Raw genomic sequence first — 108,416 nt, 5'->3', positions numbered from 1 at the left:
CCGGCGTCCGCGAGCACCTCGACGCGAACGTCTACCCCCAGGACGGCTCGTTCTCGAACTGACAACCCGGCGGCGTCCCACCCTCACGCGACTCGAACATCCCACAGCACGGCCGCTACCGGTCCAAGGACGCCACAGCGCGGTCGCTATCGGGCTCGAAGAAACGGAGGGTGAGTCGGTCGGTGGTGTCTACGCTTCGGCGCGAACGAACCCGGAGCCGGCGACGAGCGCGTCCTCGTCGTCCTCGACGGAGTCGCTCTGGGTCTCGTCCTCGTCGGTGTGCTCGATGACGACCCCGGTCGTGTCACCGCTCACGGTCGTCTGGCTCGTGAAGTCCTCGTGGCCGGCGAGCACGACGACCGTCTCCTCGGAGACCTCGACCATCCGGAACGTCTCGTCGGGCGAGTCGCCGTAGACGCCGTTGTTCTGCGAGCCCTGCGCTTCGAGCCAGTCCCCGAAGACGGACTCGAACTCGGCGGCCTCGGTGGCGTTGTCGAACCGGATCGCCCACCCGTAGCCGGTCTTGTAGTTCCCGGCAGCGGAGTACGACGTGTTCTGGAACGTGATGGCGCCGTCCTGACCCCAGCCGGCCGCGCCGCGAGCGGCCTCGTCACCGCTGACGCCCGAGCGGAGCGCCGACCGGAGGAACAGTTCGCCCTTCGTCTTCGCCGACGACGGCGTCGCCCAGTCCGAGGACACCTCGCCGTCGACGCTGAGGTTCTTCGGGAGTTCCTCGTCGGGCGCGTACTTGTGGATGATCTGCTCCATGGAGACCGGCGGGTTGTTGTAGATCTTCTCGAAGTTCTCCGTGGAGCCGTTGAGGTACCAGCGCGTGTAGTGCGAGCCGGCCACGTACGGACCGAGCTGGTTCATCGAGTACGCGTTCGCGTTCGACCACGCGGTGAAGTTCCGCATCGCGTCCGGGTTGTCCATGTACTCTCGCTGGTACTGACTCTCGAAGAACGACGCGGAGCCCTCGATCATCGCGGATTCCACGTTGTTGGCGTTCACGCCCTCGCTGGAGAGGTTCTTCGCGAGCCGCTCCTGGCTCCCCTGGTGGAACTGGATGGCGTGCAGGAACTCGTGCGCTGCGGTGACCTCCGCGTCCTCGGCGGTGTACTGGATGCCGAGTTCCTCCTGAAGCGCGGTGTCGTTCCAGAGGCCGATGTAGTTCATCGTCACCGCCGGACTGACGGTGCCGTCCGGGTTCTTGTTCGGCGACGCGTACCCGGGAACGTACACGTTCGGCGTGCCCTCGGGCGCGATGCCCATCGTCGCGCCGAACGTGTTGTTCGAGAAGCTGAAGTCGTACCGGGAGGTCCCACGTGCCGGAATCGAGTTCACGGTCGGGCCCTTGTCGATGTCGACGCCCGCCATGTCGGCGACGTTCCGGTAGACCTCGTCCGCGTCGAACGGCAGGCACGCGCCGGACTCGCGGACGATGTCGTCGTCGTCCTCGCCGCTGTACTTGCAGTTCTCGGTCTTGACCTTCGGGTAGTCCTCGCCCTCGGTCGTCGTCGGTTCGGTCGTGGTCGTGTCGTCGGTGCTCTCGGTCGTGGTCGCGACCGTCGTCTCCTCGACGGTCGTGTCGTCTGTCGGTGCCGTGGTCTGCGTGCTGGTTCCGCCGCTACAGCCGGCGAGGACCATCGTGGCCGCGAGGACCAGGGCGATGAACGTTCGGTTCGTCATCAAAAACTATCTCGAACACGGGAGTTTCTGGCATTAACTGTTGCGGTATGAATTCACACGAAACCAGCTGCAAGTTTCTCGGAGTGGCCACCGGCGGCCATCACGAGTGGTGACAAGCCGTCGTTCCGACGGGTCCCGTCAGCGCGCGCTGAACAGTTCCGGATTCCTAGAGGAAATCGGTGAGGCCCGCCTGGCCGTCGTCGTCATCGGCGGCGTCGGCGCGGTCGTCCACGTCCTGGGGCTCGTCGTCGCCGGCATCGCCCTCGCTCTCGGCGTCCGCGTCGCCCGCTGCCGCTCCCCCGTCACCCTCGGAATCGTCGCCGCCGACCGCACCGAGCGTCGCCTGCCCGCCGCCGTCGTCGCTCTCCCCCTCGCCCGCGTTCTCGTCCGGTTCGGGGTCGCTCGCACGTCCGCCCGCGAACGCGCCGCCGGAGTGCTCGACCGCGGCCTGCTCGCGTCGCTCCGCTGCGTCCTCGACTATCGACTGGACCTTGTTCGTGCTCTCACCGCTCCCGGTGACGTAGGAGAGGTCGCTCGCGTCCAGCTCGTACGCCGCCGCCACCGCCACCGTCAGCTCGCGGGGCTTGCAGTGGTGGGTCATCTCCGAGAGGTACGGGAGGATGCGGCGACGCGCCGTCCCGATGCTCGTCCCGCTCCGCTCGGCGATCTTCCGCGCGATGGCGTCGCGCTGCTTGCGCTTGCCCTTCGTCCGGCCGAGCTTCGACCAGTAGCTCGGCGGCCCGTACCGCGTCCACCCACCGTGGTCGTGCTGGCGAGCCGCCGGAATCCCCGCGGCGACGTTGTCCCCGGCGTACCGCCAGTACGAGTAGTTCTGCGTCGCCCGCACCCGGCCCAGCCAGCGGTCCGCGTTCGACAGGAACTCGTACGCGTCCGCGAGCTCGTCGCCGTAGTAGTCCTTCGGGACGTTGTCCTCGACCCAGTTCAGGAGTTCGTCCGGCGTCTCGTCCACGTCGTAGGACTGCTTGAGCGCGGTCTCGGCGTCCGCGTGCTTGATGACGTCGTCGAGGAAGTCGAAGATACCCTCCGTGCGGTCGCGCTCGCTCGTCACCACGTCCTCGGCCGTCAGCACCTCGGCCTCCTCGGCGAGCGCCTGCAGGTCGTTCACCGCCGACCGCAGGTCGCCGCTGGTCTCCTCGGCGATAGCGTCCAGTGCCGCGTCCTCGAACTCCACGCCCTCCTGCCGGCAGATGTCCCGGAGCACCGGGACGATGGAGCGCTTCGAGACGTCCCGGAACTCGACGTCCTGACAGGCGTTCCGGAGGCCGTTGCTCATGTCGTAGAACTCGTTCGCGATGAGGACGATCGGCTGGTTCGCCGCCTTCACCACCCTGGTGACCTCGCGGCTCCCGCCGTAGTCGGCGTTCCCGTGGAAGTTGTCCGCCTCGTCCAGCACGACGAGCCGTCGACCCGCGCCGCCCTCGGTGAGCGTCCCGGACTTCGCGGCCTCGCCCGCGACCTTCTCCACGACGTCCGCCGTCCGGGAGTCGCTCGCGTTCAGCTCCATCACCGCCCACCCCATGTCGTTCGCGAGCGCGTGCGCCGCCGACGTCTTCCCCACGCCCGGACTCCCGTGGAGGATGACGGCCTCCCGGTGCTCGTCCCACGTCCGCGCCCACTTCTCGAACGCGTCCCGGGCCTTGTCGTTCCCGCGGACCGCCGAGAGCGTGCTCGGGCGGTACTTCTCCGTCCAGTCGGTCATTACTCGAAGTCAGGCGCGTGCCGCGTTTAGTGGTTGCGGAGCCGTGGCCTACAGGAGAGTGCCTTCGGCGACCGGCACGACGCGTCCGCCGACGCGGACGTCGACCGTCGAGTCCTCGCCGGGGTCGCCGTCGCGGACGCTCGCGCGGAGGTGGAGCCTGCTGGGACGCCCCATCTCGAGGCCCTGTTCGACGACGCACTCGACGGCGTCGCGGCCGTCAGCGCGCTCGCGGCCGCCCTCGGGGACATCGAGCCCCATCTCGCGGGCGTCGGCGTCGTACCGCGCGAGGTAGGCGGCGAGGCAGCCGGCTGCGGAGCCGGTGGCGGGGTCCTCGGGGACGCCCGCCCAGTCGGCGAAGACGCGAGCGTGGAGGTCGGCATCGCCGTCGACGGTCTCGGGGGCGACGGCGAGGACGTTCGCACCGCCGAGGCCGTCGACGACCTCGCGCTCGTACGCCCCCGGTTGGGTGGCGGCGCGTTCGACGGCGTCGAGGTCGCGGAGCGGGACAACGAGCGTCGGGAGACCCGTGGAGACGACGTCGATGGGGGCGTCCCGGACGTCGTCCGCGTCGAGCCCGAGGACGGCCGCGGCGGCGTCCCGGTCGAGGCCGACGTCGAACTCGGGCGGGACCTGCTGCATCCAGTAGCGCTCGACCCCGTCGTCGCCGTGCTCCACCCAGACGCGGACGTCGCCGACGGCGAGGTCGAGGACGAGTCCGTCCGGACGGTCGTCGCGGACGAACTCGCGTATCACGGCTGCGGTCCCGAGCGTCGGGTGCCCCGCGAACGGGAGCTCCTCCGCGGGGTCGAAGATGCGGACGGGATACCGGCCGTCGTCGGGGTCGTCGCCCTCGACGAACGTCGCCTCGGAGTAGTTCGTCTCGCGTGTGAGCGCGAGCATCTCGTCGACGTCGAGGTCGGCGGCGTCGTGGAACACCGCGAGCTGGTTCCCGGCGTAGCGCTCGCGAGCGAACACGTCGACGGTATGAAAGCGTCGTCCTGGCATCGCGTCGACGTGCGTTCCCCGGCCACAAGACCCTAGCCTCGGCGTGCTAGCACGCGGCAGTCGTCGTGCAGTCCCGACACCGGGAAATCAACTCAGATTGTCGAAGTGGCGGAGTTCCGACGGAGCAGGACAACTCTGCCGGTGCTATCGCAAAGGTACTTGTCTTCGGAGGTCGAACCGTCGACGATGGCCGACCATTCGCAGTCGGACGCGGACGTCCTCCGGAGCAAGCGTTCGGCGACACGCTACCAGATACTCGTGGGAATCGCGGAGCGCCAGCCGGCGGTGAGCCAGCAGGAGATCGCGGACGAGATCGGCGTCACCGCGCAGGCGGTCAGCGACTACCTCCAGGGACTCGTCGAGGAGGGGTTCGTCGTGAAGGAGGGCCGCGGCCGGTACGAGGTGACGAAGGAGGGCGTCGACTGGCTCATCGGGCAGACCGACGGCCTCCAGGAGTACGTGAGTCACGTCGCGACCGACGTCATCGGGCAGGTGGAGGTCGAGACGGCGGTCGCGCGCACGGACGTCGCGGAGGGGGAGACGGTGTCGGTGACGATGCGCGACGGCGTCCTCTGTGCGATTGCGGGCGACGCGGGGAGTGCAACTGCGGTTGCGGTGACCGACGCGTCGGCGGGCGAGGACGTCGGCGTGACGAACTTCGAGGGCGTGGTCGACTACGAGCTCGGGTCGGTGACGGTCGTGTCGGTTCCGCGCGTGCAGGACGGCGGGAGTCGCGCGGTCGACCCAGAGCGCGTCGCCGGGCTCGCGAGCGAGCACGACCTCGTCGCGACCGCGGGCACCGAGGCGTTCGTCGCCGCGGACCGCTGCGAGGTCACGCCCGACGTCCGGTTCGGGACGGCTGCCGCGGTCCAGGAGGCGGCGACGAAGGGCTTGAGCGTGCTCGTGCTCGCGTCGACGAACGAACTGAGCGCGCACACCGACCGCCTCCGGGACGCGAACATCAGCTACGAGGTCGTCGACGCCGCCGACTGACGTGACGCGCCGATGGTCGCCGAGGCCACCGGTGGCGACGAGCATGGCGGGTGCGAGGACCGGTCGGTCGACGTATCGTGAGCTCGGTCAGCCGCTCGTCGTGTCAGTGCTTCCGCACTCGGGGCACTGCATGAGGTCGCCGAGCGTCGGATGCGTGGCTGTGTCCCAGGCGTCGGCGCCGACGGATGCGTTGAAGCCGCAGTGCTTGCAGGTCGTGCGTGCGGATTCGACGGTCTCCTGAACCATACCCAGACGTATGTGGTGTGGTGGCATAGGACTTCTGTCGGTGCGGCAGTACCACGCTTCAGGCAGCGTCGGTCGGAACAGAGGAGAGGGACCGAGGCGCGCACTCGGACCGAGGGAGTGCGTCGAGGCACTCACTCCGGGCCGGGGAGTTCCTCGACGACCCACTGGACGTACTCGTCGCGGCCCGTCGAGCTGAACAGCTCGTGACCGCCGTCGTACGTCGTCCGCTGGGATTCGGGCGCATGGCGCTCGATGGCGCGCGGGTCGACGACCGCGTCGTCGGGCGTGTAGAAGACGTGGTCGTCCCGGCCGAGCGCGGGGAGCGACCGCTGGGCCGCCCTGACGGTCTGAATCCACTTCGGCGCGATGCGGGAGGGCGCGGTCGCGTCCTCGGGCGTCGCGAGCTCGCCGAGGTCCTCGTGCTCGACCGCGAACGGCAGGAGCGGGCGCGCGATGGGGAGCGCGAGCAGCGGTTCGAGGACGATTGGGACGTCGTGCATCCCCCACCAGGGACTCAGATAGACCGCCTTCGGCGCGGGGTCGGCGTGAGCGAGCGCGAGGCCGCCCATCGAATGCGCGAGCACCGCGTACTCCCCGTCGCTGGTGTCGGTATCGTCGGCACCGCCGGTAGCGTCGCCGGCGTCGGCGGCGACGTCGTCGAGGTAGTCGCGGACGGGCACGACGCAGTCGCGCCGGAAGTCCGGCGTCGTCGTCGGCAGTTCCACTGCGTGCACGCGGTAGCCGGCGTCGACCAGTCGGTCGACGAACCAGCGTTCGTGTCGGCTCTCCACGACGTTCCCCCAGCCCATCACCCAGACGAGGTCGTACCCGTCGCCGAACGTATCCACCTGCATGCGTCGGTCTGCGAGCGCCCGCCGGGTAGCTCTTTGGGCGACCCGGCGCACGGAACCTCAACGCGGCATCGTGGCGGCTCATCGAGCCGGAGTCCCTCAGTCTCCGGGAACCGACGGCACGCTTTTCGTGGTCCGTAGTGACTAGTCACGCATGGAAGACTCTGACCCTCACCAACTCGACGCCGACGGACGTGACGCCGTCCTCGGGACCGGGGGCGTCGGCGTCCTCGCGTTCAGTACCGCCGGCAGCGACCCGCCGCACTCGCTCCCGGTCTCCTACGGGTACGACGCCGACACCGCGTCGCTGTACTTCCGGCTCGCCATCGGCGGCGACTCCGGCAAGAGCGACCTCCTCGACAACCCGGTGTCGTTCACCGTCCACCACGAGGGCGAGGACGGGTACGAGAGCGTCGTCGCCCAGGGCACCCTCGACTCCATCGAAGCGGCCGACGTCGCCGGGCACATCCTCGACGGGCTGTCCCGCGTCCAGATACCGCTCTTCGACGTGTTCGAGCGACGGCCGCGCGAGACGACGTTCGCGTTCTACCGGCTCGACGCCAGCGACGCGAGCGGGAAGCGCGAGATACAGCGCCGCGACTGACCCCTGACCCCCCTCCCTCGCCGACCACCACCCTCCCCGCTCCTCGCTCGCCGACCAGGAACCCCCCACTCAGCTCGTCGCTCACCGACCACCAACCTCCCCACGCGACACGCGTTCGTCGACGGAAAGCCCCATACTCGCGTGGGGCGTACGCGACGAGCATGGAGGTGGCCATCGTCACCGTGGGCGACGAGGTGCTCGCGGGCGACACCGTGAACACGAACGCGAACTGGCTCGCCGGCGAGCTCGCGGCCCGCGGGGCGCTCGTCGCGCGCATCCTCACCGTCCCGGACGACCGGGCGGTCATCGCGGACGCGGTCCGCGAGTACGCCGACGCGTTCGACGCCGTCGTCTGCACGGGCGGCATCGGTGGGACGCCCGACGACGTCACCGTCGAGGCGGTCGCCGACGCCCTGGACCGCGACCTCGAGGTCGACCCCGTTCAGCGCGAGCGCCTCGAGGCGCGCGCCGAGGCGTTCCGCGACGCGAACCCCGACCTCGTCGAGGAGTACGACTTCCAGCTGAACCTCGACGCGGCCGCGACCCTCCCCGAGGGCGCCGAGTCTATCACGACCGACGAGTCGTGGTCGCCGGGGTGCGTCGTCGAGAACGTCTACGTCCTCCCCGGCATCCCCGGCGAGATGCGCGCGATGTTCGACGTGATAGCGGACGCGTTCGCTGGCGACGCGACGAGCGAGGTCGTCCGCACGTGGACGCCCGAAGGCGCACTCCTCGACGTCATCGACGGCGTCCGCGAGCGCTTCGACGTCCGCGTCGGGAGCTACCCGCGCGGCGACGACACTCCCGGTCGCGTGAAGGTCACGGGAACCGACCCCGACGCCGTCGCGGCGGCCGCCGCGTTCGTCCGCGACCGCATCGACGTCGCGGACTGACCCCGCGGACTCCCTAGCATACGGCGACCACCAGATCGCCGTTTCTTCCTTCCCGGCCCACCCGCCGACGCCCGATCACCTGCCGTCGACTCAGCCGGGTCGTGCCGTCGCCGACGAGCAACCCGTCGTCGCCGTGGTGCGGGTTTATTACGTCGTACATCATGTGGAGTCGACATGGACCAGCCCATCCGGTGGACGCTCCCGGCGTCGGCGTTCGTCGCGTTCGACGCGCCGCTGTCGGTCGCGACCGTCGACGGCGACCTGGACCCGGCGTACCGGACGTTCCTCCGGTCGGAGGTCGGGTTCGACGCCGCCGACGACGCGGACGCGAGCGCGCTCGCCGCGGCCGCCGGCCGCCTCGCCGCCAAGGAGTGGCATCCGACGTGGGGGCATCGCTACGACCGGCCGCGAGACCCCGTCGAGTTCCGGGACCTGACGCGACTGCTGCGGGCGCTCGCCGCAGCGGACGCGCGACTTGGCGGTCCGGGCGCGACCGTCGAGAGCTATCAGGACGACGACTCGCTCCGCGAACGCGCGGTCGCGGTCGCCACCGAGTGCGACGCGTGTTCGGTGCGCGAGTTCGCGACCGATAGCGACGGCGCGACCGCGACCGCGTACGAGTGCTGCGAGCCCCATCACCGCGAACTCCACCGCGAGTACGTCGACGCCGTCAGCGAGCCCGACCACCCGGAACCAGCGGACGCGTTCGACCTCGCGAACCGACTGGACGCGGAAGCGCTCGCCATCGACGCCGCCGCGGAACTCGCGGACGTCGCGGCGTACGACCCGCACGCGGTCCGCCCGGTCGTCGACCAGGTGCTCGCCGAGTTCGAGTCCCAGCGCGGCGCGGACCTCGTGAACGTCGACTACCTCCGCGAGCTGGCGCGAGCGCTCACGCACCTCGGGCTCGTCGACGGGTCGGTACGGGCGCGGCTCGTGCGGTCGCTCGCGGACGACGACGCGCGCATCCGGCAGGCGAGCGCGGCGGCGGTCGCGAGCCTCGCGTGGGAGCGCCCGGAGAGCCTGCTCGCGGTCGGCGACGACGCCGTCCCGACCGGGTACCTCAAGCAGGTGTTCGGCGACGACACCGAGCCCGTGGACGAGGCGCCGCTCGTCGTCCGCGAGCTCGCGGCGATGGTCGCGGAGGGCGACGCTGACTCCCGCGAGCACGCGCTCGGCGCGCTCCGGGAGTTCGCGCGAACGCACCCGAACGCCGTCTATCCGCTCGCCGGCGAACTCGCCTCGCATCTCGACGCCACGCACTCGCGGGTCCGGTTGTACGCCGCGGTCGCGGTGGCCGGGTTGAGCGCGCGGTATCCGGAGGTCGGCGTGGACGCGACCGACGACTTGGAGTTCCTCGCGGTGCGCGTCGAGGACCCGGCGAGCGTCCCGGCGACGTGCGCGCTCGCCATCCTCCCCGGTGGGAGCGTCCCGCGGGACGTCGCGGTGGCCCGTGCCGTCGAGTACGCGGACCCGTCGCGGTACCCTCAGCACGTCGTCCGCGAGGCCGTGTCCGCGCTCGACGCGCTCGACGCGACCGACCGCGTCGACCTCGACTGGGTTCGGGCGTGCGCGACCGAGAGCGCGCTCGAACACGCCGTGGACGTCGCACGCGGCGACGTCGAGGACGAGTAGCGGGCCGCGTCACGGCCTGCCACGGCGACCGAATCCTTACGTCGACCGGCGAAGATGACGGCGTATGGACCTGTTCCCCGCCGCGTTCGAGACCGAGCGACTGCGGTACGAACGACTCGACGAGGCGATGGACCCCTTCGAGCTGTACGAGCACATGGGGACCGACGCGTTCGAGCGCCTCAGCGAGCACATCTCGAAGGACCGCCACCATCACCCGAAGGACACCCTGGACTACCTCGAGAAGAGCGCCGAGGAGTGGCGCGAGGGCGACCGGGCGAACTGGGCGATGTTCCCGCGTGACGGCGAAGCGGGCGCCGGCGCGTTCGCGGGCGTCGCCTCCCTCATCCCGCTGTGGGACCGCCGCACCGCCAGGCTCGGGGTCTGGTTGCTGGAAGACTACCACGGCCGCGGGTACGCCGGCGAGCGCGCCGACGCCCTCGTCTCGCTCGCGTTCGACCGCCTCGACCTCGAGATGGTCGCCGCCGGGCACACCGACGCGAACGACGCCTCGAAGCGAGCCATCGAGAAGTACGTCGACCGGTACGGCGGCCGCTACGAGGGCGTCCTCCGGAACTGGGTGGTGCTCGACGACGAGCCACGGGACCTCCACCGGTATACCATCAGCGCGGACGAGTACGCCGACGCCAGCGTCGACGTCGACCTCCACGTCGAGGAGCGCCTGGAGGACTGACGATGCCGCGACAGGAGCGACCATGACGGTGTTCCCCGAGACGATGCGCACGCCGCGACTGCGATACGAGCGCGTCGACGACGCAGTGGACGCGTTCGAGCGCTACGAGTGGACGCGCGGGAGTCGCGACGCTCGCGACCGCGAGACGCGGTACGTGACGACGAGTCCCGACGCGCATCCGAAGGTGACCGCGGACGTGCTCGACGACCACGGCGACGCCTGGGAGGACCACGAACACGCGACCTGGGCGATTCTCCTCCGCCCCGGCGAGCCCGACGCCGACGGCGACCCCGTGGAGGCCGGCGACCGCGTGCACGTCGGGATGGCCATGCTCGACGCGCTCTGGGAGAAGCGACGCGTCCACACCGGAGTCGAACTCCACAAGCCGTACTGGGGTCGCGGGTACGCCGGCGAGCGCGCCCCCGCACTCCTGCAGGTCGCGTTCGACGTCCTCGACCTCGAGGTCGCGTCCGTCGCGCACTTCGCGGGTAACGAGAACTCGCGCAGCCAGATGGAGGGCTGGGTCGACCGCTTCGGCGGCCGCGAGGACGGCTACTTCCGGAACTGGGTGCCTCGCGACGGCGGCGATAGCGACCCGTGGGACCTCCGCTCGTACAGCATCACCGCCGACGACTACCGCGACGCCGGCGGCGCGTCCGAGGTCGACCTCGACCCCGCGGACGTCCCGAAGCGCACGACGGAGCCGACCGACCTCGGTCCCGTCGACGACGGAGGCGGGTCCGCGTGAGCGACCTGTTCCCGGACGAGGTAGTCACGGAGCGCCTGCGCCTCGTGAAGGAGTCGGTCGCCGACGGCGACCTCGGCGAGCGCTACGCGTCGATGTCGACCGACGGGATGGACGAGGGCGAGGTCGCGTACGTCCCCGTCGAGCCCTTCGAGCACCTGCGGGAGGCCTACGAGTTCGTCGCGGACCGCGAGGACCGGATGCAGTCCGGGGACGCGGGGACGTACGTCGTTCGCCCGAGGGAGGGCGAGGACGGCGCCGGCGAACCGGCTGGCGAGGCGGAGTTGTTCGCCGTCTGGCCGCGTCGCGCGGCGTTCATGACGTTCGGGCTCCGGAAGCGGTTCTGGGGACGTGGGTACAGCGGCGAGCGTGCGGCGGCCCTCATCCGGCTGGCGTTCGAGCGACTGGACCTCGAGGTCGTGTTCGTCTCGCACCTCGTCGCGAACGAGAACTCCCAGCGCGCAATTGAGAGGTACGTCGACCGGTTCGACGGCCGACGCGAAGGCACGTTGCGCAACCAGTACCCGATGAACGGGGAACCGCGGGACGTCGTCCAGTACAGCATCGGTCGCGACGAGTACGAGGCGAGCGGCGAACCGCCCGACTGCGAGTTCGTCGACGAGCGCGACGACGAGAGGGAGTCGCGGTGACGGCCCGGATGCCGCGGGGTGACCTCGCGTGACCGAGCTGTTCCCGCGCGTCTTCGAGACCGAGCGGTTGCGGTTCGAGCGCATCGACCCCGGGACGGTCGACGCCCTCGACGTGTACCCGTACGTCTCCAGCGAGGACGGCATCGAGGACGCCACCCGGTACATGACCTGGGAGCCCCACGGGCACCCGAAGGAGACGTTCGAGTTCCTCCGGGCCGTGGCCGCGGCGAACGACGCGGCGACGGACGGGACGTACGCGCTCTACCCGAAGGCGGGCGAACCACGCGCCGGCGCGTACGCGGGTCACGCGGGGCTGCATCCCGACTGGGAGAACGGGACCGTCACGTTCGGGGTCTGGCTCCGGAAGCCGTTCTGGGGGCGGGGGTACTCGGGCGAGCGAGCGGACGCGTTCGTCGAACTCGCGTTCGACCGCCTCGACGTCGAACTGGCCGCCATCACGGTCGACGACGACAACGACCGGTCGAAGCGCGCCATCGAGAAGTACGTCAATCGCTGGGGCGGCCAGCACGACGGCTACTTCCGGAACATCACGGTCGCGGGCGGCACACCGCGAGACAGCCACCGCTACACCATCGCTCGCGCCGACTACGACGCCGCCGACGTCGACGTCGCCCTCACCGTCGTCGAGGAGTGAGCGCGGCAGCCGGGTGTGGCATGGAATCGCGTGACTGTGCGGGGGCGAGTATCAATTTTCAAGCCCGCCGACGGCGTGAGACTGTGCAATGACTTACAAGATCGGTCTCGTCGGCAAGCCCAGCGTGGGGAAGTCGACGCTTTTCAACGCCGCGACGATGAACGACGTCCCCGAGGGCGCGTACCCGTTCACGACCATCGACCCGAGCGTCGGCGAGGCCTACGTCCGCGTGGAGTGCGCCGCGCCCGACTTCGACGAGACGTGCACGCCCGATACCGGGTTCTGCGAGGGCGGGGAGCGGTTCGTGCCGACGAAGCTCGTCGACGTCGCCGGCCTCGTCCCCGGCGCACACGAGGGGAAGGGCCTCGGGAACCAGTTCCTCAGCGACCTGAACGAGGCGGACGTCCTCGTGCACGTCGTCGACTTCTCCGGCGAGACCGACCTCGAGGGCGAACCGACCGAGGGTCACGACCCGCGCGAGGACATCGCGTTCCTCGAGGAAGAGCTCGACCAGTGGTACGTCGACGTCCTCGAGAAGGGCATCGAGCGCTACCGGTCGGGCTATCACGGGAACGAGGGCGACATCGAGGTCGACCTCGCCGAGCAGATGAACGCGTTCGGGACGAACAAGGACGAGATAAAGCAGGTCATCCTCGCGCTCGACATGGAGCTCGACCCGGACGCGTGGGACGAGGACGACCGCGAGGCGCTCGCGCGCGAACTCCGCAAGCGCACGAAGCCCATGGTGGTCGCGGCGAACAAGATGGACACGCGCGAGGCGCAGGCGAACTACGACGACATCACGAGCGACCCCGAGTACGACCACCTCACGGTCGTCCCCGTGAGCGCGCACGCCGAGAAGGCGCTGAAGTCCGCGAACGACGCTGGTGTCGTCGACTACACGCCGGGCGAGGGCGCGTTCGACATCGTCGGCGACGTCAGCGACGAACAGGAGGCCGGGCTCGAGCAGATCCGCGAGTTCGTCACCGGGTTCGACGGGACGGGCGTCCAGGACGCCATCGAGACCGCGCTGTTCGACGAACTCGGCACGAAGGCCGTCTTCCCGGGTGGTGCGGACGCGATGGGCGACGACCAGGGGCGCGTGATGCGGGACTGCTGGATCCTCCCCGAGCGCGCGACCACCGAGGACCTCGCGTACCACCTGCACAGCGACATCGGCGACGGCCTGCTGCACGCGATGGACTGCCGGAGCGGCCGCCAGATATCGACGAGTCACGAGCTCGACCACCGGGACGTCGTCGAACTGGTCACGACGAGCTGAACGGCTCGCGACCGAACCGCTTTTCAGCCCGAGCTGTCACTTCTTGTATATGAGCGAGCGCGTTCGGTGCCCCGTCTGCGAGACCGAGACCAGACGCGGACGGTTCCCGCGACACTTCGCCGACACCCATCCCGATGGCCAGTTGCGGGACACGTTCGAGTACTCGGCGTTCTGGGCGGGCGTCCTCCCCGGACTGGCGGTCGGACTCGCCGTCGCCCAGTCCGCACTCGTCGGACTCGGACTCCCGCGACCCGGCGGACTCCGCGAGGCAGTCGCGACGGCAGCCGGCGTCTATCCGGAGAGCGTTCCCGCGTTCCTCGCGTTCGTCGCCGCACCCGTCGTCGCCGTCGGCCTCGGAACCCTGGTCGTCGCACTCGCTCGCGGCCCCGGACAGACGTTCAGGCGCGGCTGGCGGCCGAGGTGGTACGAGCTCCTGCTCGTCGCCACCTGGCTGGTACCCGTCGTCGGCGTCGGGCTCTACGTCGTCGGTGCGGGCCGACGGGTCGTCGCCGTCCGCTACCTCCGCGAGAAGCTCGCCGGCGGCGGGGTCGTCGCGGCCGACGACCTCGAGACCGCACGCAGCGCTCTCGCAGCGAACCGATACGCGGACGCCGCCAACGCGTTCGAGACCGCCGGAACGCTCGTCCAGGGACTCCGAGACGACGCGCACCTCCGCAACCCGACGGTCGCCGCGCACCTGGACGGACTCGGTCGCGGCTGCGGGATGGCGGCAGCCATCTGCGAACGCCAGGACGCGACCACACGACGACCCCCAGCGTAGCCGAGGGTTCTTCAGTCGGCGCGCGGCCACGGTCGACGATTCCCCCGTCCTCACGGGGCGTCGGTCCAGGCCGGAGCGGAGCGCGCCGACGTCCTCCAACGCCACGCGCTCCCTGCTCGCCAGCCAACCCGCACGGTCGACCACCATTCGCCCGCGTCACCCGCAACGTCGACCGCCGCTCACCCGCGTCACCTGCACGAGCGACGGCATCGAACGCGGTGCCGCGACCTAGCCGTACTTACCCCTCCCGCGGGTACCGTCGCGCATGACCGAACGAGTCGCTATCGTCGGGACCGGAGCGGCGGCGTGCGGTGTCGCGGACGTCCTCGACGACGCGGACCACGAGGTGACCCTGTTCGACAAGGCTCGCGGCGTCAGCGGCCGCGCCGCGACGCGCCGGAAGCACGGCTGTCGGTACGACCACGGCGCGAACTACGTCAAGCCCGGCGACGACGACCGGTTCACCGACGTCATCGAGACCTTCGGGACCGAGGGGCTCGCCGACGTCGAGGAACCGATCTACGTCCACGACGCGGACGGCACCGTCGAGGCGGGTCGCGACGACGACGCGCACAAGTGGACGTACGAGGCCGGCATCACGCAGTTCGCCAAGCGCGTCCTCGACGCGACGGACGCCACCGTCCACCTGGAGACGCGCATCGAGGCGCTCGACCGCGACGACACCGGCACCACCAGCCCCGAAGCCAACGGTGCGTGGTCGCTCGTCGACGTCGACGGAACGAACCACGAGGGGTTCGACGCCGTGGTCCTCACGCCGCCGGCACCCCAGACAACGGAACTGCTCGCGGCGACGGACTGGGACGACGACCGGCTGGCTCGCGTCGAGGGCGCGGCAGCCGCGGTCGACTACCGAACGATACGCACCGTCGTCCTCCACTACGACTTCCGCGAGGACTACCCGTGGTACGCGCTCCTCGACCCCGACCGGGAGCATCCCGTCGGGTGGCTCTCGCGCGAGGAGTGCAAGCCCGGGCACGTCCCTGACGGCGAGAGCCTGCTCGTCGCACAGATGAGTCCGGACTGGTCCGTCGAACACTACGACGACGCCACGGCGTCGGCGGCGAGCGACGCCGCGGCGCTCGTCGCCGACCTCCTCGACGACGACCGCTACCGCGACCCGGACTGGGTCGACGGCCAGGGGTGGCGGTACGCGCTCCCCGAGAACGAGGCCGACGCGGACGACGTGCGAGCCGGCGAAGCCGCGGGACTGTACTGCGCTGGCGACTGGGTCGTCGGCGAAGGCCGCGTCCACCGGGCGTTCGAGAACGGCCGCGACGTCGGGTCGCGACTCGCGGAGTAGCGACTGGGCCTCGGGAACCATCGCGGTCGAGGAAGAGGGGGCCGCTTGGTCGACCCGTTACTTCGATACCGGGGTGACGTAGAGCTTCGTCGGGCCGTCGCTGAACCCCAGCGAGAGAATGAAGAAGTAGTCGCTGGACCCCCTGAGCGTGTACTCGCTGCCGTAAGCTTGGAACGGCTCACCCTCGAGCACGAACGGGTCTCCGGGCGTGATGGTGTACGTGTCGGTGCCGAGGTCCTCTCTGACGCCACCGACCTCGAGGGTCTTGGTGTCGCCCCACGCTCGGTCCTGACGTCGAGTGAGTCCGCGATGACGACGTCGACGTCCGTGGCGTCGTCGAGGACGTCTCCAGAGTCGCCGCCGGGGCCGTCGGTGAAGATTTCGTCAGCGTCGTCCGTGGCGGTGATGTCAGGGTCAGTTGGTCGGACTTATCCCCCATTAATAGAACCATATAGAATCCCCAGATACACCTAATCTTTGCGCGCTAATCGGCTTCAGAGGGCCTGAAGTGCCAAAGTACGATACAGAACAGAGACACCAAGACGGTGTTCGTTATCGTATCATTCGCGTCGACGTGCGAGCGCGAGAATCGAGAGCGCGACCGCCAGCAGTCCCGCCACTCCACCGAACCCCGGCGTCGGGAGGCCGTCGAGTTCGTTCTTCGACGTCGGCGCCGCCGCCGTCGTCGGCGGCGGCGTCGTCAGGCCCGTCGTCGCCGGCGCCGTCGTCGCCGTCGTCGTCGCAGGGTCCGTCGACGGCGCCACGCCCTCGACGGACGTCGACGACGTCAGATCGCCCTTCGTCGCCACGACCTCCACGGTCCCCGCGGTCTCGACCGGGACGACAGCCTCACCGTTCGCGTCCGTCTCCGCGACCGACTCCCCGTCGACGCTCACCGACGCGTTCGACACCGCTTCGTCGTACTCGTCAGTCACCGACACCCGGACCGTCTGGCCGGTGACGACCTGCGAGTTCGCCGCCGTCACCGACAGCGACGGCGTCCGGTTGATGGCGTACGTCGCCGACACGTCCGACTCGCCGACGGACAGCACGTTGCTCTCGCGCTCGTACCCGGGTTTCTTCACGACGACGCGGTAGTCGGTGTTCACCTCGAGGCTCACCGTCCGCATCCCGGACTCGCCCGTCGAGATGTTCGACACGAACTGGTCGCCGTCGTAGAGCTCGACGGTCGCCGTCACCGGCCGGTCGTCCGCGAAGTGCCCGTCTCTCGTCGCGAACTCCACCGTCGCCGTCCCCGGCTCCAGCGTCACAGTCTTTCCGGCGCGGTTCGAGACGACGAACGACGACGACGTCGAGTAGTAGCCGTCCGCCGTCACCGTCGCCGTGTAGTTCCCGCGCTCGACGTCGCTCGCGACGAACGTCCCGTTCGACGCCGTCACACCGGACACCGACGTCAGGACCGCCCCGGCCTTCCGCAAGCGAACCTGCGCGCCCTCGACCGCCTGCCCGTTCGGCGTCCGCACCGTCACCAGCGCGGTCGACGACGGGTACATCGTGACGTTCACCGTCGTCTCCGCGTCGACGCTCGAGATCGACTTCGGCCGGTTCAACGCCAGGTCCGGCGCGGAGACGTCCACGGAGACGTCCGCGCCCTCGGGGACGTCGAAGAACGCCTTCCCGTTCGCGAACGTCTCGCCGCGCTTCGTCTCGCCGTCGTACGTGACGGTGACGTTCGCCCCGCCGACGGCCTGTCCGTCCGCGTCGACCACGCTCACCGTGATCGTCACCGCCTCCGTCGTCGAACCGGACGCCGCCGCGCTGGCGTCACTCGGTCCGGGTCCCGCTCCCGACGCGGTCGTGGCCGCACCAGCGACCGGCGCCAGGCAGACCGCGACGACGAGCACGCCTAGGAGTGTCCTCATGTACGTTGTATCGCCTGGTTCGTACTTAAACGTACGCGAGATGGAACGGCCGTTTCCGGCCACGAAACCCCCCAAACACACCCGAACACATCAATCAGTTCATACGACATCCGGGTGGCGTTCACGCACCCAACGCTCCGGGCGCTCGCGCGGCCATCGTCGCCGCACGACCGCGAACGCGGTCGCTGTCGACGACGGTTGACGAGAGGAGATCGCGTGGTTACTCGACGAGGACCGCGTTCACCTGTCCGGTCTGGCCCGGACGGGAGGTGACGCGAGCCGTACCCTCGCTCGTCTCGACGAGCGCGCCCTTCGTGATGATGTTCCGACGGACGTAGTTCGGGTTCGCGGGGTTCTCCACGACGTCCTCGATCTCGGCTTCGACGGTGTCTCCGCCGTCAGCGACGCTCGCGACGTTCGTCGCGAGAGCGCGCGTCTTCTCCGTGTTCCCGCGCGTCTCGATGACGCGGAACCGCGGCTCGCCGAGCTGGGTCTCGGTCGGGAGGCGACCGAGCTGGTGCTTCTTTCGCTTGTTCTGGCGACGGCGTCGACCGCCGGTGCGCTTGCGCGGCGACGGACCCTGGTCTTGCATACCTCGAAGAAACCCCAGCAACTACTTGAAAGGCTCGGAACGCCCCGACGGCCGTCTGGCGGTCGCTCGCGGCCCTTCCCGCCCGCGGACGCCGCTGCTGGAACGGTCACCCCAACCCCGGCGAGTCGCGCCGAGCGGGCGTGAATCGTAGTCTTTAGGCGCCGTCGCCGGTGACGGTTCGGCGTGAGTCTACGCGTCGCCGTCGCCGCGCCGTTCCGCCAGCGCGGCACCGATACGCTCGCCGAGAGCGAGTTCGTCGTGGCGTTGTCACTGGACCGCGACTGGTTCTCGCCCGACCAAGCCAAGCGTCTCGTGGACGTCGCGACCGGCGAGGGGCTGCTGGAGCGCGTCGACGGCGACCTGTCGCCGTCGTTCGACCCGAGCGGCGTCGAGGTCCCCGAGGGGTTCGTTCCCGACGACGACGTCCTCCGGGAGCGGTCGACGTTCGAACGCGTGCTGGACGCGCTCGTGGACGCCGGCGCCGAGAAACACGAGGCGGTGGCGTCCATCAACGAACTCCAGCAGCGACTGGGCGTGACGGTCGCGGCGGCGGCGGTCGTCTACGGTCGCCGCGAGGGCGTCGACGTCGCGGACGCGGCGGCGAGCGCGATGGCGGAACTGGAGGGCGGTGACGGATGACGGACCGTCGCGTCACCGACGGCGTCCGCATCGCCGAGCTGCTGTCCTCCGAATTGCACGGGCGGACCGACGGCGTGCTCGCGCACGTCGCGGTGACGGACGCGGTCGCGGACGCGACGCCGACCGAGGCGGGCGTCCGCGCGTACGACGTGGTGTGGTCTCGCGACGCGCTCGTCGCCGAACCCGAGCAGGACGTCGCCGTCCTGGAGGTCGACGTCGGCGAGGCGGACGGCGAGCGGTTCGCGTCGGTGTTCGTCCACCCGGACCGTGCTCGCGTCGAGTTCCACGCGGGCGTCGACGTCGCCGCGGCGGCGGCCGACGGGACGCGGCTTCGCGTCCGCCCGAAGGCGACGACGCCGCCGCGGACGCTCGCGTTCGTCGAATCCGGCGCCGCGGTCAAGGACGCCGTGGACGTCGCGAGCGGGGTCGTCGACGCGCTCCTCGACGACTCGTAGGCGTCGACGCCGTCGCCCCACCGCGGGTCCGGTGAGGGTCCGCTCAGTCGAGTCCGCGGATGACGTCGCCGAGGTCGCGAGCGATGTGCTCGCGGTCGACGACGGCGGCCGCCGCCGGGTGCGGGTCGGGGCCGTCGGGCCACACGACCTGGACGGCGCGCGCGCCGGCGTTCGTCGCCCCTTCGACGTCCGCGACCGGTTCGTCGCCGACGTACACGACGTCCTCGACGGCGACACCGAGCGCGCCCGCGAGCGCGTCGAACGCCCGCGGGTCGGGTTTGCCCGCGGGGAGCTGGCCGGTGACGAGCGTCGCGTCGAACGCCGTCCACCAGCCGAGCTCGTCGAGCTTGTCGCCCTGGGCCTTCACCGGACCGTTTGTCAGGAGGCCGACCGAGTAGTCCGCGCGGAGCGCGTCGAGGAGGTCGCGAGCACCGTCCACGGGCGAGAGCGCGTCCGCGATGCGACGCCGGTACGCGCCGGCGAGCGCCTCCGGCTCGACGTCGGCGTCAGCGGGAAGCACGGTCTCGAAGATGGGCGAGCGCGTGACCGCGGCGTGGTCGTCGCGGTGCGCGCTCAGGTACTCCTCGCGCGTGATGCGGGGCGCGTCGACGTCGTCGACGGCCGCGGCGAGGATGCGGTGGCGGTCCCGGTCGGGGACCGCGAGCGTGTGGTCGAGGTCGAAGCCGACGGCGCGCGTTGTCACGGCCGACTAGAGGGACCGGGTGTACTTGAGCGTGCCACTCCCGCCCGGCGGGTGCACTTGAGCGTGCCACTCTCAGTCGGCGGCGTCGGCGTCGAACCGTGCCGGCCGCCGTCACGGTCCCGCGGTCGAAGCGAGCGCGTGCGGAACCCGGGTCACAGGAACCGGAGTTGCATCATCACGAAGATGATGCCGAGCTGGAGGACGCCTTGGACGCCGCCGAGCTTCGCGTTCCGCATCCCGATGGTACTGATGCGGTCGGTGTCGGGGTCGTCGGAGACGAGTTCGCGGTAGATGGCGACCTCGCCGGGGAGGACGACGCCGAACCCGATGACAGAGAGGAGGACGGCAACGCCGAGCGCGACCTGTATCCAGAACGCCCCCAGACCGCCTTTGAGCGTGGTCGCCAGTTCGACGCCGGCGGTGATGGTGACGGCCGCGAGGACGGGCATGAGGAACGTCATCTTCGGCGTGAACCGCTCGAAGACGCTCGCGCGCTCCTCGACGTCGAGTCCGCCGAGGACCGGCCCGAGGACCGCGCCGATGAAGACGTCGACGCCCGTCCAGAGCGCGCCCGCCATGACGTGCACGTAGAACAGGTAGCGGGTGTTCCCGGTCGCGAGCGCGACCGCCAGTGCGAGTATCGGGACGACGACGGCGCCGGCGGCGAACGCCGGGTTCGCGCGCTCGGCCATCCCTCGAACGCCAGTCGACCCCGTATCATCAACCGTTGCCATGGATGGAACCCACACGGCACTCCCGTTAAACCTTACTCTACTATCACGTCGAGTCCTCCACGCCGATCAGGTCGGGCGCTCCACGGTGACGCCGTGGAACGCGAACGCCGCACCGCCGTCCGCGCTCTCGGTCACCGCGACCGTCCACCCGTGCGCGTCGGCGATGGCGGCGACGATCGCGAGCCCGAACCCCGTCCCGTCCGGGTCGGTCGTGTGCCCGCGAGCGAACACCTCGTCGCGTTCGGCCTCGGGGATACCAGGGCCGTCGTCCGCGACGACGAACCCGTCGTCGCCGGCGGACACCGTCACCGTCGACGCGCCGCTCGCGTGCGCCACGGTGTTCTCGGACTCCGTCTGAGAGCAGGGAGAACCGTGTTCGACCGCGTTCCGGAACAGGTTCTCGAGCACCGAGACGAGCCGGTCGCGGTCCGCGTGCACGACGACCGCCTCGGGGACGTCCAGCGCGAGGTCGCCCGTCTCAACCATCGACCACGCGTACGTCGCGAGCTCGCCGAGGGCGACTGGTTCGGTCTCCTCGACGACATCGCCTTCGCGAGCGAGCGCGAGCACGTCCGCGATGAGCGAGTCCATGCGTTCGAGCGCCGCCGAGGCGGCGACCAGGTCGGCCTCGTCCGGCTCGTCGCCGTCGCCGGTCACGTCGAGTCGACCCTGTGCGACCGCGAGCGGATTCCGGAGGTCGTGACTCACGACGTTCGCGAAGTCCGCAAGGCGCTCGTTCTGTGCCTCGAGTTCGGCCTGCAGGCGCTTGCGTTCCGTGACGTCACGCTGGAACCCGAGGTAGTGCGTGAGGGTGCCCTCGGCGTCGAATATCGGCGAGATGTTGAGGTGGTTCCAGAACGGCGTCCCGTCCTGTCGGTAGTTCCTGATGTCGACCGACGCCGCGTCCTCGTTCTCGATAGCGGCGCGCAGCGTCGCGACCGTCTCCGGGTCCGTCCCGTCGCCCTGGAGGAACCGACAGTTCCGGCCGACGGTCTCCGTCACGGAGTAACCGGTGAGGCGAGCGAACCCCTCGTTCACGTAGATGAGCGGTTCGTCGCCCGTTCGACCGTCCGCGATCGTGATACCGACCTCGGCCTGGTCGACCGCGCGCTCGAGGAGGCTGTGGGACTCGACGAGCGTCGCGTGCTCGGCGGCCGCACGCAATCGCTTGGCGAGCACGAGCTCGCTCCCGTCGGGATGCCTGCGGACGTAGTCCGTCGCGTCCGCGTCGAGGAACGACTCCAGGACGGCGGCCTCGACGTCGTCGCCGTACAGGACGACCGGGAGCGTCGTGCGTTCCCGGAGCGCGTCTAGGAGCGCGAGCGCGCTCGGCCCGTCCGCGTCCGGAACGAGAGCGATGGCGCTCGCGGCGGTCGCGCCGACGCGCGCCACCCCCGAGTAGCCCGGGGCGCCCGCGTGGACGACATCGAACCCGTGCTCCCTGGCGAACCGCTGCCCGTCGAACGCGTCGTCGCCGGGGACGAGCGCACCGAGTGCGACGGATCGGGGCGCGGTCGCGTCGGCGTCGTTCCGTGGGTCGGCATCGGTCGTCATCGCCGATACCACGTCCGGATAGTCATACCTGTCATACGAAGGGAGCTTGTATGAGCGTACCGGGCGCCGCCCTCGTCGTTCCAGCGCTCCTCCCGGTCGAAGATCGCCGACGAGGCGCGCAGCTTGTCGACGGAACTGCGGGTCGCCGACGACCCGAACCGTTAGGTGCGAACGCGCTCGAAGGAGTCGACATGTACCACGTCGTCGGGTGCAGCGAGTGCAGCGCGCTCCGCATCGTCGAGGGACGCCCGGAGCGCAGTTCCTGCACGCGCTGCGGGGCGAGCAAGCAGTTCTCGAAGCTCAAGCGGTTCGTGTCGACCGAGGACGTCGACCACGCGCGAGAGGTGCGGGCGTCGATGCTCGCGAACCGACAGGGCGAGGGCGAGGCGTTCGCGAACGTCGACTCGTTCGCGGCGATGGAGGACGAGGTCGGCGAGGGCGTCGTCGACGACGACGAGTTCCTCGAACGCAGCGGCGTCGACGCGGCGGCGGCGCAGGCGGCCGCGGACCGAGCGGAGACGGGCCGAGCGAGTTCCAGCGGCCCGAACAAACGCGAGGCCGTCCTGGAGGCGCTCCGAGCGCTCGACGACCCGACGCTCGACGAGATCGCGGCGTACGCTGCCGATCACGGCGTCGAACGCGAGTACGTCGAGCGAGCCCTGGAGAAACTGGAGCGCGCCGGCGAGGTGTCGCGGTCGGGGACGACGTACCGACGACTCTGACCTGCCGCGTCGCGGACCGGGCACCGGCGTCGCGGACCGGTCGCTCCGTTCACGGGGCCTCGCGCCGGTTCCTTTTTGCGGGCACCGCCGTCATCGTTCGACATGGACGACTGGGAGTCGGTCGCGATGGCGTTACAGGGCGTGTGCGTGGCGCTCGGTGGGGTCGCGGTGCTCGCGGACGCCGTGGGCGTCCCCGGGGTCGTGGACCCGTTCGTGCTCGGCGGCGGGTTGTTCGCGGTCGGGTTCGCGCTCGGCGCGGCGGCGGCGTCCTCGCGGGACGACCGAGCTGGCGTCGCCCTGCACGTCGTCGCGGTCGCCGGCTGGGTCGGCGTGCTCGCCGGGTCCGCGATGGCGGCGACGGCCGCGACCTGGAGCGGGGTCGCGTTGCTCGCGGCCGCCGGCGTCGGCCTCTGTTATCGCGCGCTTCGAGCGTGGCGGACCGACGACGCCCCTGCCGAGGCCGTCTAGGTGGTCGCGTGGGCGGTGACTCAGGCGACGGTGAGGGCGGTGAAGGCGAGTAGCGAGTACGTCAGGACGCCAGCGAGCGCGAAGAAGGCCTTCAGTCGAAGTGAACTCCGGGTACCGGCACGGTACCTGCTGGGGTTGGTGACGTCGAACCCGCCGGCGACGCCGGTTCCGGCGGACTCCAGTCCGGCGTCGCTCACGGCGAAGGGGACGAGTACCAGGCCGCCGGCGAGAACCGCCAGGAAGAACAGGAGGTTCCTGGGTCGAGTCCGAGCAGTTCCGCGCCGCCGGCCGCGACGGCGAGCGTCAGGAGGGCGCCGCCGACAAGCGAGTACCGGAGCGCGTGCGCCTGCAACAGGTCACGGGTCTCGGAGTCTACGGACCCAGTTATAAAACCAAGTCGGATAAAGATTTGGTTGCCGATAGTTTAGCCGCAAATAGAAACGGGCGTCGACACCGGACGCGTCCGCACCCTCCTCGAGCGATACCCCTGGCCCCTCAGCGCCCGAGGTCCTCGTGCGCCGACGCCAGATGGTTCGACGCCAGCGCCGCCAGCAACGACAGCTCACCCGCCAGCGAACCGACCGCGATGACCTCCGCGAGCGCCCGCGCGTTCGACCCCGGCGGATCACCGCCGCCTGCGAACCCGAGGACCTCCAGGGCCTCCGACTGCGTCGACAGCTTCGTCCCCCCGCCGACCGTCCCGACCTCCAGGCTCGCGAGCGACACCGACGCGTACAGGTCACCGTCGCGCTCCTCGACCGTCGTGATGGCGTTCGCACCCTCGACGACCTGCGCCTCGTCCTGCCCCGTCGCCAGGAACGCCGCCGCAACCACGTTCGCCGCCTGCGCGTTGAACCCGAGGCTCCCCGCCTTCGCACTCCCGACGAGGTTCTTCCGCATGTTCGCCTCCGCGATCGCACTCGCCGTCGTATGCAAGCGCTCCTCGACCACGTCACCCGGAACCAGCACGTCCGCCGTCACCGACCGACCACGACCCTCCACCGCGTTGATCGCCGCCGGCTTCTTGTCCGTACAGAGGTTCCCAGACACCGCGACGAGACTCGCCGGCGTCTCCGCCTCCACGACGTCGACCGCCGCCTCCGTCGCGATCGTCGCCATGTTCATCCCCATCGCGTCCTTCGTATCGTACCGGAAGCGCAGGAACACCGAGTCACCGACGACGTACGGCGTCACGTCCAGTAACTCGCCGTGACTCGTCGTCGACTCCGCCGCCTCCCGGAGCTCGTCGACGTGCTCGCGCACCCACTCCACCGTCTCCGCCGCCTCGACGACCCCATCCACGCGGAACACCGGCGCTCGCGTCATCCCCTCCTTCGTCACGCGCGCACTCGCCCCACCGGCCGACCGGATCACGGACAGTCCGCGGTTCACGCTCGCCAACAACGCGCCCTCCGTCGTCGCCAACGGCAGAAGGTACTCGCCGTCGGCATCGCCACCGTCGACCACGACCGGCCCAGCCACACCCACCGGAATCTGGGTCGCCCCGATCATGTTCTCGATCGCCGACGCCGACGCCTGCTCGGCGTCCAGCGCGTACTCGCCGGTCACCGAGAGGTCCGCGTCCGCCTCCGACTCCACGTAGCACCGACGAGCGGCCGCCGCCGTCTCGGCGTCCGCGTGCTCCTCCAGTTCGTGCAACCGCAGGTCGCCCTCGCGTACTCGCGCCGCCAAAGACTCGGCGTCAGTCATACACGGTCGGACAGACCCACGCGAAAAAAGCCCTTCTAGTCGCGCCGGTCAATCGTCGTCGTCGTCCGCATCACCGCTCTGTGCTGACACCGCCGTCACCTCGACGTTCACGAGGTGCTTCCCGGTCATCTCGTCGGACTCGCCGAGTTCCACGAGCAGGACGACGTTGTTGTTGTCTCGGCCAGCCGCGTCGTTGGACTTCACGATCACGATCGCCTGGTTCGACGAGAGGTTCGACGCGACGAGGTCACCGCCCTGGCGCTCGTAGTACTGGCGGCCGTCGACCGTCAGCATCGACGACAGGTCCGGCTGCCAGTCCGGCGCGCTCGAAGACGGTAGCGTCTCGCCGTTCGCGTAGATCTGGACCTCGTGATCCAGGTTCGTCTCGCTCCCGGTGGCCGTACACGTCGTCAGGTTGTGGTCGTCGCCACGGACCTCCACCTGTTCGTCGCGCGTCGTGTTCGCGTCGCACTCGTGGAACGTCGGCAGGAACTCCATCGTCGACCCCTGCTCGACGACCACGTTCGAGTAGTCACCGGGCTCGACACCGCCCGTGAACGCGTTCACGTTCTCGCCCGACCAGAGGTCGTGCTTCGACCCGTTGTACGTCAACTCCAGCGTCGTCGGTCGACGAAGCACGAGGTCGTGCGTCGTCGTGATGTTCGTCGAATCGTTCTCCCAGCGCGTGTGCTCCTCGTCGAGTTCGACCGACTCGTTCACGGTCACCTCGCGCGAGGACGTCAACTCGACCGACCTGGACAGGGCAACCGGCTCGGTCACGACGGTCCCGTTCGCGTACTCGATGGTCCGGTTCACCGACGTCTCGATCGACACCGTCTCGCCGGCAGCCACCGTCCGCGTCCCGTTCACCCACACGGTATCGTTGACCTCGAAGTCCTCCGGGTTCGAGAGGTACCGCGAGACGTTCACCTCGCGCCGTACGCTCCCTTCGTCCAGCGGAATCGTGACGTTACGCGTCTCCGTCCGGTGCTTCTTCACGGGAATCGTTTTGTTCTTCGACTCGTTCACGTGGACGATCTCGGTCGTCTCGTTGCGCGCGATCGCCGAGAACACCGAATCGAGTTCGTCCGCGTCCGCGACCGGGATGTACTCGCCGTTCCCGTTCCCGGTCGTCGCGACGTTCTCGAGCACGTCCTCGTTCACCTCGTCACCGACGCCGATCGTGTACACCGTCACGTCGTCCGGAATCTCCTCCTGCGCCGTCTCGTAGGGATACGGTGCGCCCTCCTCGTCCTTCCCGTCCGTCAGGAGGATGAGCACCTGGTTGTTCGACGCGTTCCCGTCCGCGCGGAACTCGCCGGAAGCGTGCTCGATGGCCTGCGGGATGGGCGTCCCACCGCCGACCTGGAGTTCCGAGAGCGCGTCGTCCACGGCGCCCTGGTCGGTCGTGAACTCCTGGTACGTGTCCACGTCGAGTTCTACGTCGCCCCCGTAACACGTCCACTGGTCGTACCACTCGGAGTACACCTCGTCGCTACAGTAGTCGTACCCGACGAGGTTCACGCGATGTCCCTGATCGTCCTTCATCACGGTCAGGAACTCGCGGGTCGCGTCGCGGGCCTTCGTCATCTTCCCGTCGGACTGCATCGATCCGGACTCGTCGAGCACGAACGACACCTCGAGCGGCGGCGTGCCGTTCACGCGCTTCCGGACGGTCGTGTTGTTCCAGACCGTCTTCGTGCGGTTGTCCCAGTAGAACTCCGTGTCGTTGATCTGGAACTCGGCGTTCCCGTCCAGGGACAACTGCACGGTCTCGTTCGCCCAGAGCGTCACGTCGTCGACGACGGTCTCGTTGTCCCACGTCTCCTCCTCGGACGTGTACGAGTGAAGGTTCGCGTTCATGCTCCCGAGGAACGTCACCGCCCCCGAGTACTCCGTCGCGTCTCCCGCGGGGGTCGCGCCGGCGTACAGCGGCGACGCGGGACCGACCTGGATCGCGTCGCCCGACGACGAGGGGACGACGGTCCCGGGGCCGGAACCGGGGATGTCGATGACGTCGTACTCGACGTCGAGGTCGGCCCGAGCGGTGACCTTCTGGTCATCTCCCTCGACGTTCACGTTCGACTCGCCGAACTGCGATTCGAGGTGGTCCGTCCAGCCCCGATAGTAGTCGCTGGTGACGGTGATGCTGAAGTTCTCCGGGCGACGGCAGTTCGACGTCCCGAACAGGTCCTCGCGGATCCCTTCGGTCTTCGAGATGGATTCCGCGCGGTCGTAGTCGACGCTCATCTCGTCGTCCTCGACGCTTCCGTCGATGCGGACGACCTGGAGCTGGAGCGCGCCGTCCTGGTAGCCGAGCTCGGGTGCTTTGTGCGTGACGAGTCCGGCGTCGGTGCGCTTCCAGATGGCGCCGCCTTCGTACGCGATGGTGGTCCCACCGTCGTTTTCGTACTCGAGCGCGGACAGGTCCATGGTCGCGGTACACGCGCTGTTCTCGTTGATCTGTATCTCGAGTTCGCCGCTGTCGCGGATATCGGCGTCGTTCGGGTCGACGGCGCCCATGGAGACCGCTTCCTGGTCGTTCCCGCGGCGTTGTGCGAGCGACTGGACGCTGCTGTCCATCTCGGAGAACGCTGACGATGCGGCGTCGACGCGGCCTTCGGCGCGGACGTCGTCGGTGACTGCGGTACCGGACACGAAGATCATCGCCGAGCCGGCGATGACGATACCGAACAGCAGGACGACGCCGACGAGTTCGGAGACGCCACGGTCGTCGCGTTGGTTGTGATTGGATGTGTTGCTCATGGAGCCCTCTGGTTTCATGGACGTAGTGAACGAATAGATGTTAAATCTACCGCTGTTGATTGGAGAAATATGCCCGCTGAGGGCGTGTATTTACAAGCAGCAGTAAATTAGGTAATTGACAGTACGTCCGGAAGGATTGGAAACCGCGGCCCGGCACGCCGACGGGTTCGCAGCCGTCGGACGTCCTTCCGACAGCGCCTGGCGATGGGCCAGTGCGACCGGTGGACGGCGTCACTATCGGCCGACCAGCGCGACCGGTGGACGGCGTCACTACCGACCGACCGGTTCGGTCCGAGCACCGGCCGCTCGCCGCGAGCAGTAGGCTCTTGCCGACGCGGGGCGTCGCTCTCGGGTATGACGACGCCTGCGGACCGCGTGTTCACGAACGCGGATGTCCACACGCTCGCCGAGCCAGACGAGACGTACGAGGCCGTCGCCGTCCGCGACGGCCGCATCGTGCGCGTCGACAGCGCGTACGAGGTCGACTTCCTCGTCGGCGCAGAGACCGACGTCGTCGACTGCGGGGGCCGCACGCTCCTCCCCGGGTTCGTCGACGCGCACACGCACATGCTCCAGCTCGGCCAGTACCAGGTGTACGCCGACCTCTCGGACGCCGAGAGCCTCGACGACGCGGTCGCGACGCTCGACGCGGACGCGCCGCGGGGCCGCGAGTGGTTGCTCGGGTTCGGGTGGGACGAGTCCGCGTGGGCCGACGGCCGCTACCTCACGCGCGAGGACCTCGACGAGGTCAGCAGCGACCAGCCGGTCGCCGCGCTCCGCGTGGACATGCACACCGCGGCCGTGAACTCGGTCGCGCTCGACGCGCTCGACGTCGACCCCAGTGACCCGGACGTCAGGGTCGAGGACGGCGAACCCACTGGCGTGCTCGTCGAGGGCGCGGTCGATCCGCTCTGGGACGCGACCGAGGTCGACCGCGAGGAGGCCCGGGAGCTCCTCGGTGCGGCCCGCGACTACGCGCACGAGCACGGGGTCACCGCCGTCCACGACATGGTCCGCGAGTCGCCAGCCCCGAAGGTGTACCGCGAGCTCGACCTCGCGAACGCGCTCGACCTCCGCGTCCGCATCAACTACTGGACTGACCATCTGGAGGCGCTCGAAGACGCCGGGCTCGCGTCGAACCACGGGAGCGAGTTCGTGCAGGTCGGTGCCGTGAAGTCGTTCACGGACGGGTCGTTCGGCGGCCGCACCGCGAAGGTCAGCGAGCCGTACGCGGACGCTCCCGACCGCCACCTCGAGAGCGGGGCTGACAGTGACGCCGACGCCGACCGAGAGGGCGACGGCCGCGGCGAGTGGGTGGTGGACCCCGACGACCTCCAGTCGTTCGTCGACCGCGCCGACGACCACGGGCTCCAGTTCACCGCGCACGCCATCGGTGACGAGGCGATCACCGCGACCCTGGACGCGTACGAGCGCACCGAGGAACCCGGCGAGTCCCGGCATCGCGTCGAGCACGTCGAACTCGTCACCGACGACCACATCGAGCGGTTCGCGGACCTCGGCGTCGTCGCGTCCTGCCAGCCGAACTTCCTCCAGTGGGCCCAGCCCGGTGGGCTCTACGACCAGCGTCTCGGCGAGGCACGCCGGAAGCAGTCGAACCGCTACCGCGACCTCCTCGACGCGGGCGTGGACCTCGCGTTCTCCTCGGACGTGATGCCGATGGACCCGCTCCTCGGCGTGTCCCTGGCCGCGAGCGCGCCAGCCGAAGGGCAGCGCCTGAGCGTCACGGAGGCGCTTCGCGCGTACACGCTCGGCGGCGCGTACGCCGGGTTCGACGAGGACCGCATGGGGACCGTCGAGGCCGGGAAGCACGCGGACCTCGTCGTCCTCGACGACGACCCCTGGAGCGTCGACCCCGAGGCCCTCCGGGACGTCGACGTCGCGATGACCGTCGTCGACGGCGACGTCGTGTACGACGCACGCTGACGGTGTGCGACGCGCGCTGACGGACTCACAGCGACCTCGATTCCATCCCCGTCACGTCACAAGGAATATACGTCGAGGAGCGGAACTGTCAGATATGGTCCCTTCCCCCCGCAAGTGGCTTCGCGGCCCGGTCAGCGCGCTCCGCTCCAGTCGCGCGCTCGCCCTCGCCGTCGCCCTCGCAGTCGGTGCAGCGGCGCTGTTCGCGGCGGAGTACTACGCCGACCCGTCGCTCTTCGAGTACCTCTTCCTCCCGCTCGGCGTCGGCGGGTGCACGTACTACTTCGCGCACTACGACCTGTCGGAATGGAGCCAGGACGGGATGCTCCGCGGGTTCCTCCGGAACTTCGCGATGATATCGATCCCGATGCTGCTCGTCCCCGAAGACGTCCCGCTCGCGGACGGGGTCGTCTCGGTCCTGGCCGTGTACAGCGTCGTCTTCTTCGCCGTCGTGACCGCGGTCGTCGACGTCCTCGACACGGACGGCGAGGGCGACGGCGGCGACGAGGACTGCGAGGTCGAGGACGCGAACCGCGGGACGCCGACCGGCGTCGTCGATGCCGACTGAGCGACGGGCACCAGCCGGACGCGCGACGGCGTTCCTCGCGTCGAGTTCCGCGGCGGCGTGGTGGCTCGGTGCGGCCGTCGGCGTCGCGACCTGGTTCGGCCTGGGCGAGGTCGTGGGCATCCCCGACTTCGTCCCGTGGTTGCTCGGCGGTGCCGTGGGTGCGTGCGTCTACTATCACGTTCGCTACCCGTGGGGGCTGCTGTGGCCGGACGCGCCAAGCGCCCGCGTCGGGTACTCGCTGTTCGTCGCGGCGTGGGCGTGGCTGACGTCGGTGCCCGACGACGCGAGCGCGAGGACGATGCTCGCGGTCGGCGTCGCATGGGGTGGGGTCTGGGTGGCGTTGGTGGCGTCGGCGCGGGTTGCGGTCCTCCACGACGGCGACGCGGACGTCGCCAGTCGCTCCCGGGAAGCGGAGTCGGGCGACGGCGACATCGTCGCGGTGGTGGCGTCCGTCCGCGAGTCTCGCGCCGGTCGGACGGTCGGTCGCTGGCTGGCGGCTTGCCGGTCGTTCCTGCAGTCGAGCTCGGCGACGGCGTGGTGGCTCGGCGCGGCAGCGAGCGTCGTCGCGTGGTGGACCGTCGAGGACGTCGTCGCCGTCGACGGCGTCGTCCCGTGGGTCCTGCTGCTCGGACTCGGCCCGTCGGTCTACTACCACTCGCACTACGACATGGGGGACGCGGCTCCGGGGACCGAGTCGTGGTCCCTCGAGAGATTGTTCGTCACCAGCGCGACGTTCCCGTTGACGCCGGGCGACTCGCCGTTCGGCGTCTACGCCGTCACGCTTCTGGCACTGTTCGCCCTGGTCGAGGCCGGGCAGGTAGCGATCCGACTGGACGCGCTCGGTCTCCGACCGACCCATGGTGGGGACGCCGGCAAGCGCGTCGACGCGTCAGCTTCCCGCGACGAGGAGACGACCGCGTGACCCACCGACGAAGCCCTCTTTCCGACGTTTCGTCGACGGTCGCGCGTCGTCGGTATCCTTCATCTGCGAACGGTTGACACACAACTTCCAGCCACCACGAGGAGAGATTCGGTGGTGGTACCTCACCGGTATCGAGCTTTGTAGAGAAAAGTTCTTCAATATGGGCCTCTGAGCGGCTAGTAACAACAGGTGAGTCGATAGTGCCACAGATGGAGTCCGCGACGTTCGAGACCGAGTTGAGCCTCTTCAAGTACGACAACCTCGAGCAGCTCCCCGAGGCCTACCGGGACCTCGACGAGGCCGAGCGCCGGGAGCGCATCGAGGCGGCGAAGGCCGAGCTGGGCGACGACGTCGTCGTCCTCGGCCACAACTACCAGCGCCGGGAGATCGTCGAGCACAGCGACTTCGTCGGCGACTCCTACCAGCTCAGCAAGGAGGCCGCGAACGCGGACGCGGAGTACGTCGTCTTCGGCGGCGTGACGTTCATGGCCGAGAGCGCGGACATCATCACGGACGACGACCAGTCCGTCGTCCTCCCGAGCATGGAGGCGTCGTGTCCGATGGCGGGGATGGCGGAGGCGCTCCAGGTGGACGCCGCGTGGGAGGAGATCACGGCGGCCGCGCCCGAGTCGGAGATCATCCCGATAACGTACATGAACTCGTACGCGGACTTGAAGGCGTTCTGCGCGGAGCAGGGCGGCCTCGTCTGCACGAGTTCGAACGCCGCGGACGCGTTCGAGTGGGCGTTCGAGCGCGGCGACAAGGTCCTGTTCCTCCCGGACAAGCACCTCGGTGAGAACACGGCGTACGAGCTCGGCTTGGAGGACTCGATCGCGGAGTGGGACCCGTGGGACCCCGAGGGTGCGGACGCGAGCGAGGCCGCCGAGGCCGACATCGTCCTCTGGGACGGCTACTGTCAGGTCCACGAGCGCTTCAGCGCCGAGCATATCGCTGACCTGCGCGCGGAGCGGCCGGACGCGAACGTCGTCGTGCACCCCGAGTGCCGGCGCGAGGTCGTCGAGGCCGCGGACGTGGTCGGGTCGACCGCGACCATCTGCGAGACCGTCGCCGACGCCGACCCGGGCGACACGTGGGCGATCGGGACGGAGATCCACCTCGCGAAGCACCTGGACCGCTGGCATCCCGAGGTCGAGGTCCTGCCGCTGTGCGGTGACGCGTGCATGGACTGCAACGCGATGCGCCAGATCGACCCGAACTACCTGACGTGGGTGCTCGAGGAGCTGGTCGCGGGCCGCGAGCGGAACGTCGTCGAGGTCGCGCCCGAGGAGAAGGAGCTCGCGCAGGTCGCGCTCGACCGCATGCTGGAGGTGTGACTCATGACGGACGCAACCAGTCCGCGCGTGGCGGACGTGCTCGTCGTCGGGTCCGGTATCGCGGGGTGTGCGACGGCGCTCGCGGCGGCCCGGGCGGGCGCGGACGTGCTCGTCGTGACGAAAGCGCAGAAGCCCGCTGACGCGTCCTCGGACTGGGCGCAGGGCGGTATCGCGACGACGCGCGGGCGTCCCGAGTCGCTGAAGCGGGACGTCCTGGACGCGAGCGCGGGGACGGCGGACCCCGAGGCGGTCGACGTGCTCGTCGAGGAGGCGTCCGCGGCGGTGACGGACGTCCTCGTCGACACCCTGAACGTGCCGTTCGACGAGTCCGGCGAGGGCCTGGACTTCGCTCGGGAGGCCGCCCACAGCGAGGAGCGCATCCTGCACGTGGACGCGGCGACCGGCCAGCACGTCCTCCGGCCGTTCCTCTCGCACCTCGCCGACGTCGAGAACGTCGAGGTGCTGGAGGACACCGCGGCGCTCGACCTCGTCACGGACGAGGGACGCGTGCACGGCGCCGTCCTCGACCGCGCCGCGAGCGCGCACGGAGACGCGGACGCGGACGCGAACGCGGACGCCGACGGTCTGGCGCCGCGAGCGCCCGCCGGCGAGGCGGTGTACGCGGACGCGACGGTGCTCGCGACCGGTGGTATCGGTGACCTGTTCGAGACGTCGACGAACCCGTCGGGGTCGACGGGCGACGGTATCGCGATGGCGGCGCTCGCCGGCGCGGACGTCGCGGACATGGAGTTCGTGCAGTTCCACCCGACGGCGTACGACGGCGCGGACTCGTTCCTGCTCTCCGAGGCGGTCCGCGGCGAGGGCGCGCACCTCCGGAACGGCGACGGCGAGCGGTTCATGCCGGACTATCACGCGGACGCGGAGCTCGCGCCGCGGGACGTCGTCGCGCGCGCCGTCGACGCCGAGCGCGACGCGACCGGCGAGGTACGCCTCGACGTCTCGCCGCTCGCGGAGCCGTTCGAGTCGGCGTTCCCCGGGCTGGCCGCGAAGTGCGAGGCGCGCGACGTCGACTGGACCGAGGGCATCCCGGTGACGCCGTGCGAGCACTTCCTGTGCGGTGGCGTGGACGTCGACCGCGACGGCCGGACGTCCCTCGACCGGCTGTACGCGGTCGGCGAGTGCGCGCGGACCGGCGTGCACGGCGCGAACCGGCTCGCGTCCACGAGCCTCCTAGAGGGCCTCGTCTGGGGGCTGCGCGCCGGGCGGGACGCGGTCGCTCGCGACTCGCTCGGCGAGGACGCCCTCGTCGTCGAGGCGCCGGACTACCGGAACAGCGACCCCGAGCTCCCCGAGCGGTTCGCCGCGGAGAAGTTCCGGCGGCTCCGGCGCGTGATGAGCGAGCGCGTCGGCCTCCGCCGCGACCCCGTCGACCTCGGGCGCGCGCAGGCGGCGCTCCGACGGTTGAAGGGCGAGGTGGACGCGTACGTCCGGACGCGCACGACGCGGTCGCTGTTCGAGCTCCGGAACGCGAGCGTCGTCGCGCTCCTCGTCGCGAAGGCCGCGGCCGAGAACGACGAGAGCGTCGGCTGTCACCACCTCGTCGACGCCGAGGACGGGGGACACGACGGCGAGACGCCGACGGCCGACGCGCCGGAACCGGGGGCGGAGTAGATGCGGGGGCGAGCGCGATGATCACGGACGCGGACGTCGAGCGGTGGCTGCGCGAGGACGTCGGCCACCACGACGTGACGAACGACGTGCCCGGCGACGCGCGCGGGCGGCTCGTCGCGAAGGAATCCGGCGTCGCCGCCGGCATGGACGCCGCCGAGGCGGTGTTCGCGTACCTGGACGTCGACGTCACGGCGCGCGTCGACGACGGCGACCGCGTCGAACCGGGCGACGTCGTCCTGCGGACCGCGGGGTCGGCCCGGGAGACCCTCCGCGGCGAGCGGGTCGCGGTGAACGTCGCGGGGCACGCGTCCGGCGTGGCGACGCGGACGCGGCGCGCGGTCGACGCCGCGGCCGAGTTCAGCGACGACGTCGCCATCGCGGCGACCCGGAAGACGACGCCGGGATTGCGTGGCGTCGAGAAGCGCGCGGTGGTCGCCGGCGGCGGCGACACGCACCGCCTCGACCTCTCGCACATGGTGATGGTGAAGGACAACCACGTCGCGGAGATGGGGCTCGAGGACGCGGTTGCGCACTTCCGGGAGCGCGCGTCGTTCGCGACGAAGGTGGAGGTCGAGGCGGAGACGCGCGAGGAGGCGGTTCGTGCCGTCGACGCCGGCGCGGACGTCGTCCTGCTCGACAACATGCCGCCCGAGGAGACCGCCGTGACCGCGGACGCGGTCCACGACGCCGCCGTCGCGGCCGGTCGGAACGTCCTCGTCGAGGCCTCCGGCGGCATCACCACCGGTGACGTCCCCGCGTACGCCGACGCGGGCGTCGACGTCATCTCCATGGGGAGTCTGACGCACTCCGCGCCCACCCTGGACTACTCGTTCCGGACCGGCGACTGACGGGGAGCCGAAGGCGCCTCGTTCAGAGTTCGCGCCGGAGCGCGACGACGACGCCGACGACCGCGCCGACGACGACCGCGCCGACGAGGAGTGCGAGCACGGAGAGCGGGTCCGTCGGGACGCCGGGGAGCGCCGGCACGCTCGGAACTCCGCCACCACCGCCGCCGGCGTCGGTGCCGGCGAGGAGGTCCAGAACCGCGTCGAGACCGCCGCGGGAGAGCACGCGGCCGACGACGTCGAGGGCGACGAGCGCGACCGACCCCAGTATCGCCCAGTTGACGTACCCGCGTATCTCGGCGACGCGCGCGCCGTCGATGCCGTCGGCGGCGGCGTCGTACCCGTAGTCGACGCCGGTCGGCGAGTCCTCGGCGAACAGGAGCTGCCAGGCGACGCGGGCGGCCGGACCGCTCGTCGCGGCCTTCGCGAGTATCGCGACGACGATGAGTCCGAGCGTGACGAGCGCACCGTCGTCCCACCAGATCTCGCGGACCCGGTTCGGGTTCCGGAGCGTGACGTAGACCGTCCCCGTGAGGCCGGCGAGCGGGAGGCTCGCGAGCCACCACGTCTGGAAGACGAACCCGGAGAGTCCGCGCGGCTCGAACAGCCACGTCGCCGTGGCGAGGAGCGCGAACGCGACGAAGAGGTTCCGGACGCGACCACGGACCGCGTCGAGGTGGTCGTCGCGCTCCCAGCGTTCGAGGACGGCGGACGCGATCGCGACGACGCGCTCGCGGTCGAAGCTCCCGTCCGGTCCCGTCAGCGAGTCGTCGCCGTCCTCGCCATCAGTCCAGTCCTGAGACACGAGCGGACGGTTCGCCCGCCGACGTATTCGGCTTTCCGGTGTCAGAAACGAAACGCGAAGCCCGGCAGTGCACCACGCTCCCTCAGCTCGGTCGTGGCGGGAGGAGATGCTCCTCGAGCTCCGGGAGGTCCTTGACGTTGAACACGACCTGCATGTCGCTCGTCGCGGGCGTCCCGATACAGGAGAGCTGGATGCCGCGCTCGGTGAGTTCCTCGGGGAGGACGTGGTCGTGGAAGATGTCCATCTCGCCGGAGAGGACCGCGACCGCACAGTTCGCGCACGCCCCGCCGCGGCACGAGAACGGCCAGTCGAACCCGGCGTCCTCCGCCGCTTCGAGCACGCTATCGTCGCCCTCGACGACGAACGTCCCGTGCGTGTCGCCGTCGAACCGGACGCGGTTGGCCTTCTCGAACAGGTCGTCGTCGTCCAGACTCCAGCCCTGCTCGACGATGGCGTCGTAGTCGAGGTACTCGACGACGGACTCGGTGCGCGCGAGCGTCTCTCCCTCCTCGTCGGCCGCGACCTCGTCCCAGTCGCGGCCGCCGCCCGCGGACAGCTCCTCGTACGCGGCCTTCACGAGCCGGAACTGGCGGCGCGTCCCGCCCTGGTCGGGGTGGGTCTCCTTGGCGCGCTGTCGGTACGCGCGACGAATCTCGTCCTCCCCCGCGTTCCGGTCGACCCCCAGCACGTCGAACGGACTCTGCACAGGTGGTCTAGCAACAGGAATCAGATAAACTCCCGCACTGCGGCGTGATTCGCGGTAGCACGCCGCACGCTCCGGTGGCGGTCAGTCGTCGTCGACGAGCAGCGACTCGCCGGTCATCGCGGGCGGCTTCGGGACGTCCGCGAGGTGGAGGAGCGTCGGCGCGACGTCACAGAGCGACCCGCCCTCGCGGACGCGAACGCCACCGTCGGTTCCGTCCCCAGCGACGTACGCGAACGGGACGTCGTTGTACGTGTGCGCGGTGTGGGGGTCGTCCGCCGTGCCCATGTCGTCGGCGTTCCCGTGGTCCGCCGTCACCACGAGGTCGCCGCCGGCGGCGTGCACGGCCTCCGCGAGGCGGCCGAGTTGCGTGTCGACCGCCTCGACCGCCTCGACGGCGGCGCGGTAGTCGCCAGTGTGCCCGACCATGTCCGGGTTCGCGTAGTTCAGGACGAGGACGTCGGGGTCGTCGCGCTCGATGCGAGCGGTTGCGCTGTCGGTGAGTTCCCGGGCGCTCATCGCCGGCGTCTCGTCGTACGTCGGCACGTCCGGGCTCTCGACTATCTCCCGGGTCTCGCCGTCGAACGCGCCCTCGCGGCCGCCGTTCAGGAAGTACGTCACGTGCGCGTACTTCTCGGACTCCGCCATCCGTAACTGGGTCTTCCCGTGGTCCGCGAGCACCTCGCCGAGGACGTCCTCGGGGTACGTCGGCGGGTACGCGACCGGGACGTCGAACCCCTCGTCGTACGCCGTCATCGTCACCAGACGGAGCTTCGGGGCGTCGGGCCAGTCGACGTCCGAGGCCGCGACTGAGTCGTCCTCCGGCGGGTCGTCGGCGAGCATGCGCGTGAGCTGGCGGGCGCGGTCCGCGCGGAAGTTGAAGAACACGACCGCGTCGCCGCTCTCGACGCCCGCGTGCTCGCCGACCGTCGTCGGTTCGACGAACTCGTCGGTGTCGCCGCGGTCGTAGCTCGCCTCGACCGCCTCGACCGCCGAGTCCGCGTGATGCTCGGCGTCGCGCTCGACGACCGCGTCGTACGCCGCCCTCGTGCGCTCCCAGTTCCGGTCGCGGTCCATCCCGTAGTACCGACCCGTCACGCTCGCCACGTCGCCCGTGCCGTGCGCGTCCACGACGGCCTCGAGGTCCGCGAGGAACCCGGCGCCCGACTCCGGCGCGGTATCGCGGCCGTCCGTGAACGCGTGCGTCACCGCGTCGACGCCGCGGTCGGCGGCCATCTCCACGAGCGCGTGCAGGTGCTCCTGGCTCGAATGCACGCCACCGTCGCTCACCAGCCCGACGAAGTGCACGCGACCACCCGTGTCGGCCGCGTACTCGAACGCCGACGCCAACCCGTCGTTCTCGAAGAACGACCCGTCCTCGATGGCGTCGCTGATACGCGTGTACTCCTGGCGGACCACCCGGCCCGCACCGATGTTCAGGTGCCCGACCTCGGAGTTCCCCATCTGGCCGTCCGGCAACCCGACGCGTCGCCCCGACACCGCGAGCCGGCCACGCGCACCTTGGCGGCACAACCGGTCAAAGACCGGTGTATGCGCCGCCGCGACCGCGTCCCGGTGGTCGCCCGGGTCGTCGTTCAATCCCCAGCCGTCGAGCACGACGAGCGAAACGTCCATACACCACGCGTCGGCCCCCGACCTCAAGTAGCGTTCGTTCACCGCGAAACCCGACCGGTCGGTCCGCCGACCGCGCTCGTCGATGCGTGCACTCGCGGTAACATCGAGCGCGTTTCTACAACGATTTAAACCCGGGCCGAGACGGGTCGTGTATGAGCAACCCGCACGTACTCATCCTCGGCGCACCGGGCGCAGGCAAGGGCACGCAGTCCGCACGCATCGCCGACGCGTTCGACGTCGAGCACGTCACCACCGGCGACGCGCTCCGCGCGAACAAGGACATGGACATCAGCGACATGGACACCGAGTACGACACCCCCCGCGAGTACATGGAGGCCGGCGACCTCGTCCCCGACGCCGTCGTCAACGCCATCGTCGAAGAGGCCCTCTCGTCGGCGGACGGTTACGTCCTCGACGGCTACCCGCGGAACCTCGAACAGGCCACGGAGCTCGAAGGGATGACCGACCTCGACGTCGTCCTCCACCTCGACGTCTCCCGCGACGAGCTCGTCGACCGCCTCACCGGCCGTCGCGTCTGCGACGACTGCGGCACGAACTACCACGTCGAGTTCGACCAGCCCGAGACCGAGGGCGTCTGCGACGACTGCGGCGGCGACCTCGTCCAGCGCGAGGACGACACCGAGGAAGCCGTCCAGAACCGCCTCGACGTCTTCGACGACAACACCCAGCCGGTCATCGACCACTACAGCGACCGCGAGGACTTCGTCGCCGTCGACGGGGAACGCGCGCCCGACGCCGTCTGGGAGGACGTCGAAGCCGCCATCGAGAGCAACGCCTGACCGCTCGCACGCGCCGGTTCCCACGATATCAGGTTCGCAGCGAGAAGACCCTCGAGACCGGGTTCCCCGCGAGAGGCATCACCCGCTGCGACCGCGCACCGGCGTGACGCGACGGAGAGTAAAAGCTTCTTTACCGGGCATCGCTTAGGGCCTGCAAATGGCGCGTACCGCTGAGAAGGCGGCGACACTCGCGAACGAGAGCGCGGAGATGCGCGAAGCGCTCGAGACAGTTCGCGAGGTCGCCGACGACAACGACGGCGTGGTCCGCTGGACGGACGTGAAAGACGACATCTCGTCCGGCCAGTGGGGTCGCCTCCTCGAGAAGGACATCCTCGTCGACGGCGACGACGGCTTCGAGTTCGCCGACGCCGACGCGGTCGTGGACGTCCTCGACGGGAACGGCGACGAAGACTACGAGATCGAGGACATCCCCGAGGTCGAGGACTCCGGGTCGAGCTGGAAGACCCGCGACAAGCTCGCCGGCGTCGGCACGCTCGTCCTCATGGCCGGCTACTACTTCGACCCGATCCGGCAAGTCGTCGGCGGCGTCGTCGACCTCGTCCTCGGCCCGCTCGACGCCGCACTCCCGTTCTACGCGGTCATCCTCGCGATATCGCTCGTCACGGGCCTGTACTCGTCGCTCCTCCAGGCGAACATGGTCGACCAGGACAAGGTCGCGGCGTACCAGGAGAAGTTCCAGGCGCTCCAGGAACGCGAGCAGGAAGCGAAGGAACGCGGCGACGACGCCGCCGTCGACCGCATTCAGGAGGAACGCATGGACGCGATGGGCGACCAGATGAACATGATGAAGGAGAACTTCCGCCCGATGGCGTGGATCACGCTCCTCACCATCCCCGCGTTCCTCTGGATGTACTGGATGATCGGGACGCGCGGCGGCGCCGGCCACCTCCAGGGTCTCGAACAGACCGTCGTGATGCCGTTCGCCGGCGAAGTGACGTGGAAGAACGGCAGCATCGGCCCGCTCCCCGCGTGGATCGCGTTCTACTTCCTGTGCTCGATGGGGTTCACGCAGGTGATGCGGAAGGCGCTCGACCTCGACACGCCCTCGCCGTCCTGACGGCGTCTCACGCTCCGGGCCGCCGCGCGTTCTCTCGGCTCGTCTCACCACGTTCGAGTCGCACTTCGGCGACGAGTTCTCTCGATCCGGTCGTGACAGTAGCTGGTCCGAACGTCGTCTCCGACTTCGCGGCCGCCGGCTGCGCCGTCACCGCGTTGTCCCGCGGACACCGCGACGTCACCTTCGAGACCGCACGCGTCGAGCACGCTCGAGGACGTCATCGACCTCGCGGCGGACGCGCTCGGAACGGCCGTCGACGAGTCGATGGCGCGTCCCGTCGACGAATCCATAGCGAGCGACCGCACCGGGCGCGCACACGACCCAAGACGAGACGCCGTCGAGCACCTCCTCGGGAACCTCGACGACGACCGAGTGCAGTCCCGCGAGTCGCGCGAAGCGCCGGGAACTCCCACTCTCGACCCGCCGGACGTCCGGCCACCAGTGAGGCCGCAACCCGAACCGCGATTCACAATTCCTTTTACCGGGACGCTCGGAGAAGGCATATGTTGTTGACCGTCTCTGGCCCGCCCGGGAGCGGGAAGAGCACCGCGGCGCCCGCGCTCGCTGACGCGTTCGAACTGGAACACATCTCCGGTGGCGACATCTTCAGAGAGCTCGCGGACGAACGCGGCTACACGCCCCTCGAGTTCAACAAGCTCGCCGAAGAGGACGACCAGATCGACCGGGACCTCGACGCGCGCCTACAGGAGATCGCTCGCGAACGCGAGGACGTCGTCCTCGAATCCCGCCTCGCCGGCTGGCTCGCCGGCGACCACGCCGACTTCCGGTTCTGGCTGGACGCCCCCGTCTCCGTACGCGGCACGCGTATCGCCGACCGCGAAGGGAAGAACCCCGAGTCGGCCGCCGAGGAGACCGCGGCACGCGAATCCAGCGAAGCGAAGCGCTACATGGAGTACTACGGGATCGACATCGACGACCGCTCGATTTACGACCTGTCGATGAACACCGCACGCTGGGGCGAGGACGAGATGGTGGACGTCCTCGTCGGCGCCGTCGAAGCGTACGACGGCGACCGCGACGAGGGCAAGGAACCCGTCGACCTCGCCGTCGAGTTCTGATGGCTCGACGCGCCCCCGAGGACCGGTCGCCCGCGGAACTGCTCGCGTTCGGCGTCGTGAACCTCGACAAGCCGCCGGGGCCGAGCGCGCACCAGGTCGCAGCGTGGGTGCGCGACGCCGCCAGCGACGCGCTCGCGGACGCGCAAGCAGCGGGCCGCGCCCGCGACGACCTCTCGGTCGACGGCGCGGCCCACGCCGGGACGCTCGACCCGAAGGTCACCGGCTGCCTCCCGATGCTCACCGGCGACGCCACCCGCGTCGCCCAAGCGTTCGGCGAAGGCCACAAGGAGTACGTGAGCGTCCTCGAACTCCACGCGGACGCACCGAGCGACCTGGAAGCCGTCGTCGCGGAGTTCGAAGGCGACATCTACCAGAAACCACCGCGGAAGTCCGCGGTCTCTCGGCGACTCCGCACCCGCGAGATACTCGAACTGGACGTCCTCGAGGTCGAGCAGCGTCGCGCACTCCTCCGCATCCGCTGCGAGCCCGGAACCTACATCCGAAAGCTCTGTCACGACATCGGGCTCGCCGCCGGCACCGGCGCGCACATGGGGCACCTCAGGCGGACCGCAACCACGCCGTTCGACGACGCGACGCTCGTCACCCTCCACGACCTCGTCGACGCCATCCACGACTGGCTCGACCACGAGGACGACGACCCGCTCCGCGAAGTCCTCCACCCCGCCGAACGCGCACTCGAACACCTCCCGCGCGTCACCATCGCACCGAGCGCCGCCGAAGCCGTCGCCGACGGCGCCCCCATCTACGCCCCCGGCGTCATCGACGCCCCCGACCCCGACACCGTCGACAGCATCGTCGCCGCCTACACGCCGAACGACGCCGTCGTCGCCCTCGGCCGCCTCACCGGCGACGCCGACGCCGACAGCGGCGAGGTCGTCGCCCTCGAACGCGTGCTCGTCTAGCAAACCACGAGCGGGCGCACCCGAAACGACACCCTTAAACACGAACCGACCAATCGTCTGAGTACAGGGACCGTGGGGTAGTGGTATCCTCTGCGGATGGGGTCCGTAGGACCCGAGTTCGACTCTCGGCGGTCCCACTTCTTATCCCCTAACTCTCCATCAACGAGAGTTTTAGGCACCTCAAAGGCTAGAAAAGCCAATTCTCTTTCGTTACCTGTTCGCTGAGCTGTTAGCATGAGGTGAGCATCGCGTGCAGGGGTGGTCCGTGTGGGAGTGGGGCGTGTGTCTCGAAGCGACGTGCTGGCGAGTACGGGGGGTCGCGGTCGTGCGAGCGCTTCGTGGGTGTTCTCGGGGTTCCGTTCGGAATCCGGCGTGGTTCCACCGGGAGTCGCGGTCGTCTTCCGGTCGTTCCACGGCATGTGAGGGTGCGGGTGCGGGGTGCCGTCAGTGTTAAGCCGTTCACTGACCTGTTTCTGACGAATGCAGATGGGTGGGTTCACGTGTCCGAGGGCAACGAGGTAGCGAGCGCAATCCCCGAGGGAGGTCTCGATGGGACGGGGAGCGTGCTCGTTGCGGGTGCGTCGAAGGACGTACTCCGAGGGGTGCCGATGGGGCTGCTCGATCGGGCTGCGAGCGACGGTGACGGTGTCGTCGTGGTGACGACGGGTGTCGACCCGCGGACGCTCGTCGATCGCGTCGAGCGCCGCGTCTCGGGCGTCGCTCGCGAGGACGTCGCGGTCGTGGACGCGCGACCGCAGGGGGAAGCAGTCCGTGCGAATCCCCGTCCGCTCCACTGGCGGGTGCGGTCGCCGATGGATCTGACGGGGACGAGTCGAGCGGTACACGAGTGCCTGTCGACGCTGTTCGACCGCGGGGTGTCGACGCGGCACGTCCTGTTCGACTCGCTTTCACGCCTCGTCCTCGGCGGGGACGTCGAGACCGTTGCGCGGTTCACGCACCAGTTGCTCGTACTCGGGGACGCACCCGACGCACTCGGTATCTATCCGGTGTACACGAACACGACGGACGACCCCGTGCTCGCCCAGCTCGCCCATCTGTTCGGCGGCCGGGTCGACGTCCGGCGTCGAGGCGACGTACGAGAGCTACGGTGTCGAGGGATCGCTGGGACCCCACACGAGTGGACCGTGGTCGCGTCGACCACACCGGACCGTATCGGTGACGTCCGCGTTCGATAGTCGGCTACCGGCGGCGTCCGAGAGTCGCACGTCAAGTACCGCAGTCGTGTTCGGCGTGGACGTCGAGACGCACACCATCATCTCGCATCGTGCGTTCGAGGAGATGTTCGACGCTGCTCGCACGTACGACGCCGACGTCTGCGTGAGGAGGTGGGGCCGCACTCGAACGGCCGCGCCGAATCCCGAATCGACGAACTGACGGGCGCCCTCACCTGTGACTTCCTCGTCCTCAAAGACCGCGAGTTTGACCCCGGGCACCTGCTCGTCCCGACCGTAGGCGGCCCCGACAGCGACCTCTCCGCCGCCGTCGCACGCGACCTGAACGACGCCGAATTCGCAATCGAGGACGGCAGCGTCGAGGACGCTCGACGACCCACAGCCACGTCGACCACGGAACCAACGGGGGCACGAACCGTCACAGAGACCTCTCAGACTCGTACTCGACCGGCCCCGCACACCACAGCAGACCGAGAGACACGCCAGGGCCGAGCGCGGAACAGCGCGGAGACGTCACTGAGAGAGACGAACACGCGAAGAGAGACGGGACCGCAGCGAGCGGTCGAACGACGGACGGACCGCAGTCAGTCGCCGAACATCTGGCGCATCATCGGATGCATCTCCATGAGCTGCTCCTCGGCGATCTCCTCGTACAGCTTGTACGTGATGGAGACCGCGAGCAGCAACCCAGTCCCGGAGACACCACCGATGGTGCCGAGCATGTTCGCCATGACCGCGAGCAGTCCGACGAGCGCACCACCGATGACGGTGACGTGCGGGATGTACCGCTCCATCACCTTCTCGATGACGCCGACGTTCTGCCGGAACCCGGGAATCTGCATCCCCGAGTTCTGGATCTGTTTCGCGGTCGACCGTGGGCCCATGTCGGCGGTCTCCACCCAGAAGATGGCGAAGATCGCACCGCCGATGATCATGAACGTCAGGTCGACCGTGACGCGAGTGACAATCTGCCAGACCTCCTGGCTCGGGCCGCTCGCCAGCCACCACATCCAGTCCGTCGGCTGCCGGATCGGCGCCAGGTAGTAGAACAGTCCACCGACCGGACTGTTCGGCCCCTGCTGGGTCGTCGAGTACAGTCCGAGCCACGGCATCTTCATGCCGAGGAGCTCGATGACGACCCGGCCGTCCGCCGTCGCCGACCCAGCCTGCGAGACGATGATACGCCCGAGGAACTGGAGGTTCGCCTGCAGCGCGCGAACGAGGATCATCGGCAGGACGCTCGCGTAGATGAGCTTCACGGGGAACCGACCACGTGCACCCTTCACGCGAGCGTGACTCAGCGGAATCTCGATACGAACGGACTCCGCGTACACGACGATCACGAAGATCGCGAGCGTCGTGATGAGCGCGATGACCTGCCCCTGGGACCCGAGGACGTTGTCCACCGACAGCGCCGTATCACCGAGGACCATCCCCGCCCAGTTGAACACCAGGCCGTTCCGCGGCCCGATGATACCCGTGACGAGACTCTCGGAGACGCCAGCGACGATGAACAGTCCGATACCGGACCCGACACCCCACTTCGAGATGACCTCGTCCATGAACAGGATGAGGAGGCCACCGATGAAGATCTGAGCGAACAACAGCCCCTGAACACCGGCAATGCCGATGTTGAGTTGCTGGGCGAGCTGGGGGTCCGCGGGCAGGAACCCGCTGAGGACCATCGGCAGCCCCGTCAGGACGATCATGAACACGACGAGGAGTTTCTGGAGGCCCTGATAGAGCACCTGATCACGCGGATCGTCCGTGTCCAACCCGAGGAGGTTCGCGCCCCCGAGCAACTGCAGGACGATGCTCGCCGTGACGATCGGTCCGATACCGAGATGCAGGATCGTGAACTGGCCGCCCGCGAGGATCGCGCGGAACTGCCCGAACAGGTCCTGGCCACCGCCAGCCGGCAGCCCCCAGAGGGGGACGCTCGTGAGGAAGAAGTACAACACGAGCACGCCACCGGTCCACATCAGTTTGCGCTTGAACGGCACGTGACCCTCCGGTCGTGTGACCGAGGGCATCCGCGTGAGTACCGGTTCCGCAGCCTCCTTCCATCCCATGAATTACTCCTCGTCGTCGTCCGTTCCCTGAGTGTCTTCCGATTCGGCGAGCGCTTCGCCGCGCTCGGAGAGCTCCGCACTGCCACCGGCTTCCTCGATGAGGCCACGAGCGCTCGCCGTGAACGCGTCCGCGACAACGTGCAGTTCGTTCCGAACCTGCCCGTTCCCGAGGACCTTCACCGCGTCAGCCTCCCAGGCATCCTCGACGACGTCGCGCGCGTCGATGACGTACGCGTCGCCGTCCTTCTCAGCGTCACCCTCGGCAGCGAACAGGACCGCGTCCTCGTCGAGCTTCTGCACCGAGATCTCGACGACGTCGTCCTGCGCGTCCTGCGGGCGCTTGAAGCCGTGTTTACCGATCGGCTCGTAGTTGTGGAACTCGTGCTTCGTCCGTCCTGCGCGACCACGCCCACCGCGGTGCCCGGCACCACGCCGGTTCTTGTGACTACCACCGCTGTGCGTGCGCGACCCGCGCTGTCTACGTTTCTTGCTCGTCATGGTTATCGCATCGCCTTGAGGAGCCCGTCGATCTCACCCGTGGAGTGCTTCCCGATGTCGCCGCTCTCCTGGGTGGGGTGCTTGATACCATCGTGACCCTTCCGGGGCGGGTGCAGGCGCAGGCACGGTGCCAGACCCTGCTCGCGGAGCGTCGTCTCCTCCGCGATCAACGCCGCCGCAAGACCCTCGAAGTCCTCGAAGTCCGTGTGCTCGCCGAGGTACTCGGCGTCCACGTCCGCACTCCCCTCGAGCGGCTCCGCGCGCGTCTCGAGGATAGTCGCGAGGACGTCCTCGCTGGGTTCACCCATCGCCACGTAGTCGTTGACCTTCGTCAACATCCCCGTGTAGCTGTCCGTCTCCGGAACCAGCGCACAGTGATTGACCTCGTGGACGTTCAGCATCTCCAGCGTGTCCTTGATGTCGCCAGCCATGTCGACCTCACCGCGCAACTGAACGACAGCCTTCATTGTTCTACCTCCCCTGCACCCTCGGACTGCCCGCGCGTGCGAGCACCACGAGACTGCGACGCGTTCTGGAGCGCGTTGAACGTCGCCTTCGCCAGGTTCACGGTCGTCCGCGTGTTCCCGTAGGACTTCGTCCACGCGTCCTCCACGCCAGCGAGCTCCAGGACGTTCCGGACCGTCTCGCTCGCCGCGAGCCCGAGCCCGAGCGGCGCCGGAATGAGTTCGACCTCGACCGAACCCGCCTTCCCGCTCGTCTTGTGCGTGAGCGAGTGCGGCTTCGTCGAACGGTCCTCCCACGACCCCGACCCGCGGGGCACGTCGATGATGTTCAGTTTCGCGATATCGATGGCCTTCTGGATGGCAGCACCGACCTGGTCGTCGCGACCCTCGGCGTACCCGACGTAGCCGTCGCGGTTACCGATCGCGACCACACAGCGGAACTTCACCCGTCGCCCGGAGTCGGTCATGCGCTGGACCATGTTGATGTCCAGCACCTCGTCGTCCAGCCCCGGCAGGAGCTGATCGACGACCTCGGCCTCCTTCAGCGGAAGCCCCGAGTTGAGGGCCTGCTCCATCGTCTCGATGTCGCCCTCCTGCACCTTCTTACCGAGCCGAGTGACGGGTTCCCAGCCGTCGTTGTAGTTGTTGTTACTCATTGTTCCATGAGGGTTTCCCGCACTTCGTCGAAGTGCTCGGGAAGATCTGTTGCGTCGAACTCGCCCGTGTAGAGCGGTTCGTCGAGCTGTTCTGCATACTCGGCGATGTGTTCACCGCGGTTGCGCGGCCACTCCGCGAGCACCGCGTCGTTGTGAGGGATCTCCAGGCCCGCGTCGATCGCGCCCTCCTGGATGGCGAACACCTTACTGCCGGGCGTCGCCGTGTTCAGACCGATGTCGAGGACCGCCTCCTCGAGACCAGCCTCGACCGCGCGCTGACCCGCCAGAAGGCCGGTCAGGTACGCAGCCGGAAGGTTCCCCGTCGGAGCCTCCCATCCAAATTCGTCGAGATCGCTCGAGTGTGCAGCCGCGAGCGTGTCGTCACCGTCCGGACCAGGGAGCACCAGCTGCGCCGTGACGTGCCGGTTGCTCTTTCGAGCGACCAGGCGCGGCTTCCCGGATTTCAGGAGGCGCAACCTCTGATGGTAGTCCGTACGGACCTCGCGGCGACGTCGCATCGGAACCTTGTATCGTGGTCCTGTCGCCATTATTCGTCACCGTAGTTGTTGTCGATGTAGTTCAACAGGTACTGGACGCTCCGGAACTCCCCACCACGAGCCTTGTTGTAGAGCTCGCGGTACTGCGAACGGTCGATGTCGCCGTTCCCGCGGAGTTCGTTGAGCTTCTTTCGCTGCGCGCGAATGCGCTTCTCCCACGCATCCTTCGAGTCCTCGCGAGCACCGGCCTTCCCTTTCCGGGAGCCCGGGCCCTTCTGGTGGCCGTACGCGCGCTTCGCTTTGCGCTCGCGCGACCGCCCTTTCGAGATACCTTTCTTCTCCTCTGCTCGAATCGTCCCGTCGTCGACGAGCTCGCGGATGTCCTCGCGCGTGATCGCTTCCGCGATCTCGCCCTGCTGGTCGGGGTCGAACCAGACGCGGCTCTTCCCGACGTCGAGGACGTCCGCAGCCAGTCGCTTTTGTGCGGACAGGTCACTCATCGGAATCGACCTCCACTTCCACGTAGGTCGGGTTCAGGACGCGGATCTCGGCGTCCTCGGCGTGCTCCTCGATGCGCTCGCGTTTGCGAGCACCGACGCCGGACGCGATACGGACCGCTTCCGTGTCACCGTCGACGCCTTCGAGGTCGTCCACGTTGTGCACGTGAACCTCCTCGAAGCCCGACGGGTGCTTGCCGCGCACCGCCTTCGGCGTCCGGAAGCCAGCCTGAACCGTATCGCCCTTCCCCTTGATACCACGTCGCTGCTTGGACAGCTGACCGCGCGGCTTCCGCCACGAGGTCGGCGTGCGCTTCTTCTTGTGGTAGTCCTGACGGTTGAACTGGGGTTTGCCGACACGACGGCGCTGCTCGAGGAGCCGCTCCTCCTCCTCGCCCAGCTCCGGCGTCTTCTCGGTCAAGCCACGCGGCTGGAGCTCGGTCTCGACGTCCTCGTCGGCCGCCTCGGCCTCGGGCTCGTCGTCCTCGATCTCCGCCTCGGTGTCCTCACTGACCTCGAGGTCACCGACGTCGGCCTTGATACGCGCAGCGAGCGCGTTCCCGACACCGTCGACCTCCGCAAGCTCGGACTGGGACGCGGCCTTGATGTCCTCGACGGACTCGTAGCCGGCGTCCGCGAGCGCGTCGGCCTTCGACGGCCCGACACCGCTTATATCTTCGAGATTCTCGGGTTGATCAGCCATCTATCAGGCACCTCCTTTCCCGGGCTTTTGCGTGATGTACACGCCGTCCTGAAAGACGCGCGTGTCCTTCCCGGAGACCTTCGTGAGCTGTTCGATGTCCGCGGCAGTCTGCCCGACCGCCTCCTTGTCCGCACCGCTGATGGTGAGCTCCTCACCGTCGACGGAGACGTCGGTGTCGCCGTGGATAGTCGTACGCCGCGGTGCCTTCTCGCCGAGGAAGTTCTCGATCACGACCTCGTCGTTCTCGACGTCCACCTGCATCGGGAAGTGAGAGTAGAAGACCTCCATCTCGTACTCCCAGCCCTCGGTGACGCCGTGGAACATGTTCTGGACGTGACTCTCGAACGTTCCGACCGTCGCCGTCGTCTTCGCGTCGTCCGCATCGGACGAGATAACGATCTGCTCGTCCGCCACGTCGACGGAGACGTCCGGGTACCAGAGCCGTCGTGTGACGGATCCGTTCGGACCCTCGACCGTCAGGTCGAGATGGTCCACGTCGGCGGTTACGTCGTCCGGAATCTGTAGTTCTACTCGCATGATTCAGTACACGTACGCGATGACCTGACCGCCGATGCCCTTGTCACGAGCCTCGTAGTGACTCATGACGCCGTGACTCGTCGTCACGATGAGCGCGCCGTAGTCCCGCGCCGGAAGGAACCGCTTCTCCCAGCGCTCGAACTCGTCCGCGCCAACCGAATACCGGGGCTTGACGGGGCCACACTCGTTGATCTGGCCTTTCAATTCGATTTCGAACTCGCCGGATTTGCCGTCGTCGACGTACTCGAAGCCGTCGATGTACCCGCGGTCGTAGAAGACCTCGAGTACGCTACCGATCTCGTTCGAAGCGGGCGATACCTTGTGCGTGAGATGCCCAACGCTCTCGGCGTTATCGAGGCCTGAGAGCGCGTTGCTGAACGGGTCGCTTGCTGTCATTGTTATCGGTACTTCTTGAAGCCCATGTCGCGAGCGATCTCTCGGAAGCACTGTCGGCAGAGCCAGATGTCGTACTTCCCGACGAGGCCCTGCTCTCGGCCGCAACGCTGGCATTCCTCCAGCTGGCCGGTCCGCTTCGCGGCGTGCTCTCCGGTCTGCTCGCGCTCTTGTTCACTTTCACTCATCGTTGACCTCCACGTCGAACGTCGAATCGATGAACCGAACCGCGTCCTCCGGGTTCAGGCGATGCTTCGACGGCAGGCTCTGCGTGCGCTTGTCGCGCTTCGCGACGCGGTAGCCCGGCCGCACGAGGTTCACCGTCACGTCCAAGCCGTAGATCCCGACGTTCGGGTCGTACTCCTGGCTCGGGAAGTCCGTGTGCTCGTCGACACCGAAACTGAAGTTCCCGGTGTCGTCGAACTGCGTCGTCGAGAGTTCCGCGAGCGGCAGCGCCGTCTCGAGGAACTCCACGGCGTCGTCACCGCGGAGCGTGACCTTCGCACCGATCGGGTCACCCTGACGGATGCCGAAGTCCGGCATCGTCGACTTGGCCTTCGTCCGAACGGACTGCTGGCCGGTGACGCTCTCGATGATGTCTTCCGCGTCCGCGAGCGCACGCCCACCTTCGCCGACGCCCATGTGGACGACGACCTTCTCGATCGTGGGTTCGCGCATCTCGTGGAACTCGACGGACTCGCTCTCGCTCATCAGTCCTCACCCCCCGTCGAGGCGGTGAAGTTCTCGTCGATCACGACGACGTACTCCTCGACCGTCTCGTAGGAGCCATCCTCCTGCTCGACAGTCACCGTGTTCGAACCGCTGCCGTGCGTGACAGCGATGTCCGCGACCTCGCCGATCTCGCCGGCGTGACCGCCGCGGACGGCCGTGACGAGCGCACCCTCCTCGTAGGGGAAGTGCGCGACGATCTCGTCGTTCTCGAAGTCGACGACTATCGAGTCCTTCGCGGCGTACTCGCTCGCATCCTCGAGCTGGAGCGTCTGCCCGTCGTGGAGCGAGAGCTGCGTGTCACCACCAGTGACCTGCTGCTTGTCCGCGATCTTCCCGAGCTTCGCGTCCGCCGCATCCGCGTCGATGGACGTGAGCGCGAGTCGACCGCCCTCGTCGGGGAACACACGGTAATGCTCGCCGCGTTCCGTGAACGCGATGATGTCGAACATCCCAATCGGGCGCTGCTCGTCGCTGACGGCGTCGCCGTTCACGAGCACGGACCCCTGATTGAGAGCGTAGCGCGCTTCCTTCTTCGAGTCGACGTACCCGAGAACGTCACGGAGCAGGATGACCAGCGGGACACCCTCCTCGCCGTGCGGGCCGGCGTCGGCCTTCACGGTGAACGTCTCGGTCTTGCGCTCGACGGGCCAAGACTTCGGAACCGAGAGTCGCTTCTGGTGTTTCGTCATTCGTCATCACCTCTGAGGCGTGCCTCGCGCACGTCGTCCTCGAGATCGAGGTCCGTGATGCGGAGGTTCGACGCGTCGAGAGCGCGCGGGACGTCCTCGCCGTCGGCCTTCTCGAGCGTGACGTCCTCGACGTGCACGACCGCCTCGCGGAGGTCGACGTCGAGCACTTCGCCCTCGGTGCCGGCGAAGTCGCCGCGGAGCACCTCGACCGTGTCGCCCGCGTTCACGCGAGCGCGACGACGGTCGAACTCCTCGCGGAGCTCGTCGGAGAGCGTCGAACGAACCTGCTTCTGCTTCTCGTGAAGCGAAGCACGCTCGGTCTGATTTCGCTGTTTGGTTGGTTGTCGTGTCATACTATCATCGTCGCAGTGGACGCAATCGAACCGAATCGTTCGGCCACCTCGCGCGCAATCGGACCCTTGATCTCCGTCCCCTGCGGCTCCTCGTTCTCGTTCACGAGGACGGCTGCGTTGTCCTCGAACTTGACGCGAGTGCCGTCGGGACGACGGATGGGCTTGCGCTGGCGGACGATGACGGCCTCCTTGACCTGACGACGCTCTTCGGGCGTCCCCTTGGTCACCGAGACCGTCACCTTGTCACCGACGCCCGCCTTCGGGTGTCGGTTCTTGGTGCCGTGATAGCCGGCGACGCTGATGATCTTCACTTCACGAGCGCCCGTGTTGTCCGAACACGTCACGAGCGAGCCCTTCTCCAGGCCCTGCGTGACGTCGGCCTTCAGGGCTTCCATCAGTCGTCACCTCCCTCGTCGTCGAGCACTTCGACGACGACGTGAGATTTCGTTTTCGAGAGCGGTCGTGTCTCTGCGATGCGGACCGTGTCGCCTTCCGAGAGTTCCATGCACGTCGGTGCATGGGCGGGTACCCGCGAACGCCGCTTCATGTAGCGGTCGTACTTGGGGACTCGCACGTCGTACTCTCGCTCGACGACGACGGTCTTGTCCATGTCGGTGGAGGCTACCGTGCCTTCGAGGGTCTGGCCGCGCACGGCAAGCGAGCCGTGGAACGGACAGTCCTCGTCAGCACAGGAGTCCTCCGGTTCTGGTACGTTCAGTCCTATCGCCATTTCGAATCACCTGCAGTTTCCGATCGGAGTGCGGGTCGTGAGAGCAACCGGTCGCCATCCACCGTAACGTAGGCCACGCCGTCGCCCGACCCGGACTGACCGGCGCGGACGCCAGCAGTATCCCGGCCGAGTTTCGACGTGGTCCCCGACCGCTTCTCGCGGTCGGCGGCTTCATCTGTGACCTGGAACTCGAACACCGCGGACTCCTTCGGCACCTGCCGCACCCGAGACCCCTCCTCGCGCACGTCCTCGACGTGCAGCGTGTTCCTCGACTCGAGGACGACACGACCCGCTATCCCGACGAGGTCGGGGTTCGCGGCGTCGACCACCTCGACGAGGAGGCCGTTGAGTTCGTGTCGTGGGAGTGTCTCGGGTGTCAGTGCCATGGTCGCTTATTCGTGGTCGCCTTCTTCCGTCTGAATCGTCTTGATGCGAGCGATCGTCTTCTTCAGCTCGCTCACGCGCCCGGGGTTGTCGGGCGCTCCACCAGCAGCCTGCACGGCCTTGGTGTTCAGGAGCTCGGTCTCGAGCTCCTCGAGTTCCTCTTCGCGTTCGGTGGTCGTCATGTCGCGGATCTCTTCGGTGTGGAGAATCGCCATGACTTACTCCTCCGTATCCTCTGCTTCGTCGTCCATCTCGTCCATGAGCTCTTCGGCTTCGGCTTCGACGGCCTCGTCGAGATCCTCGAAGTCCTCCTCGATGTCGTCGTCGGTCGGGACGTCGACGTCCTCGTCGACGACCTCCTCGTCGAGGTCCTCTTCGATGACCTCCTCGACGACGTCCTCGTCGACCGCGTCGACGTCTTCGTCGTCGGCGTCCGCGGACACGTCGTCCTCGGCCTCTTGGACGTCCTCCTGGATCTCAGCGAGCTCTTCGTCGTCGGGCTCCTCGATGAGGTCCGCCGCTTCGTTGACCTCGACGGCCTCCGGCGCGACCTCGTTCACGTCCATGTCCTCGTGGACACCGAAGTCGTCCGGGAGTTCCGCGCCCGGCGGGATGATCTTCACGTCGACACCGATGGTGCCGAGCTTCATCACCGCGACGCCCTGGCCGTGGTCGACGACCTCCTCTGCGGGCTCGCCGTTGTGCTTGATATACCCGTCGTTGAACTTCTCGACGCGCGAACGCGCGCCAGTGACCTTCCCGCTCAGGACGATCTCGGCGCCGAGCGCGCCGGCGTCCATGATGCGTTCGAGCGTCGTGTGACCGGCCTTCCGGAAGTACCAGCCACGCTCGAGCGCGTTCGCGAGACGGTCCGCGACGATGCGCGCGTTCAGGTCGGGTTCGTCGACCTCCTGCACGTCGATCTGGGGGTCCTCGAGGTTGAATCGCTCCTCGAGCTGGGTGGTGACCTTCCGGATGTTCTTCCCACCCTTCCCGATGACCATCCCGGGCTTCTCCGCCTTGAGGACGATTTGCATCCCCATCGGCGTCGGCGCCATCTCCATGCCGCCGTAGCCGGCGCGACCGAGCTCTTCAGCGAAGAACTCGTCGATCTGGGAGCGCTGCATCCCGTCCTGGATGAATTGGTGTTCGTCAGCCATTATGCTTCGACCTCCTCGACGACGATCTCGACGTCGACCTCCGGCGTGTTCCACGGCGACGCACGCCCCATCGCACGGGGCTTGCGGCCCTGGGACTCACCGACCTTGTGTGCCGCACAGTGCGCGATCTCCATCGCCTCGCCGTCGAACCCCTGATGGTCCGCGTTCGCGGCGACGTTCGTGAGCAGTTCCTTGAACGCCTTGCTGGCCTTCTCGGGGAAGCGACCGGCGTCCCAGCCGTCGATGTCGCTCCGATGACCGACACCGCTGTTGTGCTGCTTGAACGGCACCGAGCGGTCGCCGGCGATGACGTCGTCGAGGTACGCTTGCGCGTCCGCGACGGTCATCCCCTTGATCTCTCGCGCGATGGCCTTGCTGTGCTTGTTGCTCATGTGACGCTCCCGGAGCATGGCTTTCGCCGTCGAATCCGGATCCGCGTCGACGCTGTAACTGATTCCCATGGTTTACTTGAGTGGCACGAACTTCGAGGACCGCGTCGCCCCGATACCGGCCTGTCCGTGCTCGACGGACGTCCGCGTGAGCTGGAACTCGCCGAGGTAGTGCCCGATCATCTCGGGCTCCACTCGAACGCGCTCGAACTCCTGGCCGTTGTACACGGCGAACGTGAGGCCGACGAACTCCGGCAGCACGACCATGTCGCGCAGGTGCGTGCGGAGCGGGTCGTTCGCGGTTTCCTCTTCGGTCGCGTCGCGAGCCGCTTCGAGGAGCTTCTGCTTCTCCACGGAGAGGCCGCGTTCGATACTTCGCCGCTGTCGAGCGGGCAGCAGTTCCGCGACGTCATCCAGGTCGAGTGCCTGGAGTTCGTCGAGCGTGTGGCCGCGGTACGTGAACTCCTCGTCCTCGTCCCGGCCGGTTCGGTATTCCTGATTCGTCATTTGTTACCACCCCGTCCCGTCCGTCGGGAGGAGATGTCGCCGACCTTCCGGCCCGGCGGCGCGTTCCGCGACACGGACTTGGGCTGACCCGGGTGCTGGCGGCCACCGCCACCGAACGGGTGGTCGACGGCGTTCATCGCGACACCACGCACGGTCGGCCACTTGCCACCGCGAGCACGCATCTTGTGGTACTTGTTCCCGGCCTTCACGAACGGCTTCTCCGTCCGACCGCCACCGGCGACCACGCCGACCGTGGCGCGGCAGTCCGGCGACAGGCGCTTCATCTCGCCACTGGGCAACTGCACGACCGCGGCGTCGCGGTCGTGCGTGATGAGGTCCGCGCTCGTACCCGACGCACGCGCGAACTTCCCACCGTCACCCGGCTGGCGCTCCACGTTACACACGGGAACGCCCTCGGGGATCTCCGCCAGCGGCATCGTGTTACCGGGCTTGATCTCCGAGGAGATACCGACCTGCAGTTCGTCGCCGACCGCGATCCCTTCGGGCGCGAGCACGAGGCGGCGGTCGCCGTCCTCGAACTCGACGGCCGCGACGGGCGCGGAGCGAGCGGGGTCGTGCTCGATGTCGACGACCTCGCCCGCGACGACGTCCGATTCCTCGAGCTTCTTGTGCGAGAGGTCAGCCTTGTAGCGGTGACTGGGGGCTCGGAACGTCGAGCCACCACGACCGCGTCGCTGACCCTGGATTCTGCGTCCCATTCTTAGAACACCCCGATGCGGGAGGCCACTTCCTGCGCGTCGTCGTCCTCGCTCAGACGAACGATCGCCTTCTTCTGGCCCTTCATCGTGATCATCGTGTTCACGTCGTTCACGTCGACCTCGAACTGCGACTCGACGGCGTCGCGGACGTCGATCTTCGAGGCTTCGTCGTGCACGACGAACTGGAGCTTGTTCTCGAAGTCCATCGCGTTCATCGCCTTCTCGGTGACGAGCGGGAACCGAATGATGTCGGCGCTCATCGCTCGTTCACCTCCTCGACCGCGGACTCGGTCCAGACGGTGAGACGACCGGCGTGCGTGCCGGGCGCGAGGTCGGAGACGTCGACGTTCGCCGCGGTGGCGACGTCGGCGCCCGCGAGGTTCCGTGCGGCCTTCGACGGGCCAGCGTCACTGGACGTGACGAACAGCACGGACTTCGGCTCCGTGTACTTCCGGCCACGGGCCTTCCCCTGGCCTGCACGAACCGACCGACCCTCGTCGGCCCGCTCGACGTCCGCGTCGAGACCGAGCGCTTCGAGGAGCGCGACGACCTCCTTGGTCTTCGCGAGATCCTCGAACTCGTCGGACACGACGACGGGCAGGTCGAGGTCGTCGTCGAACGCGTGACCGCGCTCGGCCACGCGCGCTTCGTCCACGGTCGCCGCGACCGCCGACCGGAACGCGAGCTTGCGTTCCTTGTCGTTGATCGACTTCCCCTGGTCTTTCTCGGCCTTCGGCGGATGCGCCTTGCGACCCCCGACAGTCTGGGGGACGCGCGCAGCCTGACCGTTCGTGCGCGGCACGTGCGCCATGCCACGCCCGGAGCCGGGCGATTCCGCGGACGTCCGGAGACCCGCGTTCGGGTCAGCTCCGTAGTCCTGCTTCGCGTTTGCCTGTGCGACGCCGACCGCTCGCTTGATGAGGTCCGGGCGGTACTGCGTCCCGAAGACCTCCGGCAGCTCGAGCGAGTCGGACTCGTCGCCGTCCAGGTCGTAGATTGTCGCGTTCATGATTTAGCCCTGGTTCGATGCTGTGGAGACGTACCGGACCTCGGGGTCGAGGCGCGGTTGCTCGTTCGGTCGGATGGCCGGACGAAGTCGGAGCAGGCGCTGGTCGGGACCAGGCACGCTCCCCTTGACGAGCGTGTACGGACCGTCGACCTCGCCGTAGTTGACGAAGCCGCCGTCCACGTTCGCGTCGTCACCGTCACCGAGCCCGAGGATACGCTTGTTGAGCTCGGTGCGCTGGTGGTAACCCGTCTGCCCCTGCTGGGGGACCGTCGAGCGGACGCGGCTCGGGTTCCACGGACCGAGGTTCCCGATGCGGCGCCGCCATCCCTGGCGGGCGTGCTTGCCCTTCCGCTTCTGGACGCCCCAGCGCTTGACGGGACCCTGGGTGCCCTTGCCTTTCGTGACACCGGCGACGTCGGCGAGTTCGCCCTCGCGGAAGACGTCCGTGGTGTCGTGCGCGCCGCCGTCCTCGAGGAGTTCGAGGCCGTAGTCGACGCGGTCGTCGATGGAGCCACCGCCGATGCGGGTCTCCATGACGTCCGGCTTCTTCTTCGGGACCGACGGGACGCTCCGCGGCGTCGTGTGCGTGATGGCACGGACGTCCGCGATGTCCGCCTCGTCGACGGTCGCGCGGAACGCGTCGGCCTTCGTCTCGAAGTCGACGTCCTCCGGGACGTCGAGGACGCGGTCGAGGTCGTCGTCGACCTCGGGCGCCCAGACTTCGGTGAGCGGCTGCTTGCCGTAAGGTGTGTTCTCGTACGCTCGCAGGGCGACCGCCTTCATCGGCGGGGTCTCGATGATGGTCACGGGGACGGTCTCCTCCATCCCTTCGCGGGGGGAGTCGGACTCGTCGTTGATCATCACCACGTGCGTCATGCCGGCCTTGTAGCCGGCGAAAGCCTGCAGCGTCGGCTGTCCATCGTCCTCGGGCCACGAGTTGAATCGCGGCGTCTCGCTAGACGCGCGCACTCGTGGGCCGAATCCGAGCGAGCCTTTGCGTGGTCTGCTTGGTTGTGGCATGCTGTTACCTCGTTAGGGTGAGGCAGCCGAGTGTCGCGAACAACGCTTCTTCGGTTCGCACGACCTCGCTGCCCTGGTTCGGAATCGAATTCACCCAGAGGTCGAACCCGGGTAGGTCACCGGATTCGACGGTGTTCGAGTCCACGGCGTCGGCGTCGACGCCGAGGATCGGCGGCAGCCCTCTGTCGGGCGCCCCGAAGACGACGGTCGTTCCGTCCTCCTGGATGCGCCCGGCGAGCGTGTCCAGCCTGGACACGGAGAGCTCCTCCCCGTGTCGCGAAGCGGCGATGGTCACGCCTGCGTCCTCACGGCCGAGTGCTGCCGATATGGTCGATTGCGACACCTCGAACCCCGGAAGCGGGGCGTCGACGAGTCGCGCACGAACCGGTCGTCTCGAAGAGACCCTGACGGTCACGCGCTCTCCCTCAGCCACCTCCATCTCCGGAGGGACGTTGAGGGAGATCGGGTGTTGCAGTCCGCAATTGACCCGGACGCGCCCTTCAGGTCCGACCTCGGTCACGATTCCCTGTCTTAACGACTCCGAATCGTTCGATTCGGAGCCGGTCTGTGACGCCGGGAGAAGCGGCGGCAGGACACCGACGTACTCGAGTTCGGGCCGTTTTCCCCAGGCCTCGCGTTTGAGGTAGGGGGGCGTTGCGGCGTATTCGAGTACGGTGCGTACGAAGTCGCCGCCTCGTTTCCGTTCGCCGTCTTCGTCGGGGAAGACGACGAGTCGGTCCGCCCGGAAGATCGTCGCCGCGCGGGCGACGTAACCGAGTTTGCGAGTTGCCTCGCGTTTGTCCTCGGCTTCCCGGGTGAGTGAGGACGGCACGAGTACGCTGGTGGTCATGCCGTGACGCTTTCTCGCCTCGTCACTAGACTGTGCCGATTGTATTCGAACGCGGCATAAAAGGGTGCCGGATTGTTTTCGGTGTTGTGAGCCGCTCTCAGCCCACTAGCCGCGTGTTTCGCGTTCACAAGGAGACGGCTTGCCGTGGGTTGGTGTTCCACGGCCACGGGGCGAAGTGTCAGAACGACCGATATACGTGCGGGGCGTCGAGTGCCGTTGCGGCGTCGCGCTTCCGGCTCGAGCGAGACGCCGTCGCGATCACAGTTCGAGTGGCCGTGCGTCGCGCGAGCGCTCGCGTACGAAGTGAAATATTACTCCCTCTTCTCGACCCCGGCGCCGTGTGCTGGTTTCCCGTCACGATGTCGCGTCGATTCGGAACCCTTATCTGTAACCCGGCCACTACGATTAGGTACGCGAAAGCGATACCGCGCGCAGGTAGTGTAGTGGTATCACGTGACCTTGCCATGGTCACAACCGGGGTTCAAATCCCCGTCTGCGCATTCTCGTACTTTCGAAACGACGAGCGGTGCGAGAGTCTGAAAGCGCGAAGGTCGGGATTCTGAATTTGAACCGTTGTGAGACGGTCGACCTCGCTTCGCTCGGTCGCTGCGACTCTCAGGGTTCAAATCCCGTCTGCGCAGTTCTCTCCATGCCGACGCCGACAAGCGTCGCTTAGCGGTTCGGTCGGGTTGGTCGGTGGGCGAGTCGGCCGTGGGGTTCGTGCGGAGAACGAGTGGTTGAGCGACGCGGACGTTCCGCGGTCGCGGTCACTCCTCGTCGTGTGTGGTAAGGCGTTCGATGGCGGCGAGGGTGTCCGTCTCGTCGATGGTGTCCGAGCGGACGGTGGCGTGGATGACCTTGGCCGCGAGTTCGGTGTCCTGGAGTGGTGAGTCCGTTGTGGGTCCTTCCCTCGCCGTGTCCTCGACGCATTGTTCGAGTCCGCCGACGGTGGCAGCGAGGTCGTCGACGGCGTCGGCGAGGGCGCCGACGTCCGTGCGGTCGTCGTCCGGTGACCGCGTGGGCTGCGTCTCCGCGAGTGCGGTCGCGACCGCTCGGTCGACGTCGGTCGACTCGCTGGTCGATGGTTCCTCGGCCGGTTCGACATCAGGTTCGGCTGACGTCTCCGCGGCCCCGTCGTTGACCCCCTCGGTCACCGTCTCGCTCGCGGCGAGCGCGCCGGGGCGCTCCACGTCGGCGTCGGCTCTGTCGGGGTCGCTCGCAACGACGTCGCTCGTCGCCGGCGATGATGGTGTGCTTTCGGCCGATTCGCTCACCGTCGCGTCCTCGTCTGGCGCACTCTCCCGAGTCTCGGGCGTGCTCTCGGCGTTGTCGGTGGTGACCTGGTCCTCGCTCGGGGCGGGTTCGTCGAGCGCGAGTTCCGCGACGTACGACTCGCGGTTCGCCCAGTCGAAGTCGTCGATGGCATTGAGTTGCGTGCTGACCGTCGCCTGACTCACGTCGAACGATGCCGCGATCTCGCTCTGGGTCGCGTCGGGTCGGGCTCGGATCGCCGCGAGGTACTCGCGCTGGCGGTCGGTCAGTGCCTCGACCCGGTCGGGCGCCGTGTCGTCCGCGTTCGTCTCACCGACTTTACCATCGTCAGCGGTCGCGTCCACGTCCGTTTCGGCCTCAGGGACGTCCGCGTCGGCTCCACCGTTGGCCGCGTTCGCGTCCGGTCCGTCATCGTCGTCGTCCACGTCGAGTCCGTCGTCGTTCCAGCCGGCGGGCGTCGCCGTGGTCGCGTCCTCGTCCGCGTCGCTCGCCGGAGGCATGGTCAGTCCGCTTCCGTCGGAGGCGGCCGCGGACGCGTCACCGCTGCTCCCCACCGTCTCATCGGGACTCGCCGACGGGTCGCCGTAGTCCTCGAGGACGCGTTCGACGAGCGACGGTGACGCCCCCGTCACGTTCTCGGCGAGTTCCTCGATGGAGTCGTCCGGGCGGTCTTCGGCGACGTCGAGTATCTGCTTGTGAACGATCGCTTTCGGCACTGTCCGTCCCCCGCCTGAGTCGTCTTGTTCGGATTGCATCCCCCGTCTGTACGGGAGTTACGTAGTATCCGCCAAAGGGCTGTTGCCCAGAACGTGACCTCGTTGCTAGGGGCGACGCGATGGAAGGGCTCGCGCCGGCCGCGCCATCGACGCCTCGGTCCGTACCGGGCGACGCGCGGCCAGTGGCCCGTTCAATACGTGGTTCCGCCGGCCTCCGTTCCGGTGGTTCCGGTCCCCGCCTCGGTGCCATCGCCTTCGTCGTCACCGTCGTCGTCTCCCTCGTCCTCGCCGCCGACCGATTCGAGGTCGGACCAGGAGACGGTACCCCGTTCGACGACGGTCTCCGGCTGGAGTGCGGGGTCGGTGAGGGTGACGCGGGAGAGTCCGACGGGACCGGCTCGCGGCTCGGGGAGGGCTTCGGGGTCGCTCGTCTCGAACGGCGCGGTGGTCTCGTCGCCGACGACGATCCGCATCGCCATCCCGAACCCTTCGTGCGGCGAGCAGATGATGTCGTAGACGCCGGGGGTTTGCAAGGAGAGCAGCCACGTGTCCGGAACGGGCCCGGCTGGCATCGCACCACCGTCGCCGCCGTCGGTGGTTCCCGTCATCGTCGTCCCGGTCTCGGTCCCAGTCGTCCCGGTCCCAGTCGTCTCGGTCATCGTCCCGGTCACGGTCCCGGTCGTCTCGTTCCCGTCGCTGCCACCTTCCTCGGCGGGTGGCGCTGGCGGTTCGACCATGTCGCCGGGGATCGTGTCCGGTCGGAAGCCCATGAGTGGCGAGGAGAACGCGTCGACGCCGAGCGGGACGCGTCGCCGCATCCCGAACGCGGGATGTATGCCGACGACGTTGTGGTCGGGCGTCGTGAACGTCCACCTGACGACGTCTCCGGGGGCGACGTGGAGGCCGGTGGGTTCGTAGAAGAAGTCCGCGGGACGGTCCGGGTTCGACGGTGGGCCGCTGATGAGCGTCTGGACGTCGTGGACGGTCCCGGTGTGTTCGTCGAGGTCGGTCACCGTCGACGTCCCCCCGGTGTCTCCCCCGCCGGCGCCGAGCGTCGACCAGCCGAGTGCGCCGAGAGCCGCGCCGGCACCGAGCGCCTTCATGACGTTCCGTCGTGCGGTACCGATCGGTCGTGTGAGTCGGTCTCGTGACATCCCAGTGGCGTCCTACGACGCGAGAACTGCTTGTTATATGCCGGTTCTCGCACGTCCGTGTCGAGTTACGCCGGATTACCTGGAGCTACGCCGGGTTACTTCGAGCGCGCGCTCGAACCGGGGAGGCCACCGCGGTTCGCGATACAGCGACCTTTCTCGAGGAATCTCGCACCTACTCGCGTACAGGGCCGGATGCGTCGGTCGCGTAGCGGTCGGCGTCCCGTCGCGTCCCGTCGGGTTCGCCCCTGGGAGCGGTCGCGTTCGACCGTCGAGACCGTGGTCCGTGGTGGCTCGTGGGACGTTGACGTGTACTGGAAACGCTTTTCCGGAAACCCCGTGACAAGTCGGGATATGGAGAAAGCGCTGGCAGTAGTTCGAGTGGATACAGGTGCGACGGAGGAACTCGTCGAGGAGGCGGTCGAGCTGTGCGAGGGCGTCGATGCGGAGCTCGTGCTCCTGCACGTGATGCCCGAGGACGAGTACGAGGAGCGGATGGCGACGCGGATGGAGACCGGGAGCGGCGGCGGGGCGTTCTCCATCAACGAGGCCGAGCGCGAGGCGACCCACATCGCGAAGGAGGCGGGCCGTCGAGTCGTCGAGGAGCACGACGTCGACGTCGAGTACCGCGGCATCGTCGGCCACCTCGAACAGGACGCCATCGAGGTCGCGGAGGACGAGGACTGCGATCACGTCTTCGTCGCCGGTCGCCGCCGGTCACCGAGCGGGAAGGCGTTCTTCGGCGACGCCACGCAGCGCATCCTCCTGAACTTCGACGGGATGGTGACGGTGTCGCTCTACGACGAGTGACGCCCCGCCGACCACGGGGGCCGCGGCAGTCGACGGGCTTTCGGTCGCGCTCGACGTACCCTCGGGTATGACCTGCGTCGCGTTCCTGTCGGTCGCACCGGTCACGGAGGACAGCATGGCTGGCGAGGTCGCGAAGGCCGTCGCCGCGCTCGAGGACTTCGACGTGGCGTACGAGACGACGCCGATGGGAACGACCATCGAGGCCGACGACGCGGAGACGGTGTTCGCGGCCGCGAACGCCGCGCACGCCGCCGTCGACGGCGACCGCGTGTCCACGTTCCTGAAGCTGGACGACAAGCGGACGGTCGAGACGACCGCTCGGGCGAAGGTCGACCGCGTCGAGACGGAGCTCGGTCGCGACGCGCGCTCGACCCAGGACTGACTTGCGAGCGATTCCGCCTGCCCGCGAGCACCGCGGCTCCCTCCGGTCGCCGCGGCGCTCGTTCGGCGACTCCCTGCGGTCGTCGCCTGCGCCAGACTGACGTCTTTTATTCGTGAGCGCGCGCTAGCGGGGGTATGCAGAGCCTGAATCGGATGGCCATCGAGCTCGTCGACGAGGCCATCGACTTCGCGGAGCAGTTGCACGTTGGGGCGTTCGAACTGGACAACGAGGCGACGGTCCTCGACTTCGGCGTCGACTTCGACGGCGGGCTGGAGGCGGGACTTCTCCTCTCGGAGATACAGACCGCGGGGCTGGCGACCGTCCAGTCGGAGCTCGGTGACGTGGCTGGAGCGCCGTTGAGTCACGTCGAGTTGACGACGGATCATCCGGCGTACGCCCTCCTGTGCTCGCAGAAGGCGGGCTGGGAGGTCAGCATCGACGACTTCGAGGGGCTCGGGAGCGGGCCGGCGCGCGCGCTCGTCGGCGAGGAGGACGTCTTCCGGACGATCGGGTACCACGACGCGTTCGACCTGACGGCGCTCGCGGTGGAGACGGAGACGCTGCCCGAGGAGGCGGTGGCGGAGCACGTCGCGGAGCTGACGGAGACGAACGTCGAGAGCGTGTTCCTGCTGGCGTTCCCGACGGCGAGCATGGCGGGGAGCGTGAGCATGGCGGCGCGCGCGGGCGAGCTCGCGACCTTCCGCCTCGCGGAGCTCGGGTACGACCCGCTCTCTGTCCTGTCGGTGAACGCTCGCGCACCGGTCGCGCCGGTCGCGCCGACGGAGGACGAGGCGATGGCGCGCACGAACGACGCGCTCGCGTACGGCGGCGAGGTGCATCTCGTGGTCGACCAGGGATTCGACCGGTTCGACGAGGTGGCGAGCACGGCGAGCGAGACGTACGGGAAGCCGTTCATGGAGGTGTTCGACGAGCAGGGCTGGAACTTCCAGCAGATTCCGAAGGACGTGTTCGCGCCGGCGAAGGTCACGGTCGACGTCCGCGGCGGCCCGACGCACGTGTTCGGCGAGACGGACGAGGAACTGCTCGCGGAGAGCTTCGACCTCCAGGGGTAGGTCGGGATGCGTTTCAAGCACGTGCCGCGTGCGCCGACGTCGGTCGAGCGCGTGTTCGAGTGTCGGCGGGCGGTCCCGCTGGTGCCGGATACGCAGGACGACTGCTGTGCGCGGCTGATGGAGCGCGTCGGGTTCCCGGACCGGGACGAGGCCGCGAAGTGGTTGACGTTCCTGCGCGCGCTCGGGCTCGTCGCGGAGCACGAGCGCGGGTACGCCCGCACTCGCGAGGACGTGACCGCGGACGCGCTCGCGGACCGGTTCCTCGACGGCGTCTACCTCGCGCCCGCGGTCCGCGAGGCGGTCGCGAGTGCGGACGAGCCGCTGTCGGCGGACGCGGTGTTCGAGTCGGTCGCCGAGGGCGTCCCGCAGTACGAGCGCAACAAGTACCCGACGAACTGGCGCGAGGTCTGGGGCGACACGGTCGGGCGCGAGCTCGACTGGCTCGCGCTCCTGGGCGAACTCGAAGCGACCGACGGCGGCCGGTATCGGGTCGCGTAGCGCGACCGGCATCGGACGGCGTGGCGCGGTCGGCGCGTCGGGCGTGACCCGGCGGCCGCGAGCGGTCGCTCACGCTCGGCGTCGTGCGGCGAGCGCGAGGAAGAGGACGCCGAAGAAGGTGGGGAAGCTCGCGACGAAGTAGAGGATTTCGGCGCCGTCGACGCTGCTGGTCGCACCGAGTGCGACGAGCGCGACGGCGAGCACGAGCGAACCGACGCCGGCGGCGCCGGTTGCGACGCGGTCGCTGCGCGAGCGCGTGGCGTCGACGGTGCTGTCGGCGGCGACGCCGGCGTCGAGGTCGTCGCGAACCCGGTCGTAGGCGTCGCTCGGTATCGTGAACAGGGCGGGTGCGTCGCGGCCGCCGGGGCGGGCGACGAACCGCGGGTGGACGAGGACGAGGCCGCCGACGTCGAGCGCGCGGACCGACGAGAGGTCGGCGAGCGGATGCGTGTTCCCGTGGACGGTGAGCGTGTCGGCGTCGCGGTCGACGCGCCCCGACGGGCCGCCGATGGCGAGTCCCATCGACGCGAGGAAGAGGACGGCGACGAGCGGATATGCCGCGAGCGCGAGGACCGTCTCGACGGTGAACGTCGCGACGAGTCCCGTGGCGGCGAGCGCGACGCTGACGGCGACGCCGAGCGGATGGAGTGCGCCGAGGTCGAACGCCTCGGTGGGCCACCAGTCGTCCGGGCGCTGGTCGGCGTCGAGGAACGCGACGAGTCCGAGGACGGAGAACGGGCCGCCGACCAGCACGAGGACGACGACGACGAACAGCGTCCCGCCGTCGCCGCTTGCAACGGCGGCACCGACGGCGATCGCGACGAGCGCGAGCGCGAGGAACGCGAACGCGCCGAGGACGCCGACGAGCGCGTACCCACAGAGACGCCCGAATCGCGTGTCCGTGGGCGCCACCTCCCAGGACACGGCGTCCCCCTCATTCGTTTTCATGCCGTAGCTGTTCGGAAGATTACTGCAAAAGTGCTGGGTTCGGTCGGTTCTGGTGACTCCACGAGTGGAATCACGGCTCACGCGGCCGGAATCACGGCTCACGCGGCCGAGCTCACGGACACGCGGTCGAGTTCACGCCGAGCCTTCCTCCGAGACCTCGTTCGTGGAGTCCTCGGACGCGCCGGATGCCGACCCGTTCTCGGCGACGTCCTCGCCGTGCGTGTGGTGGTCGCGGGCGACGGTGACGGGGACGGACGACCGGCGGATGACGGTCTCGGCGACGCTCCCGAGGAGGATGCGCGTGACGCCCGACCGGCCGTGGCTGCCCATGACGACGTGGTCGACGTCGTGCTCCTCGGCGTACCCGACGATGGTGTTCGCGGGCCGGCCGACCTCGATCGTGGTGTCGACGTCGACGTCGGCGTCGCGGACGCGGGCGGCGGTGTCGTCGAGGGTGTCGCTGGCGTCCTCGCGGGCGCGGTCGAGCCACTGGTCGCCGAGGGGCGGGAGCGAGAGGCGGCGGCGCGAGCCGGCGTCGGCGGGGTCGATGACTGTGAGCAGCGTGACGGTGGCGTCCGGGAACGCTTCCAGCGCGAACTCCAGCGCGCGGTCGGCCTGCGTGGAGTCGTCGTACGCCACGAGCACGTGCACAGACATGGTAACAGATAGCACAGTGAATGGGATAAGTAATTCGACCGTTCAGGACGGTTCACCGCGACCGAACCCACCGACTACCACGGGCTTCGAGGCGCGCGAGGTCCTCAGCGCCCGTGCTTCGTGACGCATTTCGGAAGCCCGACGATCTCGACGGGCTCGGAGTTGTCCGGCGAGTACACCACCATCTGGCCCTTCTCCATGTACGGCACCTTGTCCTCGAGGTTGCTCGGGATGTTCACCGCGGAGATGGCGTCCTCGTCGCCGAGGTTCAAGACGACCGTCGTGTTCACCTGCTTGAACACGGGGTCGGCGACGTCCTGCGGGTCCTGCGTGATGAGGAACAGCCCGAGGCGCTCCTTGCGCCCCTGCTTGGCGGCGTCCGTGAACTTCGAGATGACCTTCCGCGCCTGCACGTCCTCCGCGTCCGTCAGGAAGTTGTGCGCCTCGTCCATCCCGAGGACGAGCGGCGTCTCCTTGATGCGCTCGTAGTGCGGGTCGTTCGAGAGCTTCTGGTCGACGAGCAGGCTCGCCAGCGCGAGCACGACCGTCGTCGTCTGCCGCGAATCCGTGACGTGGTACGTCGGCACGACGCTCAACCCACCGGGGCGCACGAACTCGTTCACCATGTCCGTGATGGCGCGCGCGCTCTGATCGAAGACGTCCCCGAACCCGTACGTCCGGCGCTTGATGGCGTCGAACGTCGCCTCGTGCACGCGCCCGCTCTCGTCGAGCTCCTCCTTGAGCGCCGGGTCGTCGAGGAACGACCGGAACTGCTGGTAGGTCCCCGACGACCCGTAATCGTCGAAGAACCGACCGAGGAGCAACTTCAAGGCCGGGTACTGGTTGTCGTTCAGGCCGGCGCTCGCGACGAGCCACGGCCGCGACCGCACCATACTGAAGGGGATGGTGAACTCGACCTGCTCCGCGCGATGATGGTCGGCGCTGTACGTCGCCGACCCGACCTTCGGCACGAACGCGGTCGTGTCGTCGACGCCGCCGTACGCGACGCCCTCGCGCTCCAGTCGCCGACGGAAGTCGTCGTCCGCGGCGACCGCGGGGTTGTCGTCGTGCATCTGCGCGTACTCGTCCTGCGGGTCGAACATCACGACCGCCGGCCGGCTCTCACGCCCGCCCTCCATCGGGTACGTCCGGTCGGCCGCGAGGAACTGCCGGAGGACGTTCTTCGCGCCGTGGGTCTTCCCGCTCCCGGTCCCGCCCGCGACGAGCGTGTGCCGGAACAGGAGCGGGTCGCCCTCGCTGTAGTCGTCCTTCAACCGATAGTCGATCGTCGGCGGCTCCGCCGCCGTCCGAACCTTCTCCCCGCCGACGGAGAGATGCCCGAGGAACACGCCGTCGTCCGGCATCTTCAACCCGGTCTTTATCTCCGCGGTGTCGCTCGCCACCCGCACCACCGTCTCCGGTTTCGGGACGCGGTCGACCATCCGGCGCTTCAGCTCGTCGTCGCTGTCGTCGCGAAAGATGACGCTCATCGGTTCGAGCGTCGCCATGAACTTGTAGTCCGCCTCGTCGATACCGTCGCGACGCATCGCGCGACGCGCGTGAATCTCGTTCGCGTCGTCGCTCACGAACGCCTGCTCGTACTCCAGGCCCGTGATGCGACAGAACAGCTTCTCGCCGTCCGGATACGGCACGAGCAGGTACTTCCCGATGCGGACCTGCGGTCGGTTCCCGGTCGTCACGTACGCCCGCAGCTGCGTGTCCTCCTCGCGCTCCGCGATCTGGAGGCCGGCCGACACCGCCACCGTCCCGATACCGTCGTCGCTCCCCGCCGGCGACACGTCGACGCGCTCGAAGTCGTCACCGACCGCCGCCTCCCCACCACCGTCGGACGAAGCGCTCGCGGCGGGCTCCGGCTCATCACCCGCTCCATCGTCCTCGTCGTCACCAGCGAAGTCCCCGAAGTCACCGAGGTCAGTCATAGCACACCCTCACACCGCGAGCACCATACCCCTTTTCACGCACCCACGACCGCGCGCCCACCCGCAACGCGAACACCATCGTCGCACGCCCAGGAACGCGTCGAACGGCCAGAAACGACGCCCTTGCGGGTGCCGTACACTCGTCCGGTCGCTGCCTCCAACGGCCAGAAACGACGCCCTGGCGGGCGTCGTATGCTCGTTCGGTCGGTGGGACCCACTCCCCTTATTCGGCTGCAGGCCGTCAGTGAAATCATGTTACTAGTCCGCGGCGCTGCCGGCGGGACCGAGCTGACCGGCACCGTCTACGAGCGCGGGGAGCGCGCTCCGCAGTTCCAGGGTGCGCCCGACGAGGACGCGCCGTACGTGTGGGTCTGCGACGAGTTCTACGAGGTCGAGAGCGGCGGGAGCATTCAGGAGGTCGACGGGCGCGAGGTCCACGTGGCGTTCGACTCGCCGATGCCGCGCGGGTTCGACACGCGCGACCAGGCCGTCGAGGCGGCGCACGAACACGTCCGCACGCAGTTCGCGCGCATCGGCGTCGACGCCGACGAGGTCGAGGTCAGCGTCGAGAAGGTCGAGCACGCGTGAGTGACGGCGGGGCCGGCGACCGCGCTCGCTACTCGTCGCCCCACCTGACGTCGTCGTACTGGCGGGCGCGCCGGGACTGGAACGTCTCCTCGAGGGTCTCGCGGAGCGAGCGCTTCTCGCGGCCGCCTATCTTCGCGAGTTCGTCGGCCTTCCCGACCGCCAGCGGCGGGCCGCGTTCGGCGGCGACGGACGCGAGCGCCCACTGCCGGAGGGCCTCGCGTCGGCTCTCGCGGCGCGTCACCGCGTACGGCGCTTCGAGCCGGTAGAGGACGTCCGTCCGCGGGTCGTATATCGCGCAGAACGTGACCTCGTAGGCCTCGTCGTCGAGACGGCGGTCGACGCCGAGGGCGTCGCCGTGCCGGGAGAGCACGCGGTCGGTGCCGCCCCTGGAGACGAACCACGACGTCGCGGTGAGCGCGCTCGTGTCGCGCTCGAACCGCCGCGGCGCCGGGCCGTCGTCGTCGGCGTCGCGACGCTCCTCGTCGGCGACCATCTCGCCGCGTTCCAGGAGGCGTTTGAACATCGCGGCGTCGTCGACCCACGGCGCCTGTCCGAGCGAGTCGCGGACGACGCGCGTGATGGCGTTCCCCGCGGGGTTCTTCACGAACCCGACGAGCGGCACGTCCTTCTCGACGAAGCGCTCGACGAGCCGGACGTAGTTCTCGACGACCTCCTCCGGCTGGTCCTCCTCCTCGAGGACGGTCTTGAGTTCGGGGTGCTGGTCGGCCCACCGCAGGAGACCGGTCGGGTAGATGGGGCCGTCGAGGACGAGGAGGTCGTCGACGACGTCCGCGTTCGTGCGGGCGTGCTCGGATTCGGCGCGGTACAGCGAGAGGGCGTGCACGACCCCTTCCTCGAAGCGGTTCACTCTCGGGGCTTGCCGGATCTGCGTGCGGACGTAGCCGCTGTCGTTCATCGTCCAGTCGTCCTCGTCGAACGCGACGGTGGCGTCCGCGGAGTGCACGGTCATCACCATCGTCCGGCCGCGGTGGAGGTCGAGGTCGCTCGGCGTCGCGCTCATCGCGGCCTGCGCGATGTCGAGGACGAGGCCGTTCGAGAACGTCGTCGGGTTGATTGTACCGGCGTCGAGCCCGTGCACGGACTCGAACGCGGTGTCGGCGAGCGCGACGACCTCGACGTCGGCGACGAGCCGGCGCTGGTCCTCGATGGGTTCGAGGACGCGGTCGCCGTCGGACACGAGCGGGTCGAGGTACTCGTTCCAGACGGTCTCGGCGACGTCGCGATGGTCGGACTCGTCGACGTCGTACTGGATGCGGCGTGCGAGGCGCGCGATGCCCTCGTAGTGCACGGGGTCGAGCGTCACGTCTGCGACACCGTGGGGGATTCGCTTAAGCACGGTGGTCGGGTCGGAGACCCCCTCGCGAGCGGTTGTCGACGACGCGGTGCGACAGGACTTATATCGTTCCGGCGTCAGTTCCGGACACGATGAACGAGGGGCTCGGACTACTCGCGACCGGCGTCTTCGTGGGCTTGCTCGGCGTGCTCATCCGCTTCGGTGGGATGGTCGAACTCGTCGCGGGGTACGACCCCGAGCGCGTCGAGGACGACGAGGGATTGGCGCGGTTCGTGGGGTCGAACGTACTGTACGTGGCGGCGTTGACCGTGGTCGTCGGCGTCGTCGAGTACGTGGATGTCGTCGACGGGGTCGGCTGGCACTGGGGCGCGTACCTCGTGGGCGTGTTCGCGCTCGCGGCGCGGACGATTCGTGGTGCTCGTCGGTTCGAGCGACCCGTCGACGCCTGATTTACTCGACTCCGAACTAATTTCTATCACCGAGTTTATGTTTCTCCGGGCGTCATCGTCGGGTAGATGAGCGACCCCGCGACCCCCGAGCGCGGCAGCGAGGACCCGGTCGACTGGCGGCGCACCGACGACGGCGTCCGCCTCTTCGACCCCGAGAACGACGACGCCTGGATCGAGGTCACGTTCGAGGCCGGCGTCGACCCCGAGAAACGCCTGTTCATGGTGTGCGACGACTGCGGCGCCGTCGCCGCCCAACGCACGCGCCCCGGTCGCGCCAGCGTCTGCGCGGACTGCGGCACCGAACACGAACACGAACCCCGGCGTCCGCCCGAGCAGACGCGAGAGTAGCTCACCTTCTTCCCTCTCGCGTCCCACCGTCCACGTATGCCCGCCGACGAGTCCACCGACCGCGAGCCACGCACCATCGCGGTCAGCGAACGCGTCCACGAGCACGTCCAGTCGATGGGGATGCCCGACGAATCCGCGAGCGAGACGCTCGAACGACTCCTCGGCCTCAGCCCCGACCCCGCGACGCTCGGGGCGGACGACCTCTCCACGCCCCTCCCCGACGACCCGGTGGTGCCGGACGCGCTCGCCCCCGACCCGACGACGGACGCGACCGCCGTCGACCCCGACGAGATACCGGACCCCGAGCCCGCGCCCAGCGACGTCGACGGCGCACTCGGCGAACTCGCCGGCATCCTCGACGTCGAGGACCGCGAGCGAACCGAGGCGCTCCTCGAACAGATCGCCGACGCCGACCCCGCGGAGCTCGACGGTATCGTCGCCGCGCTCGAAGACGAACGCCAAGCCGAGGACCGCGCTGGCCGCAACGACGATGACGACGACGATGAGGCGTCGGCCAGCGACGGCGTCTAGAAGATGTTCGCCTGCCGGTACACCGAGATGCCCTCGTTCGTGATCTCGTAGGGCTTGGTCTCCCGGGAGTGGTTCGCGTCCCGTATCTTCTGTATCTCGATGGCCAGCCGGGTCTCGCGGAAGTCGTCCGGGCGGACGTACTGGAGGACGAACACCGCGTCCGTGAGGTACTCGACGATGCCGTGCCGGCTCGTGTAGGAGTGCTCGTCGCTCGCCTCGCTCGTCAGCATCGTCGTCACGCCCGCGTTCTTCAGTGACTGCGTGAAGTCGTAGATCTCGTTCCGGCGTCTCGCGCGGTCGTCGTACATCATCTCGAGGAGCGACACGGAGTCGAGGACGAGCCGCGTCGCGTCGAAGGACTCGATGAGTCGCGGGAGCTCCGAGCGGATGGACCGCAGCGAGTTCGCCATCTCCACCGGGTCGAGGTCGACGACGGCGAGCTGCCCGTTGTCGGCGTACTCGTCGAAGTCGAGTCCCTTCTCGGTCGCTGAGTTGATGACGCGTTCGCGGGACTCCTCGAGCGTGATGTAGATGCCGCGTTCGCCGTTCCGGAGCGCCTCGTGGAGGAACTGGAGCGCGAACGTCGTCTTCCCGGTCCCGGCGGACCCGATGGTGACCATCAGCGAGCGTTCGGGGACGCCGCCCTGGATCATCTCGTCGAGGCCGTCGATGCCGAGGTCGATGCGGGGCAGGTCCGTCTCGTACTCATCTTCGGCCTCGAACCCGCCGCCACCGCCCATGCCGAAGTCCCCGCCACCACCCATGCCGAAGTCGTCGCCGCCGCCCATCCCGAAGTCGTCGCCGCCGCCCATCCCGAAGTCGTCGCCGCCGCTCGTCCCGAAGTCGGCGTCGACGTCCAGATCGCTGTCCATATCGAACTCGCCGCCGCCCGGGAAGTCGCTCTCCGCGCCCGGTCCACCAGGCCCTCCCGACGCACCGCCGGAGCCGCCCGACGGACCGCCAGCGGGACCGGCGACGTCCGGTGCGTCACCCATCGCGGCCGCGAAGTCGTCGTCGAACAGGCCGCCGCCGTCGTCCTCGCGGTCGCCACCGCCGTCGTCGTCCTCCTGGCCGGCGCCGCCGTGGGTGCCGTCGTGGTCGTCGCCGTCGCTCCGGTCAACGAGGTCCGCGTCGACGGTCGTCTCGCCCGACATCCCGTCGCCGGCCGCGTCCCCATCGCCGGGAGCACCGGCGTCGTCGCTATCGCCTTCGGCGTCGTCGCTATCGCCGCCTTCCCCGGCCCACTCGTCCCAGTCACCGGGGTCGTCCTCGGGCGGCGTCTCGTCGAGTGCGCGCTCGAACCAGTCCTCGTCGTCGTCCTCGCTCATCGTCGAAAGGGCTCGCGCGACCCAACCATCGGCGACCGCGCGAGCGTGTGTGTGCCGAGCGACGGGACCGAAACGTATCAACCTTGTTGCTGTCGACGTCCACCGCGATATCGCAACCAGTGACCGTCACGACGGGTCGCGTCACGACGCGGGGTTTTTCACCGGGCGGGTGGTAGGCGGGAACATGCACGTAGGTGTCGTCGCCCAGAAAGGGAACGTGCGCGCCGCGGGTCTCGCCGGAGAGCTCTGCGACGAGCTCCGGTCGCGCGACGTCGCCGTCGCCGTCGACGAGGCGACCGCGGCCGAACTCGACGTCGACGGCGTCCCAGCCGGCGAGATGCGGGCCTGCGACCTCGTCTGCAGTATCGGCGGCGACGGCACCTTCCTCTACGCGGCCCGTGGCGCGAACTCCGTCCCCATCCTCGGCGTGAACCTCGGCGAGGTCGGGTTCCTGAACGCCGTGTCGCCCGAGGACGCGCACGACGCGCTCGTCGCGGAGGTCGAACGGTTCCGCGAGACCGGGACGGTGCGCTCGCGCGCACTTCCGCGACTCACCGCGACCGGCACCGGCCAGCACGGCGACGACTGGTCGCTCGCCCCCGCGGTGAACGAGATCGTCGTCCAGGGCCCCCAGCGCGGGCACGGCGCCGGCGCGGGGTTCGAGGTGCGCGTCGACGGCGAACTGTACTCAGGCGGGCACGCCGACGGCGTCCTCGTCGCCACCGCGACCGGGTCCACGGCGTACAACCTCAGCGAGGGCGGTCCGCTCGTCGCGCCCGCCGCCGGCGACTACGTCGTCACCGAGATGTGCGCGAGCGAGGCGATGCCGTCGCTCGTCCTCTCCCGCGACCAGACCGTCACCGTCCGCGTCGACGACGCCGACCGTGCGCACGTCATCAGCGACGGACGGGAGACCCGCGAACTCGACCTGCCCGCCGCCGTGGAGGTCGGGACCGCGCCCGACCCGGTGCGGGTCGCGGGCCCGCCCGTGAACTTCTTCGAAGCCCTCAACAAGCTCGACTAGACGAGTCGAGAACGCCACCGTGACGCGTTCTCGACGCCGATATCGGGCGTCTAGCTGTCGGTTCCCCCTTCGTTAGGTACAAACGGCCGTCTACCCTTCTTTGGAGCAATGAGTCAGGAACTGCCGGACGTCCAGGCGTCGAGCCCGGACGTCACCGTCGGCCTCAACCAGGTCGGGGTGACGGGCGTCGAGAAGCTCGTGAAGCTCGCCCGCCCCGAGAAGCGACCGATCGTGCTGATGGCGGAGTTCGAGGTGTTCGTCGACCTGCCGTCGTGGCGGAAGGGCGCGGACATGAGTCGGAACATGGAGGTCATCGACGAGACGCTCGAAGCGGCGACCCGGGACGAGGCGTACCGCGTCGAGGACGTCTGCGGTGACGCCGCCGAGCGCCTGCTGGACAAGCACGACTACACGAGCAAGGCGGAGGTCCGGATGGAGGCGGAGCTGATTACGCGCGAGCAGACGCCGGCGAGCGACCGCGAGACCCAGAGCACCGTGGACGTCATCGCGGGCGCGACCGCGACCGAGGACGGCACGCGCGAGGAGATCGGTGCGCGCGTCGTCGGGATGACGGTGTGTCCGTGCTCGCAGGGCATGAGCGCGGCCCGCGCCCGGTCGGTACTGGACGACCTCGGCGTGGACGACGACACCGCGGAAGCGTTCCTCGACGAGGTCCCCCAGCCGGGCCACAGCCAGCGCGGGCACGCGACGCTCACCGTCGAGACCGACGGCGCGCCCGAGGTCGACCTCATGGAGCTCGTCGAGGTCGCTCGCGACTCGATGAGCGCGCGCATCTACAACCTCGCGAAGCGCCCGGACGAGGACCACATGACCTACCAGAGTCACGCGGACGCGAAGTTCGTCGAGGACTGCGTGCGGTCGATGGCCGAGGGCGTCGCGAAGGAGTTCCCGGACCTCGCGGACGACGCGGTCGTGACGATGAAGCAGAGCAACGACGAGAGCATCCACCAGCACAACGCGCACGCCGAGCGCGTCGTGGACGTCGGGACGCTCCGCGACGAACTTGAGGACTGAGTACGGCCGGCGAGGCCCGACGGTCTCAGTGCCGCCCGACGTGGTACACGACGCCCCAGAGGAACGACAGCCCGACCATCACCACGAGCGTTCCCGCGAACTGTCTGCTCGCCGGGACCCCAACCCCGAACTGTCGGACCGTCTCGACGACGAGCAGCGAGAGCTCTCCGAGCGGTGGCAGTATCTCCCAGACGAACTTCGAGAACATCGTGCCGATGAGGAGCGTCGCGAACGCCGCGAACCCGTGCGAGGCACCCGTTGTCGCTGGCATACGGCTACCTGAGAGGAGCCACGGACAAAACTGTATCCCTCACTGACCAGTTCGACGCGATGGACGACCGCTCCGCGCTCGACGCGGGGGCGGACGGCGTCCCGCTCCCGGCCGCATACGGCGTTCCGTTCCCGACCCAGGACGAGGTCGGTCCGGCGTCGGCGAGTCCGTTCAGAACGAGAGCGGTTCCGCGCCGTCCCACGTCGGGTCGAACTCCTCGAAGACGTCCGCGGCGAACTCGGGGTCCTTGAGGTCGATCATCGCGAACGCCTCGGTCCCGCCGAGGGGGTTGGGGACCTGAATGACGACCTCGATGTCGTCGATGAGGTTGAACGTCCCGGTGACGTTCTCGCTCGTGCGGACGTTGAAGTTCGGGTCGTCCGTGAGTCGGTCGCGGTAGCGGCGACCGACCTCCTCGCTGAGCGAGGCGACCATCTCGCGGGTCATGAGGACGTCCACGTCGACGCCGCGTTCGAGGGCGTTCTCCATCTCCTCGACGATCGATTCGCCGATCTCCGCGACGTTGAACTGCGGGCTCGGGTCGCTGGCGACCATCACGATGCGGTCGTCGGCGGCGGTGAGCCGTTCCAGGAGGAGGTCGGTGGTCTCGTCCTGGCCGACGGCGGCCGTCCAGAACTGTTCCTCGACGGGTTCGGCGGCGTCGAGTTCGTCGCTGAGTTCGTCGACGATGTTCTGGTACTGCTCGGCCTTCTCCTCGAGCTCGCGCTTCTTGTCCTCCAGCAGGCGGTCGAGCGCGGTCGCGGGTTCGACCGCGACGTACTTCTTCGGGCGCGAGGCGGTCTGACTGCGGACGAGGTTGTACTGCTCGATGCTGTTCAGGACGTCGTAGATGCGGCCCATCGGGACGTCGCTCGCCCGGGACAACTCCTTTGCGGTTGTCGGTCCGGTGTTGAGGAGTGCACGGTACGCTCGTGCCTCGTACTCCGACAACCCGAGGTCTCGCAGGCTGGCCATAGTAAACCCAAACAGAGTGGAGAACCATAAACACATCGGTAGTTGTAGGGCGCGAGGTCGGTCCGGGCGCCGGAACGGGACGGGGTCGAGAGGCGTCAGCGACCCCGGAGCCGGCGTTTAAACGGTCTCCGCGACCAGGTCCGCGAGGTCGGCGGGCGTGCTCGCCGTGCCCGCGACGTCGTCGCCGCGCGCGACCGACGCCTCGCCGGAAGCGACGTCGTCGGCCGCGGGGACGACGACCTTCTCGTGGTCCGCCATCCGGAGGGCGGCGCGATGCAGGTCGCTGCCGGCGTCGTCGCCGACGCGAACGACGAGCGGCGACTCCAGGTACCGAGAGGCGGTCGCGGCGTACGCGGCGACGCGCACCCCGAACCGGTCGGCGGCACCGCCGTACGCCTCGAGCGCGCGCCGGCCGACCGCGCGGTACTCGTCGTCGCCCGTGACGGCCGCGAGGTCGAGGAGCGCGTCCGCGAACTCGACGTTCCCGTCGAGCGGGTACAGCGACTCGTCGAGCAACCCGGCGCCGGACGCGGGCCCGTCGCGGAACGCATCGTCGTCCCCGAGTTCCTCGATGGTCCAGTCCGCGACCCGACGCGCCTCGTCGACGACGTCGGCGCCCGTCACCTGGCGCGCGCGGAGGAGCGCCGAGAGCACCCGCGCCTGGTCCGCGAGCACGCCGACCTCCCCGCGCTCGGCCGCCCCAGCGTCCTCGCCGTCCACGGCATCCGTCTCCTCGGGGGACGCGACGTAGTGCGTGACCGCGCCGTCGTCGACGAGTTCCTCGCGGACGAACTCGAGCGCTCGCGTCCCGTACGAGCGCGCCCGCTCGTCGTCCGTGTACGCCGCGAACGCGAGGAGCGCGTCGGCCGCGAGCGCGTTCCGGTCCGCGAACGCGGTCGGGTCCACGGCCGGCGCGTCGGCGTCCTCGCGGTCGCTCGGCGCGAGCCCGTAGTACGATTCGTCGGCCGCCTGACTCCCCGCGAACGCCGACCCCGTCCAGAGCGTCGACGAGAGGTAATTCACGCCCGCGCTCGCAGCCTCCCGGTACGTCTCGGTGCCCGTGTAGAGGTACGCGTTCGCGAACGCCCGCACCAGCGCCGCGTTCGAGTCGAGCAGCTTCTCGTGGTGGACCGTCGACCAGTTCGCGTTCTCCGCGAACCGATAGAACCCGCCGTCGTAGTCGTCCCGGAGGTTCGCGTCGACCGCGTCGAGCGTCCGCACCGCCTGGTCGCGCTGGCGCTTCAGCGCGAACTCGATGGTGCGCGGCAGCGGGAACTTCGCGTTCTCGGCCCACCCGCCGTGCTCGTCGTCGAACGAGTCCACGAGCTGGCCGAGCATCTGCTGCTCGACCTCCGGTGTCAACTCGCCCGCGGGCGGCAGGCCCTCGCGGAGCGCGCGCGGCACCGTCCCGGCGTCGACGCCCTTCGCGTTCCAGGCCTTCCGGACGCTCGTCAGTACCTGCCGGAACCCGTCCGGGCCGAGGTAGCCCGCGCCCGAGAGCACGCTCCCGTCCGGCGCGAGGAACACCGTCGAGGGGAACCCACCCATGTTGTAGCGCTCCCGGACGCGCGGGTGGCGGTCGGCGTCCACGCGAACGGGCACGAACCCGTCGTTGACGTTCGCGGCGATACGCGGTTCGTCGTACGTCTCCCGGTCCATCTCGTGGCAGTGCGCGCACCACGTCGCCGAGAGCGACAGGAGCACGGGTTTCCCGGCGCGGTCGGCGACCGCGAACGCCTCCTCGCCCCACTCGCGCCACTCGACCTTCGTCTGCTCGGCGGACTCGTCCATACGAGCGGTTCGGCCGGACGTGGATAAAGGGCTTTGAAGCCGGACGCGCTAGACGGAGGTATGCTCCGGTACATCGCCGCACTGCTCGTCATCCCACTCCTGGACTCCATCGTCCTCGTCGGACTGGTGGCGTCGGGGACGCTCGGTGGCCTGCAGGCGGTGGCGCTCGTCGTCCTGACTGCCCTGATCGGGATGCTCCTCGTGCGGATGGAGGGTCGGCGGACGCTCGCGAAGATACAGCGGTCGCTCGCCAAGGGGAACCCGCCGACGAACGAGCTCATGGACGCCGGGCTCCTGATCGCGGCGGGCGCGTTCCTCCTGACGCCCGGGCTCGTCACGGACGCCATCGGCATCGCGCTGACGCTCCCGCTGACGCGCGTCCCGATCCGGATGGCGCTGAAGAAGTTCGTGGTGGTCCCGCAGCTCGACAAGCGAACTGGCGGGATGGCCTCGGGGAAGGCGTGGACGTTCGGGTTCCCGAACCCGGAGGACGCGAGCGGTGGCGGTGCCGCGGGCGGGTTCTCCGTTGGCGGTAGCTTCGGCGGGAGCTTCGGCGGTGACGGCGACGGCCGCGGCGGCCCGTTCGGCGGTGGCGCGCGCGACGATGACGACCGCGACGACGACACCATCGACCTCGACGAGGAGTCGTTCGAGGTGGACGTCGAGGACGTCCGCGACGACGACGAGGACCGGGACTGACTCACACTCGAACTGCAAGAAGGAAACCCTTTTATTCATCACCCATCTATCTCGGAGTGCGTTCGGGCGGATAGCTCAATTAGGTTGAGCGCCACTCTGATAAGGTGGAGGTTCTCGGTTCAAATCCGAGTCTGCCCACTCCTTCCGCGGACACAAAACGACGAGCGTAGCGAGTCGTTTGTTCGTTCGCGCGGGTGGTGAGAACGGGAGTGATGGCGGTGGGTAGCTGGTGGTGTCCTGGGTGGTGTTGTTTTGGGATGTTCCGTGTGTGGTGAGCCGGCGGCGTTCGTGTCAAACTTTTAAGTAAGTCGTTCCGTTCTGTACTGGCATGGTTGATGGGTGGTCACGTCGTCCGCTGTTGGCGGGTGGGGGATTGGCGCTCACGGGCGCGCTCTCTGGCTGTCTCAGGTTCGTGACGCAGAGCGGGGGGAATCCGTCGGACGCGACGTTCGAGTTCTCGTACGACGAGGCGAGGCGGTCGTTGACCATCTCGTACGCCGGTGGCGGGAGTCTGACGGCGGGGAAGGTCCACATCGAGTCGAGCGACGGCGATACGGCGGTGTGGAACGCGCTCGGGACGACGAGTGCCGGGTCGGACGAGTCGCTCTCGGAGGGTGCGAGCGCGCGCATCGGCGCGTCGATCCTCAATTGGCCGAGCGAGGTGTCGCCGACGGACGTCGTTCGCGTGGTGTATCGGGACGAAGCGGGGTCGCCGGTGACGCTCGCGCGCCACCGGCAGGTCCGCGACGGGACTGCGACGAGTACGGACACCTCGCCGGACGGGAGCGAACCGACCGACGGCGAGGGTGAGGAGACCACCGAGGAGGACGACGACGCAGACCCGAGTCCGGCGGGAGCGTTCCCGCGGTTCCAGTTCGACGCCGGGAACTCCGGGGCGGCCGCGGGGAACGTCGGGCCCACGGGGTCGGTCGAACCGCGGTGGGTGTTCGGAACGGGGAACAACACGCACTCGACGCCGGCGGTCGTCGACGGGACGGTGTACGTCGACGCCGACCGGTACGTGTACGCGATAGTCGCCAGCGACGGCACCGAACGCTGGCGGTTCCAGACCGAGACCCGGTTACAGGACGCGCTCGTTGTCGACGACGGGACGGTGTTCGTCGGGAGCAAGGGCGGGCGCGTGTTCGCGTTGGACGCGGCGACGGGCGAGGAACGATGGCGTGCTCGAACCGGCGGCGCCGTCACCGGTCGGCCGCCCGTGGTCGTCGACGGGACGGTGTTCGTCGGGGACGCCGAGGGCGTGCTGTCGGCGATCTCGGTGAGCGACGGGTCGGTCCGCTGGCGGTTCGAGGCCGGTGGGGCGGTCACGGCACCGGCGTACGCCGACGGGACGGTGTTCGTGGGGAGTGCGGACGGCAACGTGTACGCCGTGGACGCGGACGCTGGGAGTGAGGCGTGGCGGTACGAGACGAGGGGCGAGGTCGGCGCGGTTCCGGCGGTCGTGGACGGCCGCGTGTACGTCGGGGTGAAGTCAGGGCAGGTCGTTGCGCTGTCCGCTTCCGACGGGGCCGTCGCGTGGTCGTTCGAGACGGACCATCCGGTGCGGGCGTCGCCGGTCGTGGCCGACGAGACGGTGTACGTCGGCGACGGTGCGCTGTTCGAGACGCCGGGCGCGCTGTACGCACTGGGTCGGTCGGACGGGGCCCCCCGGTGGCGGTTCGAGACGGACGGGTCGTACGGTGGGCGGCAGGGAGCCATCGTCGCCCCGCCCGTTCTCGCGGACGGAACGGTGTACTTCGGCGTGGACGCGAACCGGGTGTACGCGGTCGACGCGGCGACGGGGAGTCAAGACTGGTCGTTCGGTGACGTTGGCGTCGTGCTGTCATCGCCGGCGGTCGCTGACGGAACGGTCTACGTCGGGGCGGACAACGATAGCGTGTACGCGCTGGAGTGACCACCGCCGTCGCTCGTCATCCGGGGGTTGCCGTGCCGGGTCGGCGCGCGGTCGGCCGTCGGGTCGCGGCCGCATCGGTGGCGTCTACCAGTCGATGCGTTCGACGCTGTACCCGCCGCAGTCGGGGCAGACGTGGTGTTGGACCTCGTAGCCGCTTTCGCACGCGAGGCACGCGTACTCGGGGCGTGTCTCGTCCTCGCCGAAGGCCTCCAGCACGCGGTCGAGTGTTCCCATCTGGGAACGTCTGACGTCTCGTGGTGGCATAATGCTTCTGTCTACCTTGCTGGTCGGTTCGGAGTGGTCTCCTGGTGGTGAGACGACGGTTCGAGCGGGCGCAGTCGGGCGGTTTTCACTTTCACCGTGCATGGCGTGGGTTTAGGGTCGTTCTGTGCGTATCGGTCGGGTATGAGTGCGCAGGACGACGTTCGTGAGGCGTTGGAGGCGGCGCAGCTCGCGGTGGCGGCCGACGACTACGACTCGCTGGAGAAGGCGGGCCTGGAGCTCGTCGGCCTGGCGCGTCGACGTCGACACGAGGACGACTGAGGGGAGCCCGCCGTCGAGTCGACCGCGCGCCGGTGCGGCGTGGCGGTTAAGGCGTCGTGAGTCGACGCGTCTGTCATGGCGACGGAGCCGAACGCCGCTGGGCGAGCGCGCGACGAGGCGTCGGACTACGATTACGCGAGCGACCGCGTCGAGCGCCCCGAGCTGGCGGCGGCGTTACGCGAGCGCGTCGACGGCGAGGTGCGGTTCGACGACTACTCGCGCGAGCTGTACGCGACGGACGCGAGCCTGTACTCGGTGACGCCCGTCGGTGTCGTGTTCCCGACGGGGACGGCGGACGTGGCCGCGGTGCTGTCGTTCTGTGCCGAGGAGGGTATCGCGGTGCTGCCGCGCGGTGGCGGGACGAGTCTCGCCGGGCAGACGGTGAACGAGGCGGTGGTACTCGACTTCACGATGCACATGGACGCGGTCCGCGAGGTCGACCCGGAGGGGCGGCGTGCGGTCGCCCAGCCCGGCGTCCTGCTCGGGGACCTCGACCGGCGGCTCGCCGAGCACGACCTGAAGTTCGCGCCGGACCCGGCGTGGGGCGACAAGTCCGCGCTCGGCGGCGCGGTCGGGAACAACTCGACGGGCGCGCACTCGCTGCGCTACGGGAAGACGGACGCGTACGTCGAGCGCTGCGAGGTCGTGCTCGCGGACGGCACCGTCACGGAGTTCGGGGAGGTGTCGGTCGAAGCGGCACGCGAGAAGGCGGCGGGCGACGACCTCGAAGCCGAGGTCTACGCGACGGTACTGGAGATGCTCGAGTCGGACGGCGACCTCCTCCGGGAGCGCTACCCGGACCTGAAGCGGTCGGTGTCGGGGTACAACCTCGACTGGCTCGTCGAGGACTACGCGGGCGGCGAGCGCGGCGTCGGCGAGCCGGACGGCGCGGGCGACGCCGTGAACCTCGCGAAGCTGCTGTGCGGGAGCGAGGGGACGCTCGCGGTCGTCACCGAGGTCGAGGTGCGCCTGGAGCCGGTCCCGGAGACGAAGGCGGTCGCGCTCCTCTGTTACGACGACCTCGTCGAGGCGATGCGGGACGTCGCGCCCATCCTCGAGCACGACCCGGCTGCGGTCGAGCTCGTCGACGACGTCCTCCTGGGGTTGGCGCGGGACACGCCGGAGTTCGCGGACGTCGTCGAGCTGCTCCCCGCGGGCGCGAGCGACGTGCTCCTCGTGGAGTTCTACGCCGAGAGCGACGCGGCGGGCGAGCGCGCGGTCGCGGAACTGCTCGCTGACCGCGTGCCGGCGGCGTCGACCGCTGGCGACCCGGGCGCGGACGCGGTGACGACGGCGGCCGAGACGCGTGCGGTCGCGGGCCTGGAGGCGCACGAGGCCGGGGAGCGCGAGCGGTTCTGGAAGCTCCGCAAGAGCGGGCTCCCGATACTGCTGTCGCGGACGTCGGACGCGAAGCACGCGTCGTTCATCGAGGACGTCGCCATCCCGCCCGAGCACCTCGCGGAGTACGTCGAGGCGTTCCAGGCGGTGCTCGACGAGCACGACACGTTCGCGTCGTTCTACGCGCACGCCGGCCCGGGCGTCCTTCACGTCCGGCCGCTCGTGGACACGAAGACGGTCGACGGCGTCGAGACGATGCGGTCCATCGCGGACGACGTGACGGACCTCGTCGTCGAGTACGGCGGCTCCGTCAGCGGCGAGCACGGCGACGGGCGGGCGCGCACGGAGTGGAACCACAAGCTGTTCGGGGACGACGTCTGGGAGCGCTTCCGGGAGCTGAAGTCGGCGTTCGACCCCGAGTGGCGCTTGAATCCCGGGCAGGTCTGCGGGGACGTGGACATGACCGAGCACCTCCGCAGCGGCCCCGCCGACGCGTTCGACGTCGGGTTCGAGCCGTCGCTCGCGTGGGAGAACGAGAACGGCCTGCAGGGGATGGTCGAACTCTGTCACGGCTGCGGCGGGTGTCGCGGCCCGCAGGAGACGACCGGTGGCGCGATGTGTCCGACGTACCGCGCGGCCGACGAGGAGGTCGCGAGCACGCGTGGTCGTGCGAACCTCCTCCGGGAGGCGATGCAGGGCGACCTGCCCGACGACGCGCACCTCTCGGCGGAGTTCCGCGAGGAGGTCCTGGACCTCTGTATCGGGTGCAAGGGCTGCAAGCGCGACTGTCCGAGCGGCGTGGACATGGCGAAACTGAAGGCGGAGGTGACGCACGCCCACCACGAGCGCGAGGGGGCGTCGCTCCGCGAGCGGGCGTTCGCGAACGTCGACGCGCTCGCGAGGGTCGGGAGCGCGCTCGCGCCGGTGTCGAACTGGCTCGCGGCGGCGCCGGGCGCGCGAGCGCTCCTGGAGCGAACCGTCGGCATCGGGACCGGCCGGCCGCTCCCGTCGTTCGCGCGGACGACGTTCCGCGACTGGTTCGAGGCCAGAGGTGGGAGCGCGGTGCGGTCGAGCGACGCGACCCGGTCGGTGGTGCTGTTCCCGGACACGTACACGAACTACACGAACCCGGACGCGGGGAAGGCGGCGGTCCGCGTCCTGGAGGCCGCGGGCGTCCACGTCGTCGTCCCGGGGGACGTGACGGACACGGGACGGCCCGCGCACTCGATGGGGTTCCTCGACCGGGCTCGCGAGACCGCGAGCGAGGTCGTCGACGCCCTCGCGCCGTACGTCCGAAGCGGCCGCGAGGTCGTAGTCGTCGAACCGTCGGACGCGGTGATGCTCCAGTCGGACTACCACGACCTCCTGAGCGCGGACGCTGCCGCGGGCGACGGCGGGAGCGGCGGGCGGGGCGTGGACGCGGCGACGCTGGAGGCGGTCAGTACGGCGACGTACGGCGTCTGCGAGTACCTGGACGCGTTCTCGCTCGACGACCGCGTCGAGTGGCGGGAACGCGGCGAGCACGTCGCGTACCACGGGCACTGCCACCAGCAGGCGACGAAGAAGGACCACCACGCCGTCGGCGTGCTCCGGCGCGCGGGCTACCGCGTGGACGCGCTCGACTCCGGGTGCTGTGGGATGGCGGGGAGCTTCGGGTACGAGCGCGAGCACGAGGCGATGAGCTCCGCCATCGCGGACATCCTCTACGAGCAGGTGGACGCGAGCGACGCCGACACCGTCGTCGCACCGGGTGCGTCCTGCCGGACGCAGCTCGCGGCGCGCGAGGACGCCGACGCGTACCCGCCGACGCCCATCGAGGCGCTCGCCGTCGCCCTCCCGGACGCGTCTCCCACCGACGAGTGAGGGACGATCGACCGCCGGAACTCGACCCCCCGAATCTCGACCGCCGTCCCCCGGTTCGCCCATCAGGTCGGCGAGCTGATTCGGCCGCGTTCGCGCCTGTGCACCCGCCATACAGCCCTCCGAGCGAATTAAGGGTATGGAAGCAGTACGTTACCGTGGACGCACGTGCACGCTCCATGGTTCGTACGTCCCGTGCGTCCACCCCTTTGTGCGACGACCGTCGAGGGCGTCGAGTGACTCGCCTCGGTGACCGTGAACCCGAGACCGATGGGTTCAGGCACGTCCACTCCAACGGTCGAGTATGGACACAGCGACGCTCGCGGACGAGCGCGTACAGGTCGGCCTCACCGTCCTCGCGGGGATCGTCGTCCCGGGGCTCGCGAAGTACGCGCTCACCGCCGCGGGCTACTCGCTCCTGGGGACGGTCGCGTGGACGTGGGGGTTCTCCGCCATCGTCACCCTGTTCTGGCACCGCTGGATCCGGTCGCTCGACCTGACCGGGCCGACCGCGTGAGTCGCCCGACCGCGACCGACGGACGCGACCGCGGTATCGTTACGATTAAGACCGCTTCGTGGCGAGTTACGACCTAGGAATGATGGACATCGCGCTCCAGATCGTCGACAACTTCCTGCTCCAGTACAACGTTGGGCAGGCGCTACTCTTGCTGTTGATCGTGTCCGTCCTCGGCGCACTGCCGCTGAAGTCGATGAAGCTCGTCGGGTTGACGCTCCTGACGTTCGGCGCGATATTCGTGCTGACGCCGTCGTCGATGGCACCGATCCACTACAAGTTCCTCGGCGTGGGCCTCATCTTCGTCGGCCCGATGATCCTCGTCGCGTCCCGGAAGTAACTCGGTGCTGTCGCCGAGCGCGAGTCGGAACGGTCGGACGGTGTCGCGGCGGTCGTGGGCGTCGGCGCCGGGACCGCTCGCGGGCTAGTTCATGAGGTCTTCGTACTGCGCGCCCGTCTGTTTGAGCGTCTCCGTGGAGTAGAGCCGTTCGTGCTCGTAGGGGAGGTGGTCGGTGGCGAGTTCGTCGATCTTCGCGTCGACGACGTCGGCGTCGCGGCCGTGGATCATCGTGAAGAGGTTGTACTCCCAGTCGACGTCGGGGCGCCGCGGGCGGTGATAGCAGAGCGTGACGTAGGGGAGGGCGCCGACGTGTTCGCCGCGAGCGTCGAGTTCGTCGTCGGGAACCGACCAGACGACCATGCAGTTGTTCCGGAAGCCGGTGACGACGTGGTTGACGACACAGCCGATGCGTTTGATGCAGTTCTTCGCGCGGAGGTCGTCGACGGCGGCGAGGACGTCGTCGACGGCGACGGCGCCGTGGTCGTCGGTCTCGGTGAGGGCGTCGGCGAGGTCGCAGTACGGCGTTCGCGAGACGGGGAAGCCGTCCTGGATGGCGAGCAGGAGGTCGGCGTCGAACGCGGAGAGGTCGCCGGTCGCGCTCTCGCTGATGCGCGTCGCGGACACGTCAGTGGCTTCGAGGCTCTCGCGCGCGAACCGGTCGTCGTTGACGACGGGGAACTCGAGGTCGATGTAGTAGTCCGTGAGCATCGGGAGGTCGAGCACCGTACAGCCGGTCCGAGCTTCGATGTCGGCGAGGATCTCGTCGCGTCGCTCGCGCGACCCGGCGGTGACGACGAACCACATGTTCCACTCGTGGTCCCGCCGGTAGTTGTGGTTCACCTGCCGGTAGCCGTTGATGACGTCCGCGATCTCGTCGAACTCGTCGTCGGGCGCGGAGACGGCGGCGAGCGTCGACGACCCGATGACGGGCGGGTTCAGGACGGCGCCGAACCGCCGGAACACGCCCGCGTCGAGCAGGGCCGTCATCCGCTCGAACGCGTCGGTCTCGTCCGTCCCGATGGCGTCGGCGACCGTGCGGAACGGTCGTCTTTCGACGGGGAAGTCGCTCTGGAACTCGTCGATGAGGCGAGCGTCCACGTCGTCGATGCGGTCGCGCCAGTCCCCCTCCAGGCTCATTGGTCGCCCTTGGTGCTCGCGGGGTTTAGCCTGCGCGGAATCGATAGCGGTGTCGACGCGTTCGAGCGCGAGCTCGCGGTCAGTCGTCGCGTTTCGCGGCCGGGTTCGTGACCGCGCCGTTGGCGGCGGAGCCCATGTCGCGGCCGTACTTCGCGAGGACGCCGCTCGTGTACGCGGGGTCGGGGTCGTCGCGCGCGTCGAGGCGTTCGGCTATCTCGGAGTCGGTGAGGTCGACGTCGAGGGTGCGGTCGGGGACGTCGACGGTGACGACGTCGCCGTCTTCGATGGCGCCGATGGGGCCGCCGGCGTACGATTCGGGCGCGACGTGCCCGATCATCGGACCGCGCGTACCTCCCGAGAAACGGCCATCAGTCAGAAGCGCGACGTCGTCCTCGTGGCCGGCGCCGACGACGGCGGCGGTGACGCCGAGCATCTCGCGCATCCCCGGACCGCCCTGCGGGCCCTCGCTCCGGATGACGATGACGTCGCCGCTCTCGATCTCGCCCTCCTGGACGTACCGCATTGCGTCCTCCTCGTTCTCGAACACGCGAGCGGGGCCTTCGTGGTGGAAGGCGTCGTCGCCCGTGACCTTCAGGACGCTGCCGTCGGGTGCGAGGTTCCCGCGGAGGATGCGGATGGCGCCCTCTTCCTGGTAGGGGTCGTCGACCGGGTAGAGGAAGTCCGCGTCCGCCGCCTCGACCGCGTCTCGCGACGGCAGGTCCCCCTCAGCTTCGAGGTGCGCGAGCTCCTCGGCGACGGTGCGGCCCGTGATGGTGTCGGCGTCGCCGTGGATCAGGTCGGCGTCGTGGAGCCGGCGGAGGACGACGGGGACGCCACCGAGCTCGTGGAGGTCGTTCATGACGCGCGTGCCGCCGGGCTGGAGGTTCGCGATCTTCGGGGTCCGCTCGCTTATCTCGTCGAAGTCGTCGAGGTCGAGGTCGACGCCGGCTTCGGCGGCGAGCGCGAGCAGGTGGAGGACGGCGTTCGTGGAGCCGCCGATGGCGACCTGGAGCGCGATCGCGTTCTCGAACGATTCGCGCGAGAGGATGTCGCTGGGGCGGCGGTCGGCGTGCACGGCGTCGAGCGCGAGTTCCCCGGCGCGTGCGGCGACGTCGTACCGGCCGTCAGACTCGGCCGGCGCGCTCGCAGACCCCAGGGGCGCCATGCCGAGCGCCTCCGAGATGGACGCCATCGTGTTCGCGGTGAACATCCCGCCGCAGGAGCCGGCGCCCGGGCACGCGTGCCGTTCGAGGTCGTCGAGTTCGTCCTCGCTCATCGAGCCTTCCGCGACCGCGCCGACCCCCTCGAAGACGTTCTGGATGGTGACCTCGCGGCCGTCGTGCTCGCCGGGCATGATCGAGCCGCCGTAGAGGAAGACGCTGGGGAGGTCGGTGCGGATGCTCGCCATGAGCATCCCGGGGAGGTTCTTGTCGCAGCCCGCGACGGTGACGAGCGCGTCGACGCGCTCGCCGAACGCGACGAGTTCGACGCTGTCCGCGATGACCTCCCGCGAGATGAGGGAGGCCTTCATGCCCTCGGTTCCCATCGAGATGGCGTCGCTGATGGTGATGGTGCCGAACTCGATGGGCATCCCGTCGGCGTCGTCGATGCCGTCGATGGCGGCGTCGGCGACGTCGTCGAGGTGGACGTTACACGGCGTGATGTCTGCGGCGGGGTTGGCGACGCCGACCATCGGCGCGGAGAGGTCGTCGTCGTCGAACCCCATCGCGCGGAACATCGCGCGATGCGGGGCGCGCTCGGTACCCTCGGTGACCTCGCGCGACCGGAGGCCGTCGGGTTTCTCGCTATCGGTCATACGGAGACGTGGCCGCGGGCGGTCTTAAGTTCGGGTACCACGACAGACGTTGCTGGCGGAGCGGGCCGGCGGGTCGTCCTCGCGTCGACTGGCGCTCGGCTTCCGTCACCGGACGAGGTTGCCACCGTCGAAACCCCTTGCACCTATGGCCACGACTGACGGGTATGGTCACGGTCTCGTCGGGCGCGCGCCTGCACTTCGGGTTCCAGAACCTCTCGCTCGCGCACGACCGCCTCTACGGCGGCGTGGGCGTCGGGCTCGCCGAGCCCCGCGTCGCGGTCAGCGCGGTCGCCGCGGACGCGGTCGCGGTAGACGCGGCGGCGGACGCGACGCCCGCGGTCGGGACCGACGAGCGCGCGGACCTCGACGCCGCCCGACGGTACGCCGAGCGCGCCGTCGAGATACTCGGCGTCGACGGCGCGCACGTCACCGTCGAACGCACGCTCCCCCGGCACGTCGGCCTCGGCAGCGGCACGCAGCTCGCGCTCGCGACGTACACCGCGGTCGCCCGCGCGAACGACGTCGACCCCCGCCCGCGCGAGCACGCTCCGGCGCTCGGTCGCGGCGGCCGAAGCGGCGTCGGCGTCGCCACGTTCGAGTCGGGTGGGTTCGTCGTCGACGCCGGCCACCCGACCGCGCGCTTCACCACCGACGAACCAGCGCGCGGCGAGTGGGAGACCCCACCCGTCGTCGCCCGCCACGCGCTCCCCGACGACTGGCGGTTCGTCCTCGGGCTCCCGGACGCGGACGCCGGCCGGAACGGCGACGCGGAGGCCGCGAGCATGCGGAGCGTCGTCGAACGCGCCGACGGCACCGTCGCCGACGCCGTCGCCGGCGCACTCACCCGCACCCTCCTCCCCGCCGCCGCGACCGACGACCGGAAGCGGTTCGCCGACGGCATGAGCGAACTCGGCCACCGCAACGGCGCGTGGTACGCGGACGAACAGGGCGGCGTCTTCCGTCCACCCGTCGGCGAGATCGTCGAATCGCTCTCGCGGAGCGACGCCGTCGGCGGCGTCGGCCAGAGCTCGTGGGGACCCGCCGTGTACGCACTCACCGACACCACGCACGTCGACAGCGCACTCGACGCCGCCCGGAACGCCCTCGACGCCGCCGACGTCGACGGCGACGCGCTCGCGGTCGCACCCGCCACCAGCGGCGCACGCATCACCGACTGAGAACGAACCCACGACCACACCAGAAACGACCGGCTGGTGACGGTCGTACGCTCGTGCTTGCAGTCAACCCAGAAACGGCCGCCTGGTGGCGGCCGTACGCTCGTGCTTGCAGGGGGAGCGCCGTAAGACAGTTATCCGCGCCTCCCGACAGTGCGTGCATGGAGCGGCTCCCGTTCGGTATCTCGCGACTCGATTCGATGATAGACGGCGGTGCGCCGCCGGGGAGCGTCGTCCTCCTCGCTGGAGAGGTCGGCGCTGGCGCTCGCGAGTTCGTGTACACGAGCGTCGCGATGAACGCGCTCGCGCACGCCGACGCGGAGCTGTTCGACCTCTACTACGGCGGCCTGCACGGGAACGCCGCGGTCCCCGACGACATCCACTACCTGTCGTTCACCGAGGAGCGCGAAGCCATCGTCTCCGAGATGCAGTACGCGATGGACGACGACATCGTCGACGCGGCCGCCGAAGCGATCTCGTTCGCCGACTTCTCCACGGAGTACTTCCAGCTATCGCAGGTTCCCCGCGAGTGGTACGCGACGGAGACCCGGGAGATAACGGATCTCGGCGACCGGAACGACCGCCGTGGGACGCTGGACGCGGTCGGCGAGTACATGAACGACAACGCGAGCGGGAGTCTCGTCGTCCTCGACTCCGTCACCGACCTGGTGTCAGCGGCGAGCGGCGACATGGACTGGAACGAGATCACGCTCCTCATGAAGGGCCTGAAGAAGGCGAGCTACGAGTGGGGCGGACTCGTCCTCCTGCTCGTGAACACCGAAGCGCTCTCCGAGCACGAACTCGGCGGCCTCATGGAATCGACGGACGGCTCGCTTCTGTTCGAGTGGGAGTCCGGCGGCTCCGAGCGCGCTCGCACGCTCGTCGTCAAGCAGTTCCGCGGCGTGCTGTCGCGGCTCGAGGAGGAGAACATCATCCAGTTCGAGACCGACATCAGCGACGCCGGGTTCGACATCAGCGACGTCCGGAAGATCCGCTGACCCGGAACCGGCGGAACCGGCCGCGTCCATCGCTCCACACCAGTTGTTTTTGCAACAACCCTTAAGCACCTTAAGACCGAAATCCAGCCGAATGGCGAGCGAGGAGCACGTCGACGTCTCGGTTCGACTCCCGCCAGACCTCGAGGAGTGGCTCGACCAGCAAGCCGTCGAGATGGATCGGAGTCGGGAGGACGTCATCCGAGAGCTCGTCGCCGCGTACCGCTCGATGACCGAGAACGACGCCGGAGACGGCGTCGTGACGGTCGACGACGTCGACGGTGTCGTCGACGAGGAGGCGCTCGAAGCGTACGTCGAGACGACGGCGTTCGAGGACGCGCTCGACGAGCAACGCGAGGAGTTCCAAGACCTCCTGAACGACGTCCGCAGGCGCGTGGTGCAGGTCAAGCGCGAGGCGGACGCGAAGGCACCAGCGGAGCACGAGCACGAGGCGTTGACGGAGCGCGTGGACGCGATGGCCGCGGACGTGGCCGCGCTCTCGGAGACGGTCGACCGGGTCGAGGACGACCTCGACGCGGGATTCGATAACTTCGAGGACGTCCTCGAGTACCTGACGGAGACGACGGACGAACTGGAGGCGAAGACGGGGACGCTCGCTCGCGTGCTCGTGGACGTTCGCTCGGAGGTCAAGCGGTTGAGTCTCCAGGAGTCGCGGCGTGCGGAGGCCGAGACGCTCAAGTTGGCCGCGAACCGCGAGAGCATCAGGACGGCGAAGTGCGAGGAGTGCGAGTCGCCCGTGGACGTCTCGTTGTTGTCGATGCCGGAGTGCCCGCACTGCGCGAGTACGTTCAACGACGTCGAGAAGCGCTCGGGCCTGTTCTCCTCGAACCGGCTGGTGACGGGTGACCCGCCGGCGCTCCCCGAGGGCCACGACGACGACCTGAACGCCGAGCTCGCCGAGGAGCTCGCCGAGCAGGCCGAGGAGGTGTCCGAATGACGAGGGAGGACGAGCGGTCCGACCCACCGGACGTCGACGCCGAGGACGGGTGGACGTTCGACGAGGGTGACGACGCGTCGGCGGAGTCGGCTCCGGTCGGCGAGGGGAACGAGGCGTCCGAGGAGTCGGGCCAGGAGCCACTCGGTGGGTTGCGCGACCGCGTGAGCGGCGAGGACGAGGCGGCCCCGCCGACGCTGTTCCCCGACGAGTCGCCCGCGGCCGCTGCGGGAGACGGTGACGCGAGCGGTGACGAGGCTCCGATGGGCGACGATGCGAGCGGCGATGGGGCTCCGGTTGGCGCCGATGCTGGCGGCGACGGGTCCGCGCCCGAGGACGGTCCGCGGGTGCCGGCGGACGGCCACGAGGGGCCGCTCGGAGACCTCGCGGCCGGCGTCGAGGGGCGGCGGGAGCGGAACACGAAGGCGGACGAGGAGCTGTTCGACGAGGTGGACGTCGGCGAGTTGGACGCGGACGAGCTCTGGGCGCAGGTGGAGACCGACGAGCCGACCGTGGAACCCCGCGGGGAGCGCGAGGTCCGGGAGGTCCAGAAGCGCAAGTACTGCTCGCAGTGTCCGTACTTCGCCGACCCGCCGGAGGTCGGGTGCTCGCACGAGGGCACGGACATCCTGGAGCAGGTCGACATGGAGCACTTCAAGGTCGCGGACTGTCCGGTCATCCTGGAGGACGAGCGACTCGAGGACGTGACGACCGAGTAGGCTGTCGGGAGACGACCGAGGGTGTCGTCGCGAAGGCGTTACAGTCGAGTACCTCGAACCGCGATTGGACGTATGCAATTCTGCGACGACTGCGGTTCGATGATGAAGACCGACGGCGACGAGTGGGTGTGCTCGTCGTGTGGCGCGACCGAGTCCCGCGGTGGTGACGAGAGCGAGTACGTGTCGACGGACGCGCAGGCCGACGCGGCGGTCATCGAGACGGAGGAGAACGCGGACTTCGAGGGGAAGCCGACGGCGACGGACGTGCGCTGCGACGAGTGCGGGACCGAGGAGGCGTGGTACTACATCCAGCAGACGGCGAGTGCGGACGAACCGCCGACGCGGTTCTTCAAGTGCACGGAATGCGGGAAGAAGTGGCGCGGGTACAACTGAGCGGCGGGTCGCGGCCACCACCCGAACGTGCACGATTAATTACTACGGTCCGAGTGGCAATTTTTCGGCGTGGCGTCGGGTTTGATGGAACCGGAGCGCGTGCGTTGTGGTATGGCATTGCACGAACGGGACGTCCGGCAGGACGTCCGCGAACTCGGCGAACTCGTCGGCGACGTCCTGGAGGCCCAGGCGTCGACCGCGGCGTTCGAGACCGTCGAGGACGTCCGCGAGCGCGCCATCGGGTACCGGCGCGGGGACGTCGACTCGCGCGAACGACTCGTCGAGACGATCAAGGCGCTCGACCCCGAGCGCGCGAGCGACGTCGCTCGTGCGTTCACGACGTACTTCGAACTCGTGAACCTCGCGGAGGAACGCGAGCGCGTTCGGACCGTCCGACGGAGCCGGCAGACCGACGAACTCGAGGACTCGCTGCCCGCGGCCGCGGACGAGCTCGGGAACGCGGACGTCGACGTCGTCGAGCGGACGCTCGCGGACGTCCTCGTCGAACCGACGTTCACCGCGCACCCGACGGAGGCGCGCCGGAAGACCGTGAAGGCGAAGCTCCGGTCGATCGCCGAGCACGTCCAGACGCTCGACGAGCGCTCGCTCACCGACCTGGAGGACGCGCGCGTCTGGCGCGACATCGAGGCGGAGGTGACGTCGCTCTGGCAGACCCCGCAGGTACGGGAGGGGCCGCCGACGCCGGACGACGAGGCGCGGAACGTCCAGTGGTACCTCCAGAACACGCTGTTCGACGTCGTCGGCGACGTCTACGACACCCTGGAGCGGGAACTGGACGACGCGGTGGTCGAGGACCTCGACGTCCCGAAGCTCCTCGAGTTCCGGTCGTGGGCGGGCAGCGACCGCGACGGCAACCCATACGTGACGCCCGAGGTCACCGAGCGCACGCTCGAACGCCAGCGCTCGGTGGCCCTGGAGCGCTACCGGGGTCGGTTGAAGGCGCTCTCGGGGGTCGTGAGTCAGGACGGGAAGCGGTGTCCGCCGACCGACGCGTTCGAGGCGAGTCTCGCCGCGGACCGCGAGCGCCTCCCGGGCGTCGCGACCGAGACCGAGGAGCGCTACCCGGGCGAGCCGTACCGGAAGAAGCTGAAGCTGATGCGCGAGCGCGTCGACCGCGTCGGCGACGTCCGCCCCGGCGGGTACGAGGACGCGTCGGAGCTCATCGAGGACCTGAACGTGCTCGCGGAGAGCCTCCGCGCGAACGGCGCGGAAGCCATCGTCGACGCGCACGTGAAACCGCTCGTTCGCGAGGTGGAGACGTTCGGGTTGACGCTCGCCGGCCTCGACCTCCGCGACCACCAGGAGAACCACACGGAGGCGGTCGGCGAGGCGCTCGCGCGGGCGGGCATCGACTACGACGCGATGACCGAGGACGAGCGCGTCGACGTCCTCACGGACGCCATCCTCCAAGACCAGCCGGTCGTGGACGTCACCGACACCGACGGCGTCTCCGAGACGACCGAACGCGTCCTGAAGCGCTTCGACGCGTTCGCGGACTGGCAGCGCGAGTACGGCGCGGACGCCATCGACACGTACGCCATCTCGATGACCGAACGCCCGAGTCACGTCCTCGAGGTCCTGTTCCTCGCGGACCAGGCGGGCGTCGTCTCGCTCCCCGAGTACTCGGGCGTGGACGTCGTGCCGCTGCTGGAGACCGAGAGCGCGCTGGAGAACGCGCGGGACATCATGGGGACGCTCTTCGAGAACGACGCCTACGGGGCGGCCATCGCGGCGCGCGGGGACGTCCAGGAGGTGATGCTCGGGTACTCGGACTCGAACAAGGAGAACGGGTTCCTGGCGGCGAACTGGCGGCTCCACGAGAACCAGCGCCGAATCGCGCACGTCTGCGACGACCACGACGTTACGCTCCGACTGTTCCACGGCCGCGGCGGCTCCATCTCCAGGGGCGGTGGCCCCATCGGTGCGGCGTTGCTCGCCCGGCCGAGCGACGCGGTGTCGGGGATGGTGAAGTTCACCGAGCAGGGCGAGGTGCTCGCGGAGCGGTACGCGAACCCGCAGGTCGCCGAGCGCTCGCTCGAACAGCTCCTGTCGGCGCAGCTCCGGTCGCGAAAGCGCGCCATCGAGCAACCCGAACCGCAGGCGGCGGACGATTGGGAGGCCGCGATGGCGGGGATGGCGGACGTCGCGCGCGACGAGTACCGCGACCTCCTCGAGACCGACGGGTTCGTGTCGTACTTCGAGCAGGCGACGCCCATCACGGTCATCGAGAACCTCAACCTCGGGTCGCGGCCCGCCTCGCGGACCGGCGAGCGGAAGGTCGAGGACCTCCGCGCAATTCCGTGGGTGTTCTCGTGGACGCAGTCGCGGTGCGTGCTCCCGGGCTGGTACGGGCTCGCCACCGCACTCGACGAGTATCTGGCTGGCTCACAGCCCGCCGAACGCGCGAGCGGTGAAACCGCGAGCGCCGAGGACGGCGGTGACCTGGAGACCCTCCGGGAGATGTACGACTCGTGGCCAGTGTTCACGACGCTCCTGGACAACGCGGCGGTCGCGCTCGCACGCACCGACATGGAGATCGCGAGCCACTACGCGGACCTGGCGACGCCCGAGCTCCGCGAGCGGTTCTTCCCGCGCCTGGAGGGCGAGTACGACCGAGCGTGCGATCTCGTGAAGGAGATCACGGGCCGGGACACGGTGTACGCTCGCGAGTGGTTCGGGGAGAGCCTCTCGCGGCGGAACCCCTACGTCGACCCGCTGCACCTGCTGCAGGTCGACCTGCTCGACCAGACGCATCGGACGCCCGCCGAGGAGCGCACGCTCCGGTTGACGGTGAAAGGGATCGCCGCCGGCATGAAGAACACGGGGTAGCGACCGAACGCGGTCGCTTGCGAACCCGACGGTGCGAAGGTGGGGGTGGAACGGGAGAGGACGTCGGTGGCCCGTGCGTGGGGGGGAGAGTCGGGAGCGGCCACCGGCGCCAAGGGGGGGAATCGGCCGCGGGCCGGTTCGACGTCGCCCCGCGAGCCATCGCCTGCTTGGGCACGACCAAAGGTAGTGGTGAACCCTCAGAAGTTAGGTGAGGGTCTCTGGGAGGATGGCGAAGGGCGCTCCGAAGGCAGGTGAGGCCCGCTCGGAGAGTGGACGGAGTGACGGGAGAGCGCGGTCGGGTGCGGGTCCTCACCCGATGTCGGTGACGCAGCCGGTACCGTCGACGTGGTCGTCGCAGCGGACGTCGTCGAGGGAGCCGAGCGCGCGCTCGCGGGCCGTTGCGACGCGCTCGCGGAGGGCGTCGAGGTCCTCGGGGTCGTCCTGCGCGCGGTACTCGGGGCCGGCCTGGAGGACCGCGAGCTTGGACTGGAGCGAGAAGTGCTCGCGGAACGCGGGTTCGTGTTCGGCGAGCGCGAGCAGTGATTCGACGGTCGATTCGAGTGGGTCGCGGCCGACCGGTTTCACGAGGTAGTCGTCGAACGCCATCTCGACGACGTCGAGCGTCGGTTCGACGGCGGTGACCATCGACACGCGCTGGTCGTGGCCGCGAGACCGCATCTCGGCGAGCACGGCGTCGCCGGACATCGACGGCATCCGGCGGTCGAGGAGGACGACGTCGACCGGTTCGGCGGCGAGGACGTCGAGCGCGTCGCTCCCCGAGTACGCGACGTGGACGTCGACGTGCTCGCGGAGCCAGAGCGCGTACGTGTCCGCGAGGGCCTCGTCGTCGTCGACGACGAGGACGGTTGCGTCCGTCGACGCGAGGTCGACGGTCGCGTCCATCGGGAGGGAGTGTGTTCGAGACATGGTGGCGGCGCAGCGTGCGCTTGTGCTAGCTGTCTAGCTCCGGCCTCTCATGCCTGCGTCCTAATTTGTTTGGTGCGCCCGGAAGGGAAGGACACTTGGGCGCGCGCGGCGTCGGTAGAGGCGATGAGTACGGGCTCTCGTCGCGTCGAAGTGCATCCCGGTCGGGAGGCGGTCGTGGAGTTCGACCCCGAGTTGACCTTCGAGTGCGTCGACGAGTGCACGTGGTGCTGTACGCACGGCGTCCTCCTCTACGAGCGGGATTTCTACGAGCTCGCGGAGCGAGCGAGCCTCGACAACACGACGCAGTTCCGCGGCGAGGACTTCGTGAAGAAGGAGTCGAAGGACCGCGACGAGCACGTCGGCGACGACGGCGAGGCGTGCGTGTTCCTGCGCGACGACGGCCTCTGCGAGCTGCACGCCGAGCACGACTGGAAGCCGACGCGGTGCTCGGTGTATCCGCTCGCGGTGAGCGTCGAGGACGGCGACATCCACGTGGACGTCCGCGAGTCGGCGTGGGAACACTGCGAGGGCATGAACGTGAGCGAGCGGAAGGTCGTCGACAACCTGGACGCGTTCCTCCCGGAGGTCCTCTGGGAGCTCGACGATCCGTCGAGCGACCGCGAGCTGTAAGCGAACTCTCCGCGGGGCCGCGTCAGGCGACGAGGGACCAGGCGACGAAGACGACGCCGCCGCCGAGGAGCGTCGATGCGACGGCGTGGAGGCGGAGGGCGTCGAGGAGTTCGTGTGCGTGGTCGGTGGTGTGTGCGACGTCGTAGACGTCTCCGCCGATTTCGCAGGTGGGGAGGAAGTCCATGGCGACGTGGAGGAAGACGCCGGCGGCGAACCCGAACACGAGCGCGTTCAGGACGGGGTCGGGTGGGAGGGCGACGATGGACGCGGGGATGGCGGTGAGGCCGACGCCGGCGGCGGGGAGCAGGAGCACCCAGGGGTTGCCGCCGTCGCTCGCGAGTCGGCGTGCGGCGGCGTAGCCGGCTGGGCCCTTGTGTGAGACGATGGCGACGCCGAGGAACGCGCCGAGCGTGGGCATGTTCCCGTAGACGATACCGATGATGGTGCCGGCGGCGAGGGCGTGCGCGGATATCTCGAGGCTGGTGTGGTCGAAGCTGGTCTCGTGGGTGAGGCGGTGGCCGACGGTGTGGGCGCCGAATCCGAGGACGATGCCGCTGGCGACGCCGAACCCGCCCCAGCGCGGGTGGAGGCCGAAGGCCTGCGGGAGGAGGAAGACGGCGGCGCTGGTGACCATGGCGCCGGCGGCGAGGCCGTACGCCCAGACGAGGCCGTGGGCGTGGCTGCCGTCGGCGCGTGCGCCGAGCGGGATGGCGACGGCCATGGCGGCGAACGCGGTCCAGGCGATGCCGACGACCTTCCAGAGCTCCTCGCGGCCGTCGAGTGCGACGGTCCCGGCCCACGCGGTGAGTGCGAGGAACGCGACGACGGCGAGGACGCCGACCGTCGGCACGCCAGCGAGGTTGTTAATCCGAGAATCCGAGTTAGTAACCATTCGTGTTAACAACACGAAGACGTTCGTTAATAACCCCATCGGTCGCGCATCCGCCCCAAGCGAGCTCGTTCCCGCGCGTCGAACTCAGCGCGTCGCGCGCTTCCAGGCCTTCAGGTCGACGACCTCGCCGTCGAGGTCGTCGGCGTCGCACTCGGTCGCCGCCCACACGAACATCCCCGCCACGTCGCCCGGCTCGCGACCGCCCGGGCCGGACAGGTCGGTGTCGACCTTCCCCGGGTCGACGCAGCCCGCGACGAACCCGGTGTCCGCGGCGAACTGGCGGACGACCGCCTCCGCGCCGGCCTTCGACGGCGCGTACCCGCCCAGGCCGGGCTTCGCGTCCCGCGCCACGGACCCCGTGGGCAGCAGGAGGCGCGCACCCTCGTTCAGGTGCGGGAGCGACTCCTTGAACGTCGCGAACGCCCCGCGGACGTTCGTCCGGAACGCCTCGTCGAACGCCGTGTAGGACGTCTCCGCGATGGACGCCTCCCCGGGAGTCCCGTGGAAGACCCCCGCGTTCGCGACCACGACGTCGATGCCCGCCGGCCCGGTCCGCGACGCCGTCTCGACGAGCCGCTCCACGTCGAACTCGTCGCGGACGTCCGCGCGCAACCCGGTGACCTCGCCGTCACCGGCCGCCTCCAGGTCGTTCACGAGTTCGCCGACCGCCGACGCGTCCCGACCGCAGATGGCGACCGACGCGCCCGCCTCGGCGAACGCCGTGGCGACCGCTCGTCCGATACCGCTCGTCGCACCCGTCACGACCGCCGTCGTCCCGTGCATACCACCGCCTACGGGGACGGTCGATAGGAAACCACCGGTCGCGGTACCGACCCGGAACCGGGCGGTCGACGCGGCGCTTCTCGCCCGACCGTCGACGGCCCGATTCCCGTTCGCGCCCCGGCTAGTGGCCTGTTTTATCATGCCACGGTGATTTACCGATATGTATTCAATTGATGTTCGTGTCCCGGGGGGAGCAGGCGAAGGGGGAGAGATACGGCGTCGTCGCGCTCGGACTCGCCGGGCTGGCCGCCGTCGTCGTCCACGCCGCGACCAGCACCGCTCACCTCGCCAGCGTCGTCGCGGACCTCTTCGCGTCGACGTTCGTCGTCTCCGTCCTCGCGTTCGTCGCCCTCACCGCGTTCGGCGTCCACCTCGCCCGAACCGAGACGCCGACGCACTGTCGTCGCGTCGCCGCCGTCGGCGTCGTCACCGCCGTCAGCTACCTCGCCCTCGTCGCCGCCTTCTACGCCGGCATCGACCAACCGTTCGGCGGGGTCGCTGACGCGTTCCACGTCGGCTACGGCATCGCCGCCATCGGCGCCTGGTTCGGCGTCGTCCCGACGCACTTCTACCTCCGGCAGCGCCGACAGACCGAACGCCTCCGCGAACTCAACGCCGAACTCCGCGAGACGAACGCCGAACTCCGCGAGCAGAACGAGCGCCTCGACGAGTTCGCGAGCATCCTCGGCCACGACCTCCGGAACCCGCTCGCGGTCGCCCGCGGCTACGTCGAACTCGCCGCCGAGACGGGGAACCTCGACCACCTCGACAACGTGAACGCGTGTCACGCCCGGATCGAGACGCTCGTCGACCAGGTGCTCGCGCTCGCCCGCATGGAACGCGACCCCGACGCCGTCACCGAGCTCGACGTCGCCGGCGTCGCCACCGACGCCCACGAGACAGTCGACATCGGCGACGGCGAGGTCGTCGTCGACGTCGACTGCACCGTCGAAGCGGAACGCAGCGACCTCCGACAGGTGTTCGAGAACTGCTATCGGAACGCCGCCGAGCACGCCGGCCCCGACCCGACGATCCGCGTCACCTGTCTCGACGACGACCCAGGGTTCGCCATCGCGGACGACGGCCCCGGCATCCCCGGCTGCGAACGCGACGCGGTGTTCGAACGCGGGTACTCGAACGACGACGGCACCGGCCTCGGGCTCGCCATCGTCGCCGAGGTCGCGGACACGTACGATTGGACGGTCGACGTCGTCGAGGCCGTCGACGGCGGCGCGCGCTTCGAGTTCCGGACGGCGACAACAGCGGCGGACGTCGACGCTCCCGACGAACGCGAGCGACCAGGGCCGGACTCCGTCGACGAGGACGACCCCACGCCACGGGTCGCGTCCGGCACCTGACCGCCGAGTTCGCCACCCGATTGCGCCCGGTACCCGACCGCCGAGTCCGCAGCCACCGTGTCGTCGACCCACGGCTACCGCGTGCCATCGCGTGCTCGCGGTTCGCACACCTACCGAGTCGTGGCCGCTATTTAAGGTCGTCTCGCTACTACGTCCAGTCATGAACGGACTCTCCGGAACCTCGGTCCTCGCCGTCGGCGGCGGATTCGGTGGCTTGTCGACAGCGTGCTACCTCGCCGACGCCGGCGCGGACGTCACCGTCGTCGAGAAGAACGACGGCCTCGGTGGCCGCGCGTCGGTCCTCGAACGCGACGGCTTCCGGTTCGACATGGGACCGTCGTGGTACCTGATGCCGGACGTCTTCGAGCGGTTCTTCGGGCACTTCGACCGCACGCCCACCGACTACTACGGCCTCGAACACCTCGACCCGCACTACCGGGTCTTCTTCAAGGACGGCGACCGCGTCGACATTACCCCCGACCTCGAACGGTCGAAGGAGGTGTTCGAGTCCTACGAGGAAGGCGCCGGCGAGGCGCTCGAACGCTACCTCGAACAGAGCGAGGAGAACTACGAGGTCGGCATGGAGCACTTCGTGTACGAGGACCGCGCGACCATCGGGGACTTCCTCGACCCCGACGTCGCGAAGCAGGCGCGCGGGCTGACGATGCTCGGGTCGATGCAGGACCACGTCGAGAAGTACTTCGACCACCCGAAGCTCCAGCAGATCATGCAGTACACGCTCGTGTTCCTCGGCGGCTCCCCGAAGAACACGCCCGCGCTGTACAACCTGATGAGTCACGTCGACTTCAACCTCGGCGTCTGGTACCCGGAGAACGGCGTCGGCGGCGTCGTCGACGGGATGGCCGCGCTCGGCGAGGAGCTCGGCGTCGAGTACGTCACCGGGACGCCCGTCGAGGAGATCATGGGTCGGCGCGGCGGGTTCAAGGTCACGACCGAGCCCGGCGAGACGTTCTTCCCGGACGTCGTCGTGAGCGACGCGGACTACGCGCACACCGAACTCGAACTGCTCGACGAGGGGAAGCGCCACTACGACGCCGACTACTGGGACTCGCGGACGTACGCGCCGTCGGCGTTCCTCATGTACATGGGCGTCGAGGGCGACGTGGACGAGCTCGAGCATCACACGCTCGTACTGCCGACGGACTGGGAGGAGCACTTCGACGAGATATTCGAGGACCCGGCGTGGCCCGAGAACCCGGCGTACTACCTCTGCGTCCCCAGCGAGACGGACGACTCGGTGGCCCCCGAGGGCCACTCGAACCTGTTCGTGCTCGTCCCCATCGCGCCCGGGCTCGACGACACCGATGAGATGCGCGAGCAGTACCGCGAGGTCGTGCTCGACGACATCGCCGAGCACACCGGCACGGACCTCCGGGACCGCATGGTCGTCGAGGAGACGTTCACCGTGAGCGACTTCGCCGAGCGGTACAACGCCTACGAGGGGTCGGCGCTCGGGCTCGCGCACACCCTCAAGCAGACCGCGCTCTTCCGGCCGTCGCGTCGCTCCGAGTCGGTCGACGGCCTCTACTACACCGGCGGGTACACGACGCCCGGTATCGGCGTCCCGATGTGCCTCATCAGCGGGGAACTGACCGCGGACGCCGTCCGCGAGGACGCCGGCCTCGAACGCGTACGCCAGGAATGACGACCGAGGGGACCCACGAGTCGACGACGACCGCCGTCTTCGAGGGGCTCGCGTACCTCCTGACGCTCTCGCGACCGCGGTTCTGGTTCTACCTCGCCGGCCCGGTCGTCGTCGGCGTCGCGTACGGTGCCCGCTCGGTCCCCGAGCTGTTCGCGCCGGTCGCGCTCGTGCTGTTCGCGTACTTCCTCGTCCCCGCGAACGTCTACCTCTACGGGATCAACGACGTCTTCGACCGGGACGTCGACGCGTCGAACCCGAAGAAGGAGGGCCGCGAAGCGCGGTTCTCGGGCGACGCGTGGGTGGTCGCGGTCGTCACCGCCTCGGGACTGGCGCTCGTCCCGGTCGCCGCGACGACGCCCGCACTCGCGTGGCCGTACCTCGGGGCGTACGCCGCGCTCGCGACCGAGTACAGCGCCCCGCCGCTGCGGTTCAAGACGACGCCGCTGCTGGACTCGCTCTCGAACGGCCTCTACGTCCTCCCGGGCGCGGCCGCGTACGCCGCCGTCGCCGGGCAGCACCCACCGGTGCTCGCGCTCGCCGGCGCATGGCTGTGGACGATGGCGATGCACACGTTCAGCGCCATCCCGGACATCGAACCGGACCGCGCGGCGGGCATCGACACCACGGCGACGTGGCTGGGCGAGTCCCAGACGTACGCGTACTGCTTCGCGGTCTGGACCGCCGCCGCGGTCGCGTTCGCCGCCGTCGACTACCGCCTCGGCGTCGCCCTCGCCGTCTACCCGGTCTTCGTCGCGTGGGTCTCCCGGTCGAAGATCGCGGTCGACCGCGCGTACTGGTGGTTCCCGTACCTGAACACCGTGATCGGGATCGTCCTGACGCTCGGCGCGCTCTGGAGGCTCACGAATGGCGTCTGAGGACTCGCCGTCGGCGTCGCAGTCGGTGGCCGATGCGACGACCGTCCCCTCCGGTCGCGAGCGCGTGCAGGCGCGCCTCGACGAACTCGTCCGCGAGCACCGGTTCACCATCGCGGTCGTCTTCCCGCTCGTCGGCGCGATATCGCTCGTCGCGAGCGCCGAAGGCTGGTACCCCGACCCCCTCTCGTTCCTCGCGTACAACCCCCTGTTCGTGCTGTTCGGCGTCCTCGTGATGCGGCTCCCGCTCGTCGCCGGCGTCGCGCCGCTCGTCGACAGGAAGGCCGGCGTCGCGCTCGCACTCCTCACCGCGTACGCGTACGGCATCGAGTACGTCGGCACGACCACGGGCTGGCCGTACGGCGCGTTCGAGTACACCGTCCCGCTCGGCCCGATGCTCGCCGACGTCATCCCCGTCGCCCTCCCCGTGTTCTTCTTCCCGCTCGTCCTGAACGCCTACCTCCTCACACTCTTACTGCTCGGCGACCGCGCCGACAACACCGCCGTCCGGCTCGCCGCGACCGTCGCCGCCGTCCTCGCGACCGACCTCGTCCTCGACCCCGGCGCCGTCGCCGTCAACTTCTGGGCGTACGACTGCGCCGCCACCGCCTCCTGCGAGTACTACGGCGTCCCGTGGTCGAACTACGGCGGCTGGGTGCTGTCCGCGACCGTCGCCGTCCTCGCGTTCGACCAGGGCCTGGACCGCACCGGGCTCAAGGACAGGTTGCGCGAGTGCGAGTTCATGCTCGACGACCTCGTGAGCTTCGTCCTGCTCTGGGGCGGCATCAACGCCCTCTACGGGAACTGGGTACCCGTCGCGGTCGCCGCCGCGCTCGGCGTCGGCTTACTGACTACAGATCGCTTCGACTTCGCCGTCGGTGACAGCGCGCTCGTCCGCGCCGTCCGCCGCTGACGCCCCGGGCAATCCGAGGACTCATTTATTCCAGTCGTCCGCATGAACAAGCCCGTATAGCTCGACGGGGCGGTCCGTGACGCTACCAGGACGGCAGCCAACCGCGAACGCGCCCGAGCGCGCCGCGCCCGTCGTGGTCCGACCCGCTCGCGCCCTCCTCGTGGTGGTCGTCGGCGTGCCGGTCGTCGTACGGCACCGCGGACACGCGCCGGAACACCGCCTCCGGGTCCTTGTTCCACTGCCAGTGCCAGCGCGTCCGCACCAGGCACCAGAGCTTCCGCCACGTCGGCAGGTCCACGTCGACGGTGACGGTGTCGTAGTCGCGCTTGCGGACGACGCGGTGATGCTCCGCGTACAGGACCGCCGCCAGGAGGACCGCAAGCTGGCAGTCCTCCGGGAGGTACCGGATGCCGGCGACGCCCTCCCGGTACAGCTCGTCGGCGCGAGCGGTCTCCGCCGCGATGGCGTCCTGGATCTCCGGCGTGAACTCGAGGTCCTTCACGTCCGCGACGTCCGCACCGCACCGTTCCAGCGTCGCTTCCGGGAGGTACACGCGGTCGCGCTCCACGACGTCCTCGTGGACGTCCCGCACGAAGTTCGACAGCTGGAACGCCTCGCCGAGCTTGATGGCGTGCGGTAACGCCTGCTCGTAGGCCTCCTCGTCGAGGTGCATGATGTCCGTCATCATCACGCCGACCGCGGCCGCCGACCCGCGCATGTAGTCCTCGAGGTCGGCGTACGTCTCGTAGCGGTCCGTGTCGATGTCCGTCGCCATCGCGTCCACGAACTCGTTCACCCACGCGTCGTCGATCTCGTACGTCTCGCACAGTTCCGCGAACGCCTCCAGCACGGGGTCGTCCGCGGGTTCCTCGCCGAGCGCTTGCGCGCGCAGCTCCTCGAGGCGTCGGGACTGCTCCTCGCGCGACAACCCGTCCGGGTCGTCGACGACCTCGTCCGCGATACGGAAGAACCCGTAGAGGACGTACGTCGGGTGCCTGATGCGTTCGGGGAGCAATCGCGTCGCGATATGGAAGGTCTTCCCCGTCTCTCGCTGGATGGCTTTCCCTTCCTTGACGTGTTCGTCGTGCATCGTGTGTTCTCCGGCGAGGACCCCGCGCAGGTGGCGTCTCTCCGTATAGTGGTTAGCGGGCTGTTCGGAAATAACTGACTTACACAACAGGTTAGGACCACGCCGAGAACGGGCCCGACGTTCCCACCTGCAGACACGTCGGCCGTCGGCGACCGGCACCGTCTATCAGTCCGGTCCGGTCGCCGCGGCGGCCTCGTGGACGAACGCCCGCAGGAGCTTCGCGCCGAGCGTCGCCGCCTGCCCGTCGTCGCGGTCGTTCACCTCGACGACGTCGAACCCCGCGACGCGCCCGGTCGCCGCGACCGCACGCACCGCGTCGCGGCACTCGCGGCTCGTCAACCCGAACGGCTCCGGCGTCCCCGTCCCCGGCGCGAACGCCGGGTCGGCGGCGTCCACGTCCACGGACAGGTACACCGAGTCGTCGGCGGCGAACGACGGCTCCCACGCCGGGACCGCCTCGGGCGGCACGACCTCGACGTCGCCCTCGCTCGCGCGCTCGTACTCCGCCTCGCTCCCCGCACGCGCACCGAGGACGACCGCACGGTCGGCCACGTCGAGCGCGTGCCGCGTCACCGTCGCGTGACTCAACGCGTTCCCGTCGAACGACTCCTTGAGGTCGAGGTGCGCGTCCAGGCACACGAACACGTCCGGGTCGACCGCACGAACGCCCGCGACGCTCACCGTGTGCTCGCCACCGACGACCACCGGGACGGCGTCGTCCCACACCACATCCGTACAGACGCCCTCGAGGTACTCGAGGTACTCGCCGGCGTCGTCCCACGCGCGGACGTCACCGTGGTCGGCGACGTCGCAATCCGAGAAGTGCGTGCCGGTCGCGTGGTCGTAATCGTCGAACCCGCGCGCGTACCGACGGACGCGGTCGGGCCCGAATCGCGTCCCGGGCTGGAACGACGTCGACGCGTCCAGCGGCGCGCCGACGACGACGAACGCGGCGTCCTCGCGGTCGACGCCCGCACCCGGGAACATCCTCGACTCGCCCTCAGAGGATCTTCCGCTGGCCTTCGAACTCGAGGAACTCGATCTCGTCGTCGGGGTCGAGCTCCTGCTCCTCGGGGACCTTCATCGAGAACGTGTCGTACGTCTCCAGGTCCATGACCTGAACGACCGTCTCCGACTCCACGGACACGACCTGACCCTGCTTCCGTTCGATGATCGGCACCCAGCACTTCTGGTCGACGGGCTGGCTCATCGAGCGCTTCTTCCCGTCGAAGACGCCGACGGCTTCGACGCGCGCCTTCGCGCTACCGTGCTTGCCGGGCTTTGCGGTCGAGTACGCGTTGATCTTACAGGGAGCGTCGTCCAGCATGACGTACGAGCCCTCCTGAAGGTCGCGAACTTCCTGCTGCTGCGTAGCCATGCACGGCCGTTCTTCCCACGTGGCTATAAACGGTTTGGAACGCCGCGACGGCCGTCGACCCGTCCGTCGAAGCAGTCGGTCGTTCCCGGCCGTTCTCCGCGGAGAATCAGTCGTCGCCGCGTCGTTTATTCATCTCCTGGCGCGTGAACTGCGGGCTCGCCCGGATACCGGACTTCGAGCGGAACGACCGCCAGAGGAGGAAAGCCCCGCCCAGCCCGATGACGGCGGAGACCGCGGTCGCGTACAGCGCACCGCCCTGGTAGAGGTACGCCGTCGACAGCAGACTGAACCCGAACACGAGCCCGGAGACGATGCGGCGTGCGAGCTGGTCGATGACGCCCTTTTCGTCGCCGAGCTCGACCTGCACCGTGAGGTTCCCGCGCTGGGCGGTGTCGAGCGTGTCCTCCAACTTCGGTGGGACGCGCACGAGCGACTGCGCCGCGTCCTGGAACTGGTCGCCGGCATCCGAGAGGTACTGGCGGACGGTCTCCTCGCGATACCCTTGCTCGGTGAGGTACGTCGTCGCCGTCTCGATGAAGTCGAACGACGAGTCGAGCGTCACGCAGACGCCCTCGACGACCGTCGCGACGCGGAGGACGAGCGCGAGGTTCGGCGGGAGCCGGAACGGGAACTCGTAGATGGAGTCCTCTATCTGGCCGATGATCTGCTGGACGCGGTACTGCTCGATGGCCTCGCCGCGGGCGTCCGCGATGGCGAGCTCCATCACGTCACCCATGACGTCGCGGTTCGCCTCCGGACTGAGCGTCCCCATCGCGATCAGCGAGTCGAGGATCGCGTCGATGTCCTGGTTCGCGATCGCGACGTAGAACTCCACGATGCGGTCCTGGACGAACTCGTCCACGCGCCCGCTCATCCCGAAGTCGTAGAAGACGATGGCGCCGTCGTCGAGCACCGCGAGGTTCCCCGGGTGCGGGTCCGCGTGGAACACGCCGTCGTCGATGATCATCTGGAGGTACGCGCGCTCGAGGTTCTCGGCGACCTGCTGCCGGTCGATCCCTCGCGCGTCGAGTTCGTCGACGTCGTTGATTTTCGTACCCGGGAGGTACTCCATTGTGAGGACGCGCGGCCCCGAGTGGCTGTCGACGACCGCCGGGATGCGTATCTCGTCGCTCTCCTGGAAGTTCAGCTTGATCTCTTCGAGCATCCGCGCCTCGCGCTCGTAGTCCATCTCCTCGCGGATGGTCTTCGCGAACTCGTCGGCGAGGTTCTCCAGACTGAACGCCTGCGCGTCGCTGACGAAGTAGAGGAGGATGGGGAGGCTCCAGCGGATGACGCGGAGGTCCGCTTCGACGAGGTCCTCGACGCCCGGGCGCCGGATCTTCACGGCGACGTCGTCGCCGTTCACGGTCGCGCGGTACACCTGGCCGAGGCTCGCCCCGCTGATGGGGTCGGTCTCGAAGTCGGCGAACGCCTCGTCGATGGGGCCGACCTCGGCTTCGAGGACCTGCTTCGCGTCGGCCCAGTCGGCGGGCGGGACGTCGTCCTGGAGCGACGCCAGCACCTCGATGTACGCCGGCGGGAGGACGTCCGGCCGGGTGGACAGGAGCTGGCCGAGCTTGATGAACGTCGGGCCGAGCTTCAGGAGCGAGTCCAGCAGGTGCTCGGCACGGTCGACCTGGGTCGCTTCGTCGACCTGTCGACCGCTACCGAACAGGAGGAAGCGCCGGCGGTCGCGAGCGTACGCGAACAGGAGTGGCAGGAACTGGCGTGCGACGACGAGGAAGCGCCAGTACGCCCGTAGGTTGACCAGCCTTTCTCACCTCGAGTCAGGCGTCCCGGATCTCGATGCGGGTCTCGTCGGTCTCCGTGCGTTTCGGGATGGCGAGTTCGAGGACGCCCCGCGCGAGCTCGGCGTCGGCCGCGTCGGGGTTGGCGTCCGGCGGGAGCGGGAGGTCGACGTCGAGGAACAGCGAGCGGTCCTCGCGCTCGTACCGGTACTCACCGGGAACCGCCTTCTCGCGTCGCGCTTCGATGGAGACGCGGCCGTCGCGTGCGACGACGTCGAGCGTGTCGGCGGTGACGCCGGGGAGGTCGACGACGAGCAGGTACCCGTCGTCGCTCTCGAGCAGGTCTGCGAACACGGCGTCGGGGAGGTCGGCGAACGCCTCTCGGAGCGCGGACATGGACGGCCGTAGGTGCTCGGGGTCGAAAAACCCACGGGTAGCGGTTCGACAACGGTTCGCACGACGGCGGTCGTCTCGTCGTCGCGGCGTTCGCTCGCGCGGTGCCGTTCGACGCTGCGACGACCGCGCGTCGGTGACGTAGTCGCGGGTTTCCCCCGCGTAATCGACGCGTACCGGAGTGAACTGGCGTGACCGGTCGTCGGAGGTTAAGTCGCGGTCCGTGGTAGATGCGGACGATACGCATGTCACTCGTGGACCGACTGAAGGGGTTGTTCGGGAGCGAGGAACGCACGTACGAGTACTGGTGTCCGAACTGCGAGGCGACGTTCGAGTCGACGAAGGCGGACATGTCGAGCGTGCACTGCCCGGAGTGCGGCGAGACTCGCGTTCGCGCGTCCGCGATGGCCGACCCCGTCGCGTGAGGCGCGGACGTGGTCCGGGGACGCGGGCGGACCGGCGGGTCGGCGGTCAGTCGACGCGGCCCCCGGGTGCGTCGGCCGTCAGTCGTCGAACGCGGGGAGGTGACTGTCGGCGTCGGGAGCGCCGGTGCCGTCGGGAGAACCGGTGGCGTCGACGCCGTCGAGCGCGCCGAAGTGCGGGACGCGGTGGTCGCCGCGCACGCAGTGCCCGCGACGCTCGTAGCCGTGGCGTTCGACGTGGATGGCGTCCAGGCCGGCGTTCCACGCCGCGCCGACGTCGTTGCTGCCGTCACCGGCGAGCACGCCGCCGTCGTCCGCGTCGACGCCGAGGCCAGCGCGCGCGAGGTCGACGGGCGCACGGTCGGGCTTCCAGCCGGTGTCGTCGTCGCAGCAGACGACGACGTCGAACCAGTCCGCGACGTCGAGGTGGTCGAGGACGGGCTCGGCGAGGAACCGCTGGCAGTGCGTGACGAGCCCGACGGGACGGTCGAGGTCGCCGACGAATCGCGCGTCCTCGTGCAGGAACGTGTGCTCGGCGCGAGTCTGGGCGTCCTCCTCGGCGTGGAACGCCGGCCAGAACGCCTCGGGGTCGACGCCCCACGCGGCCAGTTGCTCGTTGCGTGCGCCCGTGAGGCCGTGCCAGAGCACGTACGCCTCGCGGTCGCTGAACGCGCGACCGAGGCGGTCGC

Annotated in this window: 121 protein-coding genes, 3 tRNA genes and 1 pseudogene (2 of these 125 cut by a window edge); 60 read left to right on the top strand and 65 right to left on the bottom strand. The window is 69.1% G+C overall.

The annotated features are described in order from the left end of the window. Positions 1-62: the end of a dethiobiotin synthase gene (gene bioD / locus SM754_RS08005; protein ID WP_323675698.1), read on the top strand. The gene continues 643 nt to the left of window position 1, outside the view; 62 of the gene's 705 nt are visible here — the last part of the coding sequence; its start codon lies beyond the left edge, outside the window; the stop codon is at positions 60-62. A gap of 127 nt (positions 63-189) precedes the next feature. Here bioD and SM754_RS08000 read toward each other — a convergent pair whose 3' ends face one another. From SM754_RS08000 to SM754_RS07990, 3 genes are all read right to left on the bottom strand, one after another. After that, the gene (locus tag SM754_RS08000; RefSeq protein WP_323675697.1) at positions 190-1,689 is read right to left on the bottom strand and encodes a hypothetical protein; all 1,500 of its coding nucleotides are present in this window, start codon (positions 1,687-1,689) and stop codon (positions 190-192) included. 166 nt (positions 1,690-1,855) lie between these two features. Next, the gene (locus tag SM754_RS07995; protein ID WP_323675696.1) at positions 1,856-3,409 is read right to left on the bottom strand and encodes a replication factor C large subunit; all 1,554 of its coding nucleotides are present in this window, start codon (positions 3,407-3,409) and stop codon (positions 1,856-1,858) included. Positions 3,410-3,457: 48 nt separating this feature from the next. After that, positions 3,458-4,414, bottom strand: a complete 957-nt coding sequence (locus SM754_RS07990; protein WP_323675695.1) for a PhzF family phenazine biosynthesis protein — start codon at positions 4,412-4,414, stop codon at positions 3,458-3,460. 186 nt (positions 4,415-4,600) lie between these two features. On the opposite strand from SM754_RS07990, the gene SM754_RS07985 reads away from it, so the two are divergent. After that, on the top strand, positions 4,601-5,407 hold the full coding sequence (locus SM754_RS07985; protein WP_323675694.1) for a DUF7839 domain-containing protein: 807 nt from the start codon (positions 4,601-4,603) through the stop codon (positions 5,405-5,407). Positions 5,408-5,494: 87 nt separating this feature from the next. Here SM754_RS07985 and SM754_RS07980 read toward each other — a convergent pair whose 3' ends face one another. Both SM754_RS07980 and SM754_RS07975 read right to left on the bottom strand, forming a co-directional pair. After that, a complete protein-coding gene (locus SM754_RS07980) occupies positions 5,495-5,653 on the bottom strand; it encodes a hypothetical protein (protein ID WP_323675693.1) in 159 nt (52 codons plus the stop codon). A 131-nt stretch (positions 5,654-5,784) separates the two neighbouring features. Next, positions 5,785-6,507 carry an alpha/beta fold hydrolase gene (locus SM754_RS07975; RefSeq protein ID WP_323675692.1) on the bottom strand — a complete coding sequence of 241 codons (723 nt, stop codon included), beginning with the start codon at positions 6,505-6,507 and terminating at the stop codon, positions 5,785-5,787. 151 nt (positions 6,508-6,658) lie between these two features. Between SM754_RS07975 and SM754_RS07970 the strand changes: the two genes are divergently transcribed. After that, complete coding sequence (locus SM754_RS07970) at positions 6,659-7,108, top strand: pyridoxamine 5'-phosphate oxidase family protein (RefSeq protein ID WP_323675691.1); 450 nt, start codon at positions 6,659-6,661, stop codon at positions 7,106-7,108. Between the two features lie 161 nt (positions 7,109-7,269). Next, complete coding sequence (locus SM754_RS07965; RefSeq protein WP_323675690.1) at positions 7,270-8,001, top strand: competence/damage-inducible protein A; 732 nt, start codon at positions 7,270-7,272, stop codon at positions 7,999-8,001. A gap of 13 nt (positions 8,002-8,014) precedes the next feature. Here SM754_RS07965 and SM754_RS07960 read toward each other — a convergent pair whose 3' ends face one another. Continuing rightward, positions 8,015-8,164, bottom strand: a complete 150-nt coding sequence (locus tag SM754_RS07960; protein WP_323675689.1) for a hypothetical protein — start codon at positions 8,162-8,164, stop codon at positions 8,015-8,017. Positions 8,165-8,175: 11 nt separating this feature from the next. Between SM754_RS07960 and SM754_RS07955 the strand changes: the two genes are divergently transcribed. The 8 genes from SM754_RS07955 (at position 8,176) to SM754_RS07920 (ending at position 15,761) form a co-directional block, all read left to right on the top strand. Beyond that, positions 8,176-9,636 carry a hypothetical protein gene (locus SM754_RS07955; RefSeq protein WP_323675688.1) on the top strand — a complete coding sequence of 487 codons (1,461 nt, stop codon included), beginning with the start codon at positions 8,176-8,178 and terminating at the stop codon, positions 9,634-9,636. 64 nt (positions 9,637-9,700) lie between these two features. Beyond that, the gene (locus SM754_RS07950; protein WP_323675687.1) at positions 9,701-10,327 is read left to right on the top strand and encodes a GNAT family N-acetyltransferase; all 627 of its coding nucleotides are present in this window, start codon (positions 9,701-9,703) and stop codon (positions 10,325-10,327) included. Positions 10,328-10,349: 22 nt separating this feature from the next. Beyond that, positions 10,350-11,075, top strand: a complete 726-nt coding sequence (locus tag SM754_RS07945) for a GNAT family N-acetyltransferase (protein ID WP_323675686.1) — start codon at positions 10,350-10,352, stop codon at positions 11,073-11,075. Further along, entirely contained in the window at positions 11,072-11,722 is a 651-nt protein-coding gene (locus SM754_RS07940) for a GNAT family N-acetyltransferase (RefSeq protein WP_323675685.1), read from the top strand. The genes SM754_RS07945 and SM754_RS07940 overlap by 4 nt, the downstream gene beginning before the upstream one ends. A 28-nt stretch (positions 11,723-11,750) precedes the next feature. After that, positions 11,751-12,377, top strand: a complete 627-nt coding sequence (locus SM754_RS07935; RefSeq protein WP_323675684.1) for a GNAT family N-acetyltransferase — start codon at positions 11,751-11,753, stop codon at positions 12,375-12,377. Between the two features lie 88 nt (positions 12,378-12,465). Continuing rightward, a complete protein-coding gene (locus tag SM754_RS07930) occupies positions 12,466-13,659 on the top strand; it encodes a redox-regulated ATPase YchF (protein ID WP_323675683.1) in 1,194 nt (397 codons plus the stop codon). 49 nt (positions 13,660-13,708) lie between these two features. Beyond that, positions 13,709-14,440, top strand: a complete 732-nt coding sequence (locus SM754_RS07925) for a hypothetical protein (protein WP_323675682.1) — start codon at positions 13,709-13,711, stop codon at positions 14,438-14,440. A gap of 265 nt (positions 14,441-14,705) precedes the next feature. After that, positions 14,706-15,761, top strand: coding sequence for an NAD(P)/FAD-dependent oxidoreductase (locus SM754_RS07920; protein ID WP_323675681.1), 1,056 nt, complete (start codon positions 14,706-14,708; stop codon positions 15,759-15,761). 57 nt (positions 15,762-15,818) lie between these two features. Here SM754_RS07920 and SM754_RS07915 read toward each other — a convergent pair whose 3' ends face one another. The 3 genes from SM754_RS07915 to SM754_RS07905 all read right to left on the bottom strand — a co-directional run bounded on the left by SM754_RS07915 (position 15,819) and on the right by SM754_RS07905 (position 18,236). After that, positions 15,819-15,953, bottom strand: coding sequence for a hypothetical protein (locus SM754_RS07915; protein WP_323675680.1), 135 nt, complete (start codon positions 15,951-15,953; stop codon positions 15,819-15,821). 368 nt (positions 15,954-16,321) lie between these two features. Beyond that, on the bottom strand, positions 16,322-17,644 hold the full coding sequence (locus tag SM754_RS07910; RefSeq protein WP_323675679.1) for a carboxypeptidase-like regulatory domain-containing protein: 1,323 nt from the start codon (positions 17,642-17,644) through the stop codon (positions 16,322-16,324). A gap of 220 nt (positions 17,645-17,864) precedes the next feature. Then, complete coding sequence (locus SM754_RS07905; RefSeq protein ID WP_323675678.1) at positions 17,865-18,236, bottom strand: 30S ribosomal protein S8e; 372 nt, start codon at positions 18,234-18,236, stop codon at positions 17,865-17,867. Between the two features lie 183 nt (positions 18,237-18,419). Here SM754_RS07905 and SM754_RS07900 point away from each other — a divergent pair, with 183 nt between their 5' ends. Together SM754_RS07900 and SM754_RS07895 are read left to right on the top strand one after the other, a co-directional pair. Beyond that, positions 18,420-18,875, top strand: a complete 456-nt coding sequence (locus SM754_RS07900) for a DUF2240 family protein (protein ID WP_323675677.1) — start codon at positions 18,420-18,422, stop codon at positions 18,873-18,875. Then, positions 18,872-19,330, top strand: a complete 459-nt coding sequence (locus SM754_RS07895) for a DUF7993 family protein (protein ID WP_323675676.1) — start codon at positions 18,872-18,874, stop codon at positions 19,328-19,330. The genes SM754_RS07900 and SM754_RS07895 overlap by 4 nt, the downstream gene beginning before the upstream one ends. 43 nt (positions 19,331-19,373) lie before the next feature. Here SM754_RS07895 and SM754_RS07890 read toward each other — a convergent pair whose 3' ends face one another. The 3 genes from SM754_RS07890 to SM754_RS07880 all read right to left on the bottom strand — a co-directional run bounded on the left by SM754_RS07890 (position 19,374) and on the right by SM754_RS07880 (position 22,321). Next, complete coding sequence (locus SM754_RS07890; protein ID WP_323675675.1) at positions 19,374-20,033, bottom strand: HAD family hydrolase; 660 nt, start codon at positions 20,031-20,033, stop codon at positions 19,374-19,376. Positions 20,034-20,185: 152 nt separating this feature from the next. Continuing rightward, complete coding sequence (locus tag SM754_RS07885; RefSeq protein WP_323675674.1) at positions 20,186-20,767, bottom strand: hypothetical protein; 582 nt, start codon at positions 20,765-20,767, stop codon at positions 20,186-20,188. 66 nt (positions 20,768-20,833) lie between these two features. After that, positions 20,834-22,321, bottom strand: a complete 1,488-nt coding sequence (locus tag SM754_RS07880) for a receiver/sensor box histidine kinase (RefSeq protein ID WP_323675673.1) — start codon at positions 22,319-22,321, stop codon at positions 20,834-20,836. A 191-nt stretch (positions 22,322-22,512) separates the two neighbouring features. Between SM754_RS07880 and SM754_RS07875 the strand changes: the two genes are divergently transcribed. Both SM754_RS07875 and SM754_RS07870 read left to right on the top strand, forming a co-directional pair. Next, entirely contained in the window at positions 22,513-23,043 is a 531-nt protein-coding gene (locus SM754_RS07875) for a DUF5817 domain-containing protein (protein WP_323675672.1), read from the top strand. A gap of 102 nt (positions 23,044-23,145) precedes the next feature. Further along, positions 23,146-23,511, top strand: coding sequence for a hypothetical protein (locus SM754_RS07870; protein ID WP_323675671.1), 366 nt, complete (start codon positions 23,146-23,148; stop codon positions 23,509-23,511). 20 nt (positions 23,512-23,531) lie between these two features. Here the strand turns inward: SM754_RS07870 and SM754_RS07865 are convergent, their stop codons facing one another. The 3 genes from SM754_RS07865 to SM754_RS07855 all read right to left on the bottom strand — a co-directional run bounded on the left by SM754_RS07865 (position 23,532) and on the right by SM754_RS07855 (position 27,987). Next, complete coding sequence (locus tag SM754_RS07865; RefSeq protein ID WP_323675670.1) at positions 23,532-23,708, bottom strand: hypothetical protein; 177 nt, start codon at positions 23,706-23,708, stop codon at positions 23,532-23,534. A 298-nt stretch (positions 23,709-24,006) separates the two neighbouring features. Beyond that, positions 24,007-25,221, bottom strand: a complete 1,215-nt coding sequence (hmgA, locus tag SM754_RS07860; RefSeq protein ID WP_323675669.1) for a hydroxymethylglutaryl-CoA reductase (NADPH) — start codon at positions 25,219-25,221, stop codon at positions 24,007-24,009. A gap of 48 nt (positions 25,222-25,269) precedes the next feature. Further along, positions 25,270-27,987, bottom strand: a complete 2,718-nt coding sequence (locus SM754_RS07855; RefSeq protein WP_323675668.1) for a vWA domain-containing protein — start codon at positions 27,985-27,987, stop codon at positions 25,270-25,272. Positions 27,988-28,341: 354 nt separating this feature from the next. On the opposite strand from SM754_RS07855, the gene SM754_RS07850 reads away from it, so the two are divergent. From SM754_RS07850 to nadC, 6 genes are all read left to right on the top strand, one after another. Further along, complete coding sequence (locus SM754_RS07850) at positions 28,342-29,931, top strand: amidohydrolase (protein WP_323675667.1); 1,590 nt, start codon at positions 28,342-28,344, stop codon at positions 29,929-29,931. 94 nt (positions 29,932-30,025) lie between these two features. Beyond that, positions 30,026-30,496 carry a hypothetical protein gene (locus tag SM754_RS07845; protein WP_323675666.1) on the top strand — a complete coding sequence of 157 codons (471 nt, stop codon included), beginning with the start codon at positions 30,026-30,028 and terminating at the stop codon, positions 30,494-30,496. Further along, entirely contained in the window at positions 30,486-31,418 is a 933-nt protein-coding gene (locus SM754_RS07840; RefSeq protein WP_323675665.1) for a hypothetical protein, read from the top strand. The genes SM754_RS07845 and SM754_RS07840 overlap by 11 nt, the downstream gene beginning before the upstream one ends. Positions 31,419-31,627: 209 nt before the next feature. Continuing rightward, positions 31,628-32,752: a quinolinate synthase NadA gene (gene nadA / locus SM754_RS07835; RefSeq protein ID WP_323675664.1), complete on the top strand. Its 1,125-nt coding sequence runs from the start codon at positions 31,628-31,630 to the stop codon at positions 32,750-32,752. A gap of 3 nt (positions 32,753-32,755) precedes the next feature. Next, positions 32,756-34,384: an L-aspartate oxidase gene (locus tag SM754_RS07830; RefSeq protein ID WP_323675663.1), complete on the top strand. Its 1,629-nt coding sequence runs from the start codon at positions 32,756-32,758 to the stop codon at positions 34,382-34,384. A 17-nt stretch (positions 34,385-34,401) separates the two neighbouring features. After that, complete coding sequence (gene nadC, locus SM754_RS07825) at positions 34,402-35,232, top strand: carboxylating nicotinate-nucleotide diphosphorylase (RefSeq protein WP_323675662.1); 831 nt, start codon at positions 34,402-34,404, stop codon at positions 35,230-35,232. 22 nt (positions 35,233-35,254) lie between these two features. On the opposite strand, the gene SM754_RS07820 is transcribed toward nadC, so the two are convergent. The 3 genes from SM754_RS07820 to gpmI form a co-directional block, all read right to left on the bottom strand. Further along, entirely contained in the window at positions 35,255-36,034 is a 780-nt protein-coding gene (locus tag SM754_RS07820; RefSeq protein WP_323675661.1) for a hypothetical protein, read from the bottom strand. Positions 36,035-36,116: 82 nt separating this feature from the next. Further along, on the bottom strand, positions 36,117-36,740 hold the full coding sequence (gene fer / locus SM754_RS07815) for a ferredoxin Fer (RefSeq protein ID WP_323675660.1): 624 nt from the start codon (positions 36,738-36,740) through the stop codon (positions 36,117-36,119). 81 nt (positions 36,741-36,821) lie between these two features. Continuing rightward, on the bottom strand, positions 36,822-38,372 hold the full coding sequence (gpmI, locus tag SM754_RS07810) for a 2,3-bisphosphoglycerate-independent phosphoglycerate mutase (RefSeq protein WP_323675659.1): 1,551 nt from the start codon (positions 38,370-38,372) through the stop codon (positions 36,822-36,824). A gap of 152 nt (positions 38,373-38,524) precedes the next feature. On the opposite strand from gpmI, the gene SM754_RS07805 reads away from it, so the two are divergent. The 7 genes and pseudogenes from SM754_RS07805 to SM754_RS20500 form a co-directional block, all read left to right on the top strand. Then, positions 38,525-39,172 carry an adenylate kinase gene (locus SM754_RS07805; RefSeq protein ID WP_323675658.1) on the top strand — a complete coding sequence of 216 codons (648 nt, stop codon included), beginning with the start codon at positions 38,525-38,527 and terminating at the stop codon, positions 39,170-39,172. Positions 39,173-39,329: 157 nt separating this feature from the next. Next, on the top strand, positions 39,330-40,250 hold the full coding sequence (locus tag SM754_RS07800; protein ID WP_323675657.1) for a DUF106 domain-containing protein: 921 nt from the start codon (positions 39,330-39,332) through the stop codon (positions 40,248-40,250). 503 nt (positions 40,251-40,753) lie between these two features. Then, positions 40,754-41,329, top strand: coding sequence for a (d)CMP kinase (gene cmk / locus SM754_RS07795; RefSeq protein ID WP_323675656.1), 576 nt, complete (start codon positions 40,754-40,756; stop codon positions 41,327-41,329). Beyond that, positions 41,326-42,252, top strand: coding sequence for an RNA-guided pseudouridylation complex pseudouridine synthase subunit Cbf5 (locus SM754_RS07790; RefSeq protein WP_501993768.1), 927 nt, complete (start codon positions 41,326-41,328; stop codon positions 42,250-42,252). Before cmk ends, SM754_RS07790 begins: the two co-directional genes overlap by 4 nt. A 66-nt stretch (positions 42,253-42,318) precedes the next feature. Further along, positions 42,319-42,389 (top strand) — tRNA-Pro (locus SM754_RS07785). Between the two features lie 363 nt (positions 42,390-42,752). Continuing rightward, positions 42,753-43,448 (top strand): DUF7504 family protein, encoded by a 696-nt coding sequence (locus tag SM754_RS07780; RefSeq protein ID WP_323675654.1) that lies wholly within the window; start codon positions 42,753-42,755, stop codon positions 43,446-43,448. 40 nt (positions 43,449-43,488) lie between these two features. Then, positions 43,489-43,841 (top strand): annotated as a pseudogene (locus SM754_RS20500) (amino acid permease); the annotation flags it as partial. A 188-nt stretch (positions 43,842-44,029) separates the two neighbouring features. Here the strand turns inward: SM754_RS20500 and secY are convergent. Genes secY through SM754_RS07650 form a run of 25 tightly spaced genes read right to left on the bottom strand, consistent with a single transcriptional unit; the run spans position 44,030 to position 58,304 of the window. Then, positions 44,030-45,517 (bottom strand): preprotein translocase subunit SecY, encoded by a 1,488-nt coding sequence (secY, locus tag SM754_RS07770; protein WP_323675652.1) that lies wholly within the window; start codon positions 45,515-45,517, stop codon positions 44,030-44,032. A 3-nt stretch (positions 45,518-45,520) separates the two neighbouring features. Then, positions 45,521-46,015 carry an uL15m family ribosomal protein gene (locus SM754_RS07765; RefSeq protein WP_323675651.1) on the bottom strand — a complete coding sequence of 165 codons (495 nt, stop codon included), beginning with the start codon at positions 46,013-46,015 and terminating at the stop codon, positions 45,521-45,523. 2 nt (positions 46,016-46,017) lie between these two features. Further along, positions 46,018-46,482, bottom strand: coding sequence for a 50S ribosomal protein L30 (gene rpmD, locus SM754_RS07760; protein WP_323675650.1), 465 nt, complete (start codon positions 46,480-46,482; stop codon positions 46,018-46,020). Further along, positions 46,479-47,135 (bottom strand): 30S ribosomal protein S5, encoded by a 657-nt coding sequence (locus tag SM754_RS07755; protein WP_227133689.1) that lies wholly within the window; start codon positions 47,133-47,135, stop codon positions 46,479-46,481. Before SM754_RS07755 ends, rpmD begins: the two co-directional genes overlap by 4 nt. Beyond that, on the bottom strand, positions 47,132-47,683 hold the full coding sequence (locus SM754_RS07750) for a 50S ribosomal protein L18 (protein ID WP_323675649.1): 552 nt from the start codon (positions 47,681-47,683) through the stop codon (positions 47,132-47,134). The genes SM754_RS07755 and SM754_RS07750 overlap by 4 nt, the downstream gene beginning before the upstream one ends. Beyond that, positions 47,683-48,132: a 50S ribosomal protein L19e gene (locus tag SM754_RS07745; RefSeq protein ID WP_227133687.1), complete on the bottom strand. Its 450-nt coding sequence runs from the start codon at positions 48,130-48,132 to the stop codon at positions 47,683-47,685. The genes SM754_RS07750 and SM754_RS07745 overlap by 1 nt, the downstream gene beginning before the upstream one ends. Beyond that, positions 48,125-48,832, bottom strand: a complete 708-nt coding sequence (locus SM754_RS07740; RefSeq protein WP_323675648.1) for a 50S ribosomal protein L32e — start codon at positions 48,830-48,832, stop codon at positions 48,125-48,127. Before SM754_RS07740 ends, SM754_RS07745 begins: the two co-directional genes overlap by 8 nt. Positions 48,833-48,835: 3 nt before the next feature. Then, the gene (locus SM754_RS07735) at positions 48,836-49,372 is read right to left on the bottom strand and encodes a 50S ribosomal protein L6 (RefSeq protein ID WP_323675876.1); all 537 of its coding nucleotides are present in this window, start codon (positions 49,370-49,372) and stop codon (positions 48,836-48,838) included. Beyond that, on the bottom strand, positions 49,373-49,765 hold the full coding sequence (locus SM754_RS07730) for a 30S ribosomal protein S8 (protein ID WP_227133685.1): 393 nt from the start codon (positions 49,763-49,765) through the stop codon (positions 49,373-49,375). A gap of 2 nt (positions 49,766-49,767) precedes the next feature. Then, entirely contained in the window at positions 49,768-49,950 is a 183-nt protein-coding gene (locus SM754_RS07725; protein WP_227133684.1) for a 30S ribosomal protein S14, read from the bottom strand. Beyond that, positions 49,943-50,473 carry a 50S ribosomal protein L5 gene (locus SM754_RS07720; RefSeq protein ID WP_501993762.1) on the bottom strand — a complete coding sequence of 177 codons (531 nt, stop codon included), beginning with the start codon at positions 50,471-50,473 and terminating at the stop codon, positions 49,943-49,945. The genes SM754_RS07725 and SM754_RS07720 overlap by 8 nt, the downstream gene beginning before the upstream one ends. After that, on the bottom strand, positions 50,473-51,183 hold the full coding sequence (locus tag SM754_RS07715) for a 30S ribosomal protein S4e (RefSeq protein ID WP_323675647.1): 711 nt from the start codon (positions 51,181-51,183) through the stop codon (positions 50,473-50,475). Before SM754_RS07715 ends, SM754_RS07720 begins: the two co-directional genes overlap by 1 nt. Further along, on the bottom strand, positions 51,180-51,536 hold the full coding sequence (gene rplX, locus SM754_RS07710; RefSeq protein WP_323675646.1) for a 50S ribosomal protein L24: 357 nt from the start codon (positions 51,534-51,536) through the stop codon (positions 51,180-51,182). Before rplX ends, SM754_RS07715 begins: the two co-directional genes overlap by 4 nt. Beyond that, a complete protein-coding gene (locus SM754_RS07705) occupies positions 51,533-51,931 on the bottom strand; it encodes a 50S ribosomal protein L14 (protein WP_323675645.1) in 399 nt (132 codons plus the stop codon). The genes rplX and SM754_RS07705 overlap by 4 nt, the downstream gene beginning before the upstream one ends. Further along, positions 51,931-52,266 (bottom strand): 30S ribosomal protein S17, encoded by a 336-nt coding sequence (locus tag SM754_RS07700; RefSeq protein ID WP_323675644.1) that lies wholly within the window; start codon positions 52,264-52,266, stop codon positions 51,931-51,933. The genes SM754_RS07705 and SM754_RS07700 overlap by 1 nt, the downstream gene beginning before the upstream one ends. After that, entirely contained in the window at positions 52,257-52,652 is a 396-nt protein-coding gene (locus SM754_RS07695; RefSeq protein ID WP_323675643.1) for a ribonuclease P protein component 1, read from the bottom strand. Before SM754_RS07695 ends, SM754_RS07700 begins: the two co-directional genes overlap by 10 nt. A gap of 6 nt (positions 52,653-52,658) precedes the next feature. Continuing rightward, complete coding sequence (rpmC, locus tag SM754_RS07690) at positions 52,659-52,865, bottom strand: 50S ribosomal protein L29 (RefSeq protein WP_323675642.1); 207 nt, start codon at positions 52,863-52,865, stop codon at positions 52,659-52,661. Positions 52,866-52,868: 3 nt separating this feature from the next. Next, positions 52,869-53,810, bottom strand: a complete 942-nt coding sequence (locus SM754_RS07685; protein ID WP_323675641.1) for a 30S ribosomal protein S3 — start codon at positions 53,808-53,810, stop codon at positions 52,869-52,871. Next, the gene (locus tag SM754_RS07680) at positions 53,810-54,271 is read right to left on the bottom strand and encodes a 50S ribosomal protein L22 (protein WP_323675640.1); all 462 of its coding nucleotides are present in this window, start codon (positions 54,269-54,271) and stop codon (positions 53,810-53,812) included. The genes SM754_RS07685 and SM754_RS07680 overlap by 1 nt, the downstream gene beginning before the upstream one ends. A 3-nt stretch (positions 54,272-54,274) precedes the next feature. Beyond that, complete coding sequence (locus tag SM754_RS07675) at positions 54,275-54,706, bottom strand: 30S ribosomal protein S19 (RefSeq protein WP_323675639.1); 432 nt, start codon at positions 54,704-54,706, stop codon at positions 54,275-54,277. Continuing rightward, positions 54,703-55,425, bottom strand: coding sequence for a 50S ribosomal protein L2 (locus SM754_RS07670; protein WP_227133674.1), 723 nt, complete (start codon positions 55,423-55,425; stop codon positions 54,703-54,705). Before SM754_RS07670 ends, SM754_RS07675 begins: the two co-directional genes overlap by 4 nt. A 2-nt stretch (positions 55,426-55,427) precedes the next feature. Next, positions 55,428-55,685, bottom strand: coding sequence for a 50S ribosomal protein L23 (locus tag SM754_RS07665; RefSeq protein ID WP_323675638.1), 258 nt, complete (start codon positions 55,683-55,685; stop codon positions 55,428-55,430). Further along, complete coding sequence (gene rpl4p / locus SM754_RS07660; RefSeq protein WP_323675637.1) at positions 55,682-56,434, bottom strand: 50S ribosomal protein L4; 753 nt, start codon at positions 56,432-56,434, stop codon at positions 55,682-55,684. Before rpl4p ends, SM754_RS07665 begins: the two co-directional genes overlap by 4 nt. 3 nt (positions 56,435-56,437) lie before the next feature. Continuing rightward, positions 56,438-57,454, bottom strand: a complete 1,017-nt coding sequence (locus tag SM754_RS07655; RefSeq protein WP_323675636.1) for a 50S ribosomal protein L3 — start codon at positions 57,452-57,454, stop codon at positions 56,438-56,440. Positions 57,455-57,458: 4 nt separating this feature from the next. Further along, the gene (locus SM754_RS07650) at positions 57,459-58,304 is read right to left on the bottom strand and encodes a putative RNA uridine N3 methyltransferase (RefSeq protein WP_323675635.1); all 846 of its coding nucleotides are present in this window, start codon (positions 58,302-58,304) and stop codon (positions 57,459-57,461) included. A 429-nt stretch (positions 58,305-58,733) separates the two neighbouring features. Here SM754_RS07650 and SM754_RS07645 point away from each other — a divergent pair. Beyond that, positions 58,734-58,804, top strand: a tRNA-Gly gene (locus SM754_RS07645). Positions 58,805-59,071: 267 nt separating this feature from the next. On the opposite strand, the gene SM754_RS07640 is transcribed toward SM754_RS07645, so the two are convergent. Next, positions 59,072-60,292 carry a hypothetical protein gene (locus tag SM754_RS07640; protein ID WP_323675634.1) on the bottom strand — a complete coding sequence of 407 codons (1,221 nt, stop codon included), beginning with the start codon at positions 60,290-60,292 and terminating at the stop codon, positions 59,072-59,074. Positions 60,293-60,483: 191 nt separating this feature from the next. Continuing rightward, positions 60,484-61,395, bottom strand: a complete 912-nt coding sequence (locus SM754_RS07635; RefSeq protein WP_323675633.1) for a hypothetical protein — start codon at positions 61,393-61,395, stop codon at positions 60,484-60,486. A 402-nt stretch (positions 61,396-61,797) separates the two neighbouring features. Between SM754_RS07635 and SM754_RS07630 the strand changes: the two genes are divergently transcribed. The 4 genes from SM754_RS07630 (at position 61,798) to SM754_RS07615 (ending at position 64,206) form a co-directional block, all read left to right on the top strand. Next, a complete protein-coding gene (locus tag SM754_RS07630) occupies positions 61,798-62,253 on the top strand; it encodes a universal stress protein (RefSeq protein ID WP_323675632.1) in 456 nt (151 codons plus the stop codon). 67 nt (positions 62,254-62,320) lie between these two features. Beyond that, complete coding sequence (locus SM754_RS07625) at positions 62,321-62,635, top strand: thiamine-binding protein (RefSeq protein ID WP_323675631.1); 315 nt, start codon at positions 62,321-62,323, stop codon at positions 62,633-62,635. A gap of 134 nt (positions 62,636-62,769) precedes the next feature. Further along, positions 62,770-63,708 carry a methenyltetrahydromethanopterin cyclohydrolase gene (gene mch, locus SM754_RS07620; protein ID WP_323675630.1) on the top strand — a complete coding sequence of 313 codons (939 nt, stop codon included), beginning with the start codon at positions 62,770-62,772 and terminating at the stop codon, positions 63,706-63,708. A 6-nt stretch (positions 63,709-63,714) separates the two neighbouring features. Then, complete coding sequence (locus SM754_RS07615; protein WP_323675629.1) at positions 63,715-64,206, top strand: double winged helix-containing putative transcriptional regulator; 492 nt, start codon at positions 63,715-63,717, stop codon at positions 64,204-64,206. Positions 64,207-64,275: 69 nt separating this feature from the next. Here SM754_RS07615 and SM754_RS07610 read toward each other — a convergent pair whose 3' ends face one another. The 3 genes from SM754_RS07610 to SM754_RS07600 form a co-directional block, all read right to left on the bottom strand. Continuing rightward, positions 64,276-65,154 (bottom strand): hypothetical protein, encoded by an 879-nt coding sequence (locus tag SM754_RS07610; protein ID WP_323675628.1) that lies wholly within the window; start codon positions 65,152-65,154, stop codon positions 64,276-64,278. A gap of 132 nt (positions 65,155-65,286) precedes the next feature. Beyond that, positions 65,287-65,811 carry a universal stress protein gene (locus SM754_RS07605; RefSeq protein ID WP_323675627.1) on the bottom strand — a complete coding sequence of 175 codons (525 nt, stop codon included), beginning with the start codon at positions 65,809-65,811 and terminating at the stop codon, positions 65,287-65,289. A 104-nt stretch (positions 65,812-65,915) separates the two neighbouring features. Further along, a complete protein-coding gene (locus SM754_RS07600; protein WP_323675626.1) occupies positions 65,916-67,751 on the bottom strand; it encodes an ATP-binding protein in 1,836 nt (611 codons plus the stop codon). Positions 67,752-68,003: 252 nt separating this feature from the next. Between SM754_RS07600 and SM754_RS07595 the strand changes: the two genes are divergently transcribed. Further along, the gene (locus SM754_RS07595) at positions 68,004-68,339 is read left to right on the top strand and encodes a DUF7113 family protein (protein WP_323675625.1); all 336 of its coding nucleotides are present in this window, start codon (positions 68,004-68,006) and stop codon (positions 68,337-68,339) included. A 28-nt stretch (positions 68,340-68,367) separates the two neighbouring features. Here the strand turns inward: SM754_RS07595 and SM754_RS07590 are convergent, their stop codons facing one another. Next, positions 68,368-69,663, bottom strand: a complete 1,296-nt coding sequence (locus SM754_RS07590) for a DNA double-strand break repair nuclease NurA (protein ID WP_323675624.1) — start codon at positions 69,661-69,663, stop codon at positions 68,368-68,370. Positions 69,664-69,785: 122 nt separating this feature from the next. Here SM754_RS07590 and SM754_RS07585 point away from each other — a divergent pair, with 122 nt between their 5' ends. The 3 genes from SM754_RS07585 to SM754_RS07575 all read left to right on the top strand — a co-directional run bounded on the left by SM754_RS07585 (position 69,786) and on the right by SM754_RS07575 (position 70,982). Then, positions 69,786-70,103: a DUF3784 domain-containing protein gene (locus SM754_RS07585; protein WP_323675623.1), complete on the top strand. Its 318-nt coding sequence runs from the start codon at positions 69,786-69,788 to the stop codon at positions 70,101-70,103. A gap of 66 nt (positions 70,104-70,169) precedes the next feature. Then, positions 70,170-70,451, top strand: a complete 282-nt coding sequence (locus tag SM754_RS07580; protein WP_323675622.1) for a hypothetical protein — start codon at positions 70,170-70,172, stop codon at positions 70,449-70,451. Between the two features lie 36 nt (positions 70,452-70,487). Further along, on the top strand, positions 70,488-70,982 hold the full coding sequence (locus SM754_RS07575) for a hypothetical protein (protein ID WP_323675621.1): 495 nt from the start codon (positions 70,488-70,490) through the stop codon (positions 70,980-70,982). Here SM754_RS07575 and SM754_RS07570 read toward each other — a convergent pair. Next, positions 70,979-72,310: a KaiC domain-containing protein gene (locus SM754_RS07570; RefSeq protein WP_323675620.1), complete on the bottom strand. Its 1,332-nt coding sequence runs from the start codon at positions 72,308-72,310 to the stop codon at positions 70,979-70,981. The genes SM754_RS07575 and SM754_RS07570 overlap by 4 nt on opposite strands. A 184-nt stretch (positions 72,311-72,494) precedes the next feature. Here SM754_RS07570 and SM754_RS07565 point away from each other — a divergent pair, with 184 nt between their 5' ends. Beyond that, on the top strand, positions 72,495-73,334 hold the full coding sequence (locus SM754_RS07565) for an NAD(+)/NADH kinase (protein WP_323675619.1): 840 nt from the start codon (positions 72,495-72,497) through the stop codon (positions 73,332-73,334). Positions 73,335-73,442: 108 nt separating this feature from the next. Next, positions 73,443-74,369 (top strand): GTP cyclohydrolase MptA, encoded by a 927-nt coding sequence (gene mptA, locus SM754_RS07560; protein WP_323675618.1) that lies wholly within the window; start codon positions 73,443-73,445, stop codon positions 74,367-74,369. A gap of 25 nt (positions 74,370-74,394) precedes the next feature. On the opposite strand, the gene SM754_RS07555 is transcribed toward mptA, so the two are convergent. The 3 genes from SM754_RS07555 to SM754_RS07545 all read right to left on the bottom strand — a co-directional run bounded on the left by SM754_RS07555 (position 74,395) and on the right by SM754_RS07545 (position 77,406). Then, positions 74,395-74,640: a hypothetical protein gene (locus SM754_RS07555; RefSeq protein WP_323675617.1), complete on the bottom strand. Its 246-nt coding sequence runs from the start codon at positions 74,638-74,640 to the stop codon at positions 74,395-74,397. A gap of 171 nt (positions 74,641-74,811) precedes the next feature. Continuing rightward, positions 74,812-75,615 (bottom strand): TrmB family transcriptional regulator, encoded by an 804-nt coding sequence (locus tag SM754_RS07550; protein WP_323675616.1) that lies wholly within the window; start codon positions 75,613-75,615, stop codon positions 74,812-74,814. A 117-nt stretch (positions 75,616-75,732) separates the two neighbouring features. Beyond that, on the bottom strand, positions 75,733-77,406 hold the full coding sequence (locus tag SM754_RS07545; protein WP_323675615.1) for a DUF255 domain-containing protein: 1,674 nt from the start codon (positions 77,404-77,406) through the stop codon (positions 75,733-75,735). Between the two features lie 60 nt (positions 77,407-77,466). Here SM754_RS07545 and SM754_RS07540 point away from each other — a divergent pair, with 60 nt between their 5' ends. The 3 genes from SM754_RS07540 (at position 77,467) to SM754_RS07530 (ending at position 80,020) form a co-directional block, all read left to right on the top strand. Continuing rightward, positions 77,467-78,105, top strand: a complete 639-nt coding sequence (locus tag SM754_RS07540) for an FxsA family protein (RefSeq protein WP_323675614.1) — start codon at positions 77,467-77,469, stop codon at positions 78,103-78,105. Between the two features lie 64 nt (positions 78,106-78,169). Next, positions 78,170-78,243, top strand: a tRNA-Ile gene (locus tag SM754_RS07535). Positions 78,244-78,433: 190 nt separating this feature from the next. Then, on the top strand, positions 78,434-80,020 hold the full coding sequence (locus SM754_RS07530; protein ID WP_323675613.1) for an outer membrane protein assembly factor BamB family protein: 1,587 nt from the start codon (positions 78,434-78,436) through the stop codon (positions 80,018-80,020). Between the two features lie 84 nt (positions 80,021-80,104). Here SM754_RS07530 and SM754_RS07525 read toward each other — a convergent pair whose 3' ends face one another. Continuing rightward, positions 80,105-80,254, bottom strand: coding sequence for an FmdB family zinc ribbon protein (locus SM754_RS07525; RefSeq protein ID WP_323675612.1), 150 nt, complete (start codon positions 80,252-80,254; stop codon positions 80,105-80,107). A 171-nt stretch (positions 80,255-80,425) separates the two neighbouring features. On the opposite strand from SM754_RS07525, the gene SM754_RS07520 reads away from it, so the two are divergent. The 4 genes from SM754_RS07520 (at position 80,426) to SM754_RS07505 (ending at position 84,615) form a co-directional block, all read left to right on the top strand. Further along, positions 80,426-80,563, top strand: a complete 138-nt coding sequence (locus SM754_RS07520; protein ID WP_323675611.1) for a hypothetical protein — start codon at positions 80,426-80,428, stop codon at positions 80,561-80,563. A gap of 75 nt (positions 80,564-80,638) precedes the next feature. Continuing rightward, complete coding sequence (locus SM754_RS07515; protein ID WP_323675610.1) at positions 80,639-83,764, top strand: FAD-binding and (Fe-S)-binding domain-containing protein; 3,126 nt, start codon at positions 80,639-80,641, stop codon at positions 83,762-83,764. 301 nt (positions 83,765-84,065) lie between these two features. After that, on the top strand, positions 84,066-84,278 hold the full coding sequence (locus tag SM754_RS07510; RefSeq protein WP_323675609.1) for a DUF7996 family protein: 213 nt from the start codon (positions 84,066-84,068) through the stop codon (positions 84,276-84,278). A 79-nt stretch (positions 84,279-84,357) separates the two neighbouring features. Then, entirely contained in the window at positions 84,358-84,615 is a 258-nt protein-coding gene (locus tag SM754_RS07505; protein WP_323675608.1) for a DUF8006 family protein, read from the top strand. An 84-nt stretch (positions 84,616-84,699) separates the two neighbouring features. Here SM754_RS07505 and ahbB read toward each other — a convergent pair whose 3' ends face one another. Both ahbB and ilvD read right to left on the bottom strand, forming a co-directional pair. After that, entirely contained in the window at positions 84,700-85,752 is a 1,053-nt protein-coding gene (gene ahbB / locus SM754_RS07500; RefSeq protein ID WP_323675607.1) for a siroheme decarboxylase subunit beta, read from the bottom strand. Between the two features lie 79 nt (positions 85,753-85,831). Beyond that, positions 85,832-87,568, bottom strand: a complete 1,737-nt coding sequence (ilvD, locus tag SM754_RS07495; protein ID WP_323675606.1) for a dihydroxy-acid dehydratase — start codon at positions 87,566-87,568, stop codon at positions 85,832-85,834. 164 nt (positions 87,569-87,732) lie between these two features. Between ilvD and SM754_RS07490 the strand changes: the two genes are divergently transcribed. The 6 genes from SM754_RS07490 (at position 87,733) to ppc (ending at position 94,655) form a co-directional block, all read left to right on the top strand. Continuing rightward, on the top strand, positions 87,733-88,746 hold the full coding sequence (locus tag SM754_RS07490; protein WP_323675605.1) for a beta-ribofuranosylaminobenzene 5'-phosphate synthase family protein: 1,014 nt from the start codon (positions 87,733-87,735) through the stop codon (positions 88,744-88,746). Positions 88,747-88,904: 158 nt separating this feature from the next. Next, complete coding sequence (locus tag SM754_RS07485; protein ID WP_323675604.1) at positions 88,905-89,741, top strand: RAD55 family ATPase; 837 nt, start codon at positions 88,905-88,907, stop codon at positions 89,739-89,741. 91 nt (positions 89,742-89,832) lie between these two features. After that, on the top strand, positions 89,833-90,696 hold the full coding sequence (locus tag SM754_RS07480) for a hypothetical protein (RefSeq protein WP_323675603.1): 864 nt from the start codon (positions 89,833-89,835) through the stop codon (positions 90,694-90,696). Continuing rightward, positions 90,693-91,412 carry a DUF8135 domain-containing protein gene (locus SM754_RS07475; RefSeq protein ID WP_323675602.1) on the top strand — a complete coding sequence of 240 codons (720 nt, stop codon included), beginning with the start codon at positions 90,693-90,695 and terminating at the stop codon, positions 91,410-91,412. Before SM754_RS07480 ends, SM754_RS07475 begins: the two co-directional genes overlap by 4 nt. A 72-nt stretch (positions 91,413-91,484) precedes the next feature. Further along, positions 91,485-91,805 carry a transcription factor S gene (locus tag SM754_RS07470; RefSeq protein WP_323675601.1) on the top strand — a complete coding sequence of 107 codons (321 nt, stop codon included), beginning with the start codon at positions 91,485-91,487 and terminating at the stop codon, positions 91,803-91,805. Between the two features lie 111 nt (positions 91,806-91,916). Then, positions 91,917-94,655, top strand: a complete 2,739-nt coding sequence (gene ppc / locus SM754_RS07465; RefSeq protein ID WP_323675600.1) for a phosphoenolpyruvate carboxylase — start codon at positions 91,917-91,919, stop codon at positions 94,653-94,655. Between the two features lie 309 nt (positions 94,656-94,964). Here the strand turns inward: ppc and SM754_RS07460 are convergent, their stop codons facing one another. Next, positions 94,965-95,582, bottom strand: a complete 618-nt coding sequence (locus tag SM754_RS07460) for a response regulator transcription factor (protein WP_323675599.1) — start codon at positions 95,580-95,582, stop codon at positions 94,965-94,967. A gap of 123 nt (positions 95,583-95,705) precedes the next feature. On the opposite strand from SM754_RS07460, the gene SM754_RS07455 reads away from it, so the two are divergent. Then, the gene (locus SM754_RS07455; RefSeq protein ID WP_323675598.1) at positions 95,706-96,212 is read left to right on the top strand and encodes a YkgJ family cysteine cluster protein; all 507 of its coding nucleotides are present in this window, start codon (positions 95,706-95,708) and stop codon (positions 96,210-96,212) included. A 22-nt stretch (positions 96,213-96,234) separates the two neighbouring features. On the opposite strand, the gene SM754_RS07450 is transcribed toward SM754_RS07455, so the two are convergent. Together SM754_RS07450 and SM754_RS07445 are read right to left on the bottom strand one after the other, a co-directional pair. Then, a complete protein-coding gene (locus SM754_RS07450) occupies positions 96,235-97,104 on the bottom strand; it encodes a ZIP family metal transporter (protein ID WP_323675597.1) in 870 nt (289 codons plus the stop codon). 84 nt (positions 97,105-97,188) lie between these two features. After that, positions 97,189-97,887, bottom strand: a complete 699-nt coding sequence (locus SM754_RS07445; RefSeq protein WP_323675596.1) for an SDR family NAD(P)-dependent oxidoreductase — start codon at positions 97,885-97,887, stop codon at positions 97,189-97,191. A 179-nt stretch (positions 97,888-98,066) separates the two neighbouring features. Between SM754_RS07445 and SM754_RS07440 the strand changes: the two genes are divergently transcribed. From SM754_RS07440 to cruF, 4 genes are all read left to right on the top strand, one after another. Further along, positions 98,067-99,245, top strand: coding sequence for a sensor histidine kinase (locus SM754_RS07440; protein ID WP_323675595.1), 1,179 nt, complete (start codon positions 98,067-98,069; stop codon positions 99,243-99,245). A gap of 160 nt (positions 99,246-99,405) precedes the next feature. Beyond that, positions 99,406-100,911, top strand: coding sequence for a bifunctional phytoene desaturase/3,4-desaturase (crtID, locus tag SM754_RS07435; RefSeq protein ID WP_323675594.1), 1,506 nt, complete (start codon positions 99,406-99,408; stop codon positions 100,909-100,911). Further along, positions 100,908-101,786 carry a prenyltransferase gene (locus tag SM754_RS07430; RefSeq protein WP_323675593.1) on the top strand — a complete coding sequence of 293 codons (879 nt, stop codon included), beginning with the start codon at positions 100,908-100,910 and terminating at the stop codon, positions 101,784-101,786. Before crtID ends, SM754_RS07430 begins: the two co-directional genes overlap by 4 nt. After that, on the top strand, positions 101,776-102,696 hold the full coding sequence (cruF, locus tag SM754_RS07425) for a bisanhydrobacterioruberin hydratase (RefSeq protein WP_323675592.1): 921 nt from the start codon (positions 101,776-101,778) through the stop codon (positions 102,694-102,696). The genes SM754_RS07430 and cruF overlap by 11 nt, the downstream gene beginning before the upstream one ends. A gap of 82 nt (positions 102,697-102,778) precedes the next feature. On the opposite strand, the gene SM754_RS07420 is transcribed toward cruF, so the two are convergent. The 4 genes from SM754_RS07420 to SM754_RS07405 all read right to left on the bottom strand — a co-directional run bounded on the left by SM754_RS07420 (position 102,779) and on the right by SM754_RS07405 (position 106,839). After that, a complete protein-coding gene (locus SM754_RS07420) occupies positions 102,779-103,786 on the bottom strand; it encodes a phytoene/squalene synthase family protein (protein WP_323675591.1) in 1,008 nt (335 codons plus the stop codon). Positions 103,787-103,951: 165 nt separating this feature from the next. Next, positions 103,952-104,773: an agmatinase gene (gene speB / locus SM754_RS07415; RefSeq protein WP_323675590.1), complete on the bottom strand. Its 822-nt coding sequence runs from the start codon at positions 104,771-104,773 to the stop codon at positions 103,952-103,954. Between the two features lie 13 nt (positions 104,774-104,786). Continuing rightward, on the bottom strand, positions 104,787-105,164 hold the full coding sequence (locus tag SM754_RS07410) for a translation initiation factor IF-5A (RefSeq protein WP_323675589.1): 378 nt from the start codon (positions 105,162-105,164) through the stop codon (positions 104,787-104,789). Positions 105,165-105,270: 106 nt separating this feature from the next. After that, positions 105,271-106,839 carry an ABC1 kinase family protein gene (locus SM754_RS07405; RefSeq protein WP_501993767.1) on the bottom strand — a complete coding sequence of 523 codons (1,569 nt, stop codon included), beginning with the start codon at positions 106,837-106,839 and terminating at the stop codon, positions 105,271-105,273. On the opposite strand from SM754_RS07405, the gene SM754_RS07400 reads away from it, so the two are divergent. Continuing rightward, entirely contained in the window at positions 106,783-106,926 is a 144-nt protein-coding gene (locus SM754_RS07400; RefSeq protein ID WP_323675587.1) for a hypothetical protein, read from the top strand. The two genes, SM754_RS07405 and SM754_RS07400, sit on opposite strands and share 57 nt — an antisense overlap. A 25-nt stretch (positions 106,927-106,951) precedes the next feature. On the opposite strand, the gene SM754_RS07395 is transcribed toward SM754_RS07400, so the two are convergent. Then, positions 106,952-107,308, bottom strand: a complete 357-nt coding sequence (locus tag SM754_RS07395; RefSeq protein ID WP_323675586.1) for an Hsp20/alpha crystallin family protein — start codon at positions 107,306-107,308, stop codon at positions 106,952-106,954. A gap of 242 nt (positions 107,309-107,550) precedes the next feature. Here SM754_RS07395 and SM754_RS07390 point away from each other — a divergent pair, with 242 nt between their 5' ends. Next, a complete protein-coding gene (locus SM754_RS07390) occupies positions 107,551-107,730 on the top strand; it encodes an FmdB family zinc ribbon protein (protein ID WP_323675585.1) in 180 nt (59 codons plus the stop codon). A 78-nt stretch (positions 107,731-107,808) separates the two neighbouring features. Here the strand turns inward: SM754_RS07390 and SM754_RS07385 are convergent, their stop codons facing one another. Continuing rightward, positions 107,809-108,416: the 3' portion of an HAD family hydrolase gene (locus SM754_RS07385; protein ID WP_323675584.1), read on the bottom strand. Its footprint extends 97 nt past the window's final position; the window shows 608 of its 705 coding nt (coding positions 98-705); its start codon lies off the right edge, out of view; the stop codon is at positions 107,809-107,811.

The sequence above is a fragment of the Halorubellus amylolyticus genome, assembly GCF_034808145.1.
In the GTDB taxonomy this organism is placed as follows: domain Archaea; phylum Halobacteriota; class Halobacteria; order Halobacteriales; family Natrialbaceae; genus Halorubellus.
Note: the sequence above shows the minus strand (reverse complement) of the source record. Positions and strands in the feature narration are given on the sequence as shown.

Excerpts from the sequence above, each read along its gene's own strand:
- SM754_RS07505 (WP_323675608.1), top strand. The coding sequence starts at position 84,358 with ATGATGGACATCGCGCTCCAGATCGTCGACAACTTCCTGCTCCAGTAC.
- SM754_RS07570 (WP_323675620.1), bottom strand. The coding sequence starts at position 72,310 with ATGAGCGAGGACGACGACGAGGACTGGTTCGAGCGCGCACTCGACGAG.
- SM754_RS07455 (WP_323675598.1), top strand. The coding sequence starts at position 95,706 with ATGAGTACGGGCTCTCGTCGCGTCGAAGTGCATCCCGGTCGGGAGGCG.
- SM754_RS07475 (WP_323675602.1), top strand. The coding sequence starts at position 90,693 with ATGACGAGGGAGGACGAGCGGTCCGACCCACCGGACGTCGACGCCGAG.
- SM754_RS07985 (WP_323675694.1), top strand. The coding sequence starts at position 4,601 with ATGGCCGACCATTCGCAGTCGGACGCGGACGTCCTCCGGAGCAAGCGT.
- SM754_RS07960 (WP_323675689.1), bottom strand. The coding sequence starts at position 8,164 with ATGATGTACGACGTAATAAACCCGCACCACGGCGACGACGGGTTGCTC.
- SM754_RS07715 (WP_323675647.1), bottom strand. The coding sequence starts at position 51,183 with ATGACGAAACACCAGAAGCGACTCTCGGTTCCGAAGTCTTGGCCCGTC.
- SM754_RS07800 (WP_323675657.1), top strand. The coding sequence starts at position 39,330 with ATGGCGCGTACCGCTGAGAAGGCGGCGACACTCGCGAACGAGAGCGCG.
- SM754_RS07950 (WP_323675687.1), top strand. The coding sequence starts at position 9,701 with ATGGACCTGTTCCCCGCCGCGTTCGAGACCGAGCGACTGCGGTACGAA.
- SM754_RS07450 (WP_323675597.1), bottom strand. The coding sequence starts at position 97,104 with ATGGTTACTAACTCGGATTCTCGGATTAACAACCTCGCTGGCGTGCCG.
- mch (WP_323675630.1), top strand. The coding sequence starts at position 62,770 with ATGCAGAGCCTGAATCGGATGGCCATCGAGCTCGTCGACGAGGCCATC.
- SM754_RS07880 (WP_323675673.1), bottom strand. The coding sequence starts at position 22,321 with ATGACGACCGATGCCGACCCACGGAACGACGCCGACGCGACCGCGCCC.
- SM754_RS07410 (WP_323675589.1), bottom strand. The coding sequence starts at position 105,164 with ATGGCTACGCAGCAGCAGGAAGTTCGCGACCTTCAGGAGGGCTCGTAC.
- SM754_RS07670 (WP_227133674.1), bottom strand. The coding sequence starts at position 55,425 with ATGGGACGCAGAATCCAGGGTCAGCGACGCGGTCGTGGTGGCTCGACG.
- speB (WP_323675590.1), bottom strand. The coding sequence starts at position 104,773 with ATGTTCCCGGGTGCGGGCGTCGACCGCGAGGACGCCGCGTTCGTCGTC.
- SM754_RS07685 (WP_323675641.1), bottom strand. The coding sequence starts at position 53,810 with ATGGCTGACGAACACCAATTCATCCAGGACGGGATGCAGCGCTCCCAG.
- SM754_RS08000 (WP_323675697.1), bottom strand. The coding sequence starts at position 1,689 with ATGACGAACCGAACGTTCATCGCCCTGGTCCTCGCGGCCACGATGGTC.
- SM754_RS07695 (WP_323675643.1), bottom strand. The coding sequence starts at position 52,652 with ATGGCACTGACACCCGAGACACTCCCACGACACGAACTCAACGGCCTC.
- gpmI (WP_323675659.1), bottom strand. The coding sequence starts at position 38,372 with ATGGACGTTTCGCTCGTCGTGCTCGACGGCTGGGGATTGAACGACGAC.
- SM754_RS07540 (WP_323675614.1), top strand. The coding sequence starts at position 77,467 with ATGCTCCGGTACATCGCCGCACTGCTCGTCATCCCACTCCTGGACTCC.
- SM754_RS07655 (WP_323675636.1), bottom strand. The coding sequence starts at position 57,454 with ATGCCACAACCAAGCAGACCACGCAAAGGCTCGCTCGGATTCGGCCCA.
- rpl4p (WP_323675637.1), bottom strand. The coding sequence starts at position 56,434 with ATGAACGCGACAATCTACGACCTGGACGGCGACGAGTCCGACTCGCTC.
- cruF (WP_323675592.1), top strand. The coding sequence starts at position 101,776 with ATGGCGTCTGAGGACTCGCCGTCGGCGTCGCAGTCGGTGGCCGATGCG.
- SM754_RS07420 (WP_323675591.1), bottom strand. The coding sequence starts at position 103,786 with ATGCACGACGAACACGTCAAGGAAGGGAAAGCCATCCAGCGAGAGACG.
- SM754_RS07705 (WP_323675645.1), bottom strand. The coding sequence starts at position 51,931 with ATGGAAGCCCTGAAGGCCGACGTCACGCAGGGCCTGGAGAAGGGCTCG.
- SM754_RS07625 (WP_323675631.1), top strand. The coding sequence starts at position 62,321 with ATGACCTGCGTCGCGTTCCTGTCGGTCGCACCGGTCACGGAGGACAGC.
- SM754_RS07665 (WP_323675638.1), bottom strand. The coding sequence starts at position 55,685 with ATGAGCGCCGACATCATTCGGTTCCCGCTCGTCACCGAGAAGGCGATG.
- ilvD (WP_323675606.1), bottom strand. The coding sequence starts at position 87,568 with ATGACCGATAGCGAGAAACCCGACGGCCTCCGGTCGCGCGAGGTCACC.
- rplX (WP_323675646.1), bottom strand. The coding sequence starts at position 51,536 with ATGACACGACAACCAACCAAACAGCGAAATCAGACCGAGCGTGCTTCG.
- SM754_RS07575 (WP_323675621.1), top strand. The coding sequence starts at position 70,488 with ATGCCCGCCGACGAGTCCACCGACCGCGAGCCACGCACCATCGCGGTC.
- SM754_RS07925 (WP_323675682.1), top strand. The coding sequence starts at position 13,709 with ATGAGCGAGCGCGTTCGGTGCCCCGTCTGCGAGACCGAGACCAGACGC.
- SM754_RS07470 (WP_323675601.1), top strand. The coding sequence starts at position 91,485 with ATGCAATTCTGCGACGACTGCGGTTCGATGATGAAGACCGACGGCGAC.
- mptA (WP_323675618.1), top strand. The coding sequence starts at position 73,443 with ATGAGTCAGGAACTGCCGGACGTCCAGGCGTCGAGCCCGGACGTCACC.
- SM754_RS07970 (WP_323675691.1), top strand. The coding sequence starts at position 6,659 with ATGGAAGACTCTGACCCTCACCAACTCGACGCCGACGGACGTGACGCC.
- SM754_RS07740 (WP_323675648.1), bottom strand. The coding sequence starts at position 48,832 with ATGGCTGATCAACCCGAGAATCTCGAAGATATAAGCGGTGTCGGGCCG.
- SM754_RS07630 (WP_323675632.1), top strand. The coding sequence starts at position 61,798 with ATGGAGAAAGCGCTGGCAGTAGTTCGAGTGGATACAGGTGCGACGGAG.
- SM754_RS07980 (WP_323675693.1), bottom strand. The coding sequence starts at position 5,653 with ATGGTTCAGGAGACCGTCGAATCCGCACGCACGACCTGCAAGCACTGC.
- SM754_RS07490 (WP_323675605.1), top strand. The coding sequence starts at position 87,733 with ATGGTCACGGTCTCGTCGGGCGCGCGCCTGCACTTCGGGTTCCAGAAC.
- SM754_RS07480 (WP_323675603.1), top strand. The coding sequence starts at position 89,833 with ATGGCGAGCGAGGAGCACGTCGACGTCTCGGTTCGACTCCCGCCAGAC.
- SM754_RS07430 (WP_323675593.1), top strand. The coding sequence starts at position 100,908 with ATGACGACCGAGGGGACCCACGAGTCGACGACGACCGCCGTCTTCGAG.
- nadC (WP_323675662.1), top strand. The coding sequence starts at position 34,402 with ATGATCACGGACGCGGACGTCGAGCGGTGGCTGCGCGAGGACGTCGGC.
- SM754_RS07675 (WP_323675639.1), bottom strand. The coding sequence starts at position 54,706 with ATGACGAATCAGGAATACCGAACCGGCCGGGACGAGGACGAGGAGTTC.
- SM754_RS07595 (WP_323675625.1), top strand. The coding sequence starts at position 68,004 with ATGTTACTAGTCCGCGGCGCTGCCGGCGGGACCGAGCTGACCGGCACC.
- SM754_RS07445 (WP_323675596.1), bottom strand. The coding sequence starts at position 97,887 with ATGCACGGGACGACGGCGGTCGTGACGGGTGCGACGAGCGGTATCGGA.
- SM754_RS07520 (WP_323675611.1), top strand. The coding sequence starts at position 80,426 with ATGAGTGCGCAGGACGACGTTCGTGAGGCGTTGGAGGCGGCGCAGCTC.
- SM754_RS07975 (WP_323675692.1), bottom strand. The coding sequence starts at position 6,507 with ATGCAGGTGGATACGTTCGGCGACGGGTACGACCTCGTCTGGGTGATG.
- SM754_RS07565 (WP_323675619.1), top strand. The coding sequence starts at position 72,495 with ATGCACGTAGGTGTCGTCGCCCAGAAAGGGAACGTGCGCGCCGCGGGT.
- SM754_RS07545 (WP_323675615.1), bottom strand. The coding sequence starts at position 77,406 with ATGGACGAGTCCGCCGAGCAGACGAAGGTCGAGTGGCGCGAGTGGGGC.
- SM754_RS07995 (WP_323675696.1), bottom strand. The coding sequence starts at position 3,409 with ATGACCGACTGGACGGAGAAGTACCGCCCGAGCACGCTCTCGGCGGTC.
- SM754_RS07845 (WP_323675666.1), top strand. The coding sequence starts at position 30,026 with ATGGTCCCTTCCCCCCGCAAGTGGCTTCGCGGCCCGGTCAGCGCGCTC.
- SM754_RS07745 (WP_227133687.1), bottom strand. The coding sequence starts at position 48,132 with ATGAGTGACCTGTCCGCACAAAAGCGACTGGCTGCGGACGTCCTCGAC.
- SM754_RS07515 (WP_323675610.1), top strand. The coding sequence starts at position 80,639 with ATGGCGACGGAGCCGAACGCCGCTGGGCGAGCGCGCGACGAGGCGTCG.
- SM754_RS07840 (WP_323675665.1), top strand. The coding sequence starts at position 30,486 with ATGCCGACTGAGCGACGGGCACCAGCCGGACGCGCGACGGCGTTCCTC.
- SM754_RS07850 (WP_323675667.1), top strand. The coding sequence starts at position 28,342 with ATGACGACGCCTGCGGACCGCGTGTTCACGAACGCGGATGTCCACACG.
- SM754_RS07920 (WP_323675681.1), top strand. The coding sequence starts at position 14,706 with ATGACCGAACGAGTCGCTATCGTCGGGACCGGAGCGGCGGCGTGCGGT.
- SM754_RS07905 (WP_323675678.1), bottom strand. The coding sequence starts at position 18,236 with ATGCAAGACCAGGGTCCGTCGCCGCGCAAGCGCACCGGCGGTCGACGC.
- SM754_RS07635 (WP_323675633.1), bottom strand. The coding sequence starts at position 61,395 with ATGAAGGCGCTCGGTGCCGGCGCGGCTCTCGGCGCACTCGGCTGGTCG.
- rpmD (WP_323675650.1), bottom strand. The coding sequence starts at position 46,482 with ATGAAGGCTGTCGTTCAGTTGCGCGGTGAGGTCGACATGGCTGGCGAC.
- secY (WP_323675652.1), bottom strand. The coding sequence starts at position 45,517 with ATGGGATGGAAGGAGGCTGCGGAACCGGTACTCACGCGGATGCCCTCG.
- SM754_RS07755 (WP_227133689.1), bottom strand. The coding sequence starts at position 47,135 with ATGAGTAACAACAACTACAACGACGGCTGGGAACCCGTCACTCGGCTC.
- ppc (WP_323675600.1), top strand. The coding sequence starts at position 91,917 with ATGGCATTGCACGAACGGGACGTCCGGCAGGACGTCCGCGAACTCGGC.
- SM754_RS07725 (WP_227133684.1), bottom strand. The coding sequence starts at position 49,950 with ATGAGTGAAAGTGAACAAGAGCGCGAGCAGACCGGAGAGCACGCCGCG.
- rpmC (WP_323675642.1), bottom strand. The coding sequence starts at position 52,865 with ATGGCGATTCTCCACACCGAAGAGATCCGCGACATGACGACCACCGAA.
- SM754_RS07550 (WP_323675616.1), bottom strand. The coding sequence starts at position 75,615 with ATGGCCAGCCTGCGAGACCTCGGGTTGTCGGAGTACGAGGCACGAGCG.
- SM754_RS07390 (WP_323675585.1), top strand. The coding sequence starts at position 107,551 with ATGTCACTCGTGGACCGACTGAAGGGGTTGTTCGGGAGCGAGGAACGC.
- SM754_RS07530 (WP_323675613.1), top strand. The coding sequence starts at position 78,434 with ATGGTTGATGGGTGGTCACGTCGTCCGCTGTTGGCGGGTGGGGGATTG.
- SM754_RS07700 (WP_323675644.1), bottom strand. The coding sequence starts at position 52,266 with ATGGCGATAGGACTGAACGTACCAGAACCGGAGGACTCCTGTGCTGAC.
- SM754_RS07555 (WP_323675617.1), bottom strand. The coding sequence starts at position 74,640 with ATGCCAGCGACAACGGGTGCCTCGCACGGGTTCGCGGCGTTCGCGACG.
- SM754_RS07460 (WP_323675599.1), bottom strand. The coding sequence starts at position 95,582 with ATGTCTCGAACACACTCCCTCCCGATGGACGCGACCGTCGACCTCGCG.
- crtID (WP_323675594.1), top strand. The coding sequence starts at position 99,406 with ATGAACGGACTCTCCGGAACCTCGGTCCTCGCCGTCGGCGGCGGATTC.
- SM754_RS07855 (WP_323675668.1), bottom strand. The coding sequence starts at position 27,987 with ATGAGCAACACATCCAATCACAACCAACGCGACGACCGTGGCGTCTCC.
- SM754_RS07830 (WP_323675663.1), top strand. The coding sequence starts at position 32,756 with ATGACGGACGCAACCAGTCCGCGCGTGGCGGACGTGCTCGTCGTCGGG.
- SM754_RS07720 (WP_501993762.1), bottom strand. The coding sequence starts at position 50,473 with ATGAGCGAGAGCGAGTCCGTCGAGTTCCACGAGATGCGCGAACCCACG.
- SM754_RS07680 (WP_323675640.1), bottom strand. The coding sequence starts at position 54,271 with ATGGGAATCAGTTACAGCGTCGACGCGGATCCGGATTCGACGGCGAAA.
- SM754_RS07765 (WP_323675651.1), bottom strand. The coding sequence starts at position 46,015 with ATGACGAGCAAGAAACGTAGACAGCGCGGGTCGCGCACGCACAGCGGT.
- SM754_RS07730 (WP_227133685.1), bottom strand. The coding sequence starts at position 49,765 with ATGACAGCAAGCGACCCGTTCAGCAACGCGCTCTCAGGCCTCGATAAC.
- SM754_RS07600 (WP_323675626.1), bottom strand. The coding sequence starts at position 67,751 with ATGACTGACCTCGGTGACTTCGGGGACTTCGCTGGTGACGACGAGGAC.
- SM754_RS07805 (WP_323675658.1), top strand. The coding sequence starts at position 38,525 with ATGAGCAACCCGCACGTACTCATCCTCGGCGCACCGGGCGCAGGCAAG.
- SM754_RS07885 (WP_323675674.1), bottom strand. The coding sequence starts at position 20,767 with ATGGCAACGGTTGATGATACGGGGTCGACTGGCGTTCGAGGGATGGCC.
- ahbB (WP_323675607.1), bottom strand. The coding sequence starts at position 85,752 with ATGAGCCTGGAGGGGGACTGGCGCGACCGCATCGACGACGTGGACGCT.
- SM754_RS07395 (WP_323675586.1), bottom strand. The coding sequence starts at position 107,308 with ATGTCCGCGCTCCGAGAGGCGTTCGCCGACCTCCCCGACGCCGTGTTC.
- SM754_RS07485 (WP_323675604.1), top strand. The coding sequence starts at position 88,905 with ATGGAGCGGCTCCCGTTCGGTATCTCGCGACTCGATTCGATGATAGAC.
- SM754_RS07650 (WP_323675635.1), bottom strand. The coding sequence starts at position 58,304 with ATGACCACCAGCGTACTCGTGCCGTCCTCACTCACCCGGGAAGCCGAG.
- SM754_RS07750 (WP_323675649.1), bottom strand. The coding sequence starts at position 47,683 with ATGGCGACAGGACCACGATACAAGGTTCCGATGCGACGTCGCCGCGAG.
- SM754_RS07875 (WP_323675672.1), top strand. The coding sequence starts at position 22,513 with ATGTACCACGTCGTCGGGTGCAGCGAGTGCAGCGCGCTCCGCATCGTC.
- SM754_RS07525 (WP_323675612.1), bottom strand. The coding sequence starts at position 80,254 with ATGGGAACACTCGACCGCGTGCTGGAGGCCTTCGGCGAGGACGAGACA.
- SM754_RS07870 (WP_323675671.1), top strand. The coding sequence starts at position 23,146 with ATGGACGACTGGGAGTCGGTCGCGATGGCGTTACAGGGCGTGTGCGTG.
- hmgA (WP_323675669.1), bottom strand. The coding sequence starts at position 25,221 with ATGACTGACGCCGAGTCTTTGGCGGCGCGAGTACGCGAGGGCGACCTG.
- SM754_RS07990 (WP_323675695.1), bottom strand. The coding sequence starts at position 4,414 with ATGCCAGGACGACGCTTTCATACCGTCGACGTGTTCGCTCGCGAGCGC.
- SM754_RS07585 (WP_323675623.1), top strand. The coding sequence starts at position 69,786 with ATGAACGAGGGGCTCGGACTACTCGCGACCGGCGTCTTCGTGGGCTTG.
- cmk (WP_323675656.1), top strand. The coding sequence starts at position 40,754 with ATGTTGTTGACCGTCTCTGGCCCGCCCGGGAGCGGGAAGAGCACCGCG.
- SM754_RS07615 (WP_323675629.1), top strand. The coding sequence starts at position 63,715 with ATGCGTTTCAAGCACGTGCCGCGTGCGCCGACGTCGGTCGAGCGCGTG.
- SM754_RS07955 (WP_323675688.1), top strand. The coding sequence starts at position 8,176 with ATGGACCAGCCCATCCGGTGGACGCTCCCGGCGTCGGCGTTCGTCGCG.
- SM754_RS07895 (WP_323675676.1), top strand. The coding sequence starts at position 18,872 with ATGACGGACCGTCGCGTCACCGACGGCGTCCGCATCGCCGAGCTGCTG.
- SM754_RS07605 (WP_323675627.1), bottom strand. The coding sequence starts at position 65,811 with ATGTCTGTGCACGTGCTCGTGGCGTACGACGACTCCACGCAGGCCGAC.
- SM754_RS07910 (WP_323675679.1), bottom strand. The coding sequence starts at position 17,644 with ATGAGGACACTCCTAGGCGTGCTCGTCGTCGCGGTCTGCCTGGCGCCG.
- SM754_RS07580 (WP_323675622.1), top strand. The coding sequence starts at position 70,170 with ATGAGCGACCCCGCGACCCCCGAGCGCGGCAGCGAGGACCCGGTCGAC.
- SM754_RS07945 (WP_323675686.1), top strand. The coding sequence starts at position 10,350 with ATGACGGTGTTCCCCGAGACGATGCGCACGCCGCGACTGCGATACGAG.
- SM754_RS07610 (WP_323675628.1), bottom strand. The coding sequence starts at position 65,154 with ATGAAAACGAATGAGGGGGACGCCGTGTCCTGGGAGGTGGCGCCCACG.
- nadA (WP_323675664.1), top strand. The coding sequence starts at position 31,628 with ATGGAGTCCGCGACGTTCGAGACCGAGTTGAGCCTCTTCAAGTACGAC.
- SM754_RS07930 (WP_323675683.1), top strand. The coding sequence starts at position 12,466 with ATGACTTACAAGATCGGTCTCGTCGGCAAGCCCAGCGTGGGGAAGTCG.
- SM754_RS07510 (WP_323675609.1), top strand. The coding sequence starts at position 84,066 with ATGGACACAGCGACGCTCGCGGACGAGCGCGTACAGGTCGGCCTCACC.
- SM754_RS07965 (WP_323675690.1), top strand. The coding sequence starts at position 7,270 with ATGGAGGTGGCCATCGTCACCGTGGGCGACGAGGTGCTCGCGGGCGAC.